The 115,343-nt window shown below is 60.6% G+C and carries 96 protein-coding genes, 8 tRNA genes and 1 pseudogene (1 of these 105 running past the window's edge); 91 read left to right on the forward strand and 14 right to left on the reverse strand.

Annotation, left to right across the window (positions count from 1 at the left end; genetic code table 11):
- The first annotated feature begins 293 nt into the window (after positions 1-293).
- The 8 genes from DXD39_RS06820 to DXD39_RS06855 all read left to right on the forward strand — a co-directional run bounded on the left by DXD39_RS06820 (position 294) and on the right by DXD39_RS06855 (position 11,336).
- A complete protein-coding gene (locus DXD39_RS06820; protein WP_117564953.1) occupies positions 294-728 on the forward strand; it encodes a hypothetical protein in 435 nt (144 codons plus the stop codon).
- A gap of 124 nt (positions 729-852) precedes the next feature.
- The gene (locus DXD39_RS06825) at positions 853-2,208 is read left to right on the forward strand and encodes a DNA recombination protein RmuC (RefSeq protein ID WP_117803704.1); all 1,356 of its coding nucleotides are present in this window, start codon (positions 853-855) and stop codon (positions 2,206-2,208) included.
- Positions 2,209-2,333: 125 nt separating this feature from the next.
- A complete protein-coding gene (locus DXD39_RS06830) occupies positions 2,334-4,136 on the forward strand; it encodes an ABC transporter ATP-binding protein (RefSeq protein WP_117803581.1) in 1,803 nt (600 codons plus the stop codon).
- Positions 4,137-4,199: 63 nt separating this feature from the next.
- Entirely contained in the window at positions 4,200-4,865 is a 666-nt protein-coding gene (gene nth / locus DXD39_RS06835; RefSeq protein ID WP_117637439.1) for an endonuclease III, read from the forward strand.
- A 157-nt stretch (positions 4,866-5,022) separates the two neighbouring features.
- Positions 5,023-8,655 (forward strand): transcription-repair coupling factor, encoded by a 3,633-nt coding sequence (gene mfd, locus DXD39_RS06840; RefSeq protein WP_117803582.1) that lies wholly within the window; start codon positions 5,023-5,025, stop codon positions 8,653-8,655.
- 81 nt (positions 8,656-8,736) lie between these two features.
- Complete coding sequence (locus DXD39_RS06845; protein ID WP_117803583.1) at positions 8,737-9,600, forward strand: phosphatase PAP2 family protein; 864 nt, start codon at positions 8,737-8,739, stop codon at positions 9,598-9,600.
- A 45-nt stretch (positions 9,601-9,645) separates the two neighbouring features.
- On the forward strand, positions 9,646-10,671 hold the full coding sequence (locus DXD39_RS06850) for a low specificity L-threonine aldolase (RefSeq protein ID WP_117758486.1): 1,026 nt from the start codon (positions 9,646-9,648) through the stop codon (positions 10,669-10,671).
- 74 nt (positions 10,672-10,745) lie between these two features.
- Entirely contained in the window at positions 10,746-11,336 is a 591-nt protein-coding gene (locus DXD39_RS06855) for a GNAT family N-acetyltransferase (RefSeq protein ID WP_117758487.1), read from the forward strand.
- Between the two features lie 543 nt (positions 11,337-11,879).
- Here DXD39_RS06855 and DXD39_RS06860 read toward each other — a convergent pair.
- Positions 11,880-12,602, reverse strand: coding sequence for a GntR family transcriptional regulator (locus DXD39_RS06860; RefSeq protein WP_117634403.1), 723 nt, complete (start codon positions 12,600-12,602; stop codon positions 11,880-11,882).
- 205 nt (positions 12,603-12,807) lie between these two features.
- Here DXD39_RS06860 and DXD39_RS06865 point away from each other — a divergent pair, with 205 nt between their 5' ends.
- From DXD39_RS06865 to DXD39_RS06920, 12 genes are all read left to right on the forward strand, one after another.
- Positions 12,808-13,800, forward strand: a complete 993-nt coding sequence (locus DXD39_RS06865; RefSeq protein WP_006235139.1) for an SIS domain-containing protein — start codon at positions 12,808-12,810, stop codon at positions 13,798-13,800.
- A 366-nt stretch (positions 13,801-14,166) separates the two neighbouring features.
- Entirely contained in the window at positions 14,167-15,249 is a 1,083-nt protein-coding gene (locus DXD39_RS06870) for a DMT family transporter (protein ID WP_117758488.1), read from the forward strand.
- A 183-nt stretch (positions 15,250-15,432) separates the two neighbouring features.
- Positions 15,433-16,356, forward strand: coding sequence for a PTS mannose/fructose/sorbose transporter subunit IIAB (locus DXD39_RS06875; RefSeq protein ID WP_117758489.1), 924 nt, complete (start codon positions 15,433-15,435; stop codon positions 16,354-16,356).
- Positions 16,357-16,392: 36 nt separating this feature from the next.
- The gene (locus DXD39_RS06880) at positions 16,393-17,187 is read left to right on the forward strand and encodes a PTS sugar transporter subunit IIC (protein ID WP_006235136.1); all 795 of its coding nucleotides are present in this window, start codon (positions 16,393-16,395) and stop codon (positions 17,185-17,187) included.
- Positions 17,188-17,200: 13 nt separating this feature from the next.
- On the forward strand, positions 17,201-18,034 hold the full coding sequence (locus DXD39_RS06885) for a PTS system mannose/fructose/sorbose family transporter subunit IID (protein WP_117770301.1): 834 nt from the start codon (positions 17,201-17,203) through the stop codon (positions 18,032-18,034).
- Between the two features lie 199 nt (positions 18,035-18,233).
- Entirely contained in the window at positions 18,234-19,217 is a 984-nt protein-coding gene (locus DXD39_RS06890) for an SIS domain-containing protein (protein ID WP_233503150.1), read from the forward strand.
- Between the two features lie 160 nt (positions 19,218-19,377).
- Positions 19,378-20,007 (forward strand): HAD family phosphatase, encoded by a 630-nt coding sequence (locus DXD39_RS06895; protein WP_158565468.1) that lies wholly within the window; start codon positions 19,378-19,380, stop codon positions 20,005-20,007.
- Positions 20,008-20,362: 355 nt separating this feature from the next.
- Entirely contained in the window at positions 20,363-21,370 is a 1,008-nt protein-coding gene (locus DXD39_RS06900; RefSeq protein ID WP_117803585.1) for a YitT family protein, read from the forward strand.
- 220 nt (positions 21,371-21,590) lie between these two features.
- Positions 21,591-22,310 (forward strand): GntR family transcriptional regulator, encoded by a 720-nt coding sequence (locus tag DXD39_RS06905; protein ID WP_117803586.1) that lies wholly within the window; start codon positions 21,591-21,593, stop codon positions 22,308-22,310.
- Positions 22,311-22,690: 380 nt separating this feature from the next.
- Positions 22,691-24,670: an ATP-dependent DNA helicase RecQ gene (locus tag DXD39_RS06910; RefSeq protein ID WP_117803587.1), complete on the forward strand. Its 1,980-nt coding sequence runs from the start codon at positions 22,691-22,693 to the stop codon at positions 24,668-24,670.
- Between the two features lie 2 nt (positions 24,671-24,672).
- Positions 24,673-25,428: a GntR family transcriptional regulator gene (locus DXD39_RS06915; protein WP_117758495.1), complete on the forward strand. Its 756-nt coding sequence runs from the start codon at positions 24,673-24,675 to the stop codon at positions 25,426-25,428.
- A gap of 144 nt (positions 25,429-25,572) precedes the next feature.
- On the forward strand, positions 25,573-26,541 hold the full coding sequence (locus DXD39_RS06920; RefSeq protein ID WP_117758496.1) for an SIS domain-containing protein: 969 nt from the start codon (positions 25,573-25,575) through the stop codon (positions 26,539-26,541).
- Between the two features lie 383 nt (positions 26,542-26,924).
- Here DXD39_RS06920 and DXD39_RS06925 read toward each other — a convergent pair whose 3' ends face one another.
- Positions 26,925-27,902, reverse strand: a complete 978-nt coding sequence (locus DXD39_RS06925; protein WP_117803588.1) for an L-lactate dehydrogenase — start codon at positions 27,900-27,902, stop codon at positions 26,925-26,927.
- A gap of 210 nt (positions 27,903-28,112) precedes the next feature.
- On the opposite strand from DXD39_RS06925, the gene metA reads away from it, so the two are divergent.
- Both metA and DXD39_RS06935 read left to right on the forward strand, forming a co-directional pair.
- On the forward strand, positions 28,113-29,039 hold the full coding sequence (gene metA, locus DXD39_RS06930) for a homoserine O-succinyltransferase (RefSeq protein ID WP_117655848.1): 927 nt from the start codon (positions 28,113-28,115) through the stop codon (positions 29,037-29,039).
- A gap of 507 nt (positions 29,040-29,546) precedes the next feature.
- Positions 29,547-30,509 carry a hypothetical protein gene (locus DXD39_RS06935; RefSeq protein WP_117803589.1) on the forward strand — a complete coding sequence of 321 codons (963 nt, stop codon included), beginning with the start codon at positions 29,547-29,549 and terminating at the stop codon, positions 30,507-30,509.
- A 220-nt stretch (positions 30,510-30,729) separates the two neighbouring features.
- Here DXD39_RS06935 and DXD39_RS06940 read toward each other — a convergent pair whose 3' ends face one another.
- Together DXD39_RS06940 and DXD39_RS06945 are read right to left on the reverse strand one after the other, a co-directional pair.
- Entirely contained in the window at positions 30,730-31,326 is a 597-nt protein-coding gene (locus DXD39_RS06940) for a 5-formyltetrahydrofolate cyclo-ligase (protein ID WP_117803590.1), read from the reverse strand.
- A gap of 388 nt (positions 31,327-31,714) precedes the next feature.
- Positions 31,715-34,753, reverse strand: a complete 3,039-nt coding sequence (locus DXD39_RS06945) for an insulinase family protein (RefSeq protein ID WP_117803591.1) — start codon at positions 34,751-34,753, stop codon at positions 31,715-31,717.
- A gap of 526 nt (positions 34,754-35,279) precedes the next feature.
- Here DXD39_RS06945 and DXD39_RS06950 point away from each other — a divergent pair.
- Both DXD39_RS06950 and DXD39_RS06955 read left to right on the forward strand, forming a co-directional pair.
- Positions 35,280-35,945, forward strand: a complete 666-nt coding sequence (locus DXD39_RS06950) for a PilZ domain-containing protein (RefSeq protein WP_158565470.1) — start codon at positions 35,280-35,282, stop codon at positions 35,943-35,945.
- Between the two features lie 5 nt (positions 35,946-35,950).
- Positions 35,951-37,072 carry a hypothetical protein gene (locus DXD39_RS06955; RefSeq protein WP_117803593.1) on the forward strand — a complete coding sequence of 374 codons (1,122 nt, stop codon included), beginning with the start codon at positions 35,951-35,953 and terminating at the stop codon, positions 37,070-37,072.
- 48 nt (positions 37,073-37,120) lie between these two features.
- Here DXD39_RS06955 and DXD39_RS06960 read toward each other — a convergent pair whose 3' ends face one another.
- Complete coding sequence (locus tag DXD39_RS06960; RefSeq protein ID WP_117803594.1) at positions 37,121-37,633, reverse strand: hypothetical protein; 513 nt, start codon at positions 37,631-37,633, stop codon at positions 37,121-37,123.
- A gap of 399 nt (positions 37,634-38,032) precedes the next feature.
- On the opposite strand from DXD39_RS06960, the gene DXD39_RS06965 reads away from it, so the two are divergent.
- Positions 38,033-38,815, forward strand: coding sequence for a hypothetical protein (locus tag DXD39_RS06965; RefSeq protein ID WP_117803595.1), 783 nt, complete (start codon positions 38,033-38,035; stop codon positions 38,813-38,815).
- An 83-nt stretch (positions 38,816-38,898) separates the two neighbouring features.
- A complete protein-coding gene (locus tag DXD39_RS06970; protein ID WP_147347908.1) occupies positions 38,899-39,849 on the forward strand; it encodes a hypothetical protein in 951 nt (316 codons plus the stop codon).
- Positions 39,850-39,938: 89 nt separating this feature from the next.
- Here the strand turns inward: DXD39_RS06970 and dcm are convergent, their stop codons facing one another.
- Positions 39,939-41,201 (reverse strand): DNA (cytosine-5-)-methyltransferase, encoded by a 1,263-nt coding sequence (dcm, locus tag DXD39_RS10090; RefSeq protein WP_233541133.1) that lies wholly within the window; start codon positions 41,199-41,201, stop codon positions 39,939-39,941.
- 141 nt (positions 41,202-41,342) lie between these two features.
- Here dcm and DXD39_RS10095 point away from each other — a divergent pair, with 141 nt between their 5' ends.
- Positions 41,343-42,848: a Sau3AI family type II restriction endonuclease gene (locus tag DXD39_RS10095; RefSeq protein ID WP_158565472.1), complete on the forward strand. Its 1,506-nt coding sequence runs from the start codon at positions 41,343-41,345 to the stop codon at positions 42,846-42,848.
- A gap of 153 nt (positions 42,849-43,001) precedes the next feature.
- Here DXD39_RS10095 and DXD39_RS10315 read toward each other — a convergent pair whose 3' ends face one another.
- The 3 genes and pseudogenes from DXD39_RS10315 to DXD39_RS06985 form a co-directional block, all read right to left on the reverse strand.
- Positions 43,002-43,736: an ATP-binding protein gene (locus DXD39_RS10315; protein WP_233541134.1), complete on the reverse strand. Its 735-nt coding sequence runs from the start codon at positions 43,734-43,736 to the stop codon at positions 43,002-43,004.
- A 156-nt stretch (positions 43,737-43,892) separates the two neighbouring features.
- Positions 43,893-44,525 (reverse strand): annotated as a pseudogene (locus DXD39_RS10425) (AAA family ATPase); the annotation flags it as partial.
- Complete coding sequence (locus DXD39_RS06985; protein WP_117803599.1) at positions 44,419-45,117, reverse strand: DUF5710 domain-containing protein; 699 nt, start codon at positions 45,115-45,117, stop codon at positions 44,419-44,421. The pseudogene DXD39_RS10425 and the gene DXD39_RS06985, both read right to left, overlap by 107 nt.
- 318 nt (positions 45,118-45,435) lie before the next feature.
- Here DXD39_RS06985 and DXD39_RS06990 point away from each other — a divergent pair, with 318 nt between their 5' ends.
- Complete coding sequence (locus tag DXD39_RS06990; protein WP_117803600.1) at positions 45,436-46,539, forward strand: hypothetical protein; 1,104 nt, start codon at positions 45,436-45,438, stop codon at positions 46,537-46,539.
- A 380-nt stretch (positions 46,540-46,919) separates the two neighbouring features.
- On the opposite strand, the gene DXD39_RS06995 is transcribed toward DXD39_RS06990, so the two are convergent.
- A tRNA-Val gene (locus tag DXD39_RS06995) sits at positions 46,920-46,994 on the reverse strand.
- 230 nt (positions 46,995-47,224) lie between these two features.
- Between DXD39_RS06995 and DXD39_RS07000 the strand changes: the two genes are divergently transcribed.
- The 11 genes from DXD39_RS07000 (at position 47,225) to glmM (ending at position 61,222) form a co-directional block, all read left to right on the forward strand.
- The gene (locus DXD39_RS07000; protein WP_117803601.1) at positions 47,225-48,109 is read left to right on the forward strand and encodes a hypothetical protein; all 885 of its coding nucleotides are present in this window, start codon (positions 47,225-47,227) and stop codon (positions 48,107-48,109) included.
- An 11-nt stretch (positions 48,110-48,120) separates the two neighbouring features.
- Positions 48,121-48,957, forward strand: a complete 837-nt coding sequence (locus tag DXD39_RS07005) for a hypothetical protein (protein ID WP_117803602.1) — start codon at positions 48,121-48,123, stop codon at positions 48,955-48,957.
- A gap of 13 nt (positions 48,958-48,970) precedes the next feature.
- Positions 48,971-49,957 carry a hypothetical protein gene (locus tag DXD39_RS07010; protein WP_117803603.1) on the forward strand — a complete coding sequence of 329 codons (987 nt, stop codon included), beginning with the start codon at positions 48,971-48,973 and terminating at the stop codon, positions 49,955-49,957.
- A gap of 2 nt (positions 49,958-49,959) precedes the next feature.
- A complete protein-coding gene (locus DXD39_RS07015; RefSeq protein WP_117803604.1) occupies positions 49,960-50,757 on the forward strand; it encodes a hypothetical protein in 798 nt (265 codons plus the stop codon).
- 60 nt (positions 50,758-50,817) lie between these two features.
- On the forward strand, positions 50,818-51,564 hold the full coding sequence (locus DXD39_RS07020; protein WP_117803605.1) for a signal peptidase I: 747 nt from the start codon (positions 50,818-50,820) through the stop codon (positions 51,562-51,564).
- Positions 51,557-53,248 (forward strand): hypothetical protein, encoded by a 1,692-nt coding sequence (locus tag DXD39_RS07025; protein WP_117803606.1) that lies wholly within the window; start codon positions 51,557-51,559, stop codon positions 53,246-53,248. Before DXD39_RS07020 ends, DXD39_RS07025 begins: the two co-directional genes overlap by 8 nt.
- Before the next feature lie 69 nt (positions 53,249-53,317).
- The gene (locus DXD39_RS07030) at positions 53,318-55,555 is read left to right on the forward strand and encodes a DUF2357 domain-containing protein (protein ID WP_117803607.1); all 2,238 of its coding nucleotides are present in this window, start codon (positions 53,318-53,320) and stop codon (positions 55,553-55,555) included.
- A complete protein-coding gene (locus DXD39_RS07035) occupies positions 55,555-56,265 on the forward strand; it encodes a signal peptidase I (protein WP_117803608.1) in 711 nt (236 codons plus the stop codon). Before DXD39_RS07030 ends, DXD39_RS07035 begins: the two co-directional genes overlap by 1 nt.
- A gap of 125 nt (positions 56,266-56,390) precedes the next feature.
- Positions 56,391-57,413, forward strand: a complete 1,023-nt coding sequence (locus DXD39_RS07040) for a DMT family transporter (RefSeq protein WP_199408606.1) — start codon at positions 56,391-56,393, stop codon at positions 57,411-57,413.
- Positions 57,414-57,556: 143 nt separating this feature from the next.
- Positions 57,557-59,887 (forward strand): DUF4012 domain-containing protein, encoded by a 2,331-nt coding sequence (locus tag DXD39_RS07045; RefSeq protein ID WP_117803609.1) that lies wholly within the window; start codon positions 57,557-57,559, stop codon positions 59,885-59,887.
- Positions 59,888-59,890: 3 nt separating this feature from the next.
- Positions 59,891-61,222, forward strand: a complete 1,332-nt coding sequence (gene glmM, locus DXD39_RS07050; RefSeq protein ID WP_117803610.1) for a phosphoglucosamine mutase — start codon at positions 59,891-59,893, stop codon at positions 61,220-61,222.
- Positions 61,223-61,427: 205 nt separating this feature from the next.
- On the opposite strand, the gene DXD39_RS07055 is transcribed toward glmM, so the two are convergent.
- Positions 61,428-63,002: a carboxypeptidase M32 gene (locus tag DXD39_RS07055; RefSeq protein WP_117583829.1), complete on the reverse strand. Its 1,575-nt coding sequence runs from the start codon at positions 63,000-63,002 to the stop codon at positions 61,428-61,430.
- 504 nt (positions 63,003-63,506) lie between these two features.
- Here DXD39_RS07055 and pheS point away from each other — a divergent pair.
- From pheS to DXD39_RS07085, 6 genes are all read left to right on the forward strand, one after another.
- Positions 63,507-64,583: a phenylalanine--tRNA ligase subunit alpha gene (gene pheS / locus DXD39_RS07060; RefSeq protein ID WP_055250566.1), complete on the forward strand. Its 1,077-nt coding sequence runs from the start codon at positions 63,507-63,509 to the stop codon at positions 64,581-64,583.
- A 180-nt stretch (positions 64,584-64,763) separates the two neighbouring features.
- Positions 64,764-67,217 (forward strand): phenylalanine--tRNA ligase subunit beta, encoded by a 2,454-nt coding sequence (gene pheT, locus DXD39_RS07065; RefSeq protein WP_117803611.1) that lies wholly within the window; start codon positions 64,764-64,766, stop codon positions 67,215-67,217.
- 167 nt (positions 67,218-67,384) lie between these two features.
- Complete coding sequence (gene cbiM / locus DXD39_RS07070) at positions 67,385-68,470, forward strand: cobalt transporter CbiM (RefSeq protein ID WP_117803612.1); 1,086 nt, start codon at positions 67,385-67,387, stop codon at positions 68,468-68,470.
- A complete protein-coding gene (locus DXD39_RS07075; protein WP_117803613.1) occupies positions 68,448-69,284 on the forward strand; it encodes an energy-coupling factor transporter transmembrane protein EcfT in 837 nt (278 codons plus the stop codon). The genes cbiM and DXD39_RS07075 overlap by 23 nt, the downstream gene beginning before the upstream one ends.
- A gap of 44 nt (positions 69,285-69,328) precedes the next feature.
- Positions 69,329-70,099 carry an energy-coupling factor ABC transporter ATP-binding protein gene (locus DXD39_RS07080; protein WP_233541135.1) on the forward strand — a complete coding sequence of 257 codons (771 nt, stop codon included), beginning with the start codon at positions 69,329-69,331 and terminating at the stop codon, positions 70,097-70,099.
- Positions 70,100-70,179: 80 nt separating this feature from the next.
- Positions 70,180-71,028 carry a hypothetical protein gene (locus DXD39_RS07085; RefSeq protein ID WP_117803615.1) on the forward strand — a complete coding sequence of 283 codons (849 nt, stop codon included), beginning with the start codon at positions 70,180-70,182 and terminating at the stop codon, positions 71,026-71,028.
- A gap of 212 nt (positions 71,029-71,240) precedes the next feature.
- Here DXD39_RS07085 and pyk read toward each other — a convergent pair whose 3' ends face one another.
- On the reverse strand, positions 71,241-72,701 hold the full coding sequence (gene pyk, locus DXD39_RS07090) for a pyruvate kinase (protein ID WP_117637393.1): 1,461 nt from the start codon (positions 72,699-72,701) through the stop codon (positions 71,241-71,243).
- A gap of 74 nt (positions 72,702-72,775) precedes the next feature.
- Between pyk and DXD39_RS10175 the strand changes: the two genes are divergently transcribed.
- The 27 genes from DXD39_RS10175 (at position 72,776) to proC (ending at position 96,636) form a co-directional block, all read left to right on the forward strand.
- A complete protein-coding gene (locus tag DXD39_RS10175; protein WP_147348100.1) occupies positions 72,776-73,003 on the forward strand; it encodes a hypothetical protein in 228 nt (75 codons plus the stop codon).
- A gap of 140 nt (positions 73,004-73,143) precedes the next feature.
- Positions 73,144-75,825 carry a cation-translocating P-type ATPase gene (locus tag DXD39_RS07095; protein WP_117803616.1) on the forward strand — a complete coding sequence of 894 codons (2,682 nt, stop codon included), beginning with the start codon at positions 73,144-73,146 and terminating at the stop codon, positions 75,823-75,825.
- Between the two features lie 614 nt (positions 75,826-76,439).
- Complete coding sequence (gene rsgA / locus DXD39_RS07100) at positions 76,440-77,393, forward strand: ribosome small subunit-dependent GTPase A (RefSeq protein WP_199572156.1); 954 nt, start codon at positions 76,440-76,442, stop codon at positions 77,391-77,393.
- Between the two features lie 252 nt (positions 77,394-77,645).
- Positions 77,646-78,305 carry a Flp pilus assembly protein CpaB gene (gene cpaB / locus DXD39_RS07105; protein ID WP_233540904.1) on the forward strand — a complete coding sequence of 220 codons (660 nt, stop codon included), beginning with the start codon at positions 77,646-77,648 and terminating at the stop codon, positions 78,303-78,305.
- Complete coding sequence (locus DXD39_RS07110; RefSeq protein ID WP_117803617.1) at positions 78,305-79,954, forward strand: P-loop NTPase; 1,650 nt, start codon at positions 78,305-78,307, stop codon at positions 79,952-79,954. The genes cpaB and DXD39_RS07110 overlap by 1 nt, the downstream gene beginning before the upstream one ends.
- Positions 79,951-81,279, forward strand: coding sequence for a CpaF family protein (locus tag DXD39_RS07115; protein ID WP_006235095.1), 1,329 nt, complete (start codon positions 79,951-79,953; stop codon positions 81,277-81,279). The genes DXD39_RS07110 and DXD39_RS07115 overlap by 4 nt, the downstream gene beginning before the upstream one ends.
- Entirely contained in the window at positions 81,252-82,178 is a 927-nt protein-coding gene (locus DXD39_RS07120; protein WP_117637388.1) for a type II secretion system F family protein, read from the forward strand. Before DXD39_RS07115 ends, DXD39_RS07120 begins: the two co-directional genes overlap by 28 nt.
- Positions 82,175-82,816 carry a type II secretion system F family protein gene (locus DXD39_RS07125; protein WP_117803618.1) on the forward strand — a complete coding sequence of 214 codons (642 nt, stop codon included), beginning with the start codon at positions 82,175-82,177 and terminating at the stop codon, positions 82,814-82,816. The genes DXD39_RS07120 and DXD39_RS07125 overlap by 4 nt, the downstream gene beginning before the upstream one ends.
- A 10-nt stretch (positions 82,817-82,826) precedes the next feature.
- Positions 82,827-83,060, forward strand: a complete 234-nt coding sequence (locus tag DXD39_RS07130; RefSeq protein WP_089572694.1) for a hypothetical protein — start codon at positions 82,827-82,829, stop codon at positions 83,058-83,060.
- Positions 83,024-83,587 (forward strand): hypothetical protein, encoded by a 564-nt coding sequence (locus DXD39_RS07135; RefSeq protein ID WP_124785843.1) that lies wholly within the window; start codon positions 83,024-83,026, stop codon positions 83,585-83,587. Before DXD39_RS07130 ends, DXD39_RS07135 begins: the two co-directional genes overlap by 37 nt.
- Before the next feature lies 1 nt (position 83,588).
- A complete protein-coding gene (locus tag DXD39_RS10100; RefSeq protein WP_006235089.1) occupies positions 83,589-83,807 on the forward strand; it encodes a hypothetical protein in 219 nt (72 codons plus the stop codon).
- A complete protein-coding gene (locus DXD39_RS07140; RefSeq protein WP_089572690.1) occupies positions 83,743-84,279 on the forward strand; it encodes a TadE/TadG family type IV pilus assembly protein in 537 nt (178 codons plus the stop codon). Before DXD39_RS10100 ends, DXD39_RS07140 begins: the two co-directional genes overlap by 65 nt.
- A 64-nt stretch (positions 84,280-84,343) precedes the next feature.
- Positions 84,344-86,404: a hypothetical protein gene (locus DXD39_RS07145; protein ID WP_117803619.1), complete on the forward strand. Its 2,061-nt coding sequence runs from the start codon at positions 84,344-84,346 to the stop codon at positions 86,402-86,404.
- Positions 86,404-86,880 carry a TadE/TadG family type IV pilus assembly protein gene (locus DXD39_RS07150; RefSeq protein ID WP_117759589.1) on the forward strand — a complete coding sequence of 159 codons (477 nt, stop codon included), beginning with the start codon at positions 86,404-86,406 and terminating at the stop codon, positions 86,878-86,880. The genes DXD39_RS07145 and DXD39_RS07150 overlap by 1 nt, the downstream gene beginning before the upstream one ends.
- A complete protein-coding gene (locus DXD39_RS07155; protein WP_117803620.1) occupies positions 86,856-87,236 on the forward strand; it encodes a DUF192 domain-containing protein in 381 nt (126 codons plus the stop codon). Before DXD39_RS07150 ends, DXD39_RS07155 begins: the two co-directional genes overlap by 25 nt.
- A 58-nt stretch (positions 87,237-87,294) precedes the next feature.
- Entirely contained in the window at positions 87,295-87,561 is a 267-nt protein-coding gene (locus DXD39_RS07160) for a hypothetical protein (protein WP_117736226.1), read from the forward strand.
- Complete coding sequence (locus DXD39_RS07165) at positions 87,561-87,845, forward strand: ribbon-helix-helix domain-containing protein (RefSeq protein ID WP_035137167.1); 285 nt, start codon at positions 87,561-87,563, stop codon at positions 87,843-87,845. The genes DXD39_RS07160 and DXD39_RS07165 overlap by 1 nt, the downstream gene beginning before the upstream one ends.
- A gap of 135 nt (positions 87,846-87,980) precedes the next feature.
- Positions 87,981-88,053, forward strand: a tRNA-Phe gene (locus DXD39_RS07170).
- A 409-nt stretch (positions 88,054-88,462) separates the two neighbouring features.
- Positions 88,463-89,524 carry a glycoside hydrolase family 5 protein gene (locus DXD39_RS07175; RefSeq protein ID WP_117803621.1) on the forward strand — a complete coding sequence of 354 codons (1,062 nt, stop codon included), beginning with the start codon at positions 88,463-88,465 and terminating at the stop codon, positions 89,522-89,524.
- Positions 89,525-89,530: 6 nt separating this feature from the next.
- Complete coding sequence (gene rsmI, locus DXD39_RS07180) at positions 89,531-90,409, forward strand: 16S rRNA (cytidine(1402)-2'-O)-methyltransferase (RefSeq protein WP_117803622.1); 879 nt, start codon at positions 89,531-89,533, stop codon at positions 90,407-90,409.
- 69 nt (positions 90,410-90,478) lie between these two features.
- Complete coding sequence (metG, locus tag DXD39_RS07185) at positions 90,479-92,080, forward strand: methionine--tRNA ligase (RefSeq protein ID WP_117803623.1); 1,602 nt, start codon at positions 90,479-90,481, stop codon at positions 92,078-92,080.
- 110 nt (positions 92,081-92,190) lie between these two features.
- Complete coding sequence (rsmA, locus tag DXD39_RS07190) at positions 92,191-93,051, forward strand: 16S rRNA (adenine(1518)-N(6)/adenine(1519)-N(6))-dimethyltransferase RsmA (RefSeq protein ID WP_055250524.1); 861 nt, start codon at positions 92,191-92,193, stop codon at positions 93,049-93,051.
- The gene (locus DXD39_RS07195; protein ID WP_117803624.1) at positions 93,041-93,958 is read left to right on the forward strand and encodes a TatD family hydrolase; all 918 of its coding nucleotides are present in this window, start codon (positions 93,041-93,043) and stop codon (positions 93,956-93,958) included. The genes rsmA and DXD39_RS07195 overlap by 11 nt, the downstream gene beginning before the upstream one ends.
- Before the next feature lie 43 nt (positions 93,959-94,001).
- Positions 94,002-94,088: transfer RNA gene (locus DXD39_RS07200), tRNA-Leu, on the forward strand.
- A 288-nt stretch (positions 94,089-94,376) separates the two neighbouring features.
- Positions 94,377-95,315, forward strand: a complete 939-nt coding sequence (locus DXD39_RS07205; protein ID WP_117628983.1) for an SPFH domain-containing protein — start codon at positions 94,377-94,379, stop codon at positions 95,313-95,315.
- Between the two features lie 6 nt (positions 95,316-95,321).
- Complete coding sequence (gene rlmH, locus DXD39_RS07210; protein WP_089572673.1) at positions 95,322-95,792, forward strand: 23S rRNA (pseudouridine(1915)-N(3))-methyltransferase RlmH; 471 nt, start codon at positions 95,322-95,324, stop codon at positions 95,790-95,792.
- 73 nt (positions 95,793-95,865) lie between these two features.
- A complete protein-coding gene (proC, locus tag DXD39_RS07215) occupies positions 95,866-96,636 on the forward strand; it encodes a pyrroline-5-carboxylate reductase (protein ID WP_117628982.1) in 771 nt (256 codons plus the stop codon).
- Between the two features lie 157 nt (positions 96,637-96,793).
- Here proC and DXD39_RS10245 read toward each other — a convergent pair whose 3' ends face one another.
- Complete coding sequence (locus DXD39_RS10245; protein WP_168170424.1) at positions 96,794-96,967, reverse strand: DUF6724 family protein; 174 nt, start codon at positions 96,965-96,967, stop codon at positions 96,794-96,796.
- Between the two features lie 111 nt (positions 96,968-97,078).
- On the opposite strand from DXD39_RS10245, the gene serS reads away from it, so the two are divergent.
- The 9 genes from serS to DXD39_RS07260 all read left to right on the forward strand — a co-directional run bounded on the left by serS (position 97,079) and on the right by DXD39_RS07260 (position 104,727).
- Complete coding sequence (gene serS / locus DXD39_RS07220) at positions 97,079-98,362, forward strand: serine--tRNA ligase (RefSeq protein ID WP_040359108.1); 1,284 nt, start codon at positions 97,079-97,081, stop codon at positions 98,360-98,362.
- Between the two features lie 171 nt (positions 98,363-98,533).
- Complete coding sequence (locus DXD39_RS07225; RefSeq protein ID WP_117655501.1) at positions 98,534-98,911, forward strand: hypothetical protein; 378 nt, start codon at positions 98,534-98,536, stop codon at positions 98,909-98,911.
- A gap of 77 nt (positions 98,912-98,988) precedes the next feature.
- Positions 98,989-99,065 (forward strand) — tRNA-Arg (locus DXD39_RS07230).
- Between the two features lie 354 nt (positions 99,066-99,419).
- Positions 99,420-99,496 (forward strand) — tRNA-Arg (locus DXD39_RS07235).
- A 348-nt stretch (positions 99,497-99,844) separates the two neighbouring features.
- Positions 99,845-99,921, forward strand: a tRNA-Arg gene (locus DXD39_RS07240).
- A 348-nt stretch (positions 99,922-100,269) separates the two neighbouring features.
- Positions 100,270-100,346, forward strand: a tRNA-Arg gene (locus DXD39_RS07245).
- Between the two features lie 375 nt (positions 100,347-100,721).
- A complete protein-coding gene (locus tag DXD39_RS07250; protein WP_117803625.1) occupies positions 100,722-103,163 on the forward strand; it encodes a lipopolysaccharide assembly protein LapB in 2,442 nt (813 codons plus the stop codon).
- Between the two features lie 322 nt (positions 103,164-103,485).
- The gene (locus DXD39_RS07255) at positions 103,486-104,568 is read left to right on the forward strand and encodes an AAA family ATPase (protein WP_233541136.1); all 1,083 of its coding nucleotides are present in this window, start codon (positions 103,486-103,488) and stop codon (positions 104,566-104,568) included.
- A gap of 68 nt (positions 104,569-104,636) precedes the next feature.
- Positions 104,637-104,727, forward strand: a tRNA-Ser gene (locus DXD39_RS07260).
- Positions 104,728-104,858: 131 nt separating this feature from the next.
- On the opposite strand, the gene DXD39_RS07265 is transcribed toward DXD39_RS07260, so the two are convergent.
- Complete coding sequence (locus tag DXD39_RS07265) at positions 104,859-106,199, reverse strand: D-alanyl-D-alanine carboxypeptidase family protein (protein WP_158565476.1); 1,341 nt, start codon at positions 106,197-106,199, stop codon at positions 104,859-104,861.
- 197 nt (positions 106,200-106,396) lie between these two features.
- On the opposite strand from DXD39_RS07265, the gene DXD39_RS07270 reads away from it, so the two are divergent.
- The 10 genes from DXD39_RS07270 to htpG form a co-directional block, all read left to right on the forward strand.
- The gene (locus DXD39_RS07270) at positions 106,397-107,092 is read left to right on the forward strand and encodes a response regulator transcription factor (protein ID WP_117803627.1); all 696 of its coding nucleotides are present in this window, start codon (positions 106,397-106,399) and stop codon (positions 107,090-107,092) included.
- Positions 107,093-107,117: 25 nt separating this feature from the next.
- Positions 107,118-108,356: a sensor histidine kinase KdpD gene (locus DXD39_RS07275; protein WP_117647938.1), complete on the forward strand. Its 1,239-nt coding sequence runs from the start codon at positions 107,118-107,120 to the stop codon at positions 108,354-108,356.
- Positions 108,357-108,459: 103 nt separating this feature from the next.
- A complete protein-coding gene (gene pstB / locus DXD39_RS07280) occupies positions 108,460-109,335 on the forward strand; it encodes a phosphate ABC transporter ATP-binding protein PstB (RefSeq protein WP_199572150.1) in 876 nt (291 codons plus the stop codon).
- A 64-nt stretch (positions 109,336-109,399) separates the two neighbouring features.
- On the forward strand, positions 109,400-110,128 hold the full coding sequence (locus tag DXD39_RS07285) for a response regulator transcription factor (protein ID WP_089572665.1): 729 nt from the start codon (positions 109,400-109,402) through the stop codon (positions 110,126-110,128).
- 3 nt (positions 110,129-110,131) lie between these two features.
- The gene (locus tag DXD39_RS07290; protein WP_117803628.1) at positions 110,132-111,556 is read left to right on the forward strand and encodes a cell wall metabolism sensor histidine kinase WalK; all 1,425 of its coding nucleotides are present in this window, start codon (positions 110,132-110,134) and stop codon (positions 111,554-111,556) included.
- Between the two features lie 195 nt (positions 111,557-111,751).
- A complete protein-coding gene (locus DXD39_RS07295) occupies positions 111,752-112,408 on the forward strand; it encodes a YveK family protein (protein WP_055250503.1) in 657 nt (218 codons plus the stop codon).
- A gap of 2 nt (positions 112,409-112,410) precedes the next feature.
- On the forward strand, positions 112,411-113,148 hold the full coding sequence (locus DXD39_RS07300; protein WP_055250501.1) for a CpsD/CapB family tyrosine-protein kinase: 738 nt from the start codon (positions 112,411-112,413) through the stop codon (positions 113,146-113,148).
- Between the two features lie 17 nt (positions 113,149-113,165).
- Positions 113,166-113,816: a tyrosine-protein phosphatase gene (locus tag DXD39_RS07305; RefSeq protein WP_055250497.1), complete on the forward strand. Its 651-nt coding sequence runs from the start codon at positions 113,166-113,168 to the stop codon at positions 113,814-113,816.
- A gap of 39 nt (positions 113,817-113,855) precedes the next feature.
- Positions 113,856-114,356, forward strand: a complete 501-nt coding sequence (locus DXD39_RS07310; protein WP_055250496.1) for a GNAT family N-acetyltransferase — start codon at positions 113,856-113,858, stop codon at positions 114,354-114,356.
- Positions 114,357-114,558: 202 nt separating this feature from the next.
- Positions 114,559-115,343 carry the 5' end (the start) of a molecular chaperone HtpG gene (htpG, locus tag DXD39_RS07315; protein ID WP_117803629.1) on the forward strand. It continues 1,240 nt past the right edge of the window, so only the first 785 of its 2,025 coding nucleotides appear in the window; its start codon is at positions 114,559-114,561; the stop codon falls past the right edge of the window.

Consider the following 115,343-nt stretch of genomic DNA (forward strand, 5'->3'; position numbering starts at 1 on the left):
CCCTAAGAGCGAACCACCCTTTTTAAGGGTGGTTCTGATTGTGTGGGGTCCCTGTCCCCACAATTTTCGTCAAGCTTTTGGTTAGATTTTGGTCAGTTGGCGTAAGGGTGGAAGGCCAAAAGATTGTTGGCGAAAAAAGCTCAGAGAAAGTGCTGGTAGGGGAGTTGTTGAGGTTTTCGACAGCTTTTGTCAACAAGAAACTTTGCGGCTATTGCTACGGATTGCGTTGTCGCGGTCATGGCGGTGCGGGATGCTGGGCGTAAGCGTCGAATGCTCCGATTTTGGAGGCCAGCATGGATTTGTTTCTTGAGACTCCGCAGCAACAAGCTGAGCGCATGCTGCGTCAGCAGCAACGACTCATGGAGATGCAAATGCAAGGGGCGGCAGTCCAGCCCTTTGCGCAAAATGTCGTGCCCGCTGCTGTACCTGCAGCTGTGCCCGGGTGTGAATCGGCACCAGAGGCCTATTCCGTACAGCAAGATTCATATGCGCAGGAGCTCGCGTTCGACAAGCGTCGTGCGCGTCGTCGCCGCGTGGGCCAGCGCCTGCGCACCTTGGCGATGATCGTGCTCATCCCGCTGGGGCTTGCGGCCATCTTTCTGGCGTCGTATGCCCTCACGTGCATCCTCAACGGCGCATCGCCCAACGAGGTGCTCCAGCATCTAGCGGCCCTAGGCCAGCGCTTAGGTGACGTCATAACAACCATCCGCGCCGGCTGGGAGAGCTAGCGTTTTAGCGTCCGCGGCTCTAAGAGAAATTTGTCTGCAAGGCAGTGAGTGATCCGTGTGTGTGGCGGGGTAAGATTGATCGCGGTTTTGATTGATGATCGATTGGGTTTGTTGGGCGGAGTTTATGTCTGCAATTGATATTGCACTTATTGTGATTGCTTTGGTGGCGGTGGGGGTCGCTGCGGCCTGTGCCCTGCAGCTCAAGGGCCTTCGTGCCGAGTTGCGGGAGCGTGGCGACAGTAGCGCGGAAACGCTGGCAGCACTCGAGCAGGCCAACAACGCGCTCGATGCCCTGAACGTCGCGCTGGCCGAAACACGCCGCACGGCCAATGCCATCGCGCAGCAGCAGACGACCGATGCGGCCGTGGAGCAGCAACGTTACCTGGCCATCGCACGCGAGTTCTCGCAAGCTGGTGACCGGATGGATGACCTGCGCCGTGAGACGGCCCAACAGCTCGGCGCCAATCGCGAGGGCATCGAGCATCGCCTGGACAAGGTGCGCGAGACGGTCGATGCTCAGCTGGGCGCCATCCGCAAAGACAACAACGTGCAGCTCGATCAGATGCGCGCGACGGTGGACGAGAAGCTCTCTCGCACGCTCAACGACCGTCTGTCTGCATCGTTTAAGCAGGTGAGCGACCAGCTCGAGGCCGTGTACAAGGGCCTGGGCGACATGCAATCTATCGCCACTGGCGTGGGCGACCTTAAGCGCGTGCTGGGTAACGTCAAGGCGCGCGGCATTTTGGGCGAGGTGCAGCTGGGCGCGATCCTGGCGGATATCCTCACACCCGATCAGTATCTGGAAAACGTTGCCACCAAGCCCGGCGCCTCGGAGCGTGTTGAGTTTGCCGTCAAGCTGCCGGTAGACGAGGGCGACCCCGTACTGCTGCCGATTGACTCCAAATTCCCGGGCGACGCGTACGAGCATCTGCTCGATGCCCAGGAGTCGGGCGACGCGGATGCCGTCGCCGCCGCGCGCAAGACGCTTGACGCTATGGTCAAGCGTGAGGCAAAGGACATCTGCGAAAAGTATCTGAGCGTGCCCGTGACCACCAACTTTGGCATCATGTTCGTTCCGTTTGAGGGGCTGTACGCTGAGGTCGTCAGCCGCCCCGGGCTTATCGAGACCCTGGGCCGCGACTATCATGTCAACGTTGCCGGCCCTAGCACCATGGCGGCCATTCTCAACAGCCTGCAGATGAGTTACCAAACGTTTAAGCTGCAAAAACGCACCGACGATGTACTGCGCGTGCTCTCCGCTGTCAAGGCCGAGCTGCCGCGCTATCAAAAGGCGCTGCGCCGCGCCCAGCAGCAGATCGAGACCGCGGGCAAAACGGTCGAGGGCATCATTACCACGCGCACCAACGTCATGGAGCGCAAGCTCAAGGACATCGACGCGCTGGAAGACGCGCGGGAGGCCGACGAGATCTTGGGACTCACGTCTGCGGAGCTGCTCGCAGACCAAAAAGACGAGGACTAGCTGCATCTGACGGCGGGGCGCCTGCGCAAGCGCGGGACGCGGGCGCTTTTCGCGTTGCACTTGCCTGAAGTGCGCTTTAGTGTGCAACAATGGCGTTTCGCCCTATCAGACGCGAAAGGAAGCCCATGTCTCAGAGAAACACCAGTCCGCTCAAACGCTCCACCGTGCGCCGCACGCTGCAGCGTTTTTGGGACGTCACGCGCACGCAGCCGCTGATCGTCTTTCTCTCGGTGTTCTCGTCGGCGGGCTACATCTTTTTGCTCACGTTTGCCAACACCTACGTGATGGCCCTCATCGTCGACCGCGTCCAAGCGGGTTCCGTGGCGGGCGATCAAGTATTCGAGGTCTTTGGTCCCTACATTCTGGCGCTCGTGCTCGTTAACCTAGTGGGCCAGATCCTCTCCAAGCTGCAGGACTACACCGTCTACAAGCTCGAGATTGCGGGCAACTATCACCTGGCGCGCCTGTGCTTCGACACGCTCTCCAATCAATCCATGACATTCCACACCAGCCGCTTTGGCGGATCGCTCGTGAGCCAGACGAGTCGTTTTATGAGCGGCTATACGGGGCTGGTAGACGTGACGGTGTATTCGCTCATTCCCACCATCACCTCGGTTGTCTGCACGGTGGCGGCGCTCGCTCCGGTGGTGCCGACGTTTACCGTGATCCTGGTGGGCATCATGGTCGTCTACATTGCGTTTGTCTGGCTTATGTACAAGCGCATCATGCCGCTTTCGGCCGCGACGTCCGCCGCGCAGAACAAGCTGTCGGGCGTGCTGTCCGACGCGGTCACGAATATCCTGGCCGTCAAGACCTGTGGGCGCGAGGACTTTGAGCGCGACCTGTTCGATGCCGCCGACCGCGCCGCGCGCGACGCCGAAACGGTTTCGATGCACGCCATGATGCAGCGCAACTTTACGACCTCGGGCCTTATCGTCATCACCATGGCCGTGGTGAGTGTGTTCGTCGCGGGTGGCAACGCGTGGTTTGGCATTTCGGCCGGTGCGCTCGTCATGATCTTTACCTATACGTACAACCTCACCATGCGTCTGAACTACGTAAGCTCCATGATGCAGCGCATCAACCGCGCGCTGGGCGATGCGGCCGAGATGACGCGCGTGCTGGACGAGCCGCGTCTGGTGGCAGACGACGAGAACGCTCCCGAGCTTAAAGTGACCGAAGGTGCGATTGATTTTGAGCACCTGAGCTTTGCATACCGTGACGCCGCGGCGGGCGAGAACGTGTTCGACGACCTGACGCTTCACGTGGCGGCGGGCCAGCGCGTGGGCCTGGTGGGTAAATCGGGCTCGGGCAAGACGACGCTCACCAAGCTGCTGTTGCGCTTGGACGATGTGCAGGGCGGCCGCGTGCTCGTGGACGGCCAAGACGTCTCGCGCTGCACACAGCAGAGCCTGCGCCGCCAGGTTGCCTACGTGCCGCAGGAGGCGCTGCTGTTCCATCGCTCCATTCGCGAGAATATCGCCTACGGCCGCCCCGACGCAACCGACGAGCAGATTCGCGAGGCCGCGCGCCTGGCCAATGCGACCGAGTTTATCGACCGCCTGCCCAACGGCTTTGACACCATGGTGGGCGAGCGCGGCGTCAAGCTTTCGGGCGGCCAACGTCAGCGCGTGGCCATCGCCCGCGCTATCCTGACCGACGCGCCGATCCTGGTGCTCGACGAGGCGACGTCTGCCCTCGACAGCGAGTCCGAGGCGCTGGTGCAGGAGGCGCTCGAGAACCTGATGCGCGGTCGCACCTCCATTGTGGTGGCGCATCGCCTGTCCACCGTGGCGGCGCTCGATCGCATCGTGGTGCTGGCGGACGGCGAGATTGTCGAGGACGGTACGCATGCGCAGCTTGTCGAGGCAGGCGGCGAGTATGCGAGCCTGTGGGGCCGCCAGACCGGCGCATTTTTGGAGGCTTAAGGCCCCCGTACGTGGGACAATCGTTTCCGTGAAGTTATGTTTCTGCCGAGCCGAGGAGTCGTTATGCCACGCGAGACCAATGCCGCCAAACGCGAGCGCGCCGTTGAGGTGTGCGAGCGCCTCAACCGTCGCTATGGCCCGGTTGAGTGCTTTTTGGACCACGAGAATCCCTTTAGGCTGCTCATCGCGGTGCTGCTCTCGGCGCAGACGACCGATGCACAGGTCAACAAGGTGACGCCGCGGCTGTTTGCCCAGTGGCCCACGCCCGAGGCCATGGCGGGGGCGAGCGTGGCCGATGTGGCCGACACCATTAAGTCACTCGGCTTTTATAAGAGCAAGGCCAAGCACGCCGTGGAGGCCGCGCAGATGATCGTTGCCGATTACGGCGGCGAGGTGCCGGCCGACATGAAGGAGCTCGTCAAGCTACCGGGTGTGGGGCGCAAAACGGCGAACATCGTGCTCAACGTGGGGTTTGGCATTGTCGAGGGCATCGCGGTCGATACGCACGTCAACCGCATCGCGCACCGCCTGATGCTGAGCCCCAAGACGCATGCCAAAGAGCCGCTCAAGACCGAGCAAGATCTGCTCAAGATTTTGCCGCACGAGTATTGGGAGTCGGTCAACCACCAGTGGATCACCTTTGGCCGCGAGATCTGCGACGCTCGCAAACCTAAGTGCGACGAGTGCCCGCTGGCAGATTTGTGCCCCAGCGTGCGCGTAGCGGGGTAGGGCGGAACGCATCTTCGTCTGGCGTTTTTTGCGGGGCTGGGTTTGCCCTTGAGCCGGAGTCCTCTCCATGCGCTACCATGACAGACAATGTATTTGACGTACGACCCGCCGAGCTTGCCCCGGCGGGCTTTTGGCGTTGCGATGCCGGAGGAACAGCATGCTCATTCACCGTATAGCCGCGCAGCTCTACACTGCCGAGGCGCTGCAGACCGTCGAGGCCGGACTCGATGCCGGCGAGGACGTGACGCTGGCCGTGTCGCAGTCGGGCCGCACGCTTATGGCGGCCGCCCAGTTTGCGCGCCGTCCGCGCCCGACGGTCTACATTGTGAGTGGCGAGGATGCGGCCGATCGCGCCGCGCGCAGCCTTGCCGCCTACGTGGGCCTGGCGCACGTGTGCCGTTTTCCCGAGCGCAAGGACTATCCGTGGCGCGAGCAGGCGCCCGACGATGCCGTGGTGGCGCAGCGCTGCGAGGCTCTGGGGCGCATCGTGCGCGGGGACAACTGCATCATGGTTGCCTCGGCCCGCGCGCTGCTGCGCTGCGTGCCGCCGGTCGAGAGCCACTACTGGGAGTCCACGACCTTTGCGGTGGGCGAGGAGATTCCTTTTGACGAGGTGCCGCATCGCCTGGTGGGCATGGGCTACACCAATGCCGGCGCCGCTGATGCGCCCGGTCTGTTCCGCATTCACGGCGACACCGTCGAGGTGTTCCCCGCACAAGAGAAAGCGCCCGTGCGCATTGAGTTCTTTGGCGACGAGATTGACCGCATCCGCCGCATGGTGAGCTCAACGGGGCAGACCATCGGCAACGAGGACAGTATCGAGATCTTCCCGTGCCGCGAGCTGGCGCTTACCGACGAGGCGGTCCACAACATGCATGTGGCGCTCTATCGCGCCAGCCAGGACGACAGCAAACTGGCGGCGCTGCTCGAGATGGTGGATGCGCGCATCGTCACGCCCGAGCTCGACCGCTTTTTGCCGGTGATGTACGGCCAGACCGTGAGCCCGCTGACACACGTGAGCGGCAAGGCGCTCGTGGTCCTGTCCGAGCCGCGCTCGCTGTTCGACGACTGTCTGCGCGCCTACGAGGATATCGAGGCGCGTGCCGGCGAGGCAGGGATTGACCGCCTGGATGGTCTGTACGTGCGTGCCCAACAGCTCGATTTTGGTGCCCAGCAGCGCCTGAACTATGTGAGCCTCATCCGTGCCGGTGGTGCGGTGACGGCCGAGCTCAAGATTGAGCAGCCGGCCATTGCGGGCTCGGACAATCGCTTTATGACGCGTATCCAGGAGGTCGTGGGCAAGCGCTATGCCTGCGTGTTTGCCATCCCCGACCGCGGTGCGCGCGAGTCGATGGAGCTCACCTTTGGCGACGAGGGCATAACCTTTGAGGAGTCACTGACGGCCGCGCCCGAAAACGCCGGTGTTATCGGTGACCGTGTACGCGTGGCGGCGGCGGATTCTGCCGACCGTGCCGCCCGCCAGGAGGCCCATGCTTCCATTCGCGAGCGCAAGGCCGACGCGCTTAACGCCCGCTCGCTCGAGGCGGGTGCCGCCCAGGCTGCCGCCGGTGTCGCCGTGCCCACCATCTCGCGCGGACGCGTGACCTTTGTCGATGCCGCTCTGCCGCAGGGCGTGGTGGTGCCCGATGCCAACCTGGCCGTGTTCTCGATCGCCGACCTCAACGCCCGCATGGATGCCAATCGCGCGCGCAGCCGCCGCAAGGTTGACATTACGCAGATCACCTTCCCGTTTAAGCCGGGCGACTACGTGGTGCACGCAACGCATGGCATCGCGCTCTTTAGCGAGATCGCGCGCCAGGAAGTGGGCGGCAAGGAACGCGACTACTTTTTGCTGGAATATGCCGACGGCGACAAGCTCTACGTGCCGCTCGAGCAGGTCGACCGCATCACGCGCTATGTTGGCCCCGACGGCGACAAGCCGCGCCTGACCAGGCTCAACACCGCCGACTGGACACGTGCCACCAACAAGGCGCGCAAGAACGCCAAAAAGCTGGCGTTTGACCTGGTCGATTTGTATACGCGTCGCTCGTCGATTACCGGTATCGCCTGCCCGCCCGATACGCCCGAGCAGATCGAGATGGAGGAGAGCTTCCCCTACGACGAGACGCGCGACCAGCTGGAGGCTATCGCCGACATCAAGGCTGACATGGAGGCGCCCAAGCCCATGGACCGCCTGCTCTGCGGCGACGTGGGCTTCGGCAAGACCGAGGTCGCCCTGCGCGCGGCCTTTAAGTGCGTGGACTCCGGCCGCCAGGTCATGGTGCTCTGCCCCACGACCATTCTGGCCCAGCAGCACTACGAGACGTTCTTTGAACGCTTTGCCCCGTTTGGCCTTGAGGTCGAGGTTCTCAGCCGCTTCCGTACGCCGGCGCAGCAAAAGCGCGCACTCAAGGCGTTTGCCGAGGGCGCGATTGACGTGCTTATCGGCACGCACCGCCTGCTTTCGGCCGATGTGAACCCCAAGAACCTGGGCCTGGTGATCATCGACGAGGAGCAGCGTTTTGGCGTGCAGCACAAGGAGCAGCTCAAAAACCTGCGCGAGCAAATCGACGTGCTCACGCTCTCGGCAACGCCTATTCCGCGAACCATGCAGATGGCCACGAGCGGCGTGCGCGACATGAGCCTGATCACCACGCCGCCGACCGGGCGTCGTCCCGTCATTGTGCACGTGGGGGAGTACGACCCCGACGTGGTGAGTGCGGCGATTCGTCTGGAGGTGGGCCGCGGCGGACAGGTGTATTACGTGTCCAATCGCGTCAAGACTATCGACGACGCCGTGGCGCGCGTGCACGAGGCCGCGCCCGAGGCGCGCGTGGGCGTGGCGCACGGCAAGATGAGCCCGCGCGAGGTCGAGGACGTGATGATCGAGTTCGCGACCAAAAAGATCGACGTGCTCATCGCCACGACCATCGTGGAGAGCGGCATCGACAACGCGACCGCCAACACACTGATCATCGAAGACTCGCAGCGTCTGGGTCTGGCACAGCTTTACCAGCTTAAGGGCCGCGTGGGCCGCTCGGCCACGCAGGCATACGCGTACTTTATGTTCCCCGGCGAGCTGCCACTTACCGAGGAGGCAACGGCACGCCTGACTGCACTTTCCGAGTTCCAGGACCTGGGCAGCGGCATGCGCATCGCCATGCGCGACCTGGAGATCCGCGGCGCCGGCTCGCTTATGGGCGCCGAGCAGCACGGCAACCTGTCGAGCGTGGGCTTTGACCTGTTTACGCAGATGCTGGGCCAGGCCGTGGCAGAGGCACGCGGTGACGACGATGCCGGCGTGGAGGCGACGAGCGTGGGCATTAACCTGCCGGCCGACTACTTCTTGTCCGAGGAGTACCTGCCGGCGGTGGATCAGCGCGTGCTCGTGTACCGTAAGCTCGCAGCGGCCGAGGACCTGGAGAGCATCGATGAGGTGCAGGAAGAGACCGAGGCCGCGCATGGCGAGCTGCCGTTGGCGGGACTCAACCTGTTCAACCGCGCGCGCATCCGTATTCGCGGCGAGCGCCTGGGGCTCGAGAGCGTCACGCTCAGCGGTGGGCGTATCACGTTTTTGGGCGTCGACGTGCCCAAGAAGGTGGCCTTTGAACTAAAGACCCGCTATGGCGCGGTGAACTTTCCCAAGAGCCGCAAGCTGTCGGTGCCCTACAAGGCGGGCGCCGGTGTGGGCAGCGGCCTGGGCCGCGGTCTCGACGCCAACGACGAGGCCGGTCCCGTGGCAGCAGCCCTCATGCTGCTGCAGCAGCTGGGTGCCAGCGATGATGAATAACAGGTAGGTGGCTTGGCGGGACAAGGATTCTTTGCCCCGCCACGTTGCAGGTTGAAAACTTCGCCCGATGGAAAGGAAAGCATGTTCGGGTACATCTACAAGAAAGACGCCGCCGCTATCGCGGTCGTTCTGTGCCTTTGTCTGGGCGTGGGCAGCTTCTTCGATTACCAGATCTCGAGCGCGCTGTTCAACATCGCCAGCATGTACGGCCGCTTTATCGAGGCCGCCGGCGAGCTGCCGTTTGAGCTGACGGCGAGCGTCGCAGGCGTTATGCTCGTACGCGCGGTGCGTCCCGACTCCAGGGGGAGCAAATGGCTCGCCGTGCTGGGCGTTCTGGTCAACGTGGGCCTGGTCGGCTACGAGATCGTTTCGTCCCTGCGGGTTGGCGGCAAACTCATCGTGGTTCAGTTGGTGCTGACGTTTGTGCTGGTCATCGCGGCCAACCTCATCGCCTATCGCCTTACGCGCACGACCGAGCCCGACGATCTCACGCGCTGGGCGTTGATGGTGCTTGCCGTGTGGGTCGCTCAGGCCATTATCCTCAACGTGATCGTCAAGCCGCTGTGGTCGCGCCCGCGCATGCGCGTGATCGAGGTCACGCCGGGGCTCAATTTTCAGCCGTGGTGGGTGATCGGCAACCCCGACAAGTGGGCCTATATCGCCGCCGGCGTGATCAAGGACGGCTTTAAGTCGTTTGCGAGCGGACACACGGCGCACGCGGCGATCGGCCTTATGCTCGCCGGGCTTCCCGCGGCGGCCTTTAAGGAAAAGCCGTCGCGCCGCCGCGTGGTCTTTTGGGTCGCCGCTGTGGTTGCAGCGCTCGTCGCCTTTGGTCGCATCGTGATCGGCGCACACTTTTTGAGTGACGTGAGCTGCGGCTTTGCCTTGGTGCTGGCGCTCGAGTGCCTTGCCGCGCGCATTGCCTATCCGGGCGGCGTACAATAGCCCCATCTGAATCATCGGGCTCGTGCCCGGCTAGAGAGGATTACCATGCTCGCGTTCAACAATGACTATTCTCACGGCGCACATCCGGCAGTGCTGCAGGCGCTCGTCGACACCAATATGGAGCCGCAGCCCGGCTACGGTACCGATGCACACACCGAGCGTGCCAAGCAGCTCATTCGTGAGGCCTGTCAGGTACCCGATGCCGACGTGTTTTTTCTGGTGGGCGGCACACAGGCCAACGCGACGGTGATTGACATGCTGCTTGCGCCCTACGAGGGCGTCGTTGCAGCCGAGACCGGCCACGTTGCCTGCCACGAGGCGGGTGCCATCGAGTTTGGCGGCCACAAGGTGCTTACCATTCCCGGCTACGAGGGCAAGATGCATGCCGAGGATCTCGACAGCTATATCCAGGTGTTTTACGAAAACGAGAGCTACGAGCACACGGTGTTCCCAGGTGCCGTGTACGTGAGCCTATCGACCGAGTACGGCACGCTGTACTCCGCCGCCGAGCTTGCGGCGATTCATGCGGTGTGCCAGAAGCGCCAGATTCCGCTGTTTGTGGATGGCGCCCGTCTGGCCTATGCGCTGGCGGCCGATGAGTGCGACATTACCCTGCCCGAGCTGGCGCAGCTGTGCGACGTGTTCTACATTGGCGGCACCAAGTGCGGCGCGCTTTGCGGCGAGGCCGTGGTGTTTTGCGGCATGCACGCTCCGGCACACCCCATTCCGCGCATTAAGCAGCACGGAGCGCTGCTGGCCAAGGGCCGTCTGACGGGCGTTCAGTTTGAGGCGCTCTTTACCGACGGCCTGTATTTTGAGATTGGCCGCCAGGCGATTGAGACGGCGCAGGCGCTTCGTCGCGTGCTGCATGAGCGCGGCTACCAGTTCTTCTTGGAGACGCCCACCAACCAGCAGTTTGTGATTTTGCCCAACGAGGACATGGCCCGCATTCGCGAGCATGCTTCGATCGAGTACTGGGAAAAGTACGACGAGACCCACACCGTGGTGCGCTTTTGCACCAGCTGGGCCACGACACAGGAGGACATCGACGCGCTGGCGGCTGTCCTGTAGGTTGATGTAATGACGAGGGGCCGCCTTGCGCCTGGGTTTGGCGCAAGGCGGCCTTTGCTTTTGAGAGGGGCTGTATGGCCAAGATGTCCGAGCCGACGATTCGCCTGGCGACGCCCGATGATGCGCCGGCATTGCTTGCCATCTATGAGCCGTATGTGCGCCAGACGGCGATTACCTGCGAATACGAGGTGCCGAGCGTTGAGGAGTTCGCCGGGCGCATCGAGCGCACGCTCAAGCGCTATCCGTATCTGGTGATGGAGCTGGACGGGCGTCCGGTAGGTTATGCCTATGTGAGTCCGCTCAACAGCCGCGAGGCCTATGACTGGTCGGTTGAGACCTCGATCTACCTGGCGCGCGATGTGCGCCACGGCGGGCTGGGCCGCAAGCTGCACGATGCGCTCAAGCAATGCCTGGTCGCGATGGGCATCACCAACATGTGCGCGCTCATTGCCGTGCCGCACGACAATGACGACGAGTATCTGACGCACAACAGTCAGGATTTCCATGCCCATATGGGCTACCGTTTGGTGGGCGCCTTCGATCGCTGCGCCCAAAAGTTCGGCCGCTGGTACGACATGTGCTGGATGGAGCTGGTCCTAGCCGAGCGCACACCCAACCAACCCAAGCCGACCTGGTTCCCCGACCTCCCCAAACCTGCCATTTAGGGACAGGTTTATTTTGGCAGGTTTTATCTGGGCAAACGTTGCAAGCCGCTGCGAAGGATGCGGATACCTTCGCGGCGGCTTTTGTTTTGGGTGTGTATGACCAAGGCGATTGACCTGCGGATGCAGCAAAGCTCCAGATAAAACCGACCAAACTAGACCTGTCCCTTTTTGGCAGGTTTTTGGCTGTCTTGTGGCATCAAATCGCCGCAAGAAGCACGGCGTTCGTATGCTATTTTGACCTGAATCGTCCCCTCGGGACGCCTTGCGAGCTAAGTGAGTAGACTTTTTGGCGCAGGGCGAGCACAAAGCGCATCTGCCTTACTAAAACCGCAGGTCACAGAGATGGCTGTTTTGGGTGTGCTCGGCAGATCGCGAAAAGTCTACTCACTTAGGTTTACGGTGCTGGATATTCTGGACAGGAACAGTTGAGCTTGGACGGCGTGCGTTGCCAGGCGATGCTGGCATTTGCGCCATGCTGGTTTGAGATTTTATAAAAACCGCAGGTAAAACGTATATTAGGTGCATTTTGCCTGGTTTGGCGCGCTAGCCGATGGGCTCGGTGTATTTGGCGCGGTCGGTGCGTTGGATGCGCTTGGAGATGTGCAGCGGGCGGCCGTCGGTGTCGTAGACGTAGTCGGTGATCAGGATCAGCGCCTGCCCGCGCTCGACGTTGAGCAAAAACGCCTCGTTTTGTGAGGCATAGCACACCTCAAAGGTCTTGTGCCCCTGTGCCGGCGCGCGATGGAATTCTTGGCGCAGCGTGGCGTAGAGCGAACCGTTGATATCGCGGTCGATGAGTGCCTCGAAGCTTGGCGGCAGATAGGTGGTCTCCAGGCACAGCGGCGCATCGTCCAGATAACGCAGACGGACAAGTTTGACGAGCTTGCTGCCCACGGCGGCGTCAAAGAACTTAGCTATGCTGCCGGCCGCCTTGGCAAAGCCCGAGTCCACGGTGCGCGTGGTGGGCTTCATGCCCTGGCCTTCGACCTGCTTGGTATAGCTCGAAAACATCAGGTTGTTCTCGTGGAGCGCGGGCGTGTCGGCCACAAAGGCGCCACGCCCGCGCTCGGTGCGCACCAGGCCCTCATCAACGAGCACCTTAAGGGCGTGGCGCACGGTGCTGCGCGACAGACCCGATTCGTCCATGAGTTCCATCTCGGACGGCAGCTTGTCTTCGCGTGCGTAGGTGCCGGCGGCGATGCGGTCACGCAGCGTACCCGCCAGACGCTCGTATTGGGCCAAGTTCTTTTTTGACGAAGTGCTCATGCGAATAACCTGTATCTAACTTATATGCTTACTGAACCAAGCATGTATCCAACATGACAACAAAACCGCTGGTAATGGATTGCCGAAAACTTTACCAGCAAAATTTCTAAGACAAATATAGCATACAACTAGTCGACATAACCAAAACATGTATGTAACTTGTATGCCATCGAGAGCATCAAACGAGAAGAAAGGCTGATGCACGATGACTACTCAGGAACAGGTTAAGGACGTCGTCTCCCAGGTTTTGGCTGACAAGGCGGACAAGGGCGGCATCAAGCGCGTCGTGTGGATCGGCGCTGGCGGATCCAACGGCGGCAACTATCCTGCCCAGTACTTTATGGAGCACGAGGCCACGCAGGTCGTGAGCTCCAGCTACACCAGCAACGAGTTCGTGCACGCCACCCCGGCCTACGTCAACGAGAACACCCTGGCCGTCGTCGTGTCCATGCGCGGCACCAAAGAGACCATCGTCGCCGCCCAGGTCGCCAAGGATCACGGCGCCAGCACCATCGCCATCTATGTCGACGAGTCCGGCCTCACCGAAGTCTGCGACTACAAGATCCAGTATGACAGCCTGGCCGTCGATGAGTCCTGCATGGGCCGCACCAACTCCGCCGTCGTGACCATGATCGCCATGGAGCTTACGCAGCAGACCGAGGGCTATGCCGAGTACGAGACCGCTATGGCCGCCTTCGACCTGGTCGATCCCATCTATCGCAAGGCCGTCGAGTACACCCGTCCGCTCGCTGCCAAGTGGGCCGAGCAGAACGCCGACAAGCCCTGCATCAACGTCATGGCTCAGGGTCCGCTCTTTGGCGCCGCCTATGTCTTTAGCATCTGCAACGTGCAGGAGATGCTGCAGATCGACTCCTGCACCATCAACACCTGCGACTTCTTTCACGGCCCCTTCGAGATCCTGGACAAGCGCACCTCGCTGTTCCAGCTCATCAGCGTCGGCCGCAGCCGCTGCAACGACGAGCGCGGCATCCGCTTTGTCAACCAGTACGGTGGCGAGCGCGTCTATCAGCTCGACGCCAAGGAGCTCGGCCTCAACGACATCAAGGACAGCGTGAGCGAGTACTTCAACCACCTGATCTTTGCCCCGATCCTCAACAACGTGTACATGCGTGCACTCTCTGCCGTTACCCACAAGGACTACATGACGCGCCGCTACATGTGGAAGCTGGACTACTAGTTACGCCGTTCTACCGAACGGCGTAACGGCTCGACGCTGCGCGCCCGGCATTTGGCCAATCTGCCGTTCAATTTCAAAGGCGCGACCAGAAGGTCAGCGCCTTTTCATTTCACGGCACCTTGGCTCAAATGACGGGCGCTCGCTGACGTTGCCAAAACGTCGGCGTCGTCGTGTTTGTTAAGGGGTTGGTGCATTGGGGCCAGGTTCATATGCACCAAGTTGGTGCATATGAACCTGGCCTCTTTGCACTAATGGGTTGTAGCGGAAAAGCAGATTTTCCCGTCTGCCGATTTGTGCCTTGAAAAATGTATATAACGACTATAACGTAGTGTGAAACATATTGGAAACAATACCGAGGAGGCTGCGTTGAAGAAAAGCAATCTGGGCTATGTGCTGGTGCTGATCGCCGCGCTTATGTGGGGCAGCATCGGAATCTTTGTAAACGGCATCTCGGCCATGGGCGTTACGTCCCAGAGTATGGCTGCCTTTCGCTTGTTGTCGGGTGCCGTCTTAATGGCTCCGGTCTTGGCATTCATGGGTTGCCAGGGAGGTGCTCGTGAGGGAAAGGCATCGGGTCCCCTGGCACTGTTCAAGGCAAGCCCTAAAGAGCTTGTTCCCTGCGCGCTTGTCGGTATCGTCGGTTTGGCCGCCGCCAACACCTGCTATTACGAGTGCATGGGCGAGGTGGGCATGTCCACGGCCTCGGTGCTGCTCTACACCTCGCCGGTGTTTGGCGTCATGCTCGGCCGCGTGCTTTATCGCGAGGACGTGACCCCCAACAAGCTCGTTGCCATTGTCTTTAACATCGTTGGCTGCGTGCTTGCAGTGACCAATGGCGACCTTTCCGGTTTTCATTTTTCGGTTTGGGGCGTCACGTCGGGCGTGATTGCAGGCCTTTGTGGTGCGTCGCTCGCGGTGTTTAGCCGAATAGCAACCAAGACGGTCCACCCGCTGGCTGTCACGTTTTGGGGCTTTGTTTTTGGCGGTGCGGTTATGGCGGCTATCGCGGCTCCGTGGCCGGATGTCGCCGCGGCAATGTCGCCACAGCTGCTGCTGCTGTTCCTTGGCTTTGGACTCATCCCCACAGCCGTGGCTTACATCTTATATATGCAGGGCCTGTCCATGGGGCTCGAGACGTCGAAAGTTCCCGTCGTAATGTCATTCGAGACAGTCGTCACCGTACTGCTGGGCATTGGTGTCTACGCCGAGCCCGCCGGTGCGATCAAAGTCCTGGGCATCGTGCTGGTGCTCGCGTCTATCCTGATTATGAACACCGACTTCTCCAAGCTGCGCAACAGCGTCATTGCCAAACGTATTGTCGAGAGCATGACCTTTAAGCCCAACGCGTGGTGGACCGAAAAATCTCAGGACATGGATCTGTTTAAGGAACGCACCGGCATCGCGCTGGAGCCCACCGTGCAGGAAAGCCCCTGGTACTTCGTGCGATAAGGGATTGCGCACGGCGTCCGACCTGGGATTATCCAGCCAGCGCCGGCCTACCCAGCCCCAACGTTTCAAGTACGTTAAACCCGTCAACGGTCGATTTTCACCCGCGAACGTTCTTTATACTAATTAGCAATATAAGCAACGAGTAAGACGTTATAATGACCATAACGAAAAGGAGGAGGCAAGATGAATCAGATCATTCTCGCATCTCATGGCGGCCTGGCCGCAGGCGCCAAAGACACGCTCGAGATGGTTCTCGGCGACGTGTCGAACGTCCACGTCGTGTCGCTTGCTCGTGACGACAAGGAGCCCATCACCAATAAGGTGGACGCCATGATCGCCACGTTCAACGCGGACGACACCGTCTATGTGCTGACCGATATGCTCGGCAGCTCGGTCAACAACAGCATGGTCGAGCTTTCCAAGAACGGCACGAAGTTCACGGTTGTCAGCGGTTTCAACATCCCGCTGGCGCTCACGCTCGCTATGAGCCCCGTCCCCGTCAAGGGCGCCGAGCTCGCGGCCCTCATCAACGAGGCCCGCACCGGTCTGACCAACCCCAACGCACCGGTCGAGGTCGCCGCGGCTCCCGCCAAGAAGGCCAAGGCGTCCCGTCACAGCTCCGGTCCCGCCAAGATTGTCCTCGCGCGTCTTGACTACCGTCTGCTGCACGGCCAGGTCGTCTTTACCTGGACCACCAAGGTCCAGGCCGAGCGCATCATCGTCGTCGACAACGCTGCCGCCAACGATGACATCAAGAAGGGCGCTCTCAAGCTTGCCAAGCCCCAGGGCGTGCGCCTGAACGTCTTTACCGTCGAGCGTGCCCTCGCCAAGATGGACAAGCTCAACACCCTCGGCGAGCGCGTCATGTTCGTCTTTGGCAACACGGCCGAGATGCTGCAGTTCTGCCAGGGCTACAAGCTCGACGCCATCAACCTGGGCGCCACCGCCAACCACGACGGTGCCGATCAGATCGGCGGCAAGGACAGCTCCGTCTTCTTCGACGCCACCCAGAAGGCCGACGTCAACCAGCTGCTCGACATGGGCATCAAGCTCTACGTCCAGCAGACCCCCACGTATCAGAGCGTCGACATCGACGCCAAGCTGTAATCAACCAGGCTTTTGCCTGACTGAAAGGAGAAGGGTATGAATACGTTCATCAGTGCGGTGCTCGTCGGCCTCGTCGGCGTGTTCTGCATGTGGGACTCCCGCCTGCTCGGTCGTCTTAACTTCGAGCAGCCCCTCGTTGGCGCTACGCTCGTCGGTCTGCTGCTGGGCGATGTGCCCACCGGCCTTGCCGTCGGTGCCGCCGTCGAGCTCGTGTCCATGGGCCTGGTGCAGGTCGGCGCCGCCGTTCCGCCCGATATGGTCCTGGGCGGCATCGTGGCCGCTGCCTTTGCGTGCCTGACCGATGCTTCCGCCGAGACCGCCATGACGATCGCCATCCCGGTCGCCGTCCTGGGTCAGCTCCTCGGCATCGTGTTCCGTTCCATCATCGCCGCCCTCACCCATGTGGCAGATAGCGCGATCGATAACGGAAAGTTCAAGACCGCCTATCGCATGCACATCTGCGCCGGCTCCGGTCTGTACGCCGTCATGTACTTCCTGCCGATCTTCCTCGCCGTCTTTGTTGGCACCGACCTGGTTCAGGCCATCGTCAACATGGTTCCCGAGTGGCTGTCCACTGGTCTTAACGTTTCGACCAAGATCATGACCGCCTACGGCTTGGCCCTGCTGCTCACCATGATGATCAAGAAGGGTATGACTCCGTTCCTGTTCATCGGTTTCCTGCTCGCCGCTTACCTCAACCTGTCCGTCATCGCGGTCGCTCTGATCGGTGTGTGCCTGGCTGTCGTCTTCATGGGCTTCAAGTTCAACGGTTCCCATGCAGCCGCCGGTGTCGATTCCGACTACGATCCGCTCGAAGACGACGAAGACTAAGGAGGAACACACTATGGCAACCGCAACCAAGGACGTGTCCCTGAACAAGAAGGTCAGCCAGTTCTTCTGGCGCTCCTGGGCCATCCAGGCCTCTTGGAACTACGAGCGTCAGATGAACATGGGCTTCCTCTACGGCATGGTTCCCACGCTCGATCGCCTCTATCCGGACGAGTCCGACCCCAAGCAGCTCGCTGCTAAGAAAGAGGCTTACCACCGTCACATGGCGTTCTACAACTGCACCCCGCAGACGAGCGCTTTCATCCTAGGCCTCGCCGCCTCCATGGAGGAAGAGTACGCCAAGGATCCCGAGAACTTCGACCCCGATTCGATCAACGCGGTCAAGACCTCCCTTATGGGTCCGCTTTCCGGCATCGGTGACTCCTTCTTCCAGGGCACCATCCGCGTTATCGCCTTTGGCCTGGGTGTTCAGCTGGCTCAGCAGGGCTCCATCATGGGCCCGATCCTGGCCATGCTCATCTCCATCGTGCCCTCCGTGCTGATCACTTGGTTCGCAGCCAAGATCGGCTATCAGGGCGGCCACGAGTACCTGAGCAAGCTCCAGGGCGGCGACCTCATGGAGAAGCTCATGTATGTCTGCGGTATCGTGGGTCTTATGTCCGTGGGCGGCATGATCGCTACGCTGATCGGCGCCACCACCCCGCTGCAGTTCGCTGACGGCACCGTCGTGATCCAGGACATCCTGGACGGCATGATGCCCCAGATGATCTCCCTCGGCCTCACCGGCCTTATGTACTGGCTCATCAAGAAGAACGTCAACACCGGTTGGCTTCTCGTGATCGCCATCGTGGGCGGCATCGCCCTCTCCGCGGCCGGCATCCTGGCCTAGTCGCGACCAAGCGCCTAACCGCTTTCCCCCGGGGGCCTGCCTGGCATCCCATACCCCAGGCAGGCTTCCATCCCTAGATGTGTCAAAGGGACAGTTCCTTTGACACATCCTTAACGGGCCGGCGACTCGGTCCAAACCACGGTAACCCTGCGAGCGCCCGGCAATGTGGCGCCGCAAAAAATCGAAAGGAATGTGTCAGATGTACGAGATCGACCTTAACCTCCCTAAGCAGATCGTCGCTGACGTCCTGTCCAACCACGAGATCCACAGCGTCGCCTTCGTCGGCTGCGGTGCTTCCATGTCCGACCTTTACCCTGCCAAGTACTTCCTGGCCAACAACACGGACAAGCTGAACGTTCAGATCTTCACCGCTAACGAGTTCAACTACGACACGCCTTCCTGGGTCAACGAGCACACCTTCGTGATCACCTGCTCCCTCGGTGGCTCCACGCCCGAGACCGTCGAGGCCAACAAGACCGCCAAGAAGCACAACTGCCCGGTCGTCTCCCTCACCAACAAGGCCGGCTCCGCTCTGACCGTCGACGCCGACCACGTCATCGTTCACGGCTTCCATGCCAACTACGCTGCCAAGTGCGAGAAGCCTGGCTACGCCATCGCTCTTGCTCTCGAGATCCTTCAGCAGACCGAGGGCTATGACCACTACGAGGACATGATCACCGGCCTCACCAACGTCTTCGAGCTCTGCGAGAACGCCGCTCAGTCCGCCAAGGGCCTCGCCAAGCAGTTCGCCCAGGACTTCAAGGACGACAAGATGATCTACTTCATGGCCTCCGGTGCCTCCGAGAAGATGGCTTATTCTCACGCCGCCTTCCTGTTCACCGAGATGCAGTGGATCGACGCCGCCGCCTACAACACCGGCGAGTACTTCCACGGCCCGTTCGAGGTTTCCACCGAGGGTAAGCCCTACGTCTTCTTCATGTCCGATGGTGCCACCCGTCCGATGGACGCCCGCGCCCTCACCTTCCTTAAGCGCATGGGCGCCAAGGTCGCTCTGATCGACTCCAAGGACTACGGCCTGGCTGACGCCGTGCCCGCGAGCGTCGTTACCTACTTCAACCCGCTGCTGCACCTCGCCGTTATGCGCGAGTACGGCAACCAGATCGCCGAGGCCCGTCAGCACCCGCTGACCATGCGTCGCTACATGTGGAAGCTTTCCTACTAATCACAAGTAAGTAGTCCTTACGGGTTGATTGAGAGGGGATGGGGTTTGCACCCCGTCCCCTTTTTTGCTCTGGGGAGGGCGTGTTTGTCGCATTACAAAACCCCAGATAAAACCTACCAAAATAAACCTGTCCCTTTTTGGCAGGTGGGAGGAGATGCGTATGATCAAGGCGGTGCTGTTTGACATGGACGGCGTGCTGGTCGATACCGAGTGGTTCTACAACCGTCGCCGCGTGGCGTTTATGGAGGAGAAGGGCTTCCACTTTGACGAGATCCCCGATCTTTCGGGCTCTAACGAGCCTGCCATCTGGAAGTCGCTGGTGCCCGACGATATTGAGCTGCGCGAGCGCCTGCGCGTGGAGTACAAGCAGGTATACAGCCCTGTCCACCCTGTTCCGTATGCCGAGCTGCTCAACGAGCAGACGGAGCCGGTGATGCGCGAGCTGCACGAGCGCGGCGTGAAGTGTGCCATTGCGAGCTCGTCCTACCGTGAGCTCATCGACGAGCTGGTGGAGATTGCCGGCATCGCCGACGTGCTGGACTACACCATCAGCGGTCACGAATGCAGTGCGTTTAAGCCCGACCCCGAGATCTACCTGCGTGCCATGGAGGCGCTGGGGGTGAAGCCTACCGAGTGCCTGGTTATCGAGGACTCGCCCATGGGTATCGAGGCCGGTAAGCGTTCCGGCGCCCGCGTCCTGGCGCTGCGTCCGCACGAGGGCGTCAACCTGGATCAATCGCGAGCCGATGCCGTTATCGATAATCTGACCGACATTTTGGCCGCTCTGTAGCGTTGATTCACCGCAAAAAGCACGGGTTCACGCGTCATTTGCTGCGGATTGGCTTAATTTGGCCTCAATTTTGATCCGCTTGGCTTCGATTCGGGCTAAGTGAGTAGACTTTTTGGCGCAGGCTGAGCACAAAGCGTTTCTGCCTTAGTAAAGCCGCAGGTCACAGAGGTGGCAGTTTTGGGTGTGCTCGGCAGATCGTAAAAAGTCTACTCACTTAGAATTTGGGCCTTTGGTCGTAGGGGTTGCTGGTCCCATTTTGGTTGTCGAGAGGGGGTGAATTGAAGCGCCCCCGCACGCTCCATGCTACAATCGCGGGCATGCCCCACAACTATATCTGCCTTCGAAGGGAGCCTACGTGGCGAACGCCATCGATCAGCTCACGGACCGCGTGCTCGTGCTCGGCCGCCTTGCCATCGTCCGCCGCGCCATTACTGCCGTGGCGGTCACGATTTCCGCCGTTCTCCAGACATTTCTGATCCAGGCGTTCATTCAGCCTGCCGATCTGCTTCCGAGCGGCCTCACCGGCGTCGCGGTCCTGCTCGATCGTGTTACCTCGCTGGGCGGCGTTCACATCGACATCTCGCTCGGCATGCTCGCGCTCAACATTCCCGTGGCGCTCCTATGCTGGAGCGGCATTAGCAAGCGCTTCGTCATCTTCTCGATGATGCAGGTCGTGCTCTCGTCGCTGTTCCTCAACGTCTTTCACTTCGCCCCGTTTTTGGGCGACAAGATCATGCTCATTATTTTTGGCGGCGTGGTCTCGGGCCTGGGCGCCGCCATCGCGCTTAAGTCCGGCGCATCCACCGGCGGCACCGACTTTATCGCGCTGTGGGTTTCCAACCACACCGGCAAGACCATCTGGGGCGTCATCTTTGGTTTCAACTGCTTTATCCTGGCGATCTTTGGTTCTATGTTTGGCTGGGACAACGCGGCGTACTCCATCGTGTTCCAATTTATTTCGACCAAGACCATCGACAGCTTCTATCATCGCTACGACCGCGTGACGCTGCAGATCACGACGCGCAAGGCAGACGAGGTCATGACCGCCTATGTTGACCATTTTCAGCACGGCATTAGTTGCGCCGAGGTCATCGGCGGATATAGCCGCGAAAAGATGTACCTGCTGCACGCCGTTGTCTCGACCTACGAGAGCCAGGACATTATCAAGCTGGTGTGCGACATTGATTCCGGTGCCGTGATCAACGTGTTCCACACGCTCAGCTTTGTGGGCGGCTGGTGGGGTGGTCATGTCGACGAGCCCATGCCCACGGCCGTTCCCGATCCCGACAAGCCCGCACGCATGGCCAGCAGGCAGGCGCGCCTCAGCGAGCAGGACAGTCTGCAACAGGACGACGGCAGGTAGAGTGTTGGTATTTTGCCGGCACGGCGCAATCCTGTCCGCTTGAGCCTCCCGAAAGCCTCGCTGCTTTCGGGAGGCCTTCGTTTGCCCAGATAAAACCTACCAAAATGAAGCTGTCGCTTTTTGGTAGGGAGGGTGTATCGTTTTATCATTATGAGGTAACATGAAACTAGACGTTATATACGTATTAGTTATTTCGATATTTCGATAAGAGTGATTAGATATGCCTACACCCAAAAATGCACCGCTTTACCAGCAGATTTATGACGAAATCAAGGATGCGATCGAGAAAGGTGTTTATGCACCCAAGGAGCGTATTCCGTCCGAGCTCGAGTTAGCCGAGCAGTACGAGGTGAGCCGCATCACGGTGCGCCGCGCCGTCGAGGAGTTGTGCTCCGATGGCTACCTGGTTAAGCAGCAGGGCCGCGGCACCTTTGTTTCCACGCCGCACATCAATCGCCAGTTTCACGCCTCGACGCTGCAGACGTTTACCGCGCTGTGTGCCGACAACGGCATGAAGGCGGGCGCACATGTGATCGATCGTCAGATTGTTCCGGCGCGCCAAAACGAGATGGAGTTCTTTGGCCTGCAGAAGGATGCGTTGCTGCTGCATATCAAGCGCGTGCGTACGGCCGACGGTGAGCCCATCTTTGAGGAGAACATCTTTGTGCCGTTTGACGCCTACCGTGAGCTGTTGACGGCCGATCTTGAGGACAAGTCGATTTTTGCCGAGGTCGAGCGTGTTGGCGGAACGCCGATTGTCTCGGTTGGCTACCGCACGGTCGAGGCCGTTCGCGCCAATGCCGAGCAGGCGGCTGAGCTGGGCATTGCTCCGCACGATCCGCTGCTCAACCTGCGTGCCGGCTTTATCGGCCCCAATGGCGAGCCGGTCCTGATGGGTAAGCAGTACTACGTGGGATCGCGCTACGTTATGGTCATGTAAGTTACGCGGTTTTACCAAACCGCGTAACGGGCCGACGCTGCGCCCTTGGTTCCGCCGTTCTAGCGAACGGCGGACCGGTCGACGCTGCAAACGCCCCTAAGCGGCAATCTGACGTTCAATCGTCGGTCGCGTACCGAAGTCCTCTTCCCTCCTCTTTCACGTCACCTTGCTCGCTTAGGGGCGTTTTCGCTGACTTATGCTCAACCTGAGACGTTTCCACGCCTGTCAAGAGCTTAGCCGTTGGGGACGTTCTTAAACGACTAGTCATTCAAGAACGTCCCCAATGACTACCCGCAGAATGAGCGTGGCTGACAGCCGTACGGCAGCGGTCCGCGTGGCGGCGTATAATCGGCGGCAGATGACTTGGACGTTAGGAAACCATGATCGATAGCATGCAGCAGATGGCGCTCGACACGCTCGGCGCCTATTTTGGCTACACCTCGTTTCGCCCGGGACAGGACCGCATGGTCGATGCGATCCTTGCCGGTCGCGACGCGCTGGGTGTTATGCCCACGGGCGCCGGCAAGTCCATTTGCTACCAGGTGCCCGCGCTCATGCTGCCCGGCATCACCTTTGTGGTGAGTCCGCTGCTGTCGCTTATGGAGGATCAGACCCGCGCATTGCTCGCGGCGGGTGCGCGGCCCAGCTATCTCAACTCCAGCCTTACTCCGGCCCAGCAAAACACCGTGCTCAAGCGGGCGCGCGAGGGCCGCTACCAGCTTATGTACGTGGCGCCCGAGCGCCTGCTCGAGCCGCGCTTTTTAGCTTTTGCGCAGGAGGCCGCGGCGGACGGCGGCATCGGCGTGCCGCTCGTGGCCATTGATGAAGCCCACTGCGTGAGCCAATGGGGCCAGGATTTTCGCCCCGCCTACCTGCAGATTCGCGAGTTTATCGATTCGCTGCCGCAGCGCCCCATCGTGGCTGCCTTTACCGCCACGGCGACCGAGCGCGTGCGTGCGGACATTCAGCAGATGCTCGGCCTGCAAAACCCCGCGACGGTGGTGACGGGCTTCGATCGCAAGAACCTCTACTTTGGTTGCGAGGAGATGGGCGACAAGGCCAAGACTGCCTGGGTGCGCGACTACGTGATCGCGCATTCGAGCGAGAGCGGCATCGTGTATTGCTCGACCCGCAAGACGGTCGATGCGCTGGCAGGCGAGCTTGTCGAAGCGCTGGGCCCCAGCGGCATTCGCGTTGGCCGCTACCATGCCGGCATGGGTAACGACGCCCGCCGCCAAAGCCAGCGTGCCTTTATCGACGACGATATCCAGGTGATGGTTGCCACCAACGCCTTTGGCATGGGCATCGACAAGCCCAACGTGCGCTACGTGATTCACAACAACGTGCCCGAGAGCATCGAAGCCTACTACCAGGAGGCGGGCCGCGCCGGCCGCGATGGCGACCCGGCCAGCTGCCATCTGCTGTGGAACGGTAACGATTTTCACATGCGTCGCTTTTTGATCGACCGCGGCGATGCTGCCGATGAGGCGCTCGACGACGAGCAGCGCGCGTGGGCGCTCCAGAATCGATATCGCCTGCTCAGCCAGATGGAGGGCTACTGCAACACCACCGGCTGCCTGCGCGAATACATGCTGCGCTACTTTGGCGACGAGGCCGCGGCCGAGCATGCGGCAGCCGCCGCGGGCGGCACCGCCACGGACGACGCCGAGGGCTGCGGCAACTGCAGCAACTGCCTCACGAAGTTCGAGGTCGAGGACGTCACCGATATGGCCCGCGCCGCCGTGCGCTATGTGGCCACACGTCCCATGCGCTTTGGCAAATCGCTGGTCGCCGATGTGCTCCACGGCGGCAACACCGAGCGCATTCGCCAGATGCATCTGGACGAGGACCGCGGCTACGGTGAGCTGTCGAGCGAATCGGTCGGGCGCATCAAGGATATCATCGGCCAGCTGTGCGGCCGCGGTTATTTGGCCACCTCGCAGGGGCAGTACCCGGTCGTGGGGCTGGGCCCGCGTGCCGGCGAGGTCGAGAACGAGGCGTTCGCCTTTACCGTTAAGCGTCGCGCGTCCAAGCGCAAGGCCTCGGCCCGCGCCCGCCGTGCGGTGGATCTGCTGCGCGAGGAGGCCGAGCTGGATCAGCGCCCGCGCGTGGGCGATGATGCCGAGCTGTTCGAGCGCCTGCGCGCCCTGCGCAAGGAAATCTCGACCGAGCTGGAGATGGCGCCGTATATGGTCTTCTCCGACAAGGCCCTGCGCGGCCTGTGCCGCCTGCGTCCGCAGACGCGCGACGAGCTTATCCAGGTCAACGGCATCGGCGAGAAAAAGGCCGACGCCTTTGGCGAGCAGTTTATGGCGGCGATTGAAGAGTTTGAGTCCGAGCATGCGCGGGATGGAGCGTAACGATGGCAACCGACGATAAAACCGACCGCGCTGGCGTATCCGCCGTACCACTGTACCAGCAGGTCATGGACGACCTGAAGGGCGAGATCGCGCGCGGCGTGTATGCGGCCGGCTCGCGCATTCCTTCCGAGATGGAGCTCGCGAAGTCTTACGGCGTGGGGCGCATCACCGTGCGCCGCGCCATCGAGGAGCTGTCGCGCGCGGGGTATCTCAACCGCCAGCAGGGGAGGGGCACCTTTGTGTGCGCCCCCAAGCTCAAGCGTAAGATTCGCCAGAAAGGCGACGTCCAGAGCTTTACCGAGGGCTGCGCCGCCAACGACATGGTTGCCGGAGCGCGCCTGGTGTCGCGCACGGTGGTCGCGGCGACGCGCGAGGACGCGGCGTTCTTTGGCGTGGAGCCCGGCTGCGAGCTCATCGTAGTCGAGCGCGTGCGCACGGCAGATGGCGTGCCCGTCATGCTCGAGAACAACTCTTTTGTGCTGGCCGACCATCCCTACCTGCAGACGCTTGCCGACGAGGACCTTGCCGATAACTCGATCTTTGCACTCGTTGCCGAGCATTCGGGCCGCGCGCCGCTCAAGTCCGACCCCTGCACCGTGGAGATTGCGCTTGCCGATGCTCAGGCGGCCCCGCTGCTGGAGGTGCCGGTCGGCGAGCCGCTCTTCTATATGGAGGCGTACTTTACCGATGCAGACGGGCGGCCCCTGCTGCTCGGGCGCCAAAAGATCGTGGGCTCGCGCTACGTGTTCGACATCTAACGTCCATAGATAGAACAACATAGAACAAATCTGCTGAAACGACTTCACCTGTGACAGCTCGCATGCTATAAATAGAACAACATAGAACGATTGCAGGTACGAGCTGTCGTCGTTCGAAACCGCCACACAAGGAGGGACATCACCATGAACGCACACGATCTGGTTCAGGAAATTATCGAGCGCAAGGGCAAGATTGAGAACGTCTTTTGGATTGCCTGCGGCGGTTCGATGATCGACCTCATGCCGGCTAACGAACTGCTCAAGCGCGAGGCGACCACGTTTACCTCGACGGTCTACACCGCGCGCGAGTTTTGCCTGATGGCCCCCAAGAGCCTGGGGCCGAAGTCGCTCGTCGTCGCCTGCAGCCACAGTGGCAACACGCAGGAGGTCATCGACGGTTGCGAGATGGCGTTGACTGCCGGCGCCGAGGTCGTGACCATGACCGACTATGCGGGCTCCAAGATCGACAGCGGCAAGTGGACAACCTGGGTCTATCCGTGGGGCAAGGGCGAGTCGCAGGCCGAGGTCCCGCAGGGCATCGGTGTTCTGATGGCTGCCGAGCTGCTCGACCAGCAGGAGGGCTACGAGGCGCTCGCCGACATGTACGCCGGCCTTAAGCAGATGGATGCGCTGCTGCCCGCCGCCCGCGAGAAGGTCAACGCCGAGCTGGGCGCCCGCTTTGCCGAGCTCTGCCAGCAGCACAAGTTCTTCTATATCCTGGGGTCCGGCCCCAACTTTAGCCAGACCTACGCCATGGCCATCTGCTCGCTCATGGAGATGCAGTGGCAGCACTGCTGCTACATCCACTCTGGCGAGTACTTCCACGGTCCCTTCGAGGCCACCGAGCCCGGCGTGTTCTACTTTGTGCAGCTTGGCGCGGGCGAGTGCCGCCCCATGGAGGAGCGCGCGCTCGCGTTTCTCAACACGCACACCGATACGATTATGGTGCTCGACGCCCTCGAGTACGGCGTGGGCGAGGTGCCCGCCAGCGTGCGTTCGTTCCTGGAGCCGATCTTCTTCTACAACATGAGCTGCGAGCTGCGCGCCGCCCGCGGCAAGGTGTTTGACCACAGCCCCGAGGTTCGTCGCTACATGGGCATCGAGCAGTACTAGGCACCGGGAATTATTTTTTTTGACGGGGTCTGTGCTGCGCGCGGACCCCGTTTTGCATTGTGGCGGCCGGATTCGTGTCTGCGCGAAAACGAAGTCGAATACTTTTCCGCGAAGTGAACGACCTGTTTTGGACCCCCGAAGCATCCACACTTTTTGACGCCAAAACTGCAGGAAAAACTCGGCGAAACCGCAGGAAACGGCGTCTGAAAAGTGTCGATGCTTCGGGGGCTCGTTTTTGCTCGTTCACTTCGCGGAAAAGTATTAGACCTAAATCTGCAGGCATGCTGTTGGGGTCAATAAAAAGCGGGCCGCGCCGATGGGTTTCCGGCGCGGCCCGCTTTACATGGCGTCCGTATGAGCGAGGTGTCGCGTCAAGCGGCGGCCTACTTTGCGTCGTAGGCCTCGGCATCCCACCAGTCGAGCTGGGCGATGTTGTCGCGGATGTGCTGGCAGCTCTTGTGGAAGCCCTCGAGCTCGTGCTCGGAAAGGTCGAGCGTGTAGACCTCCTCGACGCCCTCGGCGCCGATCACGCACGGCAGGGAGGTGAAGATGCCCTCCTCGCCATACTGGCCGGTCATGAGCGTGGAGGCGGAAAGCACGGCGTGCTCGTTGTGCAGCACGGCGGCGCAGACGCGCGCGGCGGAGTTGGCGACGGCGTACTCGGTGCACTGTTTGCCCTGGTAGGTTACGTAGCCGCCCTTGCGCGCGAGCTCCTCGACCTCCATGTGGTCAAAGGCGTACTTGTCGGGGTTCTCGGCCTGAAGCTCGTTGAGGCTCTTGCCGGCGATGGTCGCGGCCTTAAAGGCGGCCAGTTGGCTAAAGCCATGCTCGCCAATCATGTAGGCGTCGATGGACTTGGGGCTCACGCCGACCTTCTTGGAGATCTCGGTGCGCAGGCGGGCGGAGTCCAGGCCGCAGCCCGAGCCGATGATCTTCTTGGGATCGTAGCCGGTCAGGTGCCACAGCTCGGTGCACACGACGTCGCAGGGGTTGGAGATGCTCACGAAGATGCCGTCAAAGCCGGCGTCGACGATGCGCTTGGCAAAGGTGCGGGCGGCGTCGGTGGTAAAGAACAGCTCGCCGTCGCGGTTGCTGGCGGCCAGCGCGACCTTGCCGGCGGCGTTGACGATGACGTCGCAGCAGGCCAGCTCCTCGTAGTGGTCGTAGCAGTTGACGATCTTGGTGTTGTACGGGACAAACGAAAGGGAGTCGCGCAGGTCCTGGACCTCGGACGTCACCTTGGCCTCGTTGATATCGCACAGGTACAGCTCATCGGCAATGCCCTGCATGAGCAGGCTGTTGGCGACATGTGCTCCTACGTGGCCCTGGCCGACCACCCCGATCTTACGCGTCTGGTACATATATGTATCCTTTCGGCCGAGTTTTTCGCGTCGAACCATTGTAGCGTCCTGTTGCCACTTTGCTAGGCTAAAGCGCCACAGATTTTGGGACATGCCGTAATCTCTACTTTTGGAGTGATTTGGGCCGCTGACGGCATCGCTGGGCGATGTGCTCGCGCGGATGGGGCCGGTCGTTGTACCATAGCTGCAACTGACTCGTAAGGAGCATCCATGCCCATTCGCATCCCCGACGCCCTCCCTGCCGCCGCGCAGCTCGAGAGCGAGAACATCTTTGTCATGACCGAGTACCGCGCGCTGCACCAGGACATCCGTCCGCTGCGCGTGCTCATCCTCAACCTCATGCCCACCAAGATCGCCACCGAGACGCAGATCATGCGCAAGCTCTCCAACACGCCGCTGCAGGTGGAGGTGGACCTGCTGCGCACCAAAACGCACGAGGCCACGCACGTGAGCGCCGGCCACCTGGAGACGTTCTACCGCACGTTCGACGACATCCGCGACATCCACTACGACGGCCTGATTATCACGGGCGCGCCCGTGGAGCAGATGCCGTTCGAGGAGGTCGACTACTGGCCCGAGCTCTGCCAGATCATGGATTGGTCCACCACGCACGTGCACTCTACGCTGCACATTTGTTGGGGCGCGCAGGCCGGTCTGTACCATCATTACGGTATCCAGAAGTACGATCTGCCGGCAAAGGCGAGCGGCGTGTTCGAGCATTATCTGGTGAAGCCGCAAAGCCCGCTGGTCCGCGGCTTTGACGACCGTTTCTATGCCGTGCATTCGCGCAACACCGATGTGCGCCGCGAGGACGTGGAGGCCGAGCCGCAGCTTGAGGTCGTGGCCGTGTCCGACGAGGTGGGCCTGTACATCGTCAAGTCGACCGACAGCCGTCGCTTCTTTGTCTTTGGCCATCCCGAGTACGATACCGACACGCTGCGTCTGGAGTACGAGCGCGACGTGAAGCGCGGGCTCAACCCTCAGGTGCCGGCGCATTACTTCCCGGGCGACGATCCCGCTGCCGAGCCGCGCAACGTCTGGCGCAGCCAGGCTCAGCTGCTCTACACCAACTGGCTCAACTACTACGTCTACCAGACCACGCCCTACGACCTGGCCCGCGCCGGCGAGGAGCACTAGGCCGCTGTCGTGGCTGTGGCTGCGGCGTTGGCAGCTGCTATGGCTGTGGCGGTTGCCGTATCTGTTGCCGTGACCGCTGCCGTGTCTGCTGCGTGATGAGCGTGGAAATCCGGACACACGAGCGTGGATAATCGGACGTTTGCAACGTGAGCGTGGATAATCTCTCGTTTTTGGCTCACAAGGGGTCTCAAAGCGGGAGATTTTCCACGCTCATTTTTTGCAGCTGCCGTACCGTCGGCATCATCACGCGTTGAGTACATGCGGACTACATCGCAAACTAGGTAGTTTTGATCCACGGCATATTTTCTTTCAATGAAGTCGGTGGCTTTTGAGGCTCAAAATGTGGAGACAGGGACCTCTGGACAACCGCTCTACCTGCAGATATGGAGCATTGGCCTAAAACATCCAAAACCGTCAAGCATTTGGTCAGCTGCTGGACAGCATTTGGTCAGACTTCGCATGAAACCGTCTGGTACGTTGGCGCCGTTCCAAGAGTTGGGAGGCGACATGGCAAACGCGACGGCGAATCAAAGACTTACAGGCCACATTAAAGCGTGCGAGCAGCAGATGAGCTGCGTGTACGCGCGCACGACGGCGGAGGCAAAGCAGATTGAGCGGCGGGTGGCGGCGGGAAGTCTCGAAGTGGTCATGCCGGGACTGTATGCGCGTCCGGAATACTGGTCCGAGCTCAAGTTTCGGCAGCGTTATCTGCATCGAGTGCGAGCGCTTGCGCAAAAGCATCCCGACTGGACATTCTGCTCCTATACGGCGGCCGTTGTCTATGGTCTTTCGGTTTCGCATGCCAATTTGACGCACATCCATATCGCCGCGATGCCGGCGCAATCGACGACGCCAGGCTCTCAAGTCGTTCGCCATCGGTATGCTTATCGGACACGGGCCAGCGAGATGGATATTGCCGTGACCGATATCGATCAAACGATTGCGGATTGCCTGGTCGATGCATCGTTTGTCGAAGGGCTGATCATTGCGGACTCGGCGCTCCATGAGCAGCTTTTGTCGAAGGAACATCTCATTGAGGCAGTTAACAAGCTCGGCTTGAATCGCCGCGGTGTTGTGACGGCGCGCAGGGTTGCACGGTGTGCCGACGGCCTGTCGGAAAGCGGCGGCGAGTCCAAGGCGCGGGCGCTGATGATCGAACGAGGCTGGCAGGTTCCGGAGCTGCAAGTTGAGCTGTTCGATCCGGTTGAGCCGGGAAGGCCGTATCGCGTTGACTATTTGTGGCGCGTGGGTGACCGGTTGATTATTGGGGAGTTCGACGGATTCGTTAAAAGCGAGAAGGCGGCGGAGGGGGGCAAGCTTGCAAAGGCGCAATTTGATGAGCGCCAGCGCGAGTCGAGGCTTTCGCTGCTCGATAACTGTAAGATTGTGCGCTTGTGCTGGGATGATCTAAGGGACCCGACAAAGCTCGATCGCAAGCTCAAGGTTGCCGGCGTGCCGCGTGCATGCTGAGGCGGTGGCAGGGCGTTAGGCTGCACGAGCGTGGAAATCCGGACGGATGAGCGTGGGAATTTAGACGCGATTTGGTTGAGCGTGGATTTTCGGACACACGAGCGTGGATTATCGGACGTTTGAATAATGAGCGTGGATAATCTCCCGTTTTTTGCCCCCGAACAGGCCCAAAGTGGGAAATTTTCCACGCTCATTTTTGTGGGGTGCAGCGTGCCAGCCGTTAGGCGCTGATGATGTGAGGTAGCGGCAGGTCGTGGACGTCGGTGGGAACGCCGTCGACACGCTGCTCGTCAAAGGCGATGCCGATGATTTGGCATGCGGGTGAGAGCATGGGCAGGTAGCGGTCGTAGCAACCGCCGCCGTAGCCCAGGCGCGCGCCGGTTTGATCGAAGGCCACGAGCGGCACAACAATCATGTCGAGTGCTTCGGCAGGCACGATAGGGAAGCGGCCGCTGTCGATGTCCGTGGCTGCGAAGGCCCGCGTAGGGTGGCCGATAAACGGGGCCGCGTCCGCGTCGCCGGCAGCAACTGCCCGCATGCACATGCGTTGGCCACAAGCTGCGGCTTCGGCTGCCGAGAGCATGCACGGATAGGCCACGCGCCAGCCGCGTTTGGCGAAAGCTGCGGCAAACGCGGCAGGGTCGACCTCGGAACCCATCGCGGCATAGACGGCAACGGTGTGCGGCGCCGCGGCATCCAAGCGGCCCAGCAGCTCAACAAGCCGCGCGCAAATGACAGCAGACTTCGCCGCCCGCAAGTCCAAATCAAGAGCATCGCGCCGAGCAATCACCGCCCGCCGCAACTCAGCCTTGTCCATCCCGGCTTCCTCTCCCAAACCTACCAAAAAGGGACAGGTTTATTTTGGCAGGTTTTATCTGGGCAAACACCCAAACCACCACACAAATCATCGCAAGGGGGGCAGTTCATGGAGACCTTCGTAGTGGTTTTGACGAAGAGCGGGTGTTCGCGGCGGTTCGTCTCGATCTGTAACAGTAACTCGGCAAAAATGGGCCTAGCTGTTACAGATCGAGACAAAGAGCCGGCGACATTCGAAAACGTCTCGATCTGTAACATCTGGAGCCGATATTGCCGTCTAGATGTTACAGATTGAGACAAACCGCCGCGGTGGGCTGCGCCGCCCCGCCCAAGCCGCAGAAAAAAGGTAGATTTTCAGGCATGTCCCAAAAATCTACCTTTGCTGTGCGTTAGCCCAGCAGGTCGATGACGTTAAAGCCGGCGTTGCTCTTGGCGATGACGTCTCGGCCGCCAAAGACGCAGGTGGGCGACGCGGCTGCGATGCGCGTCACATCGGCGCCGAGCGAGCGCAGCTCACCGGGTGTGGCCGCAAGCATCTGGGCGCGGCGCTCCTCGCGGGCGTGCGGATCGAGTCCAGCCAGGTAGGTCGTGTTGCGGCGTTTGGTGAGCGCGTACGGCTTCACGGGCGCGTCCATGCCGCTCACGCAGCTCACGATAAAGCCCTCAAAGGCGGCTTCGTCGGGCTCAAAGCTGCCAAGCCATGCACCCGCGCGCTCCACGCTCTCAATCGAAGGATCGATCGCCGGGTCGCGGTAGGTGTAGAACGCCGCCTGACGCTCACCTGCCGCGCGGAATCCGCAGCCGTACGCCCCGCCCTTCACGCGGATCTCGTTCCACAGGTAGTCGTAGGAGAGCGCGTTGGCAGCCACGGCCCAAGTGCCTGTCACGTCAATGCCCAGGCGACGCGGATCGCACGCACGCGCGGCAAAGCAGATGTCGCTGGGGATCACGAAAGCCTCGTGGCGGTCGCGCGGCGCCGGCACCGCGAGCGCGTCGCGGCCGGCACCATCGCCCGCACCCAGCCCCAGGTCGCCCGCGGCATCCCAGTACGCGTTAAAGTCCTCATCGCTGCCGGTAAAGCTCGCCAGGCAGCCGTCGGCCACAAAGATGCGGTCTGCCAGCTCGGCAAGCTTGGCGCGCAGATTGTCCAGTCGCTCGTCAAAGTGCTCGAGCAGATTGCGCAGGAACAGGTAGAAGTCCACGCCCGAGAGCTGCTCGCGCACCACGGCCGAAGGCGAGCTATAGCTCATCGCGCGACCGAGCGCCGCCGAGTGGCCGTTGTTGATAAAGCCCTGCTCAAGCTCAATGCGAATCTGCGTGAGCACGTCGCGCACGCGGTCGGCGTCGGCATCGAGCAGCAGCGTACTCGACCACACCTCGCGCGGCAGGCTCGCCAGCGCGTCGATCTTCTCGGACAGGGCGCCGGCGCTCACCAGCAGATAGGGGCGCACGCCGTCCACGTCGGGCTGCGTCATGACCTCGGTCGTAAAGCTCAAAAAGCCCAGCTTGCCGGCGAGCAGGTTGTCGAGTTCCTCGGCCGAATGCTCGCGTGTGGGCAGCTGCTTGAGTAGACGGCAGAGCAGGGTCACGTAGGGCAGGTCCTCAAACGTGATGCATCGCAGGTCGAAATACTGCATGGCATAGGCCAGGCGGTTGGTGGGGATGCCGTGGCGCAGGCAGGGGATGGGCGCGGTCGTGTCTACGACCAGCGGCGGCTCGGGGCGCGCCTCGCCAATGTCGGACACGCGCAGGCGCGGCAGCGTGGCCTTGTCCTCGGGCGTGTCCTCGGCCTCCTGCGCGGCACGCAGCGCAGCCGTGCGCTTGACCACGTCGGCCAGCTCGGCATCGGTCATGGCGTCGCGCTTGGCTGCCAGCTCAGCGGCCTCGGCACCCTCCGAGCCAGCACCAGCATCCACCGGCACCAGCTCGACCAGCGCCATGTGGTCGTTCTCCAGCACGAGCTCGCACAGCAGGTCCTCAAAGTAGCTGCCTTCCAACTCGCCGCGCAGCTCCTCGTACACCGGGCCATACTTGAGCGCCAGCGTCGCGGCGTCGTCATCGTAGAGCCAGGTGCTCAGCGCGTCGCACGCAATGGCCACGCCGTCGGCGATACCGTAGTCGCGCTGGCGCAGGTCGTATTCGTTGCTGCTGATGATGGCCTCCAGGCGCTCGCGCGGAACGCCGTGCTCGCACAGGTCGCGGCAGGCGTCCTGGAACACGCGGCGCAGCTCGCGCGCCACGCCGGGCTGCGCGTTTTGCAGCATGATGAGCTCGTAGGGCTGCAGGCTCTCGGCCGCGGTGTAGCTCACCACGTTGCCGCCCAGGCCGGCAGCCAGAATGGCCTTCTTAACCGGTGCTTCGTTGGAGCCCAGCAGCGCCTCGAACAGGATATCCGCCGCGATCGTGCGCTTGCGGTCGAGCGCGCTGCCCAGCACCAGGCCCAGGCCCACCAGGGCGTTCTCGGGTGTGGTGGCCATCTCGACGCGCTTATACTCGCAGGTCACGGGCGCCTGCACGTCCAGCGGATTGGGTGCCAGCGTGGACGGGTCCTCGCCGGCGGCGACGGCGGCGTCCATGCGGCGGCTCGCGGCACTCGGCTGCGACAGATAGCACTCGTCCAAAAAAGCCAGCGCGCGGTCCACGTCCAGGTCGCCGTAGAGCGTGATGTAGGAGTTGGAAGGATTGTAGTGACGCGCGTGCGTGTCCAGGAACTGCTCGTAGGTGAGCGCGGGAATCGCGCGCGGGTCGCCGCCGCTCTCGTGCGCATAGGCGGTGTCGGGATAGAGCGCGGCGTTGACGGCATCGTCCAGCACGCTCATGGGGTCGGACAGCGCGCCCTTCATCTCGTTGAACACCACGCCGTTATAGCGCAGCGTGCCCTCGCGCAGGCTGGCGGCGCTGCCGTCGCCCTCGCCCTCGACACTCTCCGGCAGGTCCAGCTCGTAGTGCCAGCCCTCCTGCTCAAAAATGGTGGGCTTGGTGTAGATGGCCGGGTTGAACACCGCGTCCAGATACACGTCCATCAGGTTGTACAGGTCCTGCTCGTTGGTGGTGGCAACGGGGTAGATGGTCTTGTCGGGGTAGGTCATGGCGTTGAGAAACGTCTGCATGGAGCTCTTGATCAGGTCGACAAACGGCTCCTTGACGGGAAACTTGGCCGACCCGCACAGTACCGAGTGCTCAAGAATATGGAACACGCCGGTGGAATCGGCCGGCGGCGTCTTAAAGCCAATGGCAAAGGCCTTGTTCTCGTCATCGCATGCCAGGTACAGCAGGCGAGCGCCCGAGGCGGTGTGGCGCAGCACATAGGCGTCCGAGTCGAGCTCGGGCACGGTCTCGCAGCGCTCGACGGCAAAGCCGTGGCAGGTAGTGCCGGGCACTAGCAGCGCGGCGGCAGCGGCGCGCGGGTCGGTTGAGGTGGTGGGCATATGCAGTCTCCTTTGACGCCCCAGCGGGGGCGAATCGAGTCGAATCCCCGAGAGTATACCCATATGGGGCCTTCGACCAATCTGCCGCACGAGCGTGGATTTTCGGACACACGAGCGTGGAAATTCGGACGCCAGCCGAATTACAGTGGATTTTCGGACGGAATCGGCCTCCAAAAGCCCAAAAACCGTCCAAATATCCACGCTCATTTTTCAACCGTCCAATAATCCACGCTCATGCATCGCTCGCGTATCTCTCATCTCTCACTCATTTCTAATACGAGAGATAACAGAAAGATGAGAGATAATTACGAGAGATAGCTGAGAGGCAGGCAGACAGACGGTCTGTCGGGGACATGCATCGCTGCCAGATTGATGCCGCGCACAGAGCGGCTGCACGTTCACCGGCGCCGCCGCATCCGCACCATTTCGCGCACCCTGCGCTGCAACCCACAGCAAAGCAGGTACAATAGCCCAATGCGCATCGCGCACGACGATGATATCGGCGCCCGCGACTGGGGGAGACAACATGGCAGAGCAACAGATAACGCCGGGGACCAAGCTTCAGGTGGCATTCGACGTGCCCATGGGCCAAAAAACCGACTTTAACATGCTCGCCACGTACAAAGATGACCTGGACGAGGCGTACTTCCTTATGAGCGCGCCCATGCTCGCCGGCAAACCGCTGCTCATGGACGAAAACCAAAAGCTACTGTTGCAGTACAAAGTAGGCGAGGAGACGTTCGTGCTCGCCGGCTATCCCGAGGCAGTCGAGAAAAAGAGCATCCGCACCTACTGGAAAATGCGCAAAGTCGCCGAGCAGCGCAGCTTTGTCAAGCGCCGCGACGAGCGTTTTAAGGTCGCCATGCGCCTGACCTACCAGCGCGATAACGCGCCGACCTCCGAGCCCGAGGACGCCATGACCATCGACGTCTCGGCCGGCGGTCTGGCTATCTACCTCAACGACTACCCCGATGTGGGCGAGGCCCTGGCCGTACAAATGCCCACGATCCGTCTGCAGGGAGAGCGCCACGAGCTGCCCGAGCAGCTGGGCATCGTGTGCTGGGTGCGCCGCGCGCCCAAGGGCAGCCTGTACCGCAACGTCTGCGGCCTGCAGTTCCGCTATGCCGACGACATGGAGCGCGAGCTCGTCAAAGAATACGTCGGCTACATCCGCGCCAAATATAAGATCTGATCGCCATGGCACTGTTCAAGCGTAACGACAATAAAGATCAAGCTGCCGAGGATTTGGCTGAGGGCATGGCCGAGGGCATGACTGAGGATTTGACCGAGAGTCAGCCCGAGGACACCCCCAGCACAGACCCCGCCCCGCGCAAGCGCTTCGGCAAACCCAAACGCAAGCCCAAACCCAAGCGCGACCTGCGCGGCGTGGTGCGCATCGAGGAGCTGGAGCAGGCGCTGGCCGACCAGGACCTCGACGACATCGACCCCGACGCGGTCGTATCCATGTACATGCCCAAGCGCCGTATGGAGCGCATCGGCACGGCGCTGCTGCGCATGGACAAGTTGCAAAAGGCCCTCGTGGTGCTGGCGCTTGCCTTTGGCGTGCTGTTCGCCCTGTCGTTTATGCAGGAAAACATGGGCAACTTCACCATCAACCTCAACCGCCTGGAGCTGTTCCGCCGCGGCGTGGCCATTGCCGACAACGGCGACTTTAACAACGCCACCGCGCGCCTGGCGGCCGACGCCGTGGACAACGGCACCAATATCGCCGCCGACGACCTGCCCGACAACCTGGATAACGTCGACGGCAGCCACAACGGCAAAAACTACGTGGCGTACACCTTCTATATCCGTAACGCCGGCAAGACCGATCTGGGCTATAGCGCCAAGCTCAAGGTGGTCAGCGCCAGCAAGGGCGTGGATAAGGCCGCGCGCGTGCGGGTGTATCGCAACGGCGAGCCCACCACCTACGCGGCTGCCGCGGCCGACGGCAATCCCGAGCCCAACACCGAGCCGTTTGCGTCCAAAGACGTGGTGACAACTATTAGCCACGCGAACTTCCGCGTGGGCGACGTGGACAAGTACACCGTGGTCATTTGGCTGGACGGCGACGACCCGGAGTGCGTGGACAAGATCATCGGCGGCGCGGTGGAGTTTGGCTTTGACTTTGATTCGTCCGAGACCGACGATTCAAGCCTGTTCGTTAAGTTCGTGCAGGATATTGCCGACACCCTGACCGGCAACGACCCCATTAGCGCGAGCGGCAACGAGGCGCCCGATTACTACAAGGAACACAACGTGACGTGGAGTAACCGCCGCAACCAAAAGAACTCGCCCGTAGGCGACGGGGACAAGTAGAACGAACAAGCGCCGGGCCGGAATCGATTTTCCGGCCCGGCGCTTTTGTTATGCGGAGGCGTTGTCTTTGGGAGAGGTGACGTCGCCAGCGGCGGCGTCCAGCAGGAACAGTCGCAGCGCGAGTTTGATCGCGTAGCCCGGTTTGACCTGCGCCGCGTCACCCGTGCGTTCGCCCAGGTCGCTACAGTAGGCGTAGAGGTCGCGGATGAGGTCCGCGCCCGAGAGCGTGAACATGTAGCCCGCGTCCGAAAGCGCGTTGGGCGCTGCGGGCAGCCCTGCAGCCTGGCAAAAGCTCGCAAGGTCGGGGCCCATGACGGCCTTGTAGTCGATCACGGCGCCACGGTCACGTGCGGCCTGCTCCTGTTCACGGGCGAACGACAGCGCCGCGGCCAGCACAAAGCTGGGCGTGGGCGCGTTGACGTCGTCGGTGGTGGCGACGAGCTTACCGGCCGCTTGCGTGACCAGCCAGGCGACTTCGCGCTGGCAACGAACGGCCTTGCGCGTCACCGGCTTGATCGATCCGGTAGAAACGCTTCCCTTGGGTTGATTGGCGGCAGCCATAGAGTCCTCCCGGCAAATAGCCCGCACAAGCAGGCAGAAATTACACGTGCTACATCAGTATAGCGGGTGGGGAAGGGCTAGGGCGAAGCTCGGCGGAGGGCGAATGTGTGCGTTGGCATGGCGCTGCGGTCGCAAGGCTTAAGAGGGGCTTATGACTGCGCGGGAGAGAGATCAAATAAGGTAAACGATGTTCACATAGCACCACATACAACCCGAGGTAGACCTATGAATCCGCCGGAATGTAGGCTGCCGAAAACTCATAAGGAAATCGTAAGAATTATGGTATTCTCAATTCCATGTCTAAAGGATGGGCAAGCAACATCCAACACGAAAGCGCGGGCTCCCCTTCCGAGCTTCTCGAGGGTCATCTGGGATGAATGGGGAAAGAAAGGGGTCCGTATGGATACCAAGGCATTAAAGAAGCAGATGGGCGCCGCCATCGCCATGGTCCTCGTGGCAGCCGTAGCCCTCGGCTCCGCCACGTTCGCATGGTTTGTGACGAACAATACCGTCAAGGCAACGACGAGCACGATTTCCGCTCAGTCGAACGCGGCGTTTATGACGATTGCGAATGGCCCGACGGGTGCGAAAGACACCGATGCCACGTCGGCCACTACTGGGGTTGGCACCAAGCCGCTCTTCCCCGCTACCTATGGCGAGGAAACTGGGGCGAAAAAAGGTATTTGGATGTCCGGTTATGGTAATGAGCTCAATGATGGCGCCCTTAAGGGCAGTTTGTTCGAGTGCAAGGGCGGAGATGCGGACGCAGGTTCAACTGACGCTGCCATCAAGGGCGGATATGCTCTCGAGCAGGTTTACAATGTCAGCTCAAAGGGCCAGAACCTTTCTAATATTCTTGTCGAAAAGATCGAGGGTATTACCGACACTACTCAAGAACCGAGCCTGAAGAAGGCCCTGCGCGTTCTTGTTACTAGTGCCGATGGAAACAAATGGGAGGTATACGGCCTGAACGCGGCGGGCGATAAATTTGAGACGAAGCTCGCTTCCGATAATTTTGATTCCTATGGCAACGTTACCGCCAATCAAGATACGGTGCTGAAGGTTTATCTCTACTATGAGGGTAAGGATGCCAACGTAACCACCGAGAATCTTCAGGACAAAAAACTCACTGCTACCAATGCCGTGACCATTACGTTCACTGCTACTGCGGACAACAAGTAATCGCAACTACGATTTATGGCTTGTGATGGGCAGGTTCCCAGCCCGGGATCCTGCCCTTTTCTTAACGAAGGGAGGCGACGGGCATGCGTGATTCAGTAAAGAGGCTTAAGGTTCAGCTTATCGGGGCGGCGCTGACCGTCGTCGTCTCAGCGGTGGCGCTTTCTGCAACTACCTACGCATGGTTTGTTACGAATAGTAGAGTTCATGCGACTACCAGCACCATTTCCGCTCAAGCGAATGGCATGGTACTCCAAATCGTTGAGGGTGACACGCCCGACCACGGTTCCGACACCTCCACGGTTGCTTCTGCAATCGGTCACGAGATTAGCCCGGCATCGACGAACGATGCCAAAAACTGGTACGTTCCCCAAGGCTGGCAGGGCGTTAAAGTGAGCACCTATCAAATAGTCGACACATCCATTTCTGGTGGGGCTCCCGGCAAGTACGCTATTCAAGGCAACGATTACTATGCATTCACCGCTGCGAATTACACGCTGTATACCGTGGCGAACACGGGTGTTGCCGACGTGTATTTGGACGCGAGCAGCGGCTCGCCCATTACGATTACGCAGCATGGCGGCACGCAGAAATGGTTTGATAAAATCAAAGGCAGCCTGCGCGTCGGCATTGTAATCAACGGCGAGCTGCGCGTTGTCTATGCGCCAACTGCTCCCTCGACAATCGACACGGGTAACGATGTGATTGCCGTTGCAGGGTGGTCGTGCGTCGACTCTAAATCTCTGAGCAAGGTTGTTGCTCCTACATATTTGCACCTTTCTGGCACTGATTTGCTCGATCAAAACGGCAATAACTGGGGTGCCACGAAAGCGGGCGAAGTCTACATTAAGCCGAGCGGCAACGCGCAAAAGATCGCTTCGAGCGTCGATTACAACGGTACGAACATGAAAGTTGTCGTTTGGATGGAGGGCACCGACAGCGATTGCCAGAATATGTCTGGCCTCGATGTGGGCGAAGGAAGCCCGACCTTTGACGTAGCGGTCAGCATGGTCGGCATCGTAGCTGATTCAAAGTAGTGTAAACGCTGCTAGCAACTTTGATAAAAGACGAGGGCCAGTTCAGAATCGAACTGGCCCTCGTCTTGTTTATGCCAATAGTGGTTCGGCTATAGCCCGTACACTTCAACCATAGCTTCACCAATACGGTGAGGCACGCCGGTAACCAGAGCGTTACCCATGCAAAAAGCTCGATGGCCATCGGTCATGCCGGTGTCGGTCCAGCCCTTCGGGAATCCTTGGAGCTGATCGAGCTCGTCGGGGACAAGACGACGGAAACGACCGTCGGGGCACTCGATAACATGCTTAAAACGGCTGGCTCCCGTGCCACCTTCGCCCGTGAGGATGGTGCGGCTCGGCTTGTCGGTGGCATCCGGGAAACTCATGGCTCCCTCGGAATACGTGTATGTAAAGCCCGTCTTTTTGTTGGTGCGCTCCTCGCGCTTGCTGCCCTTAAGGTAACGCCAGTCTGGAAGCTTTTCGTCAGAGATGTAGAACTGCTCCGGAACATTCGCCTCGTCGACAAGCACATCGCCAAGCACGCGGCGCTCGCCGTGATAGTCCTCGGCGAAGTCGCAGGTCAGAACATGGCAGTCCTGCATGACACCGGCGTTCTTGAACTGCGAGGTCTTTTGACCAACGCCAAAGCGAGTCGAGTTCTCGTAAGGATCGGGAAGGACATCAAGCTCCGCCATTTCGTCAGGATAGATGGCGGGGAAGGCCTTCGCCATAACGCCGTTATGCATGCGATCGGCAAGATCGACCTTGCCGGCGTTCTTCTCGCAGAAGATGTAAACGCGCTTGCGACGCTGGGGAAACCCGTATTCTGCAGAGTTGACTACGCGCCATTCAACGGTGTAATCGAGATCGGCGAGGCAACTCAAGATGATGGCGAAGTCGCGACCGCGCTGAGAGGCGGGCGACTTGAGCAAGCGGTCAACATTCTCAAAGAGACCGAAGCAGGGCTGCTTCATCTCGAGGAAGTGATAGATGTCCCACCACAGGACACCCTTCTTGCCCTCGATGCCGTGCGCTTGATTGAGCGGACGTGCAACAGAGTAGTCCTGGCAAGGGAAGCCGCCGACGACCATTTGCACGTCGGGAATTTCAATCTCGCCGGTCTCAGCCTGCTCCAAAACCTTATTGATATCTTCGTTGACAACGGAATCTTCGCCAAAGCGATCCATGTAGCAACGTGCCGCAAACTGGCGGGACTTGGTTCCGGGCGGCTCCCACTGGTTGGCCCAAATGGTATGGAAGGGGCCGGCGGGCTTCATGTAAAACTCGGGATGACGCGGGTCGGCATAGCCTTCGAGGCCCAGCCGAAATCCGCCGACGCCCGCAAACAGCTCGGCAATGTTGATCTCAGACACGTTTCTCCAATCGCTGCTGTGTCCGTTTATGGTGCTCACAACAATAACCGATCGAGCGGACAAGATCAAGACCTCAATTTCATGGAGGAATATGCTGCCCTGAACTACCATGAGGTTAACTGCGACATTCGGAGGTACCCCATGTCCAAGAAGCACCTCGACTTCAAGCGTATGCTTGACGATACCGATTTTTCTGACCCCTCTAGCATTGAGCGGTATGCTGCCAATCTCGACGGGATGACGTTTCGCGATATTCTCGAGCTCGGTATTGCGCCGGAGGGGGAGAGTGCGCCCAAGGACTTTGGGTCTAAGAAGTACAAGGGCGGTATGGGAACCCTGATTGAGGAGCGTTACTTTGGCTACAAGGCCAACAGCGATGATCGGCCGGACTTTCCCGAGGCAGGCGTCGAACTTAAGGCAACGTGTTTTGACGTGCTCAAGGACGGTCGCAAGTCGGCCGGCGAGCGCCTTGTCTTAACGATGATTCCTTACGACCGCCCTGTCTCGCTTGACTACGACAACTCGCATCTCAAGACCAAGCTCAGCAATATCCTGCTGATTTACTATGGCCGTGATCGCTCTATCGATAAATACGACCAGCGTATTGAGCGCGCTGTTATGGTTCGCCTGCCCGAAGAGGACATGAAGATCATTCGCGCTGACTACGAGAAGATCATTTCATACATTCAAGATGGCCGCGCGGATGAGCTTTCGGAGGGCATGACCACCTACTTGGGCGCCTGCACAAAGGGTGCAACCGAAGCGACGATGTGGGTTGACCAGTACTACGAGTATTTCAATACCGATACGGGCGAGATCGAGCGCCGTCGCGCAAAGCGTCGCGCCTTTTCGCTCAAGCGCTCGTATATGGACTATGTCCTCCACGCCTATGTCCTCGGTGCCCCGCGCGTTGGCGAGAGTATCGTTCAGGCTGGTGACGAGTCCGTTGATTTCGAAAGCTATGTAACTGGACTTATCGAGCGACACTATGGCGAGACCGATCGCCAGATTGCGGAGCGGTACGGCCTGGAGTATACGGGCAACAAGGCGCAGTGGACGACGCTCGTTTATCGAATGCTCGGCATTAAAAGCAATGCTGCCGAGGAGTTCGTTAAGGCCGGGATTAACGTCCGTGCTTGTCGCGTTAATAAGAGAGGGCACATCGAGCAGGCAATGTCTTTTCCTCCGTTTGAGTTTAAGCAGCTAATCAACGAGGATTGGGAAACGTCTTCCTTCCGTGCGCGCCTTGAGACCAACCGTTTCTTCTTTGTCGTGTTCCGTGAGGACCACGAGGGGGAGTGGCGCCTTGACCGCTGCCTATTCTGGGCAATGCCGGCAAACGAAATCGAAGGCCCCGCAAAGGCCTGCTGGGATGAGACGCGAAAGGTCATTCGCGGGGGCGTTGAGCTCAGTCCGTATCGGGATGCAAACGGAAAGCTCAAGGTGACCAACAATCTGCCCGGTATGGCGGACAACCCGATTGTCCACGTTCGCCCGCATACCTCAAAAGCTGCGTACAGATTCGCCGACGGAACCGAAATTGGCAATATTGCGAAGAACGCCTACGAGTTGCCTGACGGACGCTGGATGACCAGACAATCGTTCTGGTTTAACAAAGGCTATCTGGAGCATATCCTGGGGTTGTAGCGATTTCGCATTGCATTCTCGGTAGCGTTCCGTTTATGGCGTTGATATTGCAGATTGCAGTTCCGCCCCGCCATCACCTATGACGAGGTGGAACCGTAGCTTCGATGGCCCAATTGCCAGTCAACAAAATCAAGTGGTTCGACATGCAGTGCGCTATGCCCGCAGCGCCCCAATGGGGAACACGTAGACATCGTGTTCGGCATCGTAGCGGCAGAAGGGCGAGGTCGCGGTAACGACGGCGCAGAACTCTGGCTGAGGGTTGCGTGCGGCAGGGTTCAGAGCGACCTTGCGGCGCAGGCGTTCGATGTTGCGGATTCCGTCGCTTACCTTGGATTCGCCGAGCTTGATTTCTATCGCCGCCCAGCGGCCATCGTTCAGCTCGATGATGGCATCGACTTCAAGCCCGTCGGAGTCGCCATAGTAGTGGAGTGAGCCCGGATACGAGCCGGGCAGGCACGAGGTGTAGACGCTCAGATCGTGAATGCACAGAGACTCAAAGAGCAGGCCAAATGTTTGGCCGTCTGCAAGGAGCCTCTCGGGGTTCATTCCGAGTGCGGCTGCGGGAATGGAGGGGTCGACGAAATAACGTTTTGGCTTGGTACGCAGGCGAGACTTGGCGCGGACGGGCGCATCCCAACCGGGCAGATTTACGATCGCATACATGCTCTCCAACATGTCGAGGTAAAACGCCACGGTTGAAGTTGCCGGCTGGGCATCGCTGTCGCCCAACGAGGCGTCTGCCGCAATGGTGTTGAGCGTGGCAGATGTCGCAACGTTGCGCGCGAGCGAGGACACGATGTGTCGCGCCGTAGACCCCACGCCTCCTTTTTGCGGAACGCTGACTTCGTACATGGCATCGAGATACTGGTTAACGACCTCTGCGGCCATCTGGGGGCTCGCTCCGACAAGCGCCGGCCATCCCCCGCAACAAATTGCGTCGGCCAACATCGGGAGCGATCCTGTATAGGCGGAAGGTTCGAATGATCCTTCGAATAGGTTTTTCAGCGAAACGGACCCCGTTGAAAGTCCGCGTTCCCAAAGCGTCATGGTGCTCATGTCGAGACGCGCTATGCGACCGGCACCGCTGTGGGTAACAGAGTTTTTTGCTGGCGTTGATGATCCAGTGAGGATATAGAGGCCCTTTTCGCCGCCGGATGCATCTACGGCGCGGCGTGTGGCGTCCCATGTTGCGGGGGTCTCCTGCCATTCGTCGATGACATGCGGCTTATTGCCCTGAAGGGCGAGCGAAGGATCGGCTTCGACCAGCGACTTTACGTTTGGGTCGTCAAGATGGATGACACTCTCGCCGAATGCAAGCGCTGTCCATGATTTGCCACACCATTTGGTGCCCCGAATCTCGACAGCCCCAAATATCTGGAGCAGAGTTTGCAACCGTTCGTCCAAAAGGCGAGGACGGTAGGATTTGGGCTGCTCCGAACCATAAGAAATCATGATTAGATAAACCTCGCTACCTGGGCATACTCGATTTTCGAGGATAATCATACTCGATTTTCGAGGATTTTCGCATTCGATTTTCGAGGAAATCTGGACTCGATTTTCGAGCTTTGCGCTACAGGTAGATCCCCTCGCACAGGGGCTTATGGAACTGGGTGTGGTGGTCGCGTGCCCAGGTGAAGAGCGCCTGGTCATAGTTGCTCTGGCTGGCAGGGATGCCATAGACGCCGGCGACTTCCACGCGCACGAACTCCAGCGCGGGCAGTTTGTTGATGGCCGTGAGCGCAAACGGCGACGTGGGCTCCTCGAACAGGTAATGGCTGCCTTGCAGCGCGCCGCAGGCGGTGCAGGTGCTGGCGAGCGATACGGTCTTGGTGGTGCGCGACGTTACGGGCTTGTAGCCGCAGCGCTCGCGCAGGTAGTCGCGGATCTCGGACGGCACGCAGCCCAGTGCGGGGACGATGGCTATGGCGTTGGCGCGGGCGGTGTCGATCGCGATGTGGCCCGCGTCATCCATGGCGGGCGCGGCACTGGGCGCAGTCTTGCTGCCCGAGTTCTCGGCCACCCGATACGGAATACCAAAGGCCGCGACCGTCGTCTGCTCGTGGCACTTCCAGCATTCGCGCTTGCCCAGCACCAGGTAGATGTAGGGCGCGCTGGGGTCGGAGCGATCCACGCCGGGCAGCCACGCGGCAAAGGGCTCGGGGTTGACGCCATCGGGCACGTACCAGATCTTCTTGACCCGGTCCCACTTGGCGCCCAGGGCCTTGGCCTCGTCTTTGTGCGAAAAGGGAACATCGAGCTCGGTGCGCATGGCGGCTCCTTAGTGCGGCTTGCGGTGCATGTGTTCCAAGGATACCCCAGCGGCGGGTGCGTGGTCGCTAAACGAGCATTTCGACCGTCCGAGAAGTCGCGGAGCATTTTGGCGAGGGCGTGCCGTCAAGCAAATGGGCAAGCAAATGGTCAGCTTTTGGTCAGTTGAGCGGCAACCTTGCCAAAAGCTTGACGGATTTGCATTTAGACGTCGACGAATGAACACTTTGGTTGCGCCGCGGCAAAAAAACTGCTGGTCGTTTGCCGAAAACTCGCTAGGGTCGCGAGCCGCCGCCGACGCGCGTGTTATCTTCGCGCCATGGGGTACTTTATCGTTTCACATAACGCTGCGCTGGCGCTCTTGGCGCACATCCCGAACCCGCGCTTTGGGGATTCGGAACCAGAGATCGTGTCGATCACGGACGCCTGTGCGCTGTTGGACCAAGAGGCGCAGGACTTTATCGATCGCTATGATCTGGGGATCCAAACGCTGGATTTGCTGGTGCCGTCGCGCGCCGACCGTCGGCGGAGCAAACATGTTAAGACGCATCTCTGCACCAACGAGCTCCCGGCGGGTTCGTTTATCTCGCTGGGCCACTGGATGGGCGGCCTGGATGCGTACGTGTGCGCTCCCGAGCTGGCGTTTGTGCAGGCTGCACACGACAGCTCTGCGGCCGAGGCCATCTATGCCGGCTATGCCGTGACATCGAACTACCGGTTGGATAACCTTGCCCCCGGCGGGGTGACCAGTAGGGATGCGGGCATGCGCGATAGCAAGCTCACGACCAAGGAGCTCATTGCGGCGTATATCGAGGCGTCCCCAAAGGTAAGGGGTCTCGCGAAAGCAAAGGCGCTGCTTGCGTATGTGATCGAGGGGTCGCGCTCTCCGAGGGAGTCGGGGCTGTGCATGTTTATGTCGCTGCCTACGCGCCACGGCGGGTATGCATTGGGCAAGGCCGAGCTCAACAAGAAGGTCTTTATTCGCGATGGACTCAACGATGGGCGCGAGCGCAAGCTGCGCGTGCTGGAGCGCACGCCCGACATTACGCTTACAGCTAAAGTCGAGGTGGGCAGGGATAAAGTAAAGGCCGGGCTGCTGCCAGAGGTGCTGACCGCGATGGTCGACTACGACAGCGATGCCATTCATGACGGCCGCGAGAAGATCCACAAGGATGCCGAGCGCCGCAACGAGTTGGAACTGCTTGAGGGGGTAGCGTATTTTACCGTGACAACCGACCAAGCAAATGACTACGAAAAGCTCGTTCGGCTGTGCGAGCGCATCCGACGCAAGCTGCATCGGAATAAGCGCCCCATCTTTAACAAGGCGATGAGTGCAGAGCAGCGATATTTTGCCCATGCGCGTGCCGAAACGAAGCGATTTTGGCTCTGGCAAGCCGTTATCGATGCGCATCAGTATTGGTAGGGGCGGTAGCGGGGGGTTAGAATTAGCGGCCATATATCCAGGTTTAATACTTTTCCCGAGAAGTGAACGAGTCAGAATGGACCCCCGAAACATCGACACTTTTAGGGGCTTGTTTCCTGCGGTTTTGCTGCTGGAATCCTGCGGTTTTAACGTCAAAAAGTGTGGATGCTCCGGGGGTCCAAATAAGCTCGTTCACTTCTCGGGAAAAGTATTAAACCTCAATTTATAGGAGGTTATTTATATATGGCTGCGAGACCCATCCGCGCCTGATCGGGGCAATCACCGGGGCTGTTCGGGCGCTTTGGGTGCCGCGGCGTCCTTTTGGCTTGGCAGCGTAAAACAAAACAGCTCAGAGGCGAAGCCTCTGAGCTGCGAACATTTGGTGGGCGTTAGAAGATTTGAACTTCTGACCTCTTCCGTGTCAGGGAAGCGCTCTCCCCCTGAGCTAAACGCCCGATCAAGGGTGCGCGAGTGCGCACGGAATAATATAACGGAGCTCCCACCCAGTGGCAAGAACTATTTTTTAAAAAGCGGCGATTTGCGACCCTATCCGCCCCGATGCAGCGCGAACAGCACGTGGAAAGTTGCGTTTGTACCCCCGATGAACTGCACATTCGCGTAAAATAACTCCATTATGGGCAAATGGTGTCCAGGTAGTTTACAACGCGGCAAATGGGGGAGGGGCATGTCGGACGCGCGTTCGCTGCAAAAACAGTTCAATCGCATGCTCGCCACGTTGCTGGTGGCCCTTGCTGTTGCCGGAGCTGTAACGTATGCCTGGTACATCTACAACGCCAACCGTCATATCACCGACGTCAAGATGGCCGCGGGCACGGGCGTTACCTTCCTTATCTCTAACGAGTACGACGGCGAATACAAAACCAATGCCGGCCTGAACTTTGCGGGCCTGCTCGATCCCGTCTCGACCGACAACGTGCTCAACGGCTTCCAAAAGGTAACGGGCTTTACCGGCGGAACCACGCAGGACTCGCTGTTTGCCAGCATGTTTGGCACGGCCGAACATTCCGACTACTACAAGACCTCCCTGTACCTGGCCACCAACTCGGCCGCAACCGACGTGTACCTGTCGGGTATCGACTTTACCGAGCAGGATCCGGCAAACCCCATCTCCACCGCCCTGCGCGTGGGACTGGTTACCTATGCTCCAGGGCAGGGCGACACCGTAACGGGCCAGTACATCTTTGAGGTCTCGGGCGAGCACAATCCCCAGGCGCGCTACAACACGCTCGACGGCAAGGATGCCGGCGAGAACGAGCAGAACCACCTGGTGCTCGACAGCACCCGTTCCGATGGCGCCACGGTCCATTTTGACCAGCTGACCAGCGCACACTTCTGCGATTACAACGAAGACACCGGTATCGTGGGCCTCAAGGAGGCCACGACCAAGATCTGCAGCTTGCCCGCCGCTGCCAAGGGAGCCAACCGTAGCACGCCCGTGCGTGTGGATATATACGTGTGGCTCGAAGGCTGCGACCCCGATTGCACCAACAATCTGGCCACCACCAGCTTGCAATCGCTGGCGCTGCGCTTTGCTGGCAAGCGTTCGTAGGGGGCCGGGGCATGAGTACATCGAACATCAAAGACATCCTGAGCTCGCGCCGTCGCATGGTTGCTGCGGCCGCATGGATGCTCGTGCTGGTGGCTGCCCTGAGCGCCGCCACCTACGCGTGGTTTAGCAACTCGCGTTACACCAACGTGACGCCTGTGGCACACACGGTAAGCGACGAGGGCTCCGACCTGCAGATTGGACTTTCGGCCAACGGACCATGGGACACAACGGCAACGCTAGCCGCCGCCGACAAAACGCTCTATCCCATCTCGACGGCAGACCTTTCCCGCTTTTGGCGTGGCACGTTCCAAAACGCCGCGGGCATCACGACCGACTACGCCGACTGCACCGCGCAGCTGGACGACTACGCCCTTTCGGGCACGCTGTACCTTAAGGGCAGCGATAGCGCTCTCAACGTGTACCTGTATCAGGGGCAGATGAGCGTGACGAGCGACCCGCAGCTGCTGGCCGCACTGCGCCTGGGCCTGGTCATCACGACCCCATCGGGCACGCAAACGCATATCTTTACCTGCGACGACCTAGGCAATACCGCGGGCGCTACCAGCAGACGCACCACGGCGCAAGACGGCGTGGTCGTAGCGGGCGGCGCTTCGGGTTGGAGCTACACCGCCGACCCTGCGCGCGCCATAAGCGTCTACAGTATGGACGGCACCGGCGACACGCCCACGCCGCGCGCGGGCGCCACGCCTATCTGTACGCTGGCCGCCAACGAGGTGGCAAGCGTTCGCTACGTTGTGTACATGGAAGGCTGCGACGCTAATTGCATCGACGAGGCCCAGGCCCGCGATGTGGTGCTGCAGCTTGCCTTTGCTGCGGCCAAGGCGTAAGGGGGCGAGCGACGTGAAAGATCAGAAGCGCATGCCAGCAGATAGCTGCGAGGCCAAAACCCAGAGCGAGAGCCCCGCGGTTCCCTCCAGCGTAGCCGCCGAGTGCCAGGTCCTCGAGGGCGCCGCCGCCCGCCGCCACGCTCGCCACGCGCGTGCCTACATCGCGCTCGTTATGGTGGCGCTCGCCGCCACCTTGGGCGCCGCGACCTACGCCTGGTTTACCAACAACATGAAGGTCAACACCAATTCGGTGAGCGTGCACAGCGACACGTCCAAGCTGGTGCTGGAGCTGGGCGACGCCGATCGCGGCAGCTGGTCGCAGCAGGGCGATGTTTCCCTGACTTCCAATGCGACTGGCGCCGTGACGCTCTATCCGGTCTCGACCTTCGATCTCAACGGCTTTGCTGCCTGCGCGCAAAACAACTCCGCCGGCGATGCCACGGTGTTTGAGCAGGCAAAAGACAACGGTTCCGCGTTCTACCACGGCTGGATCAATCTGCGCCCCACCATTACCGGAACGGGCGCCAGCAAAGTAAAGGGTAAGGTCAGCTTGTATCTGGCCGAATCGCTGGTCCCGCAGGGCGCCGATGCCGATCTGCTACGCGCGGCCCGCGTGGGCATAAAGATCTCGAGCGGCAACCAGGTGCTTGCCGCCAACATCTTTGAGCTCGATAGCTCCGATAGTGGTCACCGCGCCGAGCACACGGCGACTGCCCCTGCAGGCCTGGCGGGCTACACCGAGGGCATGCTCCTGGGCTGGCAAAACGGTCAGCTCACCTGCGGCGCCAACGTGACGCAGGACCCGGCCACCTTTACGCTGGACACGAGCGAGACGGCCGCGCGTCCGCAAAACACGCTTGCCACGCTGGGGCTTGACCAGACCTATCGTTTGGATATCTATTACTACATCGAGGGCACCGATCCCGATAGCGCCGACTATCTCTATCAAGATCCGGGCACCTTGCACCTGGCGCTCTTTGCGACCTTGGACGGTGAGTAGCAATGGCACACGCCACGCCCGACAACCGCCGCCCGACCACCGGCGCTCCGGTTGCCGCGCCCACCGATATCGACCTGCGCCGCAAGCTCACTACCACCGTGGTGCTGGTGCTGTTTGCGCTGGTGGCGATAGCCATGGCAACGTTCGCCTGGTTCTCCATCGCCGATAGCGCCAAGACCCGCATGCTCATGATCGACGCCAACGCCGACGGTTCGCTGCGCTTTGACCTGGACGAGCACGCCACCTTCGAAGAGTACGTGCACAGCCTGGGCTTCGACCAGATCTCGGCGCGCATCGCCAGTGAAAAGGGCGTGGACATCGACGCGTCCAGGCTCAAGCCCGTCACCACGAGCGACTACCAGACCTTCACCTTCGAGGACGGCTCCACCGCCGATCCCGCCACCGGCGCCTACCTGGAGTTTACGCTGCACTTTATGAGCAGTACGGACCTACGCGTTCGCCTGACCGGGCAGGATGGCGACGGCGGCGTGTCCGGCACGCGGTTTAGCTCCGATACACAGGGCATGGCCAGTGCCATGCGTATGAGCTTTACCGCCGATGGTCGAACGTGGGTCTACAGCCCTAACGGGGGCGGCGGTTCATCTGGCTCGGCCACCGTCTTTGGGCTCGACTCGGGCGAGGCGACCGCGGCCAGCGACATGTTCGACCTGATGACAGAAACGGACAAGCCGGTAACCGTTCGCATATGGCTCGAGGGAACGGACCCAAATTGCACTAATATGCTAAAGGGAGCTAACTATTCGGTTTCGATGCGCTTTGAGGGCATCGAGGAACAGTAGATATGCACGGCGGCCACCGGGCCGCGCACGACCTAGACAGACACGGTAGTAAGGGACATTATGCAATCTGTTAAAAAAGTCGCATCCATCGCGCTGAGCGTTGTCATGTGGATCATCATCCTGGTGGCGGCCCTGTATGCGTTTACCACGCTCGCCACGCGCGAGGACGGCAGCGTCTCTGACATCGCCGGCTTCACCCCGCTCGCCGTGCAGTCCGACTCCATGGCTCCCACGTTTAACAAGGGCGACCTCATCTTCATCAAAAAGTGCGACACCTCCAAGCTCGAGGTGGGCGACATCGTGACGTTCCATACCATCATCGACAACGAGTACGCGCTCAACACGCACCGCATCGCCGCCATCGACGAGGTCAACGGCATGCGCAGCTTTACCACCAAGGGAGATAACAACGACGTGGCCGATACGCACATCATCAGCGACGGCGACATCGTGGGCAAGTACGTGTTTGCGTTGCCGCAGATGGGCAAGGTCATGGACTTCCTGTCCAGCTCCATGGGCTTCCTCATTGTGATCGTGCTGCCCATGCTGCTGTTCTTTATCTACCAGGTGTATCACCTCATCGTGGTGGGCATGAACCTTAAGCGCGCTATGGCCGAGGAGGACCGCCTGGCCGTCGCGGCTGCCATCGTGGACGCCGAGGGCAAGGGTGACACTACCGTCACGGCCGATAACGCCGCCGAGCAGCTTGCCCAGGCCGAGGCCAAGCTCGAGGAAGCCCGTCGTCTGAAGGCCGAGGCCGAGGCGGCGATGAACGCGACCAAGCAGGAGGGTACCGACGGTGAGTGAGTTTCTGGGATTTGCCTGGGAGCTGCTGGCAAAGGTTGTCTACAACGTCGTTGCCGTTGTGAGCTCCATCCTTAACCTGCTGGTGTTTGGCTGGGTTGAGTACTTCAACATCTTTATGACCTACTTCACCACGTTTGACCTGGTGGGCAAGATCGGCGCGGTCATCCTGTTTGCCATGCTCGTCGCGGTCCCCGTGCTGATCGTGGTCATTCTGGTGCACCGCTACCGCATCAACCGCCGCCTGCATCGCGACGACACGTCCAACAAGGCGCTCTATCGCGAGATCGGCCGCCTGAACAAGCAGGTGCTCGACCTCATGGACGAGAAGAACAAGCTGCTGGCGCTCAAGGTCAATGCCATGGGCGGCACCAAGCAGATTCCGTACGTGGGCGCCTCGGCCCTGGCCGACGACCACCTGCCCACGGTGGGCAACGTGGTGGGCGCCGCCGCGGGCGCGCCTGCGGGCGAGGGCGCCACGGCTGCCGTGGTGTCGGGCAACGCGTCGCTCGCGCTCGATGGCGCGGGCGTCAAGGACGCCGCAGCCGCCATGGCCAAGGCCACCGTTGAGGCCAAGACCCTTGCCGAGGAAAAAGAGATCGCCCAGGCCAACCGCTTCCCCAAGCTGTCCCTTGTGGACCTTAAGTACCGCGACTGGGAATCGCCGGCCTACGACGATGCCATCTCGCTGGAGGACTTTGTCGACAGCTTCCGCGCGTTCGCCTGCAGCCAGATGAAGCTCTACTACACGCCTGAGGTCATCCGCCGCTTTGTGGCCGGCATGGCCGCCTCCAAGCTGCTGATCCTGGAGGGCATCTCGGGTACTGGTAAGACCTCGCTGCCCTACAGCTTTAGCCGCTATCTGGATAACCCCGCGACCATCGTGTCGGTGCAGCCGAGTTTTCGCGATCGCACCGAGGTACTGGGCTACTTTAACGAGTTTTCCAAGCGCTTTAACGAGACCGAGTTCCTCCGCGCCGTGTACGAGGCGGGCCTTCGCCAAGACCCGTCCATGATCGTGCTCGATGAGATGAACCTCGCCCGCGTGGAGTACTACTTTGCCGAGATCCTGTCGGTTCTCGAGATGCCCAGCCACGACGAGTGGGTGCTCGATCTGGTGCCTACCCAGTGGGCCGCCGACCCCAAGGGCCTGCACGACGGCAAGCTCACCATTCCCGACAGCCTGTGGTTTATCGGCACGGCCAACAACGACGACTCCACCTTTACCATCACGGACAAGGTGTACGACCGCGCGATTCCCATCGAGCTCAACGAGCGCGCCGATGCGTTTGAGTGCGAGCCGCACGAGCGCGTGCACGTGACGGCCGAGCATCTGCAGTATCTGTTCCAGAAGGCCAAGGTCGAGTACGTGATCGACGAGGAACTGCTCCAGAAGATGCACAAGCTGGACCAATACCTGCAGACCCGCTTTAAGCTGGCGTTTGGCAACCGTATCATCAAGCAGATGTACGACTTTATCCCCGTGTACGTGGCGTGCGGCGGCACCGAGCTGGGCGGCATGGACTACATCATCGCCCGCAAGGTGCTCAAGAAATTTGAGTCCATGAACGTGAGCTTTGTGCGCGACGAGATGAAGGGCCTGATCGAGTATATCGAGAAGACCTTTGGCGAGGGCGGTCTGCCCGATTCCGTCATGTACCTGCAGCGGATCCAGAACTTCTACTAATGCTGTAAGTGCGGGGCGGCGTGATGTCGCCCCGCCCCTTACCAATCGATCCAACCTATGGAGTAACCCATGTCCGAGACCATTCAGGACCTCTATACCAGCTTCTCCGAGCAGATGGAGCCCATCCAGGAGGACAGCCGCTACTTCCGCTATCTGTTTGAGATGGCGCAGGCCTCGGGCACCACGATCGAGCAGCAGCGCGAGGAGCTCGTCAAGGTGGTGGACGAGGAATGGATCAGCATGATCGAGGACTCGCTCGACGCCATCAACACCATTATCGAAAAGCCGCGCCGCTTTATCACCACCGAGGAAGAGGTGGTGCCGGTCTCGCTCGCTAAAAAGATCAGCGCCGACAGCGTCCGTCATCTGAGCCAGAACACGCAGTTTTTGGCGCCGAGTGAGGACGGCGGCGTTCACCCTACGCGCATCCTCAACGTCAACACCGTCGAGACGTACGACCTGTACGAGAACCGCTTTATCTACCACCTGATTCAGCGCCTGCTGACGTTTGTAGACAAGCGCACCGACGTGATCTTTTGGTCGACGGGCAACGAGATTCGCAACCGCTTTAAGATGCACAGCAAGATCGACGACGCGTACGAAGAGATCGAGTACAACGTCGAGATGACGGTCAAAAACCGCCAGAGCTTTGCCGAGAACGACGCCGACAACATGGACGTCTTTATGCGCATCGACCGCGTGCGTCGCCTGGTCATGGCGCTGCGCGGCGCGTCGTTCTGCCAGATCATGAACGGCTGCAGTGCGGTTCGCAGCCCCATCCAGCGCACCAACCTCATCATGAAGGACCCCAACTACCGCAAGTGCTACCAGCTGTGGCAGTTTATGGAGCGCTACGACAAGGTCGGCTACAACATCGACGTGCAGCAGCAGGCGCTGGCGTTCGATGACGAGTACATGGTGCAGATGTACACCAACCTCATCAACAACTACACCGTCTTTAAGAGCCTGACCGACGACGAGCGCAACCTGCAGGAACTCGAGAGCGTGCAACACGCGCCGGTGGCGCCCAAGTTTATTAAAGAGATCAAGGAGGTGCAGGTCGATAGCCCCGACCTGCCCGATGTCGAGGTTCGTCGTGTGTTTGTGGAGGAGGTCACGCAGGCCCAGCTCGATGCCGAGCAGGCGCTGGCCGAGGCCCGCGAGCAGATTGAGGAGCTCCAGGGGCAGCTCAAGTCCTGGAAGGTGCAGGCGCATGCGCTGACCGATGAGCGCGATGACCTGGCCGACGAGCTGGACGAGGCCAAGACGCGCGAGCTGGCGTTGACGCAGCGCGCTCAGATGGCCGAGGCGGATGCCGAGGAACTGCGCGGCTCGCTGGAGGATGTCGAAGCGGGCAAGAAGGCTGCCGAGGCCGACGCTGTCGAGGCGCGTGAGACCGCGGCGGCGCAGCTGGCGCAGATGCGTGCCGAGGCCGATGCCGAGGTGGTTGCCGCCCGTGCCGACGCGGACGCCAAGGTTGCTGCCGCCGAGCAGGCGGCCGCCGAGCAGGTCACGCAGGCCAAGAGCGACGCTGCTGCGGCCCTGGCTGCTAAGACGGCGGCCGATGCCGCCGAGCTGCAGGCCGCCAAGGACGCCGCCACGGCCGAGCTTGCCGGCCTGCGTGAGGCTTCTGCCAAGGAGATGGCCGAGCTGCATGCCAAGCTGGACGCCGCCCAGCTGCAGATTGAGGAAGTGCGGCTGGCGGCCGAGCGCGATGTCCGTGCCGCGCAGGAGGCTGCCGACGCCGCCGCTGCTGTGGCGGAGCAGAAGCTCGCCGACACCGTCGTCGCGGCCGAGGAGAAGGTTGCCGCCGCCCAGCAGGCCGCCGATGCTGCGATCGACGCCGCCCGTGCTGCCGCCGATTCTGCCGTTGAGCAGGCTACGGTGGATGCCAGCGAGAAGGTCGCCGCTGCCGCTGCCGAGCGCGATGCCGCCGCGCGTGCCGCCGAGGAGACGCGTGCCGACGCCGACGCGCGTGCCGCCGCAGCCGAGCTCGAGGCAGGGGAGCGTATTGAGCAGGAACTCGCCGCCGCCAAGGCCGCGCACGAGCGCGAGCTCGAGGCCGCCCGCGCGGAGATGCAGCAACGCTTGGACTCGTTGGCGCATGAGCTGGAGCAGGCCGAGCGCGATCGCGCCCGCGCCGAGCGCCGTGCCGAGGGCAACAGCCTGTCGCGCTATCTGCTGGCTCGCTTGCGCGGAGAGGCCGCCGAGGGCGATGTCGCCACGACCGTTGAGGGAGATGAGACCGACGTTTCGGCATCTGACGCCATTGACGTCGAGCCTTCCGCAAAGGACGCCGACAAGTGATGAAGCACGTGCTCCGCGTGATCAACGTGTTGGCGACCGTGGTGATCCTGGTCGCCTTTGTGGTGCTGCTGCGCACGGTGTTCACGCCCGCTGGTGAGATCCCCACCATCATGGGCTACGGCTTTATGCGTACGCTGACCGGCTCGATGGAGCCGGCGATTCCCGTGCATTCGTTTATCGTCGTCGATACCGACAACAGCCAGGCCTACCAGGTCGGCGACATCATCACCTTCCATTCGTCCGATGACGCGCTGGAGGGTTCGCTCAACACGCATCGCATCGTTGCCGTGGAGGATGCGGCCGACGGCACGCCGGTTTACCGCACCAAGGGCGATGCCAATCCGGTCGAGGATGCTGCGCCCGTGCCCGCCGCCGACGTGGTGGGGCGCGTGGTCTTTGTCTCGGCGGGGCTGGGCGTGGTGGTCTCGTTGCTCACCAATCCGCTGCTGTTCTTTCCGCTTATCGTGGTGCCGCTGATCGTGCTGCTGGTGCTCGAGATTCGCCATATGGTCAAGACAACGCAAGAGGTGGCACGCGCCGAGGACGAGGCCGCCTTGCGAGCCGCCGTTGAGCAGATTCGCGAAAAGCGCCGTCGCGAGCAGGAGGAGCAGGGCGACGCCGGTGACGAGGGCGATGCCGACGGTGGCCATACCGATGAAAGTGCGGAAGCCGATCCCAGCGCCCCAGGCGATTCCAACCGCTCGGCATAGCTCATCGGTGCCTTTCGTCCCTGCAATTTGGACGCTCGCAGATGCTCCGCATCATCTGCTATTTCATACCAATATTCGTGCTACAGTTTGGACGCTTTATTGCCAATTGATTTCGGGGGAGTGGGATGGAACAGAAGCGCTCGGCGCAGTGTGCACGTGAAAGGGCTTCGGTACCGATGACGGCGGCGTCTGATTTTATCGTGCCCGAGGGGACTGACGAGCTGAGCCGCAGCACCCGCCGCGCATGGCGCGACCGCCTCAACGACGCCCAGACGCGCAAGATGGCCCTGGGTACGCTCGCCGCGTTTGCCGGCGGTACGTTTTGGGGTTTTTCTGGCACCAGCGCCAGCTACCTCTTTGACGTGTGCCATATCGAGACGTTTTGGCTGATGAGCGTGCGCCAAGTTATCGCTGGCCTGCTCTTTATGTTCGTTGTGCTCAGAAAAGACCGCGACCGCTTGATCGAGCTGTGGACTACCCCCGCCGATCGCAAGCAGCTTATTCTGTTTACGATCTTTGGCCTGCTGTTCAACCAGCTTTGCTATCTGTCAGCCGTGCGCCTGACCAACGCGGGCACCGCGACCGTCTTCCAGTGCCTGCAGCTGGTGGTCGTCATGGGGTATGCCTGCGTCACCGCGCATCGACTGCCGCGCACGCGCGAGGCTCTTGGCATTTTGCTCGCATTGGGCGGAACGTTTTTGATCGCCACGGGCGGCGACCCCAGTACGCTCAACATCTCGCCGATGGGCCTGCTCTCGGGCCTTTTGTGCGCAGTGGGCGGTGCCTGCATAGCAATCATCCCTGCCGGAATCCTCAACAAATACGGTAGCCCGGTCGTCACGGGCTCGGCCATGCTTTCGGCGGGAATCGTGATGAGTATCTTTACCCAGCCGTGGGCGCATATGCCGGCGCTCGGCCCCTCGGGTGTCGGCGCGCTCGCGATATTTATTGTGGTGGGGTCGTTCTTCGCCTATATGTTCTACATGCAGGGCGTTAAGGAGATTGGCTCGGTGCGCGCGAGCCTCCTTGGAACCATGGAGCCGGTTTCGGCCACCATCACCAGCGCCCTTATGCTGGGAACGGTGTTTTTGCCCACCGACCTGGCGGGCTTTGCCATGATTATCGCGATGGTGTTTTTGACGGTGTAGCTGGCGCCAAGACGGAAAAGGCGTTGTGCCACATTTTCGCCAATTGATGTCCGTGTCTGGAGTTTAGCTGTCGATGCTCAAAATGCCATAAACTAGTAACGTTATGGACTTTTTCATTGCGACTCAATTGCGAGGATTTCTTTATGGCTGGTAATCACTTTAAGGGCAGCGATAGCGGCCGTCCTGCAGTTCCGCCGCGTCCGAACGGGGCTGGTAAGGCCGGCACGCCGGGCGGCGCTGGGCAGGGCGGTTCCGGTAAGCGCGTGTCCCCGGGCGAGACGGCGATGTTTACTGCTCTGTACGAGCAGTCTCAAAAGGCAAAAAAGACCGGCCGTGCAAGAGGGAATGTCTTTGCGGGCGATGCGACCTCCACGTCGCAGCCGAGCGGGGCTCCTTCGGTACCTGCGAACAACGCAAGTGCCGCCAACGCCGCGAATGCCGCCGGCAACGTTAATGCCGGCAAGGCAGCTAACAATACTCCCTCTGCCGGTGGAGCGGGGCTTACGGGTAACCTTGGCACGATTTACACCGGCGCCTCCGAGACTGGCACGTTCGCCCGCCTGGATGATGGCGGTGCCCAGTTTGCGGGCTCGGGTTCCAAGGAAGATTATTACGATTTTGGCTTGAACTACGGTAGCGACGCTTCGTCGAGTTCGACCTCTGACGGTCTGGTCCGTCATCGCCATCGCAAGGGCGATCGCAAAAAGCGTCACACTGGCGCCATTATTGCCGCTGTAGTCGCGGTGCTTCTCGTTGCGCTTGGCGCAAGCGGCTTTATGCTGCTTAACTCGGCAAAGACCGTAAAGAGCGAAGCGAAGGAGGCTGTCGAGATCGTCGGTGGCCTTAAGGACAAGGTCACGTCGGGCGATTTTTCGACGCTGCCTGACGACGCGAAGAAGATCGATGAGCTTTGCGACAGCATGAAGGCGGAGACCTCGAGCCCGCTGTGGACGGCGGCTTCGTTTATCCCGGTGTATGGTAGCGACATCAATGCGGCCCGCACCATGATCGACGCCCTGTCCGATGTCTCGAGCAATGCGCTGGTTCCCATGGCCGATAACCTTTCGCAGGCCACGCCCGGCAAGCTGTTTCAGGACGGCATGATTAACGTGTCCGCGCTGCAGGCGGTCGCCGATTCGCTTTCCAGCAGCTCGAAGGTGTTCAAGAGCGCCAACGAGAAGATCCAGGGCATTGGCGATACTCATATTTCCCAGGTGACCGAGCTGGTCGATAAGGCCAAGGACGGCTTTGCCACTCTCAACGGCGCGGTTGACGCGGCGGAGAAGGTCGCCCCCGTCCTTCCGCAGATGCTCGGCGCCAACGGCCAGACGCGTCATTATCTTGTGCTCGCGATGAGCAATGTCGAGATCCGCGCCTGCGGCGGTTTCCCCGGTTCTCGCGGCGTGATGTCGGTGACTGACGGTAAGCTCGAACTGGGCGATTTTGTCAAAGTCGACATGATGAAAGAGCCTTTGACCCCGCTTCCCATCACCGATGAAGAGGCAAACTTATTCACGACCGGATGGGGCCTGACCGGATTCAACACGCTCGGATACACGATGGGCGACGTTACGATGACGCCCGATTATCCGCGTGCGGCCCAGCTTGCCAGCGATATGCAGAAGGCCATTGTCGGAGATGACATCGACGGCGTATTTGCAGTCGATCCGGTATTTTTGCAGTATATGCTCGGCGTTGTAGGCGGCACACAGCTTCCTGACGGCACCGTCGTTGATGGAAGCAACGCCGCAAAGGTGCTGCTGCACGATATTTATTGGAATTACCCGGTAGAGGAACAGGACGCCATTTTTGCGGCGGTTGCCGGATCAGCTTTTAACAAGATCGTGGACGAACTGGGCTCCAGCGATATTACTAAGATTGCTGCCGCCATCGAAAAGGGCGCTTCCGAGGGTCGCATCCTCATGTATTCGAGAAACGATGACGAGGAAAAGGCCGCGAAGGCCCTTGGAATATCGGGCGCCCTCCAAGCCGATACGTCGGAGGCTCCGATCTTGGGCGTCTATGTGAACAACTACAGTTATTCAAAGATGGATTGGTTCCTCGATAAGCGAGTCACCATCGATTCTTCGGTTGAAAATGCCGATGGCTCGACGACGTATCGAGTGACCACCTCGCTCAAGAACACGATGACCCCCCAGGAGAAGGCCGAGATGCCTGGTTATTTCCAGGGCCATAACGGCATTAGCCAGGATATTGATGATGAGGTGCTGAGGCTTTATCTCTATGCTCCTGCGGGAGGTAGCATTTCGGACATTAAGACTTCGGGCTCCGGTTCTATCGAGATGAACGAAGCGACGCACGATGGCTTGAAGGTTGCATGGGGCGGTGTCCACATGCTTCTTGGACAAGACATAAAGGTTGAGTACACGGTTACGACTTCGAAGGACTCTGGGCACAAGGAGCTTAAGGTTCGTACCACGCCGACCGCTCAAACGTTCGAACAGGATAAGTAAGATATGAAGTACTTTGGCACCGACGGCTTTCGCGGTGAGGCCAATGTTGGGCTGACGGTAGAGCACGCTTATAAAATTGGCCGTTTTGTGGGCTGGTATTACGGCGCCAACCACGAGCGCAAGGCACGCGTCATCGTGGGCAAGGACACGCGTCGCTCGAGCTATATGTTCGAGGCGGCGCTAGTGAGCGGCCTGGTCGCGAGCGGTGCGGACGCCTATATGCTGCACGTGATCCCCACGCCGGGCGTAGCGCATCAGACCGTGGAAGGCTGCTTCGATTGCGGCATCATGATCAGCGCGAGCCACAACCCGTTTTGCGATAACGGCATTAAGCTCGTCAACAGCGACGGCTTTAAGATGGACGAGGACGTGCTGGAGCTCATCGAGGACTATATCGATGGCAAGAGCGAGGTGCCGCTGGCAACGGGCAATCACATCGGCGCCACGGTGGACTACATGCAGGGCCGCAACCGCTACATCGCTTCGCTCATCGCCAGCGCGAACTTTTCGTTGCAGGGCGTCAAGATCGGTATCGACTGCGCCAACGGCTCGGCTTCCTCGGTGGCCAAGCCGGTGTTTGACGCGCTCGGTGCCGACGTGCGCGTGATCAACGCCGCGCCCGATGGCTTTAACATCAACGTCGACTGCGGCTCCACGCATATGGAGCGTCTGCAGCGCCACGTGGTGGAGCAGGGCCTGGACGTGGGCTTTGCCTATGACGGCGATGCCGACCGCTGCCTGGCCGTGGACGAGCGCGGGCGCGTGGTCGATGGCGACCAGATCCTGTACGTGTGCGGCGTGTACCTGAACAAGCACGGTCGCCTTTCGGGCGGTACCGTGGTTCCGACGATTGCCAGCAACTTTGGCCTGATCAAGTCGTTGGAGCTTGCCGGCCTAAGTGCCGTGACCAGCGGTGTGGGCGACCGTCACGTGTATGCCAAGATGCGCGAGGGCGGTTACAGCCTAGGCGGCGAGCAGACGGGCCATACGATCTTTGGCGATATCGAGCGCACGGGCGACGGCATTATGACCTCGCTGCGCGTGATGGAAGTGATTCGTGCCGAGCGCGAGACGCTCTCGCAGCTCACGGCTCCGTGCAAGCTGCTGCCGCAGGCGCAGGTGGCCGTGCGCGTGGCGGACAAGGACGCCGCGCTCGAGAACATGGGCGTGCAGAACGCCATCGCCGAGGCCGAGGCTGCGCTGGCAGGCGAGGGCCGCGTGCTCGTACGCAAGAGTGGAACCGAGTCGGTTATCCGCGTTTTGGCCGAAGCACCCGACCAAGCATCCGCCGATGCCGCCATGAAGCGCATTGCCAACGCGCTCGAGGCTCTGTAGTTACGCGGTTTTACCAAACCGCGTAACTGCTCGACGCTGCAAACGCCCCTAAGCGGCAATCTGACGTTCAATTTCAAGGGCGCGACCAGAAGGTCAGCGCCCTTTCATTTCACGTCACCTTGCTCGCTTAGGGTCGTTTTCGCTGACGTTGCCAAGACATTGGCGTCAACATAGTTGGCGTTGGCGATGGCGTGCTGGTCAATCCTTACAGCTCGTACAGTGTGGTGAACTTGTCCTGCAGGTAGCTGCAGTAGTAGCGGGCGTCAAAGGCCATGCCGCAGGCGCCCTTGATGAGTTCCGGCGCGTCTTTGGCGCGGCCCCACTGCCAAATGTGCTCGCCCAGCCAGGCGCGGACGGGCGCCAGATCGCCGCTCGCGCAGGCACCGGTAAGGTCGACGCCGTCGCGGCACATGGCCGGCACAAACATGGCATCGTAGGCGCTACCCAGCGCATACGTGGGGAAGTAGCCAAACGAACCGCCGCTCCAATGCGTATCCTGCAGGCAGCCGTGCGTGTCGTCGGGAACGGGAATGCCCAGGTACTCGTCCATAAAGCGGTTCCAAAGCGCGGGGATGTCCTTGGCCGCAGCCTCGCCGGCAAACAGCATACGCTCAATCTGGTAGCGCACCATAATATGCAGCGGATAGGTGAGCTCGTCGGCCTCGGTGCGGATCAACGACGGCTGCGCGATGTTCACGGCGCGGTAGAGCGTGTCTTCGTCGACGTCGCCGTAGACCTCGGGCGCGTGACGACGCAGCACCTCGAGCAGCGGGCCCATAAAGGCGCGGCTGCGACCCACGGTGTTCTCGAAAAAGCGGCTCTGGCTCTCGTGGATGCCCATGGAGGTGCCGCCCTCCAGGCAGGTGCGCGCGTAGGCGGGATTGACGCCCAGCTCGTACATGGTGTGCCCCGCCTCGTGGATGATGCTGTAGACGTTGGAGATGCAGTCGTCCTCGTAGATGTGCGTCGCGATGCGCGCATCACCCACGGCAAAGCCCTCGCTAAACGGATGCTCGGTAAAGGCAAGCGTGGTGTCGTCCAGGTCCAGGCCGACAAGCTTCATAAGGTCGAAGCTCATGGCGCGCTGGGCAGCCTCGGGCACGTGGGCGTGCAAAAAGTCGGCAGCCGGCTGCTGGCCGCGCTCGCCGATGGCGTGCACGAGCGGCACGACCGTGGCCTTGACCTCGTCGCAAAACGCGTCGAAGCTCTTGGCGGAAAGGCCGCGCTCGTACTGGTCGAGCCAAACGTCGTATGGATCGCGCTTGGGGTCCATGAGCTCGGCCTGATGCTTAAGTTGGGCGACGATTCTATCCACATAGGTCTCAAAGCTCGCCCAGTCGTTGGCTGCCTTGGCCTTGCGCCACACGGCGTCCGCCTCGCAGGTGAGCCTGGTCCAGGCCTCGGCTTCTTCGGTGGGGATGGCACTGGCCTCACGTTGATCGCGGCCGAGCACACGGATCTCGTCGAGCAGCTGAGGGTCGTCGATTTTGCCGCCGGCGACGGTCTCGCGCGCTAACGAGCGTACGAGCTCAACGGACTTCTCGCTGGTCAGCAGCTTGTGATGCTCGCCGGCAAGCGTGCCCATGGCGTCGGCACGCGCTGCTGCGCCGTTGGCGGGGGCAATGGTCGCGCCGTCAAACTCGGCAATCTTGAGCAGGTACTCACGAGTCCACAGCTTGCCTTCGAGCTTGCGGAATTTTTTGACGGCCTTATCGACCTTCATGCCTTTGGATGTCTTGCCCGCTGCAGGCTCGGCCTTCTTATCGAGTTTCTTTCCCATACCATATCCTTGATCTCGTGAGCCGAGCGCTTCGGGTGGGCGCGCGGCCAGTTTGCACAGCTACCTGCCTTGTACCCAGTGCGAACAAAACGGAACGCGGCGATGCACACGCAGAATGTGTTATCCTATAGCCCAATGCGTTGACGGAGAGGGTTTTGCCCGCCGCGTCGCCGGCAAGAGAGGGAAGGTCATGGGCTGCGAGCCTTCCTGCGGTGACAAGGGCCAAGCGTTCACTCCCGAGCAGCGACCTCAACGGGCACGCGGCCAGCGGCGGCGAAGCCCCAGTAGGGAAGCCGTGAGCCTCGCGACAAGGGGCACAGAGTGGGCGCGGCGGGCCAGACATCCGCCGGGTCAAACAAGGTGGTACCGCGGAATTCAACCGTCCTTGGGCAATGCACATGCCCGAGGGCGGTTTTTTTGTTACCGAACCGGGCCGCACATCCGCAGCTCCGGGTGGCTCCAGCCGCCGCGGCAAGTGGATGCGCGAGAGACGAAAGGGAAGACATGAGTCTGATTGATGATCTGGTCAAACTCGAGGAAGAGGCCAAGGAGCTCGTCGCAGGCGCCGATGACGCCGCCAAGCTCGAGGCTGCGCGTGTTGAGCTGCTCGGTCGCAAGGGTCGTATCACCGGCTTGATGCGCATGATGGGCAAGCTCGCCCCCGAGGATCGTCCCGTGATGGGCAAGCGCGCCAACGAGATGCGCCAGCTGATCGAGGGCATGCTCGACGAGCGAAACACCGAGATGAAGGCCGCCGCCCTCAAGCGCGCACTCGAGCACGACGCCGTCGACATCACGCTGCCGGGCATCCGTCCGCAGATCGGCCACCAGCACCTGATCAAGCAAATCATCGAGGAGGCCGAGGACATCTTCTGCGGCATCGGCTACACCGTCGAGTCCGGCCCCATGGTCGACACCTCTTACTACAACTTCACCGCGCTCAACGCTCCCATGGATCACCCGAGCCGCTCGGCCCGCGATACCTTCTACGTGGTCGACAACAACCCCGGCAGCGTCGCGCACCCCGAGGCTCACGCCCACGGCGAGTCCGACGTGCTGCTGCGCACCCAGACTTCGGGCGTGCAGATCCACACTATGGAGTCGCAGAAGCCGCCCATCTACATGATCTGCCCGGGCACCGTCTACCGTCCCGACACGGCCGATGCCTGCCACCTGCCGCAGTTCAACCAGATCGAGGGCCTGGTCGTCGACGAGGGCATCACCTTCGGCGACCTGAAGGGCACGCTCGACTACTTTGTTAAGTGCATGTTTGGCGAGGACCGCAAGACGCGCTACCGCCCGCACTTCTTCCCCTTCACCGAGCCTTCCTGCGAGGTGGACGTGAGCTGCCACGTGTGCGGCGGTAAGGGCTGCAACTTCTGCAAGCACAGCGGCTGGATCGAGATCCTGGGCTGCGGCATGGTCGACCCCAACGTCCTCATCAACTGCGGCATCGACCCCGAGAAGTACACCGGCTTCGCCTTTGGCATTGGCGCCGAGCGCGTCGCGGCCCTGCGCTACGACCTGCCGGACCTCAGAACGCTCATGACGGGCGATATGCGCTTCCTGAACCAATTTTAAGTTGACCTGTCCCGGCGGCTTCCCGAGCCACCGCACCTTGCCTTTCAATCGTCGGTTGCGTACCTAAGTACGCGGCCCTCCTCTTTCAAGGCAATCTGCGGCACCTCGGAAACCCGTCTCCGTAGCTGGAGTTTTCCGACTGTTTATTGCAGGCGTTACAGATGAAAGGAGACCAGTTAGATGCGCGTTTCTTACGACTGGCTCAAGACCATGATCGATATTCCGGAGGATCCCAAGACTCTTTCGGACGAATATATCCGTACCGGCACCGAGGTCGAGGCGATCGATACCGTGGGCGAGTCCTTCGACCACGTGGTGACCGCCCAGGTGCTCACCAAGACCTCGCACCCCGATAGCGACCACATGTATGTGTGCTCGGTCGACGTGGGTGACAAGAACCTCGACGCCGACGGCAACCCCGCCCCGCTGCAGATTGTCTGCGGCGCGCAGAACTTTGAGGCCGGCGACCACATCGTCACGGCCATGATCGGCGCCGAGCTGCCCGGCGACATCAAGATCAAGAAGAGCAAGCTTCGCGGCGTCGTGTCCATGGGCATGAACTGCTCCGCGCGCGAGCTCGGCTTGGGCGGCGACCACTCCGGCATCATGATCCTGCCCGAGGATACGCCCTGCGGCATGCCGTTTGCCGAGTACGTGGGCTCGAGCGACACCGTGCTCGACTGCGAGATCACGCCCAACCGCCCCGACTGCCTGTCCATGATCGGCATGGCTCGCGAGACCGGCGCCATCTTCGACCGCGATTTCCACGTTGAGCTGCCCGCCATCAAGGCCGAGACCGGCCGCGCGACGGACGACGAGCTTTCGGTCGAGATTGCCGACGAGGGGCTGTGCGACCGCTATGTCGCCCGCATCGTGCGTAACGTGAAGGTCGGCCCGTCGCCCGACTGGATGGTCAAGCGCCTCAACGCCCTGGGCGTGCGTCCGCACAACAACATCGTCGACATCACCAACTACGTGATGATGCTCACCGGTCAGCCGCTGCACGCCTTTGACCTGGACACCTTTGCCGAGCGCGAGGGCCATCGCCGCGTGGTGGTTCGCGCCGCCCAGCAGGACGAGAAGTTCACGACCCTCGACGGCGAGGAGCGCACGCTCGACGCCGGCATGGGTCTCATCACCGACGGCGAGCGTCCCGTGGCGCTGGCCGGCGTTATGGGCGGCATGGATTCCGAGATTGAGGACGACACCGTCGACGTGATGGTCGAGAGTGCCTGCTTCAATGCCGGTCGCACCTCGCACACCAGCCGCGACCTGTCGCTGATCTCCGACGCCTCCATCCGCTTTGAGCGTCAGGTCGACGAGACCGGCTGCGTGGATGTGGCCAACGTGGCCTGCGCGCTCATCGAAGAGATCGCCGGCGGCGAGGTTGCTCCCGGCTATGTCGACGTGTTCCCCGCGCCCAAGACCATCGATAGCATCAAGCTGCGCTTGGCCCGCGTGCACGCCATCTGCGGCGCCGACATCGAGCCCGACTTTATCGAGCGCTCGCTCACCCGCCTGGGCTGCACCGTCGAGCGCGACGGCGACGACTTTATGGTCACTCCGCCGAGCTTCCGCCCCGACCTGCCGCGCGAGATTGACCTGATCGAGGAGGTCCTGCGCCTATGGGGCATGGGCCGTGTGACGGCGACCATCCCGGCTGCCAAGAACCACATCGGCGGCCTGACCCGCGAGCAGAAGCTCACCCGCAAGGTCGGCGAAATCCTGCGCGCCTGCGGCCTCAACGAGACCACGACTTTTGGCTTTGCCGCCCCGGGCGACCTGGAGAAGATCGGCATGTCCACCGAGGGCCGCGGCTGCCCCGTGGTGCTCATGAACCCGCTGGTAGCCGAGCAGACCGAGATGCGTCGTTCGCTGCTGCCGGGCCTGTTGCAATCCGTGGCCTATAACGAGGCCCACGGCACGCCCAACGTGCACCTGTACGAGGTCGGCAGCCTGTTCCACGGTCGCGAGAACGCCAGCCTGCCCAAGGAGACCAAGTCCGTGGCGGGTGTGCTCTCGGGCCAGTGGAGCGAGCAGTCCTGGAACATGAAGTACCGCAAGCTGCGCTTCTTCTTTGGCAAGGGTATTGTCGAGGAGCTGCTCGCCCAGCTGCGCATCGAGAAGGTTCGCTTCCGTCCCGTCGAGGGCGAGAGCTATGCCTTCCTGCAGCCGGGTCGTGCTGCCGAGGTGCTCTCGGGCGGTACCGTGCTGGGCTGGGTTGGCGAGATCCACCCCGAGGCACGCGAGGCTATGGGCATTGACGAGGTCGTCGTTGCCTTTGAGCTCGATCTGGACAAGCTGATCAAGGGCGCCCGCAACCAGGAGAACTACCGTGAGTTCTCGCAGTACCCGGCCGTTGAGCACGACCTCGCTATCGTGGTCGACAATGCCGTGACCTGCGAGGATCTTGAGCGCCGTATTACCAGCGCCGGCGGCAAGCTGCTCGAGGGCGTGCGTCTGTTCGACGTCTACCGCGATCCCATCCGCATCGGAGCGGGCAAGAAGTCCATGGCCTTTGCGCTTACGTATCGCTCGGACGATCACACGCTTACCAGCGAAGAGGTCGAGAAGGCGCACCAGAAGATCGTCACCAAGGTGTGCAAGGGCGTAAACGGCGAGGTTCGCGGCTAGGATCGCTTGCGTCTGTGACGAATGTATTGCAAAACGGCGCACTGCTTTGTTGGCAGTGCGCCGTTTGCTATGATAGCCGGCGGCGTGTTACGAACCTAGCAATACGTAACACTGGCAAGGTGATTCAAACGGCGCTGCGATCGCGTGCCGACAACCGGGAGGCGTATATGCACATTCCAGATAATTATCTGTCCCCGCAGACCGATGCCGTCATGGCGGTTGCGATGGTGCCCGTTTGGGTCCACTGCATCAAGAAGGTGCGCGCCACGCTCGATCGCGAGCACATGGCTTTTCTGGGCATCTGCGCCGCATTCTCCTTCTTGCTCATGATGTTTAACGTTCCGCTGCCCGGCGGCACCACAGGCCACGCCGTCGGCGGCGCACTCATCGCGCTGCTGCTGGGCCCCGAGGCCGCGGCTATCGCTGTCTCGGTCGCGCTGGCGCTGCAGGCGCTGCTGTTTGGCGACGGCGGCGTTCTGTCGTTTGCCGCCAACTGCTTTAACATGGCCTTTGTGCTGCCGTTTGTCGCTGCTATCGTGTTCCGTGCGCTCAACAGCCGTCTGCACGACAAGAGCTGGGGCACCTCGGTTTCTGCCATCGTGAGCGGCTGGGTCGGCCTGTGCCTGGCGGCCCTGTGCGCGGCAATCGAGTTTGGTATTCAGCCGATGCTCTTCACCAACGCTTCGGGCGCGCCGCTGTACTGCCCCTTCCCGCTGTCCGTGGCTATTCCGGCCATGTTGATCCCGCATATGCTGGTTGCCGGCGTGATCGAGGGCGTGGCGACGGCCGCCATCTACGGTTTCATTAAGAAGACGGCGCCGAGCATTATCGTCGGGCCCGAGGCCGCCGATGGCCAGCTTGCTGCCGAGGGCGCTGCTGCCAAGAAGACCTCGCTGGTCCCCACGCTCATCCTGGTCGCCGTGCTTGTCGTAGCTACGCCGCTGGGCCTGCTGGCCACGGGTGACGCCTGGGGTGAGTGGGACGCCGAGGGCGCCGCGACCGCCGTTCAGGAGGCTGGCGATGACAGCCTGCAGGCTTCGGTCGGCCTCGATACCCCGACCTTTGCCGATGCCCTGCCCACGGGCGATTATCTGCAGGCCTATTCCGAGGAGCAGGGCCTTGGCTTTGCCGGCCAGGCCGCGATGTATATTCTTTCGGGCGTAATTGGCGTGGCGGTGCTCACCATCGCATTCCGCCTGGTCTCGCTGACGGTCAAGGAAAGCGGTGCTCATGGCAATAGCCGAGCTGCCTAGTTGGCTTGCGGTCGAGCAGCGTTACGAGCCTGCGGGGGCTCGGCATCGCGTGATGCAAAAGAATGTCCTGCACCTGGCGAGCCTGCTTGAGCGGGTTCGCCTGGGTGGAGGCGCGAACGAGGGCGGGTCGATGGTCGACCGCGCCCTTTCTTGCGTTTCGGCTCCGGTGCGCCTGGTGGGGATGTTCGTCTGCGTTCTGTGCGTGTGCCTGACGCAGAGCCCGCTGTACCTCATGTTGATGGCGGCTATCGCGTTGGTGCTGGTCGCGGTGCGCCCTGTACGCGGGCTGCGCGCTACCTTTGTGCCGGCGTTGGCTGCCGCGGGGTTTGCCGTGGTTTTGGCGCTGCCTGCCCTGCTGCTGGGTGCTTCAGCCACGGGCGCCATGCTCAAGATTGCACTCAAGACGTTCATTAACGTGTCGCTGGTGCTGGGCGTTTCGTGGACGCTCACCTGGAGTCGCATGTCGGCGGCGCTTAAGATGCTGCGCCTGCCCGACGAGGTCATCTTTACCTTTGATATGGCACTCAAGCATATCGAGGTGCTGGGATGCACGGCGCACGATCTGTGCGAATCGGTCATGTTGCGCAGCGTTGGCCGTGCGCCTGAGGGATTTTCGCGTACCGATTCGATCGCGGGTATCATGGGCATGACCTTTATCAAGGCGATGGAGTGCAGCCACGCGATGGACGAGGCTATGCTCTGCCGCGGCTTTGCCGGTGCGTACCCGGCGCCCGGGCGGAGCGGCTTTGGCTGGCGCGATGCGGTTTATGCGGCCGTCGTGGTGCTGCTCGCCGTGTTGTGCGCGGTGCTGTAGCGCGGGCGGCCGAGCCGTCGATGTGGATAGGGAAGGGCGACGTTTTGGCAAACGATACGAATGGCGTGATGGGCGCGAGCGGTGCTACTGGCGCCAAGAGCGTGCCGCTCATCGAGTTTCGCGACGTGGTGTTCTCCTATGCGGGGCATACGGTTGTCGATGGTGTGTCGCTGCAGGTCGATCGTGGTGAACTCGTTGCCCTACTCGGTCCCAACGGCTGCGGTAAGACGACGATTATGCGCCTTATCAACGGTCTTGAACTAGCGGACGCGGGCGCGTACCTGTTTGACGGGCACGTGATCGATGCGGCATATCTCAAGGATTCCGCAGCCGCTCAGCGTTTTCATCAGCGCGTGGGCTTTGTGTTCCAGAATGCCGACGCCCAGCTGTTCTGCGCTACGGTGGGCGAGGAAGTTGCTTTTGGCCCCGCGCAGATGGGGCTGCCGACAGACGAGCTCGAGCGCCGCGTCCGCGATGCCATGGAGCTGTTCCAGGTTGCCGATCTGGTCGATGCCTCGCCCTATCAGCTTTCGGGCGGGCAAAAGAAGCGCGTTGCGCTGGCTGCGGTCGTGTCGATGAACCCCGATATCCTAGTGCTCGATGAGCCCACCAACGGGCTCGATGAGGACTCGTGCGACATCGTAGTCAACTTTTTGCTGGCCTACGTTGCTGCCGGTAAGACGGTTTTGATGAGTACGCACCATCAAGATTTGGTGCGCCGCCTGGAGGCCCGTGCCATCTATATCGATCGATATCACCATGTGGTCGAGGCGCCCGTGCCGTCGTATGGAACCGAAAGCGGTGCTGCGGACTAGTTGCTGCGTAGAGGATGCGTAGCCGCCCGTGCGGCTTTGCCGTGATGGTATAGTTATCCAGGTTTTTTATGGGGGTGGCTATGCCAAGCTGGAACATTCATATCGCTCAGACGGAGCGTTTGCTGGAGCGCACCAGTGCGCTTGCCGATAGCGTGCGCGACCGCAATGCCTTTTTGTTTGGCTGCGTGGTTCCGGATATCTTCGTGGGCTATATGGTCCCTGGCATCGCCGATCCCATCCCGTACCGCATTACGCACTTTGCCAAGCCTGAGCCCATCCCTAAGCCTCGTGAGCATGAGTTCTGGGAAACCTATGTGGCACCGTTGCTTAAAAGTTCGCCCACCGGTGCGCCGGCCGCGGCGACCTCGATTATCGAGGAGCGCGAGCGACTGAACCGCGTGCGCTATCCCCAGCGCTACAGGGATGCCGAGCCGGTCGTCGGCCCCGGCGCTCGTGAGTTCTCGCTTGCGTCCGAGGACGTGGCGCAGTCGTTGCTCGATTTGACACTGGGTGTCTGGTCGCATCTGGTGGCCGATACCGTATGGAATACGCGCGTGAATCAGTACCTGGAGGCGCACGGCGGCAAGCCGTGCGAGGAATTCCGCATTAAAAAGCAAGGCGACTTTGACTGGTTTGGTAAGACGCTCGGCATTGTTTCGATTCCGCGCGCGACCGATCGCCTGTATACTGCGGCGACGCGTTTTGGGCAGTATCCCATCCATAAGGAGTATGTGCTCAAGACCATTGGCGTTATGCACGAGATCGTGCGCGAAAACCCCGGCGAGCCCGATCATCCGCCATACCGCCTGCTAACTGAGGAGTTTTTTGATGCAACGTTTACCGAGGTCATCGAGCTGACCGAGGCGGGATTTGCCGCCCGCGTCGCATCACCCGGTGTTCCTGCTCTGCCCCTGATCGCTAGCTGCTAGCTGGCCGGCCCGGCAGTGAACAGCTCATCCCAATCGACCAACAGCTCCCGTCGCAGGGCGTAAACACGGCAAACGAGCTGCACATTTCATAGCATGCCATAAGTAGCTGGTTGCGTGTCATGCCGTGCGGGAGGCATCGACGCACAGAAAAAGGGCCCGGAAGGCGAAGCCTTCCGGGCCCTTTGCAATGCAAGCATGCTTGCAAGTACGACTTAACGCACCTGAGCGACGTAAGCGACGTTGGTCGAGGAGACCTTGTCCTCGAGCTGGACGCTCATGCGGGGATCGCCGGCGGTAGCGACGGTCAAATCGCCAGCCTCGACGTAGCCGAGCTCCTTAGCGGTCTCGATCGCCTTGACGATCGTGCCGTTGACGGTGCCCTGGGTAATCTCGGCCTGGTGCGGGATAACGCCCCAGTACATGATCATCTGCTGGACGGCCCACTCGTGGCGGGAGAACGCGCAGATCGGCATGTTGGGGCGGAAGTGCGAGATCAGGCGAGCGGTACGACCGGTGGTCGTCGGCACGGTGATGCACTTGGCGCCAACGGTGGTGGCCATGTTCACAGCGGACATACCCACAACGTTGTTGACGACGCGGGTGCCGTGAGCGTCGGCCGGAACCTCGAGCGGAGCGTGGGCCGGGAGGTACTTCTCGGTCTCGAGAGCAATGCTGGCCTGCATCTTAACGGCCTCGACCGGGTACTTACCGGCAGCGGACTCGCCGGACAGCATAACGGCGTCGGTGCCGTCGTAGATGGCGTTAGCAACGTCGGCAACCTCGGCGCGCGTCGGGCGCGGGTTCTGCTGCATGGAGTCGAGCATCTGCGTAGCGGTGATAACGGGCTTGTAGGCCGCGTTGCACTTGGCGATGATCTCCTTCTGGATGTGCGGAACGAGCTCGGGCTTGATCTCGATACCCAGGTCGCCACGGGCGACCATGATGCCGTCGGAAGCCTCGAGGATCTCGTCGAAGTTCTCGACGCCCAGGGCGCACTCGATCTTCGGGAAGATCGTCACGTGCTCGCCACCGTTCTCGCGGCAAAGCTTGCGGATGCCGCGGACGGACTCGCCGTCACGGATGAAGGAAGCGGCGATGTAGTCGATGTTCTCGGTCAGGCCAAAGAGGATGTCCTGACGATCGCGCTCGGTGATGGCGGGCAGCGAAATGTTGACGTTGGGCATGTTGACGCCCTTGCGCTCGCCAATCAGGCCGTCGTTCTTAACGACGCAGGTCATGTCCTGGCCGCTGACGGACTCGACCTCGAGGGCAACCAGGCCGTCATCGATCAGGATGAGGGAGCCCTTCTCGACCTCGGAGGGCAGAGCCAGGTAGTCGAGGGAGATGTGCTCAGCGGTGCCGTGGAAATCCTCGGACGTGGGCTGAGCGGTGACGACAATCTTGTCGCCGGTCTTGACGGCAACCTTCTTGCCATCGACCAGAAGGCCGGTGCGGACCTCGGGGCCCTTGGTGTCGAGCAGGATGCCGACGGGCAGACCGAGCTCCTTGGAAATACGACGGACGCGCTCGATGCGACCGTGGTGCTCGTCGTAGGATCCGTGCGAGAAGTTAAAACGGGCGACGTTCATGCCCGCCTTGATCATCTCGCGGATGGTCTCGTCGCTATCGCAGGCGGGACCCATGGTGCATACAATCTTGGTGCGCTTGTACATTCAGACCTCCATCTGACATCGTCTTGCGCTGATAGATAAACCATAAGAAATAAAACCGAAATGATTATAACGAAATGCCGACCGAATACCCCAAAAAATCGACCGTATGCCGAAATGGAAGTTCATTTTTTGCGAGAAAAACGGTATATGAAAAATCTTTACCAACCGCTCTAACCGCTGCTATCTGGGCGATATTTCAGTTTGACGATGTGCCGAAGAAAAAACGTTTTACCAATGTTGAGCATCACACGGTCTGCACCGTTGCGTGCGGACCATATTTCCAAACCGATTGTTTTGGCTAGACGCGTCGCTTTGGGGTACCATAGCTCCACTATCAACTGCCGCTCAGCACGGCAGCCTTGATGAGCCCTTGCCCTTCTCCTGGGAATTATGATCGGGCATCAATCTGCTGAGTGGCCCGAATCCCAGGAGGGGACTCTATATGCAAAAGGAATACCTGTCCGCCGCGGCGGAGGTGCTCAGCGACCAAGGTGTCGATGAGAACCTCGGCCTGAGCAACGGCGAGGCGTCTTCGCGCCTCGCCAAGACAGGCCCTAACAAGCTCGAGGAAGCCGAGAAGACGCCGCTGTGGAAGCGTTTCTTTGAGCAGATGGCCGACCCCATGGTCATCATGCTGATCGTTGCCGCCGTCATCAGTGCGCTCACGGGCATGGTCAAGGGCGAGCCCGACTTTGCCGATGTTGCCATCATCATGTTCGTCGTTATCGTCAACTCGGTGCTGGGCGTGGTCCAGGAAGCCAAGAGCGAGGAGGCCCTCGAGGCCCTGCAGGAGATGAGTGCGGCGCAGTCCAAGGTGCTACGCGACGGCAAGCTCGTGCACCTGCCGAGCGCCGAGCTCGTGCCCGGCGACGTGATCATGCTCGAGGCGGGCGACTCCGTCCCGGCCGACTGCCGCGTGCTCGAGAGCGCCACGATGAAGATCGAAGAGGCCGCGCTCACCGGCGAGTCCGTGCCCGTCGAGAAGCATGCCAACGTGATCGAGCTCGCCGCTGGCACCGACGACGTGCCGCTCGGCGACCGTAAGAACATGTGCTATATGGGCTCCACCGTCGTGTACGGCCGTGGTCGCGCCGTCGTGGTCGGCACCGGCATGAACACCGAGATGGGCAAGATCGCCGGCGCCCTGGCCGAGGCCAAGGAAGAGCTCACGCCGCTGCAGGTGAAGCTCGCCGAGCTCAGCCGCATCCTCACCATCATGGTGATCGTCATCTGCGTCGTCATCTTTGGCGTTGACATCCTCCGCCACGGCGTGGGCAACGTCCTTACCGATCCGACTGCCCTGCTCGACACCTTTATGGTTGCCGTCTCGCTCGCCGTCGCCGCCATCCCCGAGGGCCTTGTTGCCGTCGTGACCATCGTCCTTTCGCTTGGCGTGACCAAGATGGCCAAGCGCCAGGCGATTATCCGCAAGCTCTCTGCTGTCGAGACCCTTGGCTGCACACAGACCATCTGCTCCGACAAGACCGGTACCCTTACCCAGAACAAGATGACCGTCGTCAAGCACGAGCTCGCTGCGCCCAAGGAGAAGTTCCTGGCCGGCATGGCGCTGTGCTCCGATGCTCAGTGGGACGAGGAGCTGGGCGAGGCCGTGGGCGAGCCGACCGAGTGCGCGCTCGTCAACGACGCCGGCAAGGCTGGCCTCACCGGCCTGACTGCCGAGCATCCGCGCGTGGGCGAGGCCCCGTTCGACTCGGGCCGCAAGATGATGTCCGTGATCGTCGAGACCCTGGATGGCGAGTACGAGCAGTACACCAAGGGCGCGCCCGACGTGGTGATCGGCCTGTGCACCCATATCTACGAGGGCGAAAAGGTCGTCCCGCTGACCGAGGAGCGTCGCGCCGAGCTCGTGGCCGCCAACAAGGCCATGGCCGACGAGGCTCTGCGCGTGCTGGCGCTGGCAAGCCGCACCTACACCGAGGTCCCGAGCGAGTGCAGCCCCGCTGCGCTCGAGCACGACCTGGTCTTCTGCGGCCTGTCCGGCATGATTGACCCTGTCCGCCCCGAGGTCGCCGACGCCATCCGCGAGGCGCACGATGCCGGTATCCGCACCGTCATGATCACGGGCGACCACATCGACACCGCCGTGGCCATCGCCAAACAGCTGGGCATCGTCACCGATCGCAGCCATGCCATCACCGGTGCCGACCTCGATCGCATGAGTGACGAGGAGCTCGACGCGCACATCGAGGACTACGGCGTGTACGCCCGCGTCCAACCCGAGCACAAGACACGCATCGTCGAGGCTTGGAAGTCGCGCGACCAGATCGTGGCCATGACGGGCGACGGCGTCAACGACGCCCCGTCCATCAAGCGCGCCGACATCGGCGTGGGCATGGGCATTACTGGTACCGACGTCACCAAGAACGTCGCCGACATGGTGCTCGCCGACGATAACTTTGCCACCATCATCGGTGCCTGCGAAGAGGGCCGTCGCATCTACGACAACATCCGCAAGGTCATCCAGTTCCTGCTTTCGGCCAACCTTGCCGAGGTGTTCTCGGTGTTTATCGCCACGCTCATCGGCTTTACCATCTTCCAGCCGGTGCAGCTGCTGTGGGTGAACCTGGTCACCGACTGCTTCCCCGCGCTCGCGCTGGGCATGGAGGATGCCGAGGGCGACATCATGAAGCGCAAGCCGCGCAACGCCAAGGACGGTGTCTTTGCCGGACATATGGGTCTGGACTGTGTGGTCCAGGGCCTAATCATCACCGTGCTGGTGCTGGCGAGCTTCTTTGTGGGCGTGTACTTTGACATGGGCTACATCCATATCGCCGATATGATCGCCGGCAATGCCGACGAGGAAGGCGTGATGATGGCGTTCATCACGCTCAACATGGTTGAGATTTTCCACTGCTTCAATATGCGCAGCCGTCGTGCGTCGCTGTTCACCATGAAGAAGCAGAACAAGTGGCTGTGGGCTTCCGCCGCGCTGGCGCTGGTGCTGACGGTGATCGTAACCGTGCAGCCGACGCTTGCCGAGATGTTCTTTGGCCCCGTGACGCTTGAGCTCAAGGGCGTTCTTGCCGCGCTGGGCCTGGCCTTCCTGATCATCCCGCTGATGGAGATCTACAAGGCGATCATGCGCGCGGTCGAGAAGGAGTAAGTTAACCTGTCCGGGCCCGCCCCTGCGTGTTTTCTTCTTCGCTGGTCCTCGCGCTTCGCGCTGCGGGATCGCTCAGAAGAAAACACTCCCGGGGTGGGCCCTACGGTATCCTTACTGGCTTTTCTCCCGCGCGGATGAAAAAGGGCTGAGGGAAAGAAGGTGAGCGGCCGAGCAATTGCTCGGCCGCTCGTTTTGAATAAAGGATGTGCCCTTTGGAAACCCCTCTCGGCGGGCGGGCCCTGCGGTGACGTTGCTGACTTTTCTCCCGTGTGGATGATAAAGGCTGAGGGAAAGTGTGTGAGTCGGTCGAGCATTTGCTCGACCGACTCTTTTTTGTGGGAAAATACCTGCTCAGTTGTGATTTGTGGTGCTGGGAGGCGCTTGTGGGCAAGGCTAAGGCTAAAGCGAAGAAAAAGACGACGGGGGCGCGGGCTAAGCGCGATCGTCGTCGGAAGCTTGCGACCGAAGCTCCCGCGTCTGCCGAGGAACTGCTGGCAAGCGTGCCGGGACTCGACGCGCTGCGGGACGTTCCGGCGTTTGATGACCTGCCGGTCGATGAAGCCCAGCAGGCTGCCTTTGATGATTTCTGCGCGCATGTCGAGGAGCCCGAGCAGATGCAGCTTGGCGCCGTGGTGCGCTTGGATCGCGGGTTTCCACTGGTGGCGACTGCCGACGATACCTTCCGCGCCGAGCATGCCGTGGGATTTGCCAAGTCGCGCGGTGGGGACGAGGTCCTGCTGCCTGCCGTGGGCGATCGTGTGGCGGTGCGCCGCGCTCCCGGGCACGATATGGGCGTGATTGAGTGCGTGCTGCCGCGCCGTACGAGCTTTGAGCGTTGGCGCGGCCGTGCCCGCGGAGAGCGCCAGGTGCTCTGCTCCAACGTGGATAGCGTGCTAATCGTGCAGGCGCTCGGTGCCGGCGAGGTGCTGCTCGACCGCGTGGCGCGCTCGCTGGTGTTGGCGCTCGACTGCGATGCCGAACCGGTGGTGGTGCTCACCAAGGCTGACCGCTGCGATGCCGGGGAGCTCGAGCGCGATCTGGACCGCGTGCGCCGCCTGGTGGGTCCGAACGTGCGCGTGATCGTGACGTCCTCTGCCGAGGGCCGCGGCCTGGACGAGGTCCGTTCCTGCGTGCCTGCTGGGAGCTGCGCCATGATTCTAGGCGAGTCGGGTGCCGGCAAGTCGACGCTACTCAATGCGCTGCTGGGCCACGATACGTTGGCGACCGGCGGTGTGCGCGAACGCGACGATCAGGGCCGTCACACTACCGTCGCGCGCGTGATGGTGGCGCTGCCGGGCGACGCCGGCGTGATCGCCGATGCCCCGGGCCTGCGCAGCCTACCGCTCGTGGGTCACGAGCGGGGTCTGGCGCGCGCCTTCCCCGAGATTGTCGAGGCATCGCGCGCGTGCCGGTTTGGCGACTGCACGCATACGCATGAGCCGGGTTGCGCCGTTCGCGAGGCCGAGGATGCCGGGCAGATTGACAGCCTGCGCCTGGAAACGTTTCAAAACTTGGCGTCATCTATGCGCGTGAGTGCTCAAATGCTCGATCCCGATGTTCATCTGTAATTGAATTTATCTATGACAGCCGTCTCCCAACTGTTCGGGAGACGGCTTTTTTGCTGCGGAAAAGCCTCGAAACATGCAGTTTGCTGACGTGCTGACCAAAACCTTGCCACGAGCTTGACGGGCTGGTCAGCTTTTGGTCAGCGATTGGTTTGACATCGAAAACCAAGATTGCGATTGCGCCGCTTTGCACTCTGGCCGCCCAGACAATGGTGGTACGGGCATTCGCCCGGCACTGCCATGAGAGGAGCGGCCGTGAACAAGAGCAAGCGCATCGCCATCAGTTTGGTCGCGGGCGTGCTCGCTGCTCTGCTCTGCATGGTTTACGGCTCGTCGATCCGCTCGCAAGCCGAACAGGTCCAGGCTGAGACCTTGGCCAAGTACGGTGGCGATCGCGTCGAGGTATGCGTCGCGGCGCGCGATATCGATGTGGGTGAGACCCTCGATGAGACCAATGTCATAACCCAGGAGTGGCTGACGAGTCTGCTGCCGCGTGACGCGGCGACCGAGCTACGCCAGGTGCGCGGCGACGTGACGACTTCGCGTATTCCCAAAAACGCCGTGATCTGCAATGTCTACACCAAGGCCGAGAGCCACATGCTCGAGGTGCCTAAGGGCAAGGTCGCCGTTTCGGTGGCGGTCGATGCCGAGCACTCGGTCGGCGGTGCTGCGGGCGTGGGCAGCTACGTGGACGTGTACGTGCAAAAAGACGGCGTAACCGATCGGCTGTGCGGCGCGTACGTGATCGATACCAGTGAGGATTCCGGTTCCACGCGCGAGGGCAAGATCGAATGGGTGACGCTGGCGGCTGACCCCGAAGACGTCAAGGAACTGCTGGGAGCCTCGGGCAAGGGAACGGTCAGCTTGACGATTCCCGCCACGGCGCGCGGCAAAAAGAGCGGAGGCGACGAGTGATGAAGGCGATCTGGCTTGCGTGCTGCGCGTGCGGCGATTACGGGCTGTTGCAGCGGGAAGTCGAGGGCCGTGATGTGGGTGCACAGGTGCTTCGCGTGGGTGACCTGGACGGGCTGGTTTCCATGGCGCGGGCGTTTCCGTCGCGCCGCGGGGCTGCCATCATCGCGGCGTCTCTGTTTGATACCGAAGATGTGCGCAAGACTGTTGCGCGCCTGACGGCCGAAGGCCGCGTGAGTCGCGTGGTCGTGTTGATAGAAGCGCTCGATCCGTCGGATATCGAGGGGCTGTTTCGCGCGGGGGCGACCGAGGTCATCGCTGCGCACAGTATATGCGGCAACGGGCGTGCGGGCGAGGGAGCGGTTGATTCCGATCGGCGCATGACGATTGAGCCCGATGCTTTTGTTGATAGGGAACCCGGGGCGCCTCGCGCTACAAGAGGCCCGCGTGTTGATGATTATGGAAAAGCGGAAGCCGAGCATGGTCGGCGCCCCCGGAACCCCCTTGTATGCGATGACGCTGGAGGGCCGGCGCAGCATGCTGGCGACTCCCCGGCTGTAGATATGGGATACGTGCACGGCGTGAATCTGGTGGATGAACTCGACGAAGTTGAGGGCTTTGCCGGGTGCGGCGAGTTGTCGCTAATGCAGCATGAGCAGATTGCGCAGAACGAGCCTGCCTCGCAGACCGAACAAGCTGCCATGCCGGCTTGGACGCAGCGTGTGGTTGCGGCGGGGGAGACGGGGGCGCTGCCACCGACGCCCGCCCCGCCGCCTCCGATGCCGCCGGCAGACGCTGCCGCTCCGCCGCATCGAGCTCCGGTCATCTGCGCTATTTCGGGTTCGGGCGGTTGCGGCAAGTCGACGATCGTTGCCACCATGGCACACACATCGTCGCTGTTGGGCTTGCGTGCCGCCGTGCTCGACCTGGACCTGATGTTTGGAAACCTTTACGACTTGTTAGGCGTCGATGCTCCGCGCGATATGGCGGCACTTATCGAGCCGTCGGCGGCGGGCACGCTCACCGAGCCGGATATCGTAGCCACATCGATGCGCGTGGCGCCGGGCGTTACGCTCTGGGGTCCCGTCGCGGCGCCCGAGCAAGCTGAGCTCATGGCGCGTCCGGTGGAGCTACTGCTTGATGTTCTGCGTCGTGAATCCGACGTGGTCTTTATCGATACCTCGGTCTTTTGGGGCGACGCCGTGGCGGCTGCGGTGGCGGCGAGCGACCGTTGCCTGGTCGTTGGCGATGCGGCGGTGTCGTCCGCGACATCGGCGTCGCGCGTCATCGAACTGGCAAGTCGAGTAGGTGTGCCGCGCACGCGCATGAGCGCCGTGTTCAACCGGTTCGGTGCGCGCGGGGCAGACGAGGACGTCGCCATGCGCTTTGAGATTGCCTGTGCGTTGAGCTCCAAGATTCGTATCGCCGATGGCGGGCAGAATCTCGCCGCGCTCATGGCGTTTGGGCGCGCTGACGAGGCGGTGGGGCAGACCAGTGCTTTTGCGACTAGCATGCGCGAGGCCACGCGCGAGATGCTCGTGGAACTGGGGTGCGCCGTCGGCCCTTGGAGCGATATGGTCGCCGACCGTGCAACGCGTACCGAACGCCCGCGTATCCGCCTTCCCTGGTCGCGCGAGGGTGATCAGCGATGAGCCTGCAAACGAGGATTAAGGCTGCCGGCGCTGCAGCGGCGGCAGCGCCTGTAGATGCGGGGCGTCGCCGCGCGGTGAAACGACGCACCAAGCGCGCCGTGATGGACCGCATGGGTTACGACGAAGTGGCGCGTATCAGCGCCTATATCGACCCGGCACTTGCCCGCTCGGAATTGCGTCCTGCGGTGGAGGCGGCGCTCAATGTTGAGGAGCCGACCGATCTCGCGACGCCCGAGCGCGAAACCATCATCGACGAGATTTTGGATGACGTGGTGGGCTTGGGGCCGTTGCAGCCGCTCATCGAGGACGACACCGTTACCGAGATCATGATCAACGGCTGCCGCTCGGCTTTCTTTGAACGCGGCGGCGTTTTGTACCCCATCGAGCATGCGTTTGAGGATGATGAACAGATCCGTGTGCTTATCGACCGCATCATCTCGCCACTTGGCCGCCGTATCGACGAGCGCAGCCCCATCGTCAACGCCCGCCTCAAAACGGGCTATCGCGTCAACGCGGTGATTCCGCCTGTGGCGATTGACGGACCGATTCTCACCATCCGAAAGTTCTCGGACCGTATCTGCTCGCTGGACGAGCTTGTGGGGCTGGGGTCGCTGCCGCTTTGGTATGCGCAGCTGCTGTCGTGCGCGGTGTCGCTGCGACAGGACCTGGCGGTTGCGGGAGGCACGGGATCTGGTAAGACCACCCTGCTCAACGCGTTGTCATGTGAGATTTCCACCGGCGAGCGCATCGTGACGATCGAGGACTCTGCCGAGCTCAAGTTTGCGCATCATCCGCACGTGGTGCGCCTAGAGGCGCGCGAGGCTTCAATTGAGGGTGAAGGCGCGGTGACGATCCGCGACCTGGTAACTAATGCCCTGCGCATGCGCCCCGACCGCATCGTGGTGGGCGAGGTGCGCGGTGCCGAGTGCTGCGACATGTTGCAGGCCATGAACACGGGCCACGACGGGTCGCTCACCACACTTCATGCGGGTTCAGAACAGGAGACCGTGGTGCGTCTGACGTTGCTTGCACGTTATGGCATCGACCTGCCGAGTGAGCTCATCGAGGAGCAGATTGCCATGGCGCTCGACGGTATCGTGATGTCCGAGCGCCACGCCGATGGCAGGCGCTTCGTCTCCTCGTATTCGGGGGTGCGACGCGCCGCATCGGGCGGCGTAGAGCTCGAGCGCTATGTGACGTTCGATGCCGCCGAGCGCACCTGGACGCTTGACCGCGAGCCGCCGTTTATCGCAGAAGGCCTGCGGTCGGGGACGCTCACACAAGAGGAGGTGGACGAATGGAGATCGCTGTGCCCCTCGTCGTAGGGGGCTTGGCAGGGCTTTCTGTCGCGACGGCGTGCGGGGCGGAACCTCGTGTGCCGCAGGTACCGCCGGCGGAGCTGGCACGTCAGGCGCTCGAGACGGTGGCAGAGAAGCTGCCGCGTGAGCTGGTGGAAAACGATCTGCTGAAAAAGATCGCCCGTTCGTGGGCATCGCTGGCTCCGGCGCATCGCCTTGGCCTCGTGATCGAGGATGCTTCGGGATGTTTGGCGTTTCTGCTGCTATCGAGCGGTGTCTGCTGCGTTTTACTAACGATGGTGTCGTTATCGCCCCTCGGATTTGCCTTGGGACTTGTTGCTCCGTTTGCCGTTGGTGCCGCTCGGGATGGCTTTGAGAGCCGGCGCGAGCAACACGATGCAGAAGAGGCAATGCCCGAGGCGTTTACCGCACTTTCCATGTCGCTTGCCTCGGGACATTCGCTGGCCCAGGGCATGCGCTTTGTGGGCGCTCATGCGCAAGAGCCAGTGCATAACGAGTTTTTGCGGGTGGCGGCGGCGATCGATTGCGGCATCTCGGCGACCGACGCGCTCGATGACTTGCTCGTGCGTATCGACGCCCCCGGTCTTTCGCTTGTGACCTTGGCGCTTAAGGTGTCTCAGCGCACCGGCGCTCCGCTTGCCGACTTACTGTCCGAGGCGTCGAGCATGGTGGGGGAGCGCATTGAGCTCAAGCGCCGCCTGGATGTTAAGACGTCGCAGGCTCGCATGTCTGCGCATATGGTCGCGGCGATGCCGGCGGGCATGTGCGCGGTGTTGGCGCTGCTTTCGGCAGATTTTCGTCGCGGTCTTGCGACGCCTGCCGGCGCGGGCGCTGTGGTGCTGGGTCTTGCCCTCAACGCCGTTGCCCTGGTGGTTATCCGGCGCATTATGCGGGTGGAGCTATGAGCGCCCCGGTTGCAGTTGCGGCTTGCCTGTGCGCCCTGAGCGTATTTGTCGCGACGGGGTTGGATCGGGCGGATGCACGCAAGGTCGCAGGGGCCTGCAAGCGCGAGGCGGTGCTGGTCGCTGCCGCGGGTCGCTCGGTGGTCGATGCTCTGACCGCGCGAGTGAAGGGCGCGGTTGGAGCGGGCGGCCCGGCGCGAGTGTCGCTCGGCGAAGTGTCCGAGATGATCGATGTTGTGCGCTTGGGTCTTTCGGCCGGTCTTTCGTTTGATGCGGCGCTTGAGATTTTCTGCGCCAACCGCCGGTCAGTGCTGGCTCTTCGCCTTGAACGCGCCTGTATGGCGTGGCAGGTGGGCGTGGGCACGCGTGAGGACGAGTTGTTGGCCGCCGCGCGCGACCTGGACGTGCGAGCGCTCGAGACCTTTGCCATCACGGTGGGGCAGGCGCTCGCCCTGGGTGCCCCACTTGCCGAGACGCTGGCCGCTCAAAGTCGCGAGATCCGTGCGGCTCATCGCGCCGCGGTCGAGCGCGAGATCGAGCGTGCACCCGTCAAGCTGCTGATTCCCACCGGCACGCTCATCTTGCCGGCGTTGCTTCTGTCCATATTGGGCCCGCTGCTGGGAACAGGCGGGATGATGTAGGGAGGAATACATGAACACGATGACTGACGCTGCTGGCAAGGTCCAGGGCTGGGCGTTTTGCCGGGCGGCACATGTTCGTCAGCGCGCCAAGGAACTATTGCAGGAGGAGAGTGCACAGGGTACCACCGAGTATGCCATCTTGGTCGGCGTGCTCGTGGTGATCGCGATTATCGCCATCGTCGCATTTAAGGGCAAGGTCCAAGATCTATGGAACGCTATCAGCGAGGGCATCAACAGCCTGTAGAGGGCGAGCGCCCCATCGGGGTGCTGCTGGTGTTTGCTTGCCTGACCGTGGCGATAGCGGTGGTGCTTTGGGGGCTTAACGCCGCGCGGCAGCAGCGTCCTGGGACCGCCTCCGATTTGGGCTCAGATTCGGCGGTGGCGTCTCAAAAAGATGAGATGCGAGATGCGGACGATTCGGATGTCGCTGTCACGGCGCAAACCTTTCTGCGGGCGCTCGACAAGCGGTCTGGCACTGCGACGGATTCGCCTGAGGGCAACGCGATTGCGGTCCGGCTTGCATGGTCCGAGGACCGACCGATGACCGAAGCGGCAGCGGATATGCTGCGTGCCTATCGCGAGGTACCCACGGCACAACTTGCTCTGAGCGGCTATCTCGATATCAAGGGCAACGTGTGGGGCGCTATCGTGCGCGACGGACGCGGCTGGGTCGATATGGTGACGGTTGCCGCGGATACTGGCGATGCTTCGTGTCGTCTGCGCGCCGTGCGCCTGGTCCCGCAAACAATAAACTCAAAGGAGGGATCGTGAAATGCATGGCGTTCTGCGTGAAGAGGTTGCCCAAGCGACTGTGGAATACGCCATCGTCACGGTGGCGCTGTTATCGATCGTGCTGGCGATTGCGGGACTTTGGCGTGCTGGCACCGATGGGCGCTTGGCGGCGCTGGTCGAGCGGGCGGCATCCCATGGCGTTGCCTCGATGTCGGTTATCGACGCCGCTGCGGGCGCTAAGGACATCGCGTTGTATTGATATCGCGTGCGAGGACCGGGCGCAGTCTACGGTCGAGGCCGCTTTTTTGCTGCCGACGTTTCTGACGCTCATCCTTCTCGCACTGCAGCCGGTGTGCCTGCTCTATACGCGCGCGGTCATGGAGTCTGCCGCCGCCGAGACCGCGCGGCTCATGACCACGACGACGGCGGAGGACGACGATCTTAAGGAGTTCACCCGCCGCCGGCTTGCCGCAGTGCCCAACGTTTCGATCTTTCATGCCGGCGGGCCGCTGTCGTGGGATATCGAGCTTGGCCGGGCCGGTGCGGGTGGCGTCTCGTCCGTGTCCGTTTCCGGCGAGGTCAAGCCGTTGCCCGTGATCGGTGCGTTTGCGCAGGCTATGGGTGGTGCCGCCGAGGGCGGCTACGTTGAGCTCAAGGTCGATGTCTCGTATCAATCGCGTCCCGAATGGCTGGAGGGAGATTATGATTCGTGGATTGCTACATGGGATTAAGCGTTTCTGGTCTAGACGCGTTTTGACGCGCCGTCCGAGCTGCCATTGCAAGCGAGGCGGCTTTATGGGTCGAGCCGGTGTCGATCTGTTTATCGAAGACGGCGCCTATACCACGCTTTCTTCTGCCGTGGTCATCCTAGTGGTGCTCACATTGTTGTTTTCGTCGACCGCGGCGATATGGAGCATGTCGCGTGCCGGGGACACCCAGGTGGCGGCCGATAGCGGCGCGCTGGCGGGTGCCAACGTAGTGTCGTCCTATCACACGGCTGCCACGGTGGTTGATGCGAGTATCTTGAGTCTGGGGCTGGCGGGGTTTGCCACGATCGGGACGGGCCTGGTCGCCATCCTCATCCCGGGTGCCGAGCCGGTTGCCGGCAATATGGTCGACACCGGGATCGAGATCATTAAAACGCGCAACAAGTTTGCCAAAAGCGCATCGGAAGGCTTACAGAAAATCGAGACGGCTCTGCCGTATCTGATCGCCGCGCGTGCCACGCAGGCGGTGTCGGCGCAGGATACCGATAGTGTGACCTATACCGGTACGGCGCTTGCCGTGCCCAGGACATCCGAGTCGGACTTTGCTGCGCTCAAAGGGTCAGAGATCTCGACCGATACCATTAAAGACACATCAGATGATTTAGAGCGTGCGGCCGAGGAGCTGCGGAAGGCCTCGGAGGAGACGGCGAAGGCAAAGGAGCGCGCTTGGCTGGCGGATTGTGGTGGGTCTGACAAGGGCTCGGTCGGCAGCTGTTCTTGTATGTGGGAGCGCGCAAAAAGCCTAACGGATCTTTCCGGTGTTCAAAATCCGCATTACTCATCGAGCGTTACGTGGGAGCCTCAAGTTGCCCTTGATCGCGCGAAGGACTACTACCATTGGCGTCTGACAAATGAGAAGCCCCAGGGCTCGAGTGTCGAGATGAAGGCAGAGTCTGCGGCGCGTAAGGCGTTTTATACCTATGCGAACGCGGAGGTCGATCGGGCATATATAACCGAGAACGGAGACAGGGTTTCCTCCTATATTCCGCTGCTGCCGCGCAACTCTGATGAGGTTCGGGCGACGGAACTCTATACCGATGCGGTGTGGCCGACTAGCGTAAACGATGACAAGGCGTATCTGCATTACGGGACGACCTGCCCCAACTATAAGAAAGGGACGCCGAGCGGATTTGCTTCGGTTGCCGATTACGATGGACAGGATAAATGCAGCAAATGCCATTTTGGCGTTTTGTCGCTTGGTGCTGTTGCGGCGCCTTCAACCTCTATCGAAAACGGCTTCGAGTATCACTTTGACAAGTTTAAAGACGCCCTGGAGGACTACGTCGACTGTCGCAACAAGGAGCTCGAGCTCGAGCGTCAGACCGAGGACGAAGCCGACCGTGCGGGCAATGCGTTCGATACCGCCATCAAAGAACTTTCCGGTGAGCGTCCGCGTATCGCTCCGCCCGGTCGCAACGGCGTGGTTGCCTTTGCGGTTTCGGGTGCCATCTCGAGCCCCGATGAGCTCAACTCTTCGTTTAACACGGCAGTCAGGCTTGGCGATCGCGGTGCCATCTCTGCCGCGGTGCTGGCGCCCGATGGGGCGACGGCGCAAAACAACGTGCTTTCGCGATTTTTCTCGACATTGAAGGAACGCTCGGGTGGCGTTGCCGGCGTACTCGATGGCGTCATGGATGTCTGGGGACGGCTGCTTGTGGGATACGGAGACATCCAAGGTTCGGCCGACGAACTTATGGACGAGATGATTAAAGGCCTAGGAGGGGGCAGCGGCGCGTTGGGCTCCATCGCATCGTGGCTCGGCGATACCGTTTCGGCGTCCGTGGCGGCGTTGGGTCTGGAGCCGTGCGACTTGCGCCTGCGAAAGCCGGTGCTGACCGATTCCGCCAACGTCATTAAGAGTCCGGGGTCTGACATTGCTGGTTTCTCTCAAGCGCAAGACAAGCTGCGAAGTATTCCGTTGGGCGTGACCGATCCCAAGGCGCTTTGCGAGGCGTTGGAATATCAAGTCGAACGCACCATTAGCGGCACGGTGTTCACGCTTGCGGAGATTCCTCTGCCCGGCGGCGGCTCCATCCCGCTCACCGTCGATGTCGCCACGCTGGTTGGCGCTCTGGGCGGTGGGTCGTAATGAGTATCCGCATGCGTCTGCGCGAGGAGCGCGCCCAAGCGACGGTGGAGATGGCAGTGGTTACGCCCGTTTTGCTGGTGTTGGCACTCATCGTGTACAACGTCATGATCTTTGCCAGCGCTGTCGCGCGCTTCGACCGCGTGGTGCCCGACATCGTGTTGGCGCACGCCGTGGCGTCGGAGGGGGAGGGCGACGAAAGCTCTGCCGATGCCTCGGCGACGGTTCAGACTCAAATTCTGAATGCCATGGAAGGCTATGGCTTGCAGATCGAAGTGTCGAGCGAGCAAGGCGCGGAGGCATCGGATGGTGGCCTGCTCTCCCTATCCGGTACGTTTAGGACCTACACCTGCACCATGCACTATGAGCCGTGGCCGACTTCTCTCAGCATCGCTGGCGTTACGCTGGGGGCGCCGACAACGTTGTCGCACGAGCGCGCGGTGACGGTCGATCCATGGCGTCCGGGGGTGGTCATGTGACCGCGGTCTCGTCCTACATCGCGTACGCGCGGGCGCTCAACAGGCTGGGTTGGACGCCGGCCGAGTTTGCGGTGGCGGAGTCGTTTGCCGTGCGCCTGCGCGGCATGCTGGGACGGTGTCCGGTTGCCGCCAACGGTCTGCCGCTCGTCATGGCGTTTCCACGCTGCTCTTCGGTCCATACGTGTTTTATGGCCTATCCCATCGACATCGCCTTCATCGATCGCGACGGCAATATCCTCGCGCGCTACGAAAGCGTTCGTCCTTGGCGCACGTGCTCCTGCCCCGGCGCCTGGGCCGTACTAGAGCGTCCTTCAATCATTGTTTCGATCCCTGCTCTCCAACGCGTGCCGGCTTAAGAATTGGCGACAGCGGACTTTCGTCATACGAAATTGGGTAAGATGGAGGAGAAGATGCATGGATGTTGAGATCCATCCCAACGCTAAAAAGCACCTGACGGAAAAGCAGGTGCTTAGCGCTTGGCTTGCGGTTACTGAGTGCATTCGTCGCGAGTCGAAGGACGAGCCGCCGAGATGGCTTGCGATTGGATGGCTCCCAGACGGACGAAGCGTGGAGCTTGTCGCGGTCGAGCTTGTCCGTGGGTGGCTTATCATTCATGCCTTGTCTCCAGTCCAGAAGAAATTTTGGCAGGAGATTGAACAGGCTCGGCAAAGGGGTCGATGATGGGCAAGACGTATACGGCCGCTAATGGTCAGGTTGTAACGGATGAAATGATTGACGCGTGGTGCGAGTCGTACGAGCGCGGAGAGTTTCCGGATGGCGAACACACCGTTGGTGGGATCGTGCATGGACGGCCCCCACTCTCAGGTGAGGGGACGGCAACGCTGTCGGTCAAGATTCCTCTGGGAATGAAGGAGGCCATTCGTCGACGGGCGGCTGCCGAGGGGATGACGCCAAGTGAGTTTGCCCGTGCGGCTCTGAGCGAAAAACTACTTGCGGCCGGTTGATGCTTCTGACGTGCCGTTCTATAGGATCGAGGTCGTGGCCGATGTCGCGCGCAAAAACTTTTTTAAAATTCTCGGTTGACCGGAGCGTGTCCTTGGTTATACTAATCAAGCCTTGAAACAAGGCACACCTCAAATGGCTGGGTAGCTCAGTTGGTAGAGCAGAGGACTGAAAATCCTCGTGTCAGGGGTTCGATTCCCTTCCCCGCCACCTTGAATTGACTAGGACCTCTGCAAAGGGGTCCTTTTCTTTTACCGAGGGCTCCTGCGGAAACTGCATCCCGGAATTTGGCTTCAGAGCGGGATGCGTTTTCCGCTTTGAAGCCGCTTGGGAAAGTGCGACCCGGAATGACGCTGGATTGTGGGTCGAGCTTTCCGGTTGGGTCTGCCAGCGGAAAATGCATCCCATTATTGAGCGGAAAAACGGGATGAGCTTTCCGGCGCGCGTGTGCATCTTGGCGTGTGCATCTCGGGTTCCGCTTGCCCGGACATTCCTCCCACTTTTGCGCCACTTTGTAGACCGTTCGGTCGCCTGTCCGCACGCGCGGGTATACTCAAAACGATACTTTTCCTATGCAATACGATGCAGGTTCGACCTGCGCGATTCGAAGGGGGCAGTGATGGAGAGGATTCTCGGCGTTAATCTCTCTGGCTGGTTTATTCCCGAGCCCTGGGTGACCCCGTCGCTGTATGCGGCGACCGGTGCATCCAACGCGGCGGAGCTGCAAGAGGCAATGGGCACCGCTGCCTATAACGAGCGCATGCGTCGCCATTACGAGACGTTTGTGAGCGAGGACGATTTTCGTCGTATGGCGCAGATCGGTCTCAACGCCGTGCGCCTGCCGGTGCCGTGGTATGCCTTTGGCTCGCAGGAGTCCGACGCTTCCTACATCTCGGTCGTCGATTATATCGACCGTGCTATTGAGTGGGCCGCCAAGTACAACATCCGCGTACTGCTCGATCTGGCGACTGTACCCGGCGGTCAGGGCGATTCCAACGATTCACCCACGACGCCGGAAGTCGTCGCTGAGTGGCATTCGTCCACCAATGGCCGTCACGTTGCGCTCGATGTGCTCGAGCGCCTGGCCGATCGCTATGGTGAGGCCGAGAGCCTGCTGGGCATCGAGCTGTTGGATACGCCGCAGATGAGTGTACGCAAGAGCCTCTTTACTGTGACGGACGGCATTCCGGCGCACTACCTGCGCAACTTCTATCGTGACGCGTACGAGCTCGTTCGTTCGTATATGCCCGAGGACAAGATTGTCGTCTTTTCCTCTTCGGGACACCCTGGCGAGTGGAAGCACTTTATGCGCGGTGCCAAGTACAAGAACGTCTACATGGACCTTCATCTGTACCATTACCGCGACGAGTATGCGCTCGACATCACGAGCCCCCGCGGGCTGACGACGGCGATTTCGCGTAACAAGCGCGAGCTTAAAGAAGCGATCTCGACTGGGTTCCCCGTGCTGGTGGGCGAATGGTCGGGTGCGGCGATCTTTGCCAACTCGTCGGTTACGCCCGAGGGGCGCAATGCCTACGAGCGCGTGTTTATCGCCAACCAGCTGGCTTCGTTTGCGCCGGCTGCCGGTTGGTTCTTCCAAACGTGGAAGACCGAGAAGCGCATTGCAGCGTGGGACGCCCGCGCGGCGCTCGGCACGCTCGAGCGCGGCATGATTGAATAGGTTGATATGACGCAAAACAGCGCCCATACGGGCAAACTCTATGTGGTCGGCACGCCCATCGGCAACCTGGGCGACCTGTCCCCGCGCGTTGGCGAGGCCTTTGCCGCCGCCGATGCCATTTGCTGCGAAGACACGCGTGTGACGTCGAAGCTGCTGATGCACCTGGGCATTTCCAAGCCGCTTGTCCGTTGCGACGAGAATGTGATCGCCAGTCGCGCCGCCGGCCTGGTCGACCGTCTGCTGGCGGGGGAGACCCTCGCCTTTGCCTCGGACGCCGGCATGCCGAGTGTGTCCGATCCCGGCCAGGCGCTGGTCGAGGCGGCACGTGAGGCCGATGTGCCCGTCGAAGTTATCCCCGGGCCCTCCGCTTGCGTCACGGCGCTCGTCTCGTCCGGCATTCCCTGCGAGCATTTCTTCTTCGAAGGCTTTTTGGGTCGCAAGCACGGCGACCGCGTGCGCCGACTGCAGCGCCTTGCCGTGGTGCCCGGCGCACTCATCTTCTACGAGTCTCCACATCGCATCGTGGCGACGCTCGAGGCCGTGGCGGAGGTCTTTCCCCAGCGTGAGGTTGCCGTCTGCCGCGAACTCACCAAGCTGCACGAGGAGGTCTTGCGCGGGTCCGCTGCCCAGCTTGCCGAGGAGCTGCGTGCTCGCGGCGAGGTAAAGGGCGAGATTGCGCTGGTCATCGCGCCGCCGAGCGAGGATGAGGAGGCCGGTATCGTGCCGGTTGGCGCCGCGGCAGCGGATCCCGACGAGGCCCTGCGCGAGGATATCCGCGCCGCGCTCGAGGAGGGGGAGCCCGCGTCTGCGGTGGCCAAGCGCCTGTCTCAGAAGTATTCGCGCCGCAAGCGCGATGTCTATGCCATGGTGCTCGATATGCAATAGATGGAGGATATCCAGCCCTTGCGCTAGAATCATCCTCTGTATGCAACGTTTTTCTGGAGGACAAACCCCATGGATCAAAGCAAGCCTTCGTTCTTTATCACGACGCCCATCTACTACGTCAACGCCGATCCACACCTGGGCACGGCTTATTCCACCATCATCGCCGACGTTCAGGCTCGCTATCGCCGTTCCGCCGGCTATAACGTCAAGTTCCTGACCGGCATGGACGAGCACGGCGAGAAGGTCGCCGAGGCCGCAGCCAAGCATGGCATGACGCCGCAGGAGTGGACCGACAGCCAGGCTCCGCACTTCAAGGAGCTTTGGAGCAAGCTCGAGATTTCCAATGATGACTTCATCCGCACCACCGAGCCGCGCCAGCATCATGCCGTGCAGTACCTGTGGGAGCGCATGAAGGAGTCCGGCTACCTGTATAAGGGCAGCTACGACGGTTGGTATTGCGTGCCTGACGAGACCTACTTCACCGATACGCAGGTCCAGAAGGGCGACGAGGAGTACGGCAGCGTCGGCCAGCACCTGTGCCCCGACTGCCACCGTCCGCTTGAGCGCGTGCAGGAGGAGTCCTACTTCTTTAAGCTTTCCGCCTTCCAGGACAAGCTGCTCAAGCTCTATGACGAGCACCCCGACTTTGTCGAGCCTGCGTTCCGCATGAACGAGGTTCGCAGCTTTGTCGAGGGCGGCCTTAACGACCTTTCCGTGAGCCGTACGAGCTTTGACTGGGGCATTCAGGTCCCGTTTGACGAGGGTCACGTGACCTACGTGTGGTTCGATGCGCTGCTCAACTATATGACAGCCGTCGGCTACGGTGTCGACACCGACGAGGCCCGTGCCGAGCTGGCCTATCGCTGGCCCGCGCAGTTCCACATCGTGGGTAAGGACATCATCCGCTTCCACTGCGTCATTTGGCCCGCCATGCTCATGGCCATCGGCGAGGCCCTGCCCGAGCACGTCTTTGCCCACGGCTTCCTGACCGTGCGCAATGCCGAGACCGGCAAGGCCGAGAAGATGTCCAAGAGCCGCGGCAACGCCATCGCTCCGCAGGATGTTATCGACATGCTGGGCGTCGAGGGCTACCGCTATTACTTTATGACCGACGTGGTCCCCGGCACCGACGGCGCCATCAGCTTCGATCGTATGGAGCAGGTCTACAACGCCGATCTGGCCAACAGCTGGGGGAACCTCATCTCGCGCTCGCTCAACATGAGCGCAAAGTACTTTGACGGCTGCGCCCCGGCTAAACCGGCGTCTGCCGACGCGTTCGATAACCCGCTGGCAAAGATTGCCGACGGTTTGGTCGAGCGCTACATGGCCAAGATGGACGTGCTCGATTACGGTGGAGCCAAGGATGAGGTTATGGAGCTCATCCATGCCGCCAACCACTACATCGAGGACTCCGAGCCCTGGGCGCTTGCCAAGGACGAGGCCAAAGCTGACGAGCTGGCATTTGTGATCTACAACCTGCTCGAGGCCATCCGCATCGCCGCCCACCTGCTGATGCCGCTCATGCCTCAGACCTCTGCCGAGGCCCTGCGCCGCCTGTCCTGCGAGAACGAGGCCGCGACCGACGACCTCAAGGGCATTTGCGCTTGGGGCCTGCTTGCTGGTGGTCAGCCCGTCGAGAAGGGCGATCCGCTGTTCCCGCGTCTGGCGTAGAGACCGCGCGAGCGCCATATCGGCAATTTGCTGTTTAGATGTAAGGGCATGGCCGCAACGGTCCATGCCCTTTCGTTTCAAGACGCCGCCATCATGCTAAGGAGGCAACTATGACAACTTCGCCTTTGGCAAACCCCACGGCCACCAGGGAGCTGCTGGAGGAGTTTGGCCTTGCGACCAAGCATCGCCTGGGCCAGAACTTTCTAATCGACAATCATGTGATCGAGCGTATCTGCGAGCTTGCCGAGCTTGCAGGTGACGAGCGCGTACTCGAGGTGGGTCCGGGTTGCGGTACTTTGACACTTGCGTTGCTGCAGGAAGCGGCGTGCGTTACGTCCATTGAGGCCGATCCCGAGCTTGAGCCGGTGCTCGATGCCCACGCCGCCGACTATGCCAACTTCCGCTTTATCATGGGCGATGCGCTCAAGGTGGGCCCGGAGCAGATTGAGCAGGCTGCGGGCGGTGAGCCGACGGTATTTGTCGCGAACTTGCCCTATAACGTGGCGGCGACGATCATTTTGCAATTTTTCCAGACAATGCCGGCGCTCAAGCGCGCCGTCGTCATGGTGCAAAAGGAGGTTGCCGATCGCATTGCCGCAGTGCCGGGCAACAAGACCTATGGCGGCTATACGGCAAAGCTTGGCCTGTATGCGCAGGTAACGGGTCGCTTTGAGGTGCCGCCGCGTTGCTTTATGCCGGCGCCACACGTGGACTCGGCCGTCGTGCGTATCGACCGTGTTGACGGTGTGGTGCCCGAAGGACTCGATCGCGAATTTGTGGCCCGTGTGATTGACGCTGCATTTGCTCAGCGTCGCAAGACCATCCGCAATTCCATGAGCGCCAACGGCTTTGCCAAGGACGTGCTCGATGCCGCCTTTGAGGCTTGCGGTATCGCACCCACCACGCGCGCCGAGACGCTCGGCGTCGCCGACTTTGTGTGCCTGGCTCGGGAGCTTTCCCATGACGCTTAATGCCGAACGCGTGACGTTTACCAAGAAAAAGAAGACGGTTGCTTGTCCCGTGCCCTTGGCACCGCTTGCCGACACACATGCGCATCTGCTTTCGTTCTGGGGCAAGGATGTGCCCGAGACACTCGTGCGTGCCAAGGCGGCAGGCATCGACCTGTTGGTGACGGTCTTCGATCCCATTGCCGACAAGCGCAGCGTGACGGACTATAGCGACTGGCTGACGCGCGAGATTCTGCCGATACGGGATATCCCGCAGATCAAGTATCTTGCCGGCGTGCATCCGTATGGCGCGCCGGACTATACCGACGACGTTCACGCACAGGTCGTTGCCGCGCTTGATGATCCCTTATGCGCCGGTATTGGCGAAATCGGTCTGGACTACCACATGGACTATGACGACGATATCGCGCCGGCGCCCCACAGCGTGCAGATTGATTGCATGGCACGTCAGCTCGAAGTCGCCGTGCGCTGCAATGTGCCGGTGGAGTTGCACCTGCGGCACGAGGACTCGGATGGGGAGCGCACCTCGCATATGGATGCGTACAACGTGCTTCGTGAGGTGGGCGTGCCCCAGGCCGGTTGTGTGCTGCACTGTTTTGGCGAGGACCGCGCCACGATGGAGCGCTTTGTGGAGCTGGGCTGCTATATCGCCTATGGTGGTGCGGCCACCTTTAAGCGCAACGACGACGTGCGCGAGGCATTTGCGGCAACCCCACTCGATCGAATTTTGTTCGAGACGGATTGCCCGTATATGGCGCCGGAGCCCATTCGCGATCTTGAGTGCGAGCCTGCAATGATTTCCATCACGGCAAACGCGCTGGTCAACGACCGCGTCGATCGTACCGGTGAGGACGCCGAAGCAATCGCTCGAGCCGCCTGGGAAAATGCCTGCAAACTTTTTCAAAAATAGTTCTTGCGTTCGCGGTGGCGCTCCGTTATTCTAATTCCTGCACGCGGGCGTGGCGGAATTGGCAGACGCGTACGGTTCAGGTCCGTATGGGGGCAACCCCATGAAGGTTCAAGTCCTTTCGCCCGCACCATTGATTGAAAGAGCTCCCAGCAATGGGAGCTTTTTTGTTATAGGCCCATCGCGGGGACTTTAACCTGCGAAGGAGCGAGCGTCAAGAAAACGCGGAGCGTTTTTAGCGAGCTGGCGAGTCCGCCGGCAGGCGGGCGAAGCCGGTGCGGATCCGCGAAGCGGATACGCGGACGTCCTTTCGCTCGCACCATGGATTGAAAGAGCTCCCAGCAATGGGAGCTTTTTTGTTATGCACGATCTCCTTGGACGGGTATCCTAATGGCAACGTGTGCCTATCAGAGGAGAGACCATGCTGTTTTCCGGTATCATCGCTGCCCTTACGAGCCTTTTGATTCCCATCATCATCCTGCTGCTGTTGTTTCCCAACGCCTGCTACGTCGTTGAGCAGCAGCACGCTGTGATCATCGAGCGCTTGGGTAAGTTCAATCGTATCGTCAACGCGGGCTTCCACGTGAAGGTGCCCGTGATCGACCGCAAGGCCGCCACGGTGAGCCTGCGCACCATGAAAAACGGTTTTGGCATCGACGTTAAGACCCAGGACAACGTGACCATCGGCCTTGAGGTCTCCGCTCAGTACCACGTGAGCTACGACATGGGCGCCGGCCCGGCAGATTCGGGCATCTACAAGAGCTACTACATGCTGCAGGAGCCCGTCGACCAGATGCGTGACTTCATCACCGACGCCCTGCGCTCTTCGATTCCTGTCTACACACTCGATGAGGTCTTTGCCAAGAAGGATGACATCGCCAAGGATGTCAACGCTACCGTTTCCGAGCAGATGGCCGCCTACGGCTTCACCCTCGTGTCGACGCTCATCACCAAAATCGCACTGCCGACCGAGGTTGAGAACTCCATGAACGACATCAACGCCGCCCAGCGCAAGCGCGCTGCGGCACAGGAGCTCGCCGAGGCAGACCGCATCAAGCGCGTCACCGAGGCGACCGCCGAGGCCGAGGCAATGGAAAAGGCGGGCGAGGGCATCGCCAACCAGCGCAAGGCCATCGCACTGGGTATCAAAGATTCGCTCGAGATCATCCAGGAGACGGGTGTCGGCAATGACGAGGCCAACCAACTGTTCATGTTTACGCAGTGGTCTGAGATGATGACGGAGTTCGCTCGCACGGGTAAAACCTCGACGGTCGTGCTGCCGAGCGACTTTTCGCAGTCGGCCTCGATGTTCGAGCAGATGCTGGCCGCCGGCAAAGTTCAAAACGATTCGAAGGAGTAGGCGCGCGTGAAATACACCGTCGTTTGCGTCGGTAAGCTCAAGGAGCGCTTTTGGAAGGACGCGTGCGCTGAGTACACCAAGCGCCTAGGTGCCTATGCCAAGGTGGATATCCGCGAGGTGGCCGATATCGACCCGGCTAAGGCGGGCGGCGTGGATGTCGCGCGCGACAAGGAGGGGGCGGCGATTCTTACAGCCCTGCCGCCTCGAGCACATGTGATCTTGCTGGCCATTGAGGGCAAAGAGCGCTCGAGCGAGGAACTTTCGGCGCGGCTCGATGATCTTATGCTACGTGGTAACAGCGACATCGCCTTTGTAATTGGCGGATCGGACGGCGTGAGCGATGACGTGCGCGCACGAGCCGACGAGATGCTCAGCTTTGGACGTATTACCTTGCCGCATAACTTGGCGCGCGTGGTGCTGCTGGAGCAGATCTACCGCGCCTGCAAGATCAGCCGCGGCGAGCCGTATCACAAATAGGTCAGCAATACGAAACAATGGCGTGGGACAATAGCTTTCGTTTTGAGGAATGTGTCTGAAAGGACTATGTGATATGAAGATTGGATTTGTCGGTTTTGGCAATATGGCGAGCGCTATGGCCGATGGCTGGATCGCTGCCGGTGTAGCTGCGAGCGACATGTGCGCCTGTGCGGGTCGCTACGACGCACTGGTTGAGCGCTGTGAGGCGCGCGGGATGGCCGCTTGCCACGATGCCGCCGAGGTTGTCGCCGCATCCGATATCGTGGTCGCTGCGGTCAAGCCGTACATGATCGAGAAGGTATTCGCCCCGCTCAAGGATGCTCTTGCCAAAAAGGTCGTTCTGTCGGTTGCCTGGACCTGGGACAGTGCCAAGTGGGAGCAGGTCCTGCCGGGCGTCGCGCATATCTCGACGGTGCCCAACACGCCGGTTTCGGTGGGCGAGGGCGTCATCGCTTGCGAGAAGGCTTCCACGCTTAGTGATGAGCAGAGCGCAGTGGTGCTTGATTTGCTTGGCAAGCTCGGTGCGGTGGTCGAGCTCGATACGAGCCTGCTGTTCGTGGGCGGCACGGTGGGTGGTTGCGCTCCGGCATTTGTCGCTATGGCAATCGAGGCCCTGGGCGATGCAGCGGTCAAGCACGGTATCCCGCGCGCTGATGCCTATCGCATTGTGAGCCAGATGGTGCTGGGTACGGCAAAGCTGCAGCTCGCAACCGGTCAGCATCCCGCAGCGATGAAGGATGCCGTGTGCTCGCCCGGCGGTGCCACCATCAAGGGCGTCGTTGCGCTCGAGGACGCTGGCATGCGCAGCGCCCTGGTCAAGGCAATCGACGCAACCCTCCAGTAAAACCGACCAAAAAAGGGACAGTTTATTTTGGCAGGTTTTTCCTGCGGTTTTGTCCTTTTAGCGAAAAGTGCCCCGCAACTGGCTCAATTCCAGTTGCGGGGCACTTGCGTTTGCCCAGATAAAACCGACCAAAATAAACCTGTCCCTTTTTGGCAGGTTAGTCCCAGAAGCTGTCTTCTTCGTCCTCGGACTTGGGGCCGCGGTCGACATACATCTTATGGGTGCGCTTCTCCATTACAAAGGCAATAATCGCAAACAGCAGGATGCCGCCGGCGAAAAGGATGGCAAAACCGGTGCGGGTGCCAAACAAAAAGGAAAAAACTGCGTCCATTGGGTGCCTTCTTGCGTAGTTGAGTTGGGTCGTAAACGCTCATAAGTATATACTTGCCCATACATGTACAAGGTTGCAACCTAAATGGAATGTATATCGCCGGAGGATCTAATGCTTGATATCAAGTTTGTTCGCGAGAACCCCGATGCCATCGATGTCGCCATGGCTAACCGCCAGACGTCTTGGGATCGCGAGAAGTTCTTTGAGCTCGACGACGAGCGTCGTGCCGTCATCACCGAGGTCGAGGAACTTCAAGCTACGCGCAACGCCGAGTCCAAGAAGATCGGCGCCCTGATGAAGGAGGGCAAGAAGGACGAGGCCGAGGCCGCCAAGGAGGCCGTGCGCGCCGTCAACGAGAAGATTGACGGTCTGGCCGAGCGCCGCACTGCTCTCGAGCAGGAGCAGTACGACTTCATGGCTCACCTGCCCAACATTCCTTGCGAGGCCACGCCGTACGGCAAGGACGAGGACGAGAACATCGAGCGCCGTCGTTGGGGCACCCCGCGCGAGTTCGACTTCGACTTTAAGCCGCACTGGGATCTGGGCACCGACCTCGACATCCTTGACTTCGAGCGCGGCAACAAGCTCTCCGGCAGCCGCTTCACCGTTCTCGGTGGCGCCGGCGCCCGTCTTGAGCGCGCCCTCATCAACTTCTTCCTCGATACGCACACCAGCCGTGGTTTTAAGGAGTGGTGGCCGCCCATCGTCGTCAAGCGTCAGACCATGTTCGGCACGGGCCAGCTGCCCAAGTTCGAGGACGACGCCTATCACGTCTCGGGCGACAACTTCCTGATCCCCACCGCCGAGGTCGTGCTCACCAACCTGCACGCCGGTGAGGTCCTCGACGCCGATACCCTGCCGCGCCGCTACACCGCCTTCACCCCCTGCTTCCGCGAGGAGGCCGGCTCCGCTGGTCGCGATACCCGCGGCATCATTCGCCAGCACGAGTTCGACAAGGTCGAGATGGTAAAGTTTGCCAAGCCGGAGGAGTCCGACGAGGAGCTCGAGAGCATGACCGCCGAGGCCGAGTACCTGCTGCAGCAGCTGGGCCTTCCGTATCGCGTGATTAGCCTGTGCACCGGCGACTTGGGCTTCTCTGCCCGTCAGACCTACGACGTCGAGGTCTGGCTGCCGAGCTACAACGCCTACAAGGAGATCAGCTCCTGCTCCAACTGCGGTGACTTCCAGGCCCGTCGCGCCAACATCAAGTATCGCGACCCCGAGAACTTCAAGGGTTCGCGCTATCTGCACACCCTCAACGGTTCCGGTCTGCCGGCTGGCCGTACCATGGCAGCCATTCTGGAGAACTACCAGAACGCTGACGGCACCATCACGATCCCCGAGGTTCTGCGTCCCTACATGGGCGGCCTCGAGAAGATCGAGCCGGTCGCGTAGATTGGCTGCATAAGCGATTTGCTAGGGCACTCCTTTTTGGGGTGCCCTTTTTGTGTACGGCCATACCATGCTGTGCGGACAGCTCAATAGAAAACACACGAACAACTGTTCTGTATACAGCCATCTACCTGCTATGCTTTTGCTAAATAAGAGCGAGAGAAAGGGGACGCGATGGAGCTGTTTGATGATCGGGTGGTTTTGTTTGAGAGCGACGAGGGCGGGGAGTACCTGCTTGTGACGTGTGAGCCGTCTGGCATGGGTGGCCTGGTGGTTCGACAGACGAGCGAGGGGCCGTTGACGCAATGGTGCTACGAGGAGTCGCCTCATGTGGTTGAGACGTTTGTGGCGCACGAGGGGCTTGTGGCCCTAGAGCATTTCTATGGGGTCCAGACATCTAATCAGGTTGCTCGCATGTTGAGTATCTCGTTTGCCGATTATGATTGTGCCCAGCGGGTGAGATCGCTCCTGAGGGAACTTGATGCTAAGTTTGGCGTGATCGAAAAGCCAATCGATCGTACGGGGAACGACGGTATATGCGGAGCAGCATGACAAAACTGCGTTCCACAAAAAAGTTTGAGATTGTGCTTGACTCCAATAAGCTAAAGTGGTTTTATATGTTTTGCGCTGCGGCGTTACCTCAGCTGGATAGAGGGTCTGACTACGAATCAGAACGTCATAGGTTCGAATCCTATACGCCGCACCAATTGAAATTCAAAGCCTCCGGCAACGGGGGCTTTTCTTTTATGGCAACACCGCATGGATTCGAACCTCGGTCGAGGCGCGGGCGTCAAGAAAACGCGGAGCGTTTTAGCCCGCGGGCGAGCGCGCCGGCAGGCGGGCGAAGCCGGTGCGGATCCGCGCAGCGGATGCGCGGAATCCTATACGCCGCACCAATTGAAATTGAAAGCCTCCGGCAACGGGGGCTTTTCTTTTAGGCAGTCGCCGCATGGATTCGAACCTCGGTCGAGGCGCGGGCGTCTTAATCATCACTTCGTAAAATTTTTCCAAATTGTCGCTTGACCCATCGAGGGGTCACGTGCATAATAATCCGTGCGTTGCGGCGTTACCTCAGCTGGATAGAGGGTCTGACTACGAATCAGAACGTCATAGGTTCGAATCCTATACGCCGCACCATTTGAGATTAAAGCTCCCGGCAACGGGGGCTTTTCCTTTACGGGGGCATTGCGGAGATTCGATCCTCGTTCGAGGCGCGAGCGTTAAGAAAACGCGAAGCGTTTTTAGCGAGCGGGCGAGTCCGCCGGCAGGCGGGCGAAGCCGGTGCGGATCCGCGCAGCGGATGCGCGGAATCCTATACGCCGCACCAATTGGCTTTAAAGCTCCCGGCGACGGGGGCTTTTCTTATATCGCGATGCGTCGAAGATCGCGCCAAGCCCTCCAAATGATTAAAAATCAAATTCGATAACTTTTTTTGAAAAAATGCTTGACCATTATTCAGTCCCTGTGCATAATAATCAACAAGTCGCGGCGTTACCTCAGCTGGATAGAGGGTCTGACTACGAATCAGAACGTCATAGGTTCGAATCCTATACGCCGCACCATTTGAGATTAAAGCTCCCGGCAACGGGGGCTTTTCCTTTACGGGGGCATTGCGGAGATTCGATCCTCGTTCGAGGCGCGAGCGTTAAGAAAACGCGAAGCGTTTTTAGCGAGCGGGCGAGTCCGCCGGCAGGCGGGCGAAGCCGGTGCGGATCCGCGCAGCGGATGCGCGGAATCCTATACGCCGCACCAATTGGCTTTAAAGCTCCCGGCGACGGGGGCTTTTCTTATATCGCGATGCGTCGAAGATCGCGCCAAGCCCTCCAAATGATTAAAAATCAAATTCGATAACTTTTTTTGAAAAAATGCTTGACCATTATTCAGTCCCTGTGCATAATAATCAACAAGTCGCGGCGTTACCTCAGCTGGATAGAGGGTCTGACTACGAATCAGAACGTCATAGGTTCGAATCCTATACGCCGCACCATTTGAGATTAAAGCTCCCGGCAACGGGGGCTTTTCTTTTACGTAAGCACCGCATGGATTCGAACCTCGGTCGAGGCGCGGGCGTAAAGAAAACGCGGAGCGTTTTTAGCCCGCGGGCGAGCACGCCGGCGGGCGGGCGAAGCCGGTGCGGATCCGCGCAGCGGATGCGCGGAATCCTATACGCCGCACCATTTGAGATTAAAGCTCCCGGCAACGGGGGCTTTTCTTTTACGTAAGCACCGCATGGATTCGAACCTCGGTCGAGGCGCGGGCGTAAAGCGGACGATTTCCTGTCGACTCGTGTAAGATTCCGAGTAGATGTCGCGACTTATTCGCGACCACTCCTTCTTCAAGCGACCGATCAGGGTGATATTCCGTGGCAGAGCGTCCGACATACAAGCTCAGGTTTCTCGATCCCAAGAAGCGCTTTCCGGCGATGCCCGAGCAGCCTGCGGGACGCTCATATGGCGTGGTCTGGAAACTCTTTGGCGAGGATCGGCATGAATCTTGTTATGTCGTCGAATTCGTTGGCAAAAGCCATGTGTCGCTTTTGGGCTACGTAAGCGTTTCGGGCGAGGTGTACAAGGTGGACCGCCCCGTCAGCGAGGCTCCGCTGCCCAACGATCCCGACATGGAACTGGTCCTTGACGAGTCGGACTCCGGTATTGGTGAGATTATGGTGAGGGGAGCAAACGGCACGATGCGCGCGTGCGCGCGAACCGTCGGCTCTCCCGAAGGTCCCATGCGCGAGCAGTCCGATCACGAGACATGGAATTCGACCCGCTCCCTTCCTTACGGTGAGTTCATGGCATCGATGTTCCTGCGCTACGTGATATTCGCTGACTCCGAAAATACCATTGCGAGCACGGCGGACGCCGACGGACTCGACGAGGGTATGCAAAACGTTGTCGACAAGATCAAGCTCGTAAAGCTGCCCGAGCCGGTCGAGGTGTTTTTGGGCTTTAACACGACACCGCTACCTGACGCTATCGAGACGCTGCTCTACCGCGTTGACCATGCCGAGAATCCGAGCGGTATCGAGCGCTATGCCGCCGCCCTTATGAGTGAAATTGACTTGCCTCGCTTGCGCACCATCGCCGCTAAGTCCGAGATGAGCCTGGCTCGCATCGATCGCTCAAAGCTTTTCTATCTCAATTTTGATCGCAGCCTGCTGGACCAGGACGAGATTGACATGCTGCTTGCCATCGAGTGCCGTCTTAACCGTCTCTCCGGCATCCTTGAGCACATCGGGGCCGGATTGGTCCCTGCGGCATCCTCGCCGAGCCTTGAGGGCTGCGCGCTCTTTGATGCGTGGCATATCGCCAAGACGACCAACGATGTTCCCCGACTGCTTGATACGGCCTCGAGCGATAACCCGTGGGGCAAACCGGGTACGGTGGCTTGCCAGCCGGGCGGTGAGTGGGATGTGCGTACCCGCTTCGCGCGTATTGTCGAGGCGCTTAACGTGGTCACGCGGCTCGACTATACCTATCGGGCAAACGTTGCCGAGGGGATTATGCTCGTTCGGTTTGGGCAGTCTGTCGTTGATGCCATGCCGCAACGTGAATACGACGCTCAAGATGACGCCTGGCACGAGCTGGACGAGGACACGCGCACGATCTGGGCCGCGGAGCACGATGCGCGCGTGGCGCTCACGCTTGCGGCAGCGTGTTTTGCCGCGGGCACCTGCATCACGCGCTGCTATGTGCAGATTGCTGCTCCCGACAGTGAGCAGGGCGAGTGCGTTGTCGCAACGTATTTCTTTGGGCGCGCGGCCTATCTGGCCGATTGCGTGCCTGTCGCCAAGGATCTTGAGAGCATGGACATGGACGATATGCCGTGCAAGCGTGTGCTTGAGGCGTATGAGTCAACCGCTCCGGAGACGATTGAGCCGGCGGAGGTTCATGCTCGTCCGCGTGATGACCATCGCATGCTGCCGCCGGCGCTGCGCGATCTGCTGCTTGCCGATACGGCTGACGAGCTGGAGGTCATGGAAGAGGACGACGACCCATACGTGGCCCGTGTTGTTGAATTGCGCGAGCAGGCAAAAGTCGACCGTACAGGTGCTTTTGAAGGCTTTTCCCGTCTTGTTGAGGAGTTGGAGGCTAAGTGCGCCGTCGCCGAGCTTTTGGCGACAGGTCCGGTTCAAACGCAGTTTTGCGATAACCAGCTGGTGCGCATGGTGCTACCGGTGTTGGAAGAAGACCGCTCTGTGCGAATCCTTCGTGCGCCCGATGCGCTGTACTTTGCCCAGCACGAGATCTGCAGCTTTTACGCCGAGCAAGAGGACTTTGAACGAGCACTGCCCGAGGTGCGCCATCTTTACGATCTGGCGCGCTCGTCCATGCAGTCGCACTTTGCGCTCATCAACGTGCTTGCGCGTCTGGAGCGCTTTGACGAGATTATCGAGGTGGCGCGCCACGGCCTACGTATTGCCAGCGATCGTTCTGCAATCGGCTACCTGTTCTATCGCTTGGCGTTTGCCTATTGGAATTGCGATCAGCTCGACCTGGCGCTGGCTTGTTACCGTCTGGTGCCGCGCGGCGAGGAGTCGGGCAGCAGCGCGCTGGAAGAAATGCAGGGCCTTATGAACGAGATGGGCGTCAGCGAGCCTCCGACGTTCGAGGAAGCGGTCGAGACCATCCATAAGGCTGGACTAGAGCTGCCGCCAGTGTCCGCCGTGACGAATCAGCTGGCAGATGCCGCTGTGCAACTGGTCGACAACGGTTTCTTTTTCCTGGCGCGCGGTTGTATCTTCCAAATGTGGCGCACCATGGGCAACGACGAGCTCGGCTCCCTCAACCGCTCGCTGGGGTAGGAGCGGCATAGAAGGGCTGGACCGCGCTTGTCATCCCATTTGCTCGCCATGCCGACAAAACGAAGGGGCTACTGCTACCGGCGGTACCGGGAACATTTGCGTATAGATAAGGTATAACGAATTAAGTCGTAACGAATTAAAGTACGAATTACTGTATCGAGCAGGTCGCCGACAAATTGAATGGAGCCATTTGTATTGGCTCAGGTGGGTGGCTCCAGCAGGACCGGTAAGGTCAAAAGCGGCTAGGTCTGCTAAACCTGTTAAACTCTGCTAAAGTTGCTAAACTTTGCTAAAGTTGTTAAAACTAGCAGAGGAGGATTGAATGCCGAAAGCAATTAATCCCTTTAAGCCAACGGCGGGCATGAATCCGCCTGAGCTTATCGGGCGCGATGCTGTTTTGGATGACTTTGCCGAGGCACTAGAGAATGGTCCTGGTGCCCCCGATCGACTTATGCGCATCTCGGGTGTCCGAGGCACGGGCAAAACGGTGCTTCTCAACGCATTGGGCGATCTTGCGCGAAAAAAGGGATTCGAGGTCGTTGACGTGGCCTCAAATGCCGGTTTTTGCACTAGGATCCTCGAGGCTCTGCAGCGAAATGTTCGTCTTGAGTCAATGTCGATTTCCCCATCGATTTTAGGAGTCAGCCTCGGCTCCGTGGAGGTGTCAAAGTCGGCCTCTCATTTGGGCGAGGCGATGTACGATGCCGCGAAACGCGATGGCCTGTTCATTACGCTCGACGAGATTCAGGATGCCTCAACTGAGGAAATGCGCGAGCTGGGCAATGAGATGCAGCTTTTGATTCGCCAAGGGGCGAATGTCGCTTTTGCATTCGCTGGCTTGCCAACATCGGTGGATGGCGTGGTGGTTGATGATACCCTTACGTTCCTTCAGCGGGCAAAACATATCGAACTCACTCGTCTCTCCGATTTTGAAGTCGGCGGATCGTTTGAGGATACAATGAGACGAGCGGGCAAGGAGCTCGATGAAGACGCCGCTGAGCTATTAACAAAGGCGTCAGCAGGCTATCCCTTTATGGTCCAGTTGGTCGGATATTACGCTTGGCAGGCTGCTGCGCGCAGCGGGGCGGAGAGCGTGAACGAAGGGTCCGCGCGTACGGGTATCCAAGCAGCTCTTGATAGCTTTAATGCTATGGTGATTGCCCCGGCGCTGCGCAGGGTTTCAGAACGACAGTTTCAGTATCTCGCGGCAATGGCTCAATGCGAGGGCGATGAGATTGCCAACGGTGATATCGCCAAAAAGATGGGGCTGCCGGCGAACAAGGTCGGCTCGTATCGTAAACGTCTCATCGATGCGGGGTTGATTGAGCCTGCGGGCTATGGCTGTGTTTCGTTTGCAATTCCGTATATGCGCGACTATTTGTTGGAGGCGGTGCGGGAAAGGTAAAAATGGAATCGCTCCAAATTCCCTCTTGCCCAACTTCGGCTGTTTGGTTACTATAGAACGGCTGTTACGGAGAGCTGACCGAGAGGCCGAAGGTGCTCGCCTGCTAAGCGAGTATGCCCCAAAAGGGCATCTGGGGTTCGAATCCCCAGCTCTCCGCCAGTACGAATTTGAAGAAGGGTCCCATTTGGGGCCCTTTTTTTGTGGAGAAAAGAGGCTGGGGATTCGAACCCTCAAAAAATGAGGCGCCCCGTTGGACGCCTCATTTGGTTCGATGTGATATCGCTTTGGCCCTACACCTCGGGCGCCTTGGCGACGGTCTCGCTCTCTGCCGCAAGTGGGCGGTTGTCGATACGACGGCCCAAGCGATCGAGCTTCACGAGTAGCCACTCAATGGGATTCGGCCCCGAGCCTTCCTCGTCGGCAACCAAATCCACGACGGCAATCTTGGTGCCATCCTGCTTGAGCGTAACGCTGCCCACCTTGTCGCCCACATGCACCGTGCCCGAAAGATCGTCGTAGCTAACCTTTTCGGTCACCTCGCCGGCAAGGGAAAACACGGTCGCTTGCGCCGTAGGATCGGCGAGTGTGGCGTCGATCGTCTTATCCGTCCAGTCGGTTTGACCGATGCGCGCCATAAGCGGGTTGCCGTTGGCGGTCTTTTCCTGCGTGTTGGCGATTGCGACCGTCACCTTGTGACCGTAGTACCAATTGGCAAGGGTTGCGGTATCGGTAAAGCGCTGGTCGGTGGTGGTGGAGTTCAAAACGACGGTGTAGATCTCGTCGCCATCGCGGTTGTAGACACCCGTAAAGCAATAGCCTGCATCGTCGGTAGTGCCGGTCTTGCCACCGATGTTGCCATCTTGGCCCAGCAAATAGTTATGCGTGTCCATGGAATGCGAATGGTCGGTGCCGTCGGCGCCCGTGACCTCGATCCAGGAATCTTCGCTCGCTACGACCTCGCGGATCGTGTCGTTTTTCATGGCCTCCTGCATCATCAGCGCTACGTCGTGTGCGGTTGAGTGCATATCGCCAGCCCACTCATCAAAGTCCAGACCATGCGGGTTTTCAAAAAGCGTACCGGTGCAGCCGAGCTTCTTAGCGCGCTCGTTCATGGCCTTCACAAATGTGGCCTCGGCGTCTTTGGTCTTAGGGTCGATCTTCTTGCCCACATATTCGGCGAGCACGATGGCGGCGTCGTTGCCCGAGGGAATCATCAGGCCGCGCAGCGCCTGCTCCACGGTAAGCTCGTCGCCTTCGAGCAAGCCGGCGGTCGAATTACCCACGGTGGCTGCGGCGTTGCTCACCGTGACCTTCTCGTCTATCTTGCAATTCTCGACGGTTAGGATTGCGGTCATGACCTTGGTGATCGAGGCGATTTTGACCTGCTCATCGGCGCCGCGCCCATAGTAGACGGTGCCGTCTTTGCCCATGACGAGGGCATTGGTCGCATCGATATCGGGCAGGTTTTCGGCCGTGATGCCGCGCTCATCGGCGGTTTTGCCGCAGACATTGTCGGTCGTGAGCACTTGGGCGCCGGCGACGGTGGGCACGCCAGCGGTAAGGGCGATAGCGCAGACAAAGCCGGCGGCAAGCTGGGCTGAGCGCTTTGCAAAAGAGGTGAGGGACTTCACAGATTTCGCTTTCGACGGGATGGTCTCTTCTGGAACTAGAGTATATCGTTTGCCGGCATCGGCGATCATCGCGTGCGTGCGTGGCCCACATCCGCGCCCGAACGGACACAAGGGTGCTTAAGGCCGACTTAATCACCCACGCTTGTTGTGTGTGGCGTGCGTCGCCTCGGGCATAATGGAGCGCGAGAGGAGCACGCATGAACGAGCGCATTTTGGTAGTTGATGACGAGAAGGCCATCGCCGACTTGGTTGGTATCTACCTTACAAAAGAAGGCTTTGACGTACAGGTCGCCTATAGCGGGGCCGATGCTGCCAAGGCAATCTTGGGGCAGGAGTTCGATCTGGCGCTGCTGGATGTCATGCTGCCCGATATCGATGGCTTTGAGCTGCTGCGTACGATCCGTTCCAGCCATACCTATCCCGTGATCATGCTGACGGCGCGCGATGCCCAGCAAGACAAGATCGAGGGCCTTTCGCTTGGCGCGGACGATTACGTGGTTAAGCCGTTCCGTCCGCTTGAGCTCATCGCGCGCGTGCATGCTCAGCTTCGCCGCTACACCAGCTACGGTAGCCGCGCGCAGGTGGCCGAGTCGCCGATCATCCAGCTCGACGGCCTGGAGATCAACCGCGATGCTCGTTCCGTAATGGTGGACGGTGCGCCGGTGCGCCTCACGCCCATCGAGTATTCCATCTTGCTGTATCTGGTCGAGCATCGCGGCAGCGTGGTAGCCGTGGAGGACCTGTTCCGCGCGGTGTGGAATGAGGATTTTATGCCCGGCTCCAACAATACGGTGATGGTGCACATTCGCCACCTGCGCGAAAAGATCGGTGACGACGCTCAAAAGCCGCGCTTTATCAAAAACGTCTGGGGCGTCGGCTACATAATCGAATAACGCCTTTGATGGTGGGGAAGTGGACATGACAAAAGACGATAGACAGGCATTCGAGGTGCCCGATCGACTCTTTGAATACGTGAGGTCGGTCGTCGACAACCGCGCGCTTGCAACGGTGCTGCTCTTTTTGCTGAGCCTGCTGCTGATTGGCATCGATAACATCGCTGGAATCTTGGCGGTGCTGCTTGTCGGCTTTTTGCTGATCGATCGATTTGAAATCGTACGCCGCTGCGTGGTGATTGGCGGTGCCGCGTGGGCCATGACGTTGGCGATTGGCGCCATGGCACTCGGCGGCATCGAAGGGCCGGTGCTGTTCGATGCCGGCTTTGTATTCAACATGCTTGGCTTTGTGCTGGCGCTTGCCGTGTGCGTGCTGTTCTTTTGCGGCCGCGCCCTGTACTACCAGGGCTATGAGCAGGGCGAGCAGCATGCCGATTGTGTGCTGGCCGCTCGTATTCAAGATCGCCTGATCGATCACCCCGACACCTGGGACAACATCGACGGCGACTTCCTGGAGGTCGAGGGCGCACTCAACCGTGTGCGCGATCGCGAGCGCAAGGTGCAGCAGGCCTTGCGTGACGAGTCTCATCGCAAGGACGATCTGGTCACGTACTTGGCACATGACCTACGCACCCCGCTTGCCAGTGTGGTGGGCTATCTTTCGCTGCTGCAAGAGGCTCCTGAGCTGCCGGTTGAGCAACGTGCACACTTTACGGGCGTGGCGCTCGACAAGGCGCACCGGCTCGATGCGCTCATCGAAGAGTTCTTCGATATCACGCGCTTTGACTTCCACGATATCGTGCTCACGCGCGGCTATGTTGATCTGGGGTTGCTGCTGGCTCAGGTGGCTGACGAGTTCTATCCCATCCTCAACGAGCAGCATAAGGAAGCCCAAGTTGATATTCGCGAGGACCTGACGGTGCTCGTGGATGGCGACAAGATGGCCCGCGTGTTCAACAACATCATGAAAAACGCCGTCGCCTATAGCTATGAGGGCTCGACTATCACGATTGAGGCCAGGCGCCAAGACGATGGCGGCGTGCGCGTGCGCTTTATCAATCAGGGCGATCCTATCCCTGCGGCTAAGCTCAAGGTGATCTTTGAGAAGTTCTATCGCCTGGATGCGGCGCGTGCGACCAATCGCGGTGGTGCCGGCCTGGGCCTTGCTATTGCCAAGGAGATCATCGCGGCACACGGCGGTACCGTTGCATGTGAATCGACGCCCGAACACACGATATTCACCATCGAGCTGCCCGCCGCATAGCCAGTGTGCCCTTACAAACACTTGACAATGTGCTCACGTGCGTATGAGCCGCGATTCCTACTATCGATACTGCTGAATTGATATCGATATGGAGGTGTGCGGTATGACGGCTGCTGCGGCTGTGGAGCCCACGGAGCTTGAAGAACTCATGGAAGCGCAGGCCGAGGCCGCGCATGAGCGCGAGGTTGGGGATGCGACTCGCCCCACGGCAGAGGATCTTGCCGCCTCGCCGACGCGCATCGACGTCGAGGGCCTCGACCTGTTCTATGGCGATCACCATGCGCTCAAGGACGTGAATATCAAGATCCGCGACAAGCAGATCACTTCGTTCATCGGGCCTTCGGGCTGCGGAAAGTCCACGTTGCTGCGCTGCTTTAACCGCATGAACGACGGCATCAAGGATTGCCGCATCGAGGGCAAGATTGCGCTCGATGGTCAAGATATCCTGGGCGATTGCGACATCTGCCGTTTGCGCCAGCGCGTGGGCATGGTGTTCCAACGCCCCAACCCATTTCCCATGAGCATCTACGACAACGTCGCCTACGGTCCTCGCGGTATGGGTGTGCGCGACCGCGTCGTGCTCGATGAGCTGGTCGAGGACTCCCTGCGTCGCGCTGCCCTGTGGGACGAGGTCAAGGACAAGCTCAAAGAGTCAGGCCTGGGTCTTTCGGGTGGGCAGCAGCAGCGCCTGTGCATCGCCCGCGCACTTGCCGTGCAGCCCGACATTCTGCTGATGGACGAGCCGACCTCGGCACTCGACCCTGTGTCGACGTTGGTGGTGGAGCAGCTGGCCTGCGAGCTCAAGGAGACCTGCACGCTGGTGGTCGTGACGCACAACATGCAGCAGGCCGCGCGTATTTCCGATTCGGTTGCGTTCTTTTTGCTGGGTGAGCTGGTGGAGCACGCGCCCACCGCGCAACTCTTCAAGAATCCGTCCGATCCGCGCACCGCGGATTATTTGACGGGGCGTTTTGGCTGACGCTGTCTTTTACAGGTGCCTTTAGGGTTAAGATGCGGTCATATCGGCCGCAAAGGGGTTCAACATGATCTATTACGTCGAGGACGATGACAACATCAGGGATTTGACAGTCTACGCGCTGCGCAAGCAGGGAATCGAGGCCGAGGGCTTTTCGTGTGATGGCGAGTTTAAAGCTGCCGTGGCACGACGGGTGCCCGATGCTGTGCTGCTCGATATCATGCTGCCCGACACCGATGGCTTGGCGATTATGCGTCGCCTGCGTGCCGATCGCCTGACGGCGACGGTGCCCATCATGATGCTTACCGCCAAGGACACCGAACTCGACAAGGTGATGGCGCTCGATGGCGGTGCCGACGATTACCTGACTAAGCCGTTTTCGCTCATGGAGCTTGCGAGCCGCTGCCGCGCACTGCTGCGTCGCGGCGGCATGGTCAAGCAGGCGAGCGATGTGCTCAGCGTGGGCGACATCGTGCTCTCGCCCAGCCATCGCGAGGTGACCGTTGCCGGCGAGCCGCTTAAGCTCACCCTGCGCGAGTTCGACCTGCTCGAGTACCTCATGCGCAAGCCCGGCGTGGTCTTTACCCGCGAGTCGTTGCTGCAGAGCGTGTGGGGCTGGGACTTCGACGGCGGTTCGCGCACCGTCGACGTGCATGTGCAGACGCTTCGCCAAAAACTGGGCGAGCATGCCAGCGCCATCGAGACCGTGCGCGGCGTGGGTTACCGCTTGGCCGAGCCTTCTGCCGGTGATGGTGCCGAAGGCGACGACACCGCGGCCACCGCATCGGAGGAGTAACCCGTGGTCTTCGCCCCCCAGGGAAAACATACGCTGTCGCACCGCGTTTTTGTGACGATCTTTGTCTGCGCCATGGCGGTTATCGTGGCGTTTACGGTGCTGGGCGCGTTCTTTGTGCAAAACACTTTGGCGGATGCCACGAGTGCCAATCTGGCGCAGGAAACTGAGCTCATTGCTGCCGCCCTCGACGAGCAGCAGGAGCCCATTCCGTTCTTGCGAAGCCTCGATCGCGAGGATCTTCGTATCACGCTGATCAATAAGGACGGATCTGTTGCCTACGACAACGAGGCGTCGCCTTCCACACTGCCCAACCATGGCGATCGCCCCGAGGTCATCGAGGCCTTTGAGAGTGGTTCGGGTTCCGCGGAGCGCGCAAGCTCTACACTCGACGAGATTATGCTGTATCGCGCTGTCACCCTTGATAACGGCCAGGTCGTTCGCTTGGCGCAGGCCCAGCCTGGCGTTGCGGCGATTTTGCTGTCGATGCTGGCGCCGATGCTGCTTATCGCAGCAGCGGGTGCAGTACTCTCGTTTTTTATGGCGCGCCGTGAGTCCCGTGCCATCATCGCGCCGTTGCAAGAGGTGGATTTGGATCACCCACGCCGTAGCTATGAGCACGCCTATGCCGAGATGGTCCCCATGCTTGAGCGTATCGAGTCGCAGCGCCAGGAACTCAAGCGCCAAATGGCGGTGCTAGCGGATAACGACCGTATGCGCCGCGAGTTCACGGCGAATATCACCCATGAGCTCAAGACGCCGCTTACGGCGATTTCGGGCTATGCCGAGCTCATCGCAAATGGCATGGTCGAGGGCGAGGACGACCTGCGCAACTTTGGCGGTCGCATCTATCGTGAGGCGGGCCGCTTGGCAGCGCTTGTCAACGACATCCTTACGCTGTCTAACTTGGACGAGGCCGAACGTGCAACTGAAGGCGAGGCAGTGCCCATTGGGTCCACGGAGCCTATTGAGCTCTCGCGTGCGATCTACGCGGTTGAGCAGCGCCTTGAACAGGTTGCCCGTCAGGCGAATGTGACGATAAGTCATGAGACCAAGCCTGTGGTCATCGAAGGCGTGTCGCGCTTGATTGACGAGCTCATCTATAATCTGGCAAGCAACGCCATCCGCTACAATCGGCCCGGCGGTACGGTTACGCTGCAGTGCGGCACCAACGACGAAGGCCATCCGTTCCTCGCTGTCGCCGACACGGGAATCGGTATCGCGCCTGAAGAACAGGGCAAGGTATTTGAGCGGTTCTATCGCGTGGACAAGAGTAGGTCCAAGGCACGCGGCGGAACCGGCCTGGGGCTTGCCATTGTCAAGCATGCGGCCCTGTATCATCACGCCACGCTCGATCTGTCGAGCGAGTTGGGCGTGGGAACCACCATTACGGTGACGTTTCCCATACAGCAGGACGAGCCATTCGCATAGCGATACAACATAGATATTGATGTAGACGCCGCATTTGACTTTCGGGTGCGGCGTTGTTGTGCAATTTTACGATTGCTTCCGACATTTTTACAGGAGAGCCTGTTTCTTATGTATAGAGTTTGGTCTCGGTAAAAAGATGCGATAACATACGGACAGTTTTGTCAATCCGAACTGGGGAAATGAAAGGCAAGCTGCATGACCCTTCTCGAACTGTTCCAGCTGCTGAAGAAGCACCTCAAGCTGGTCATCACCCTTCCGGTGGTCTGCGCGATCGCTATGGGCATCGTGTCCTTCGTTGCGATGGACAACACCTATACCGCGACGACGAGCATGTACATTCTCGCCAAGACCGACGATAGCGGTCAGATGAGCTACAACGATCTCTCGGCGAGCCAGATGCTTTCCAACGATATCGCCACGCTGCTGGATAGCGATAGCGTTAAGAGCGGCGCCGCCAAAGAACTGGGCCTCACCGATTTGGATGACTACAAGGTGTCTGTTTCCTCCGAGACCACCACGCGTGTCATTACGCTTTCGGTTACCGGCACCGATGCCAAGGAGACGGCTGAGGTCGCAAAGGCCATTGCCAGCTCGGTGAGTACGGTCGCTCAGAACGTCGGCGCTGCCCAGAGCATCAACGTTATCGACGAGGCTAAGACCCCCGAAGCCCCCAGCGGCCCCAAGCGCACGCTGTATATTGCCGTCGCGTTCCTCGCCGGTATCTTTATCGCAGTTGCCTATGTCGTTTTGGCAGACATGCTCAATACCCGCATCCGCGGTGCCGAAGAGGCAGAAGAGCTCCTGGGTATTCCCGTTGTTGGCCGAATTCCGGCTATGAAAGGTGGTAAATAGGCATGGCTAAGGCAAAGAACACCGATAAGCTCGTTGTACAGAATGCCGCCAAGACCCTTCTGGCCAACATCCGCTTTGCGAGCGTGGATGACCCCATTCGCACCATCACCGTTACCTCCTCGATTCCCAACGAGGGCAAGTCTACGGTTTCCATTAACCTTGCTCAGGCAATCGCCACGAGCGGCAAGTCCGTGCTCCTGGTCGAGGCCGATATGCGCCGCAGGTCCCTTTCCGATATGCTCGGCGTTCGTTCGCGCGGCGGACTCTATGCGGTCCTTTCCGAGCAGATCTCCATTGACCAGGCAATTGTCGAGACGGGTCAGAAGAACTTCTACTTCCTCGATGCCGAGCCGCACATTCCCAATCCTGCCGACATCATCGTCTCCCATCGCTTTGCCAAGCTGGTAAAGGCACTGTCCGCCAAGTTCCAGTACGTCATCTTCGATGCTCCTCCGGTCGGCACCTTCATCGATGCTGCCGAGATTGCCAGCTTGACCGACGGCGCGCTGTTCGTGGTGCGCGAGGACTTTACCAAGCGCGAAGAGGCGCTCAACGCTATCGCCCAGCTTAAGAAGTCCGAGAAGGTCAAGCTCATCGGTACCGTCATGAATTACTGTGAGACCGAGACCAGCGAGTACTACTATTCTTACTACACCAAGGACGGTAAGAAGGTTAAGAAGGGCTCCGACGATCAGGGCACTTCCAAAAAGGGCATCTTCACCAACCGAGCAAACGTTTAGTTGATTAAGGCCGACCTATGCGTGACATTCATTGCCATATCTTGCCGGGTGTAGACGACGGCGCCGCCGATCTCGAAGAGAGCTTGGCGATGCTCGAGGCTGCCAAGCGGGCCGGTGTAACCAGAATCGTTTGCACTCCTCACTGCCGTGATCCCTATTTTGATTACGACAAGATGTGGGATGCCTTTGAGCTGCTGCGCGATAACGCTGACGGTTTTCCGCTCCAGATGGGCTTCGAGGTCAACCATCGAAAGCTCGTTGAGCTTGGTATCGATGCCGCGGATCACTTGCATTTCGATGGGACCAACGAGTTTCTGCTCGAGCTTTCGACGCATGCCGATGCGTATGCGTTTAGAGAGTACGAGAACACGATTTACGATTTGCAGTGCCGTGGCTACCAGGTGATCATCGCTCATCCTGAGCGCTATCGTGCGGTTCAAAAGGATGTAAGCGTGGCGGAGCGCCTGGTCGATATGGGCTGCAAGCTGCAGGCTTCGGCGGACTTTATTGCCGGCGGTCGCTTTGGTCGCGAGAAAAAGCCGGCGCAGCGCCTGTTCGATCAGAACCTGTACAGCTTCATCGCGAGCGATGCCCATAACGTGGGTCATTACGACTGCCTGGCGAAGGCTCGCGCGAAGTTTAGCGTGCGCGGAGCTCATTTTCGCTAAAATCTGTCCCTAACGTTCGCATTGAATGAAAGGGCAGCCATGGATATCCAACTTAAGACGGGATGCTTTGATGACGCGGCGTTGGTGCGCCGCGTCGTTTTTATGGACGAGCAGGGCTACGAGAACGAGTTTGACGCTATCGACGAGGATCCGAACTGCATTCATGTGACGCTCTATGTAGACGGCGAGCTTGCCGGTTGCTCGCGCGTGTTTCCCGAAGAACTCGAGCGCGCAGCTGACGCAGAGGCTCCGGTGTCGCCGGCGTGCGACTTGGACGAAGGCGTCGCGGCGGGGGAGACCTACATTATGGGGCGCGTGGCCGTGCTGCCGAGCATGCGCCGTCGCGGTTTGGCGAGCAAGATTGTCGAGGCCAGTGATACGTGCGCGCGTGATGCCGGCGCCAAGCTCATTAAGCTGCACGCGCAGGAATACGTGCTGCCGCTCTATGCCAAGGCGGGTTACACGCAGATTGCCCCGGTGGACTACGAAGACGAGGGCCAGCCCCATGTTTGGATGGCCAAGCGCGTAGATGGCAGATAGGGACGTTCCTTTCCTGCCGGCAGTCGGGGACACTCCTTGGCAATTGGCGCATCAGAGCGTTTGGACATACAGTTTTTCGATTCCGTATGTATATATGCGCGCTAATGGGTTATAAAATCTAAGTCTGAACATAGCAGGTCTGCAATGCGGCTCGGGCAACCGGGCCGTTTTTGCGGACGGGGGTAGCGCGAAAGGACTGCACATGCGTCAATTTAAGACCGAGAGCAAAAAACTGCTCGACCTCATGATCAACTCCATCTACACCAATAAGGAAATCTTCCTGCGCGAGCTTATCTCCAACGCGAGCGATGCCGTCGACAAGCTCAACTTTAAGAGCCTGCAGGACCCGAGCGTCAAGCTCGACCAGGGCGACCTGGCTATTCGTGTTTCCTTTGATAAAGATGCCCGTACCATCACCATTTCGGATAACGGTATCGGCATGACCGCCGAGGAGCTCGAGCGCAATCTGGGCACCATCGCCCATTCCGGCTCCGAGGAGTTTAAGACCGAGAACGCCGAGCAGCAGGGTTCCGATGTCGACATCATCGGTCAGTTTGGCGTGGGCTTCTACTCTGCCTTTATGGTTGCCAGCCACGTAAAGGTTGTCAGCCGCGCCTATGGCGAGGACACCGCCCACGTTTGGGAGTCCGACGGTCTTGAGGGCTACACCATCGAGGATGGCGAGCGTGCTGAGCACGGTACCGATGTCATCCTGACGCTGCGCGAGAACGAGAAGCTCGACGCCGACGGCGAGGCCGAGACCTACGATCGCTTCCTGACCGAGTGGGGCCTCAAGAGCCTGATTCAGCAGTACAGCAACTATGTGCGCTACCCGATTCAGATGATGGTGAGCAAGAGCCGCCAGAAACCCAAGCCCGAGGACGCCGGCGACGACTACAAGCCCGAGTACGAGGACTACCAGGAGCTCGAGACCATCAACTCCATGACGCCGATCTGGAAAAAGCGCAGCTCCGACGTTGAGCAGAA

Source organism: Collinsella sp. TM04-29 (assembly GCF_003466565.1).
Classification (GTDB): domain Bacteria; phylum Actinomycetota; class Coriobacteriia; order Coriobacteriales; family Coriobacteriaceae; genus Collinsella.

Coding starts and splice junctions, on each gene's coding strand:
- DXD39_RS06820 (WP_117564953.1), top strand. CDS start 294: ATGGATTTGTTTCTTGAGACTCCGCAGCAACAAGCTGAGCGCATGCTG.
- DXD39_RS06825 (WP_117803704.1), top strand. CDS start 853: ATGTCTGCAATTGATATTGCACTTATTGTGATTGCTTTGGTGGCGGTG.
- DXD39_RS06830 (WP_117803581.1), top strand. CDS start 2,334: ATGTCTCAGAGAAACACCAGTCCGCTCAAACGCTCCACCGTGCGCCGC.
- nth (WP_117637439.1), top strand. CDS start 4,200: ATGCCACGCGAGACCAATGCCGCCAAACGCGAGCGCGCCGTTGAGGTG.
- mfd (WP_117803582.1), top strand. CDS start 5,023: ATGCTCATTCACCGTATAGCCGCGCAGCTCTACACTGCCGAGGCGCTG.
- DXD39_RS06845 (WP_117803583.1), top strand. CDS start 8,737: ATGTTCGGGTACATCTACAAGAAAGACGCCGCCGCTATCGCGGTCGTT.
- DXD39_RS06850 (WP_117758486.1), top strand. CDS start 9,646: ATGCTCGCGTTCAACAATGACTATTCTCACGGCGCACATCCGGCAGTG.
- DXD39_RS06855 (WP_117758487.1), top strand. CDS start 10,746: ATGGCCAAGATGTCCGAGCCGACGATTCGCCTGGCGACGCCCGATGAT.
- DXD39_RS06860 (WP_117634403.1), bottom strand. CDS start 12,602: ATGAGCACTTCGTCAAAAAAGAACTTGGCCCAATACGAGCGTCTGGCG.
- DXD39_RS06865 (WP_006235139.1), top strand. CDS start 12,808: ATGACTACTCAGGAACAGGTTAAGGACGTCGTCTCCCAGGTTTTGGCT.
- DXD39_RS06875 (WP_117758489.1), top strand. CDS start 15,433: ATGAATCAGATCATTCTCGCATCTCATGGCGGCCTGGCCGCAGGCGCC.
- DXD39_RS06880 (WP_006235136.1), top strand. CDS start 16,393: ATGAATACGTTCATCAGTGCGGTGCTCGTCGGCCTCGTCGGCGTGTTC.
- DXD39_RS06885 (WP_117770301.1), top strand. CDS start 17,201: ATGGCAACCGCAACCAAGGACGTGTCCCTGAACAAGAAGGTCAGCCAG.
- DXD39_RS06890 (WP_233503150.1), top strand. CDS start 18,234: ATGTACGAGATCGACCTTAACCTCCCTAAGCAGATCGTCGCTGACGTC.
- DXD39_RS06895 (WP_158565468.1), top strand. CDS start 19,378: ATGATCAAGGCGGTGCTGTTTGACATGGACGGCGTGCTGGTCGATACC.
- DXD39_RS06905 (WP_117803586.1), top strand. CDS start 21,591: ATGCCTACACCCAAAAATGCACCGCTTTACCAGCAGATTTATGACGAA.
- DXD39_RS06910 (WP_117803587.1), top strand. CDS start 22,691: ATGATCGATAGCATGCAGCAGATGGCGCTCGACACGCTCGGCGCCTAT.
- DXD39_RS06915 (WP_117758495.1), top strand. CDS start 24,673: ATGGCAACCGACGATAAAACCGACCGCGCTGGCGTATCCGCCGTACCA.
- DXD39_RS06920 (WP_117758496.1), top strand. CDS start 25,573: ATGAACGCACACGATCTGGTTCAGGAAATTATCGAGCGCAAGGGCAAG.
- DXD39_RS06925 (WP_117803588.1), bottom strand. CDS start 27,902: ATGTACCAGACGCGTAAGATCGGGGTGGTCGGCCAGGGCCACGTAGGA.
- metA (WP_117655848.1), top strand. CDS start 28,113: ATGCCCATTCGCATCCCCGACGCCCTCCCTGCCGCCGCGCAGCTCGAG.
- DXD39_RS06935 (WP_117803589.1), top strand. CDS start 29,547: ATGGCAAACGCGACGGCGAATCAAAGACTTACAGGCCACATTAAAGCG.
- DXD39_RS06940 (WP_117803590.1), bottom strand. CDS start 31,326: ATGGACAAGGCTGAGTTGCGGCGGGCGGTGATTGCTCGGCGCGATGCT.
- DXD39_RS06945 (WP_117803591.1), bottom strand. CDS start 34,753: ATGCCCACCACCTCAACCGACCCGCGCGCCGCTGCCGCCGCGCTGCTA.
- DXD39_RS06950 (WP_158565470.1), top strand. CDS start 35,280: ATGGCAGAGCAACAGATAACGCCGGGGACCAAGCTTCAGGTGGCATTC.
- DXD39_RS06955 (WP_117803593.1), top strand. CDS start 35,951: ATGGCACTGTTCAAGCGTAACGACAATAAAGATCAAGCTGCCGAGGAT.
- DXD39_RS06960 (WP_117803594.1), bottom strand. CDS start 37,633: ATGGCTGCCGCCAATCAACCCAAGGGAAGCGTTTCTACCGGATCGATC.
- DXD39_RS06965 (WP_117803595.1), top strand. CDS start 38,033: ATGGATACCAAGGCATTAAAGAAGCAGATGGGCGCCGCCATCGCCATG.
- DXD39_RS06970 (WP_147347908.1), top strand. CDS start 38,899: ATGCGTGATTCAGTAAAGAGGCTTAAGGTTCAGCTTATCGGGGCGGCG.
- DXD39_RS10095 (WP_158565472.1), top strand. CDS start 41,343: ATGTCCAAGAAGCACCTCGACTTCAAGCGTATGCTTGACGATACCGAT.
- DXD39_RS10315 (WP_233541134.1), bottom strand. CDS start 43,736: ATGGCCGCAGAGGTCGTTAACCAGTATCTCGATGCCATGTACGAAGTC.
- DXD39_RS06985 (WP_117803599.1), bottom strand. CDS start 45,117: ATGCGCACCGAGCTCGATGTTCCCTTTTCGCACAAAGACGAGGCCAAG.
- DXD39_RS06990 (WP_117803600.1), top strand. CDS start 45,436: ATGGGGTACTTTATCGTTTCACATAACGCTGCGCTGGCGCTCTTGGCG.
- DXD39_RS07000 (WP_117803601.1), top strand. CDS start 47,225: ATGTCGGACGCGCGTTCGCTGCAAAAACAGTTCAATCGCATGCTCGCC.
- DXD39_RS07005 (WP_117803602.1), top strand. CDS start 48,121: ATGAGTACATCGAACATCAAAGACATCCTGAGCTCGCGCCGTCGCATG.
- DXD39_RS07015 (WP_117803604.1), top strand. CDS start 49,960: ATGGCACACGCCACGCCCGACAACCGCCGCCCGACCACCGGCGCTCCG.
- DXD39_RS07020 (WP_117803605.1), top strand. CDS start 50,818: ATGCAATCTGTTAAAAAAGTCGCATCCATCGCGCTGAGCGTTGTCATG.
- DXD39_RS07030 (WP_117803607.1), top strand. CDS start 53,318: ATGTCCGAGACCATTCAGGACCTCTATACCAGCTTCTCCGAGCAGATG.
- DXD39_RS07035 (WP_117803608.1), top strand. CDS start 55,555: ATGAAGCACGTGCTCCGCGTGATCAACGTGTTGGCGACCGTGGTGATC.
- DXD39_RS07040 (WP_199408606.1), top strand. CDS start 56,391: ATGGAACAGAAGCGCTCGGCGCAGTGTGCACGTGAAAGGGCTTCGGTA.
- DXD39_RS07045 (WP_117803609.1), top strand. CDS start 57,557: ATGGCTGGTAATCACTTTAAGGGCAGCGATAGCGGCCGTCCTGCAGTT.
- glmM (WP_117803610.1), top strand. CDS start 59,891: ATGAAGTACTTTGGCACCGACGGCTTTCGCGGTGAGGCCAATGTTGGG.
- DXD39_RS07055 (WP_117583829.1), bottom strand. CDS start 63,002: ATGGGAAAGAAACTCGATAAGAAGGCCGAGCCTGCAGCGGGCAAGACA.
- pheS (WP_055250566.1), top strand. CDS start 63,507: ATGAGTCTGATTGATGATCTGGTCAAACTCGAGGAAGAGGCCAAGGAG.
- pheT (WP_117803611.1), top strand. CDS start 64,764: ATGCGCGTTTCTTACGACTGGCTCAAGACCATGATCGATATTCCGGAG.
- cbiM (WP_117803612.1), top strand. CDS start 67,385: ATGCACATTCCAGATAATTATCTGTCCCCGCAGACCGATGCCGTCATG.
- DXD39_RS07075 (WP_117803613.1), top strand. CDS start 68,448: ATGGCAATAGCCGAGCTGCCTAGTTGGCTTGCGGTCGAGCAGCGTTAC.
- DXD39_RS07085 (WP_117803615.1), top strand. CDS start 70,180: ATGCCAAGCTGGAACATTCATATCGCTCAGACGGAGCGTTTGCTGGAG.
- pyk (WP_117637393.1), bottom strand. CDS start 72,701: ATGTACAAGCGCACCAAGATTGTATGCACCATGGGTCCCGCCTGCGAT.
- DXD39_RS10175 (WP_147348100.1), top strand. CDS start 72,776: ATGCCGACCGAATACCCCAAAAAATCGACCGTATGCCGAAATGGAAGT.
- DXD39_RS07095 (WP_117803616.1), top strand. CDS start 73,144: ATGCAAAAGGAATACCTGTCCGCCGCGGCGGAGGTGCTCAGCGACCAA.
- rsgA (WP_199572156.1), top strand. CDS start 76,440: ATGCAGCTTGGCGCCGTGGTGCGCTTGGATCGCGGGTTTCCACTGGTG.
- DXD39_RS07110 (WP_117803617.1), top strand. CDS start 78,305: ATGAAGGCGATCTGGCTTGCGTGCTGCGCGTGCGGCGATTACGGGCTG.
- DXD39_RS07115 (WP_006235095.1), top strand. CDS start 79,951: ATGAGCCTGCAAACGAGGATTAAGGCTGCCGGCGCTGCAGCGGCGGCA.
- DXD39_RS07120 (WP_117637388.1), top strand. CDS start 81,252: ATGGAGATCGCTGTGCCCCTCGTCGTAGGGGGCTTGGCAGGGCTTTCT.
- DXD39_RS07125 (WP_117803618.1), top strand. CDS start 82,175: ATGAGCGCCCCGGTTGCAGTTGCGGCTTGCCTGTGCGCCCTGAGCGTA.
- DXD39_RS07130 (WP_089572694.1), top strand. CDS start 82,827: ATGAACACGATGACTGACGCTGCTGGCAAGGTCCAGGGCTGGGCGTTT.
- DXD39_RS07135 (WP_124785843.1), top strand. CDS start 83,024: ATGGAACGCTATCAGCGAGGGCATCAACAGCCTGTAGAGGGCGAGCGC.
- DXD39_RS10100 (WP_006235089.1), top strand. CDS start 83,589: ATGCATGGCGTTCTGCGTGAAGAGGTTGCCCAAGCGACTGTGGAATAC.
- DXD39_RS07140 (WP_089572690.1), top strand. CDS start 83,743: ATGGCGTTGCCTCGATGTCGGTTATCGACGCCGCTGCGGGCGCTAAGG.
- DXD39_RS07145 (WP_117803619.1), top strand. CDS start 84,344: ATGGGTCGAGCCGGTGTCGATCTGTTTATCGAAGACGGCGCCTATACC.
- DXD39_RS07150 (WP_117759589.1), top strand. CDS start 86,404: ATGAGTATCCGCATGCGTCTGCGCGAGGAGCGCGCCCAAGCGACGGTG.
- DXD39_RS07155 (WP_117803620.1), top strand. CDS start 86,856: ATGGCGTCCGGGGGTGGTCATGTGACCGCGGTCTCGTCCTACATCGCG.
- DXD39_RS07160 (WP_117736226.1), top strand. CDS start 87,295: ATGGATGTTGAGATCCATCCCAACGCTAAAAAGCACCTGACGGAAAAG.
- DXD39_RS07165 (WP_035137167.1), top strand. CDS start 87,561: ATGGGCAAGACGTATACGGCCGCTAATGGTCAGGTTGTAACGGATGAA.
- DXD39_RS07175 (WP_117803621.1), top strand. CDS start 88,463: ATGGAGAGGATTCTCGGCGTTAATCTCTCTGGCTGGTTTATTCCCGAG.
- rsmI (WP_117803622.1), top strand. CDS start 89,531: ATGACGCAAAACAGCGCCCATACGGGCAAACTCTATGTGGTCGGCACG.
- metG (WP_117803623.1), top strand. CDS start 90,479: ATGGATCAAAGCAAGCCTTCGTTCTTTATCACGACGCCCATCTACTAC.
- rsmA (WP_055250524.1), top strand. CDS start 92,191: ATGACAACTTCGCCTTTGGCAAACCCCACGGCCACCAGGGAGCTGCTG.
- DXD39_RS07195 (WP_117803624.1), top strand. CDS start 93,041: ATGACGCTTAATGCCGAACGCGTGACGTTTACCAAGAAAAAGAAGACG.
- DXD39_RS07205 (WP_117628983.1), top strand. CDS start 94,377: ATGCTGTTTTCCGGTATCATCGCTGCCCTTACGAGCCTTTTGATTCCC.
- proC (WP_117628982.1), top strand. CDS start 95,866: ATGAAGATTGGATTTGTCGGTTTTGGCAATATGGCGAGCGCTATGGCC.
- DXD39_RS10245 (WP_168170424.1), bottom strand. CDS start 96,967: ATGGACGCAGTTTTTTCCTTTTTGTTTGGCACCCGCACCGGTTTTGCC.
- serS (WP_040359108.1), top strand. CDS start 97,079: ATGCTTGATATCAAGTTTGTTCGCGAGAACCCCGATGCCATCGATGTC.
- DXD39_RS07225 (WP_117655501.1), top strand. CDS start 98,534: ATGGAGCTGTTTGATGATCGGGTGGTTTTGTTTGAGAGCGACGAGGGC.
- DXD39_RS07255 (WP_233541136.1), top strand. CDS start 103,486: ATGCCGAAAGCAATTAATCCCTTTAAGCCAACGGCGGGCATGAATCCG.
- DXD39_RS07270 (WP_117803627.1), top strand. CDS start 106,397: ATGAACGAGCGCATTTTGGTAGTTGATGACGAGAAGGCCATCGCCGAC.
- DXD39_RS07275 (WP_117647938.1), top strand. CDS start 107,118: ATGACAAAAGACGATAGACAGGCATTCGAGGTGCCCGATCGACTCTTT.
- pstB (WP_199572150.1), top strand. CDS start 108,460: ATGACGGCTGCTGCGGCTGTGGAGCCCACGGAGCTTGAAGAACTCATG.
- DXD39_RS07285 (WP_089572665.1), top strand. CDS start 109,400: ATGATCTATTACGTCGAGGACGATGACAACATCAGGGATTTGACAGTC.
- DXD39_RS07295 (WP_055250503.1), top strand. CDS start 111,752: ATGACCCTTCTCGAACTGTTCCAGCTGCTGAAGAAGCACCTCAAGCTG.
- DXD39_RS07300 (WP_055250501.1), top strand. CDS start 112,411: ATGGCTAAGGCAAAGAACACCGATAAGCTCGTTGTACAGAATGCCGCC.
- DXD39_RS07305 (WP_055250497.1), top strand. CDS start 113,166: ATGCGTGACATTCATTGCCATATCTTGCCGGGTGTAGACGACGGCGCC.
- DXD39_RS07310 (WP_055250496.1), top strand. CDS start 113,856: ATGGATATCCAACTTAAGACGGGATGCTTTGATGACGCGGCGTTGGTG.